Below are 115,343 nucleotides of genomic sequence, written 5' to 3'. Positions count from 1 at the left end.
GAGCCGGGCAAGCCTTACGCCCATTATAGCGAACAAGGAAGTATATGAACTCATCAGGAAGGGAGTTCCTGTTACCTACACAAACCTAGAGGGGAAAGAGCAGAATGGTTATGCGAAAGTTATAGACTTTAGTAACCCCAAGAGTCCAGACAACGAGTTTTTAGTTGTGTCGCAACTGAGCATAGAATACCTACAGACAGATACCATCACGCGGCGACCAGACCTGTTGTTATATGTGAATGGGCTTCCATTGGTGATGATCGAGCTAAAAAATGCCACCGAAAAGGCAAAAGTAGGCTACGACAAAAATCTAAAGGATTACAGATGTGACATTCCGCAGCTTTTCTGGTACAACCTGTTTGTTTGCGTTTCTAATGGGATCGAAACCAGAGTCGGTAGTTTCAACGCGCCTTGGGAGCACTTCTTCATTTGGGTAAAGCTGAGAGACACAGCCGTCGACAATAATCAGTTGACCCTTGATGAAGTAGAGGCCGACAGTAAAGGCAAGAACAAAAGGCTTAGTCTGAAGCTGTTCGGAGAAGGCCTATGTACTAAGGTTAACCTGCTCGACTACTTTGAAAACTTTGTGTTGTACCACAAGAACAAGGTTAAGATTCTCGCGAAGAACCATCAATACTTAGGAGTCAATAATGCGATAAGGGCTCTTGAAAATGCTAATACCCCAGATCAAAAGAGAGACGGAAAGTTAGGTGTGTTCTGGCACACGCAAGGCTCGGGTAAATCTTACTCTATGATCTTCTTTTCCCGAAAGATTAACTATAAGTTAGATGGTAACTGGTCATTTCTTATTATAACAGACCGCAAAGATCTGGATAGCCAGATTTACAGAAACTTTGTAGAGACAGAAACAGTCGTTGAGACTAAGGATCAGCAGCAAAACTATTACCGCCCCTCTTCCAGAGATAAATTGCAGGAGTACCTGCAATCTAATAAAACTTATCTCTTCACACTCATCCACAAGTTTGGTATTGAGAAAGGAAAAATATTCCCAAAGCTAACTGATCGGGATAACTGGATTGTGATGGTAGATGAAGCCCATCGTACGCAGTACAAGGGGCTCGCTGAAAACATGCGCATTGCCTTGCCAAATGCGCAATACATAGCTTTTACAGGTACACCCCTGCTAAAAAGTGGTCTAACAGAGGAGTGGTTCGGAGGCTATGTATCAGAATACAACTTCGCCCAAAGCATAGAAGATGGAGCCACCGTACCCATGTTCTATAAGAAGAGTGTACCGCGTGTAGAGCAGGTGAATGAAAACCTGGTAGGGGAGGCAGCGCAGATACTAGAGGATGAAAACCTGAGCGAAGAGCAGAAGAAAAAGCTGGACAAAGAATACTCTACTCTACTACATGTAGTGCGCCGTGATGATCGTCTGAATGAGATCGCCAAACACATTGTACAGCATTTCCCTTATCGCCTTGATGCAGAAGATGAAAATGGAAATAGAAAGCCTATGAAGGCTATGGTGATTTCCATAGATAAATTTACTGCGGTAAGAATGTTTGATAAGGTGCAGCACTACCTGAAAGAAGAACTGAAGGAGCTGCATAAAAAAGCAAAAGATGAGACTGATCCAGCAAAAAAAGCCAGACATGAACGCGCGATTGCTTTCATAAAAGAAACAAAGATGGCTGCTGTAGTGAGCCAGGAGGGAAGTGATAGAGAAGAAGAGGAGATGTTCAAAAAAGAAGGCTTAGAAATCCGTCCGCACCGCAGACTGATGGATTACCCGAATGAGGATGGGCAGAACATCGAGGATTTCTTTAAAGACCCAAATAACCCTTACCGCGTTGTGTTTGTAACAGCCATGTGGCTTACAGGATTTGATGCACCGTCTGTTTCTACATTATATCTGGATAAGCCGCTTCAGAACCATACCCTAATGCAAACTATAGCCAGGGCTAATCGCGTCATTGAAGGGAAGAAGAACGGCTTGGTAATCGACTATTTCGGAGTATTCAGAAATCTGAAAATAGCCTTGGCAGACTATGCGGAAGGTACGAAGGGTAGAAATAAAGAGCAGACAGAAGAAGAGTTTCCGGTGCGGGAGTTTGAAGAGCTGCTCGAGATCTTAAACCAAGCCATAAGTGAGGCTAAAGCCTATTGCAAAGAGTTAGGAGCTGACATAGACGCTATCCTAGCTATTGGAGAAAAAGGATTCAGGGAGGTAGAGCTATTCAATGAGTACGCCAATATCATTCTAGAAAAGGATGAATATAAAAAGCAGCTGAACCTATACGAAAACACAATATCTGCACTCTACGATTCGGCTAAACCAGAAATATATGACTACCCTGAGACCAAAAGAGCACGTGACGTTTTTGAATATCTGCGCAAAGTGGTGGACCGCCAGGTTGACCAGGATGAAGAAGTAGAAAGAGCAAAGAGAAGAATTGATGAACTGCTAGATACCAGCGTGGTAGGGCAGGGTGATCTACAGGTAGCGCACGAGAGGGTAATTATGAAGACCGCAAGCCTCATTGATCTCAGCAAGCTTAACTTTGCCAAGCTACGGGAGCAGTTCCCGGAGAAACAGCATAAAAATATTCAGTTCGCCGATTTGCGAGAGCTAATGGAAATAAAGCTTAAGCAGATGCTGGGGCAAAATAAGATGAGGGGTCACTTTCTGGAGCGTTTCCAAAGAGTTATTGATGACTATAACTCTGGCAGCCTTTCCATTGAGGAAGCTTACGAGGAACTAGTGAAGCAGGCAGAGGATCTTAGCGAAGAACAAACCCGCGCTGCCAAAGAAGGAATGACAGAAGAGCAGCTCCAGGTTTTTGACCTGCTAAGCAAGGATAGAAAACTTACGAAGGACGAGGAGAAACAGGTTAAACTAGCAGCTCAGGATTTATTAACAGTACTGTTTGATGCAAAGAATAAGATATTAATCCAAGAATGGCATAAGGAGAAGAGAACGCAGGAAGCAGTTAAGCACAAGATACAGGAGATACTGAACCAGCACCTGCCAGATTCTTACAGCAGAACGGTTTTTATACAGAAAACAGATGTAGTGTATCAGCACCTTTATGAGCAGGCTGAATTAGGTTATGGTTTTGCAGCTTAACAAATATCACAAAAGTTGAGGTAGCATTAGAGTACTGTCAAAAGACTTGTTTAAGCATAACTGTCTTCGTTCTTGTTCGGGAATACCTCTAACTTTCAAAGTCAAAAAGACTTAAAGTACCTATGCAAATAACAGACTATATCTCTTACATTTTTCAAGGAGATGATCAGGAAAGCGTTCACCAATACGTCACTCAGCATCCCGAAGAGTATTACCAGGAACAGCCAGATGCTCTAAGAATGGAGCTGTGGAAGTTCTACTACCTCAACGTGTTCAACGCAAGTCAGCTTTCCGCCATGTCTACCTTCCTGGATTACCACATGTTCAGGTTCAAAGGACTACTGAGTGATTTTGTCTTCTTCGTTAGGATGAGCCCGGAGTGGATTCCGATGGATGCAGTCACGTATATAAACAACACAAGGTTTAGGGCAGACCTTGCCCTCATCCTTGTGGATTGGCTGGAGAAGAAAAAGCAACTGGCCCAGCGAAACCCAAAACACTTCGAGGAGCAGGACTACAGGATAAAAGCCATGCGCGATGGCAAGCCTGTGGTGATAGAGGAAACGGAAAGCTTTTTTGTGACGAGGCTGTCCAGGCCGAAGAAAAGAGGGGGCAAGAGGAACATTGTGGAGAAGGCCCAGGTAAAGCAGTGGGTGCACACCTGCTTCCACGGGTCAGACCTAAGGCTGGAGAGCGTTAAGATCAAGGTGAACGGGACCCAGAAGGATATCCTGGAGGCTGTGTATGAGTTCTTCGACAAGATAGACACTGACACGTCCTCAACACACGCTTACTGCTACATGCTGATAGACACCTTCGACAAGTTCTCAAAGTACGTGGACCCGGTGACAGGGGAGTACAGGGTGGAGGCCCTGCAAACGAACTTTGCCCGCCACGGCAAGAAGACGAAGATGTTCTATGTGTAAACTCAAAAACTGACGGAATTTTTGACGGAATCCCTGACGGAAGACGTACTTCCCCGCCGTGTTCAGTTGTTTTAGAAATTGCCTTCATAGACAAAACGAACAAAGTTTATGATAGAGTTATTTCTACTTGTAGCCCTTGCGCGAGGGGCGGTTGCAGCAATTGCCTGGCGCTTATTCACAAAAACTCACGTCGCACCCTCTTCTGAGTGTGACGCATCATGAGTCTTGTAAGCGTATTTCAAAATTTTACAAACATCCAGGAAAACAGGCCCATTGAAGACGTTCTCCACAACATCCAAGCGGGAGTGTACCGCAAAGAAGTGGGGCAGGTGCGCGCACTGCTGCACGATGGCAGGGTAAAGGAATACGAGCAGGCAAAGAGAAGCCTGTTAGCCTTTACCCCATCAGGCAGGTTCCAGGGTGGTCGCAGGCTAGAGCACCTGCATACCTATTCAGCCCTGGTGGTGCTTGACCTGGACAAGCTCCCGGAAGAGGAACTCAGAGAGTCAAGGCAGGCTATAGTTGCAGCCCCTTACACCTACGCAACCTTCACGAGCCCTTCAGGCAACGGCTTGAAAGTGCTGGTGCGCATTCCAGGTGTAGCCGCTGAGCACAAACAGGCCTACAGCCAGGTTAAGGAGCACTATGCCCGCCTACTGGGGCTAAGAGTGGACGAGTCGGGCAGCGACGTGACGCGGCTCTGCTTTGTTTCCTGTGACGAAGAGTTGTATCTGAACTCTTCTTCCCATATTTTCCCGGTAAAGGCACTGGCAGGCACAGAGCGGATAGGCAAAGTGCCCGTTGATGGCACCGATCAAACCACCGGCAAACGGATTGAAAACAGCAGTAGCAGACTAGCTGCAAACAATCATACTCCTTCTCTAGGCGCATTGCAAGCCGATACGGACCTGTTGTACAGGCACTGCGTGTCCCTCACTGAACGAAAGTACGACTTTATCGAAGGCAGCCGCAACAGCTTCGTACATCAGCTGGCCTGTAACCTGAACCGCTACGGTATTCAGGAGGCAGATGCACTGTCTTTCCTGCTGATTGACTTCGGATACGATGCCCAGGAGGTGGCGGCGTCTGTCAGGAGCGCCTATTCCACTGTTCAGGAGCACGGCACAAAGCAGTTCAAACCTTCCTCAAACAGAGTGCAAACGCCTAAAGCCGCAGACGAGGCCAAATTGCAGGCCTATACTAAACAGGCTGTTGCATCGGCAGGCGCGGAAAACCCATTTACAGAGTGGAACATGGATGAGGTTGGCGGTGCTGACGGCAAAGTACAGGGTGACACGAACATCGACAGGATAGAGGAGTTCCTGCTGAGCCGCTACGAGTTCCGTCACAACAGCGTCACCTCCAGGCAGGAGTACAGGACGAGTGCAAAGGGGAAGTGGCGACAACTGGACGACAGGGCCGAGAGCACGATGCTGCGGGAGATGAAGAAGGCGCAGGTGCGCGTGAGCCAGTCAGAGCTGCGCATCCTGCTTTCCTCTGACTTCTGTCCGCTCTATGACCCCTTCAAGTTCTACTTCAAGAATCTCCCGGCTTGGGATGGGGAGACTGACTTCATCCGGCAGCTGGCATCCTCCGTCACCACCACTGATCCCGAGCAGTGGCAGCTGTGCTTTAGGAAGTGGTTTGTGGCCATGGTGGCGGGTGTGCTGGACGAGAAGGCTGTCAACCATACGCTCATCGTGCTCAGCGGCGGTCAGGGGCTGGGCAAGACCACCTGGGTGCTGGGTTTGGTGCCGGGCCAGCTGAAGGAGTACCTCTACTCCGGCGAGATAAACCCTGGCAACAAGGACGCGCTGCAGCAGCTCTCAGAGAACATGCTCATCAACCTCGACGAGCTGGAGAACCTGAACCGCAGTGAGATCGGGGCCCTGAAGGAGATGGTGACCAAAAGTGAGATCAAGGTGCGCAGGGCCTACGGGCACCACCATGAGAAGATGCCCAGAAGAGCCAGCTTCGCGGGCTCTGTCAACACGGCCCAGTTCCTCAATGACACCACCGGCAGCAGGCGCTTCCTCTGCTTCGAGGTCACGGACATAGATTATGAGCACCAGGTTGACCTGGACATGGCCTACGCCCAGGCGCTGCACCTCTACAAGAACGGCTTCCGGTTCTGGTTCGACAAAGAGGAGATAAAGGCGATCACCGCCGGCAACGAGCGCTTTCAGGTGCTGAGCGTGGAGGAGGAGATGCTGCTCACTTGGTTTATGAAGCCGTGTGAGAACGAGCCACGCCAGTTCCTGACCGCCTCCCAGATCGTGGCAAAGCTGGCCGAGAAGACTAAGATCAGCGTCACCGACGCCAGCGTCAACAAGATCGGCAAGTCCCTGCGCAAGCACGGCTTCACACGCATCAAGCGGGGCGGCAGCTATGGCTATCTGGTGCGAGAGCTGAAGTGGGAGGAGGTGGAGAGGAACAACAGCCTGGAACCTGCCGCTGTCCCGGATACGGCCCCTCCGTTCTAACGCAGCCGGTCCATTAGCAAGCGGGTAAGATGGGTAACCAGAGTAAGGGTAAAAACAGAAGTTAGCTTACCCACGGGGCAGGTGCTGCTCCAATAGAGCTCCTGATGGCCCTAATCAGCCCTTTAAGAAGCTGTTTCAGCCATCAATTGGACCAACACGGGAACCTGCAAAAGTGGGTAAGCTTTTCTTGCCCGGTTTGCTTACCCACCTTACCCAAAGCTTTCAGGCACCAGTCCTGAAAGAATAAGCGGATCGGTATACAAAAAATGTACAAAGCAGTATATATGTTAATTAATATATTACCTTTAGGTAACAAACAGAAATGAGAAGAGAACAAGAGACATCAGAGATAGTAGAGACTATCGTGCAGGAGGGGCTTTTCTCCTCCCTTAGCCTGGGCAGCGCAGCCGGGGCGGAGGATTTCAAGAGGCGCTTCCACAGCCGCCTCTTCTCCGTGCGGGAGGCGGGCATCACCGCCAAGCGCTTCCACGACTGGCACCGCGCAGAGCTTCTGCCCCTGGAGATACCGGAGGGCAAAAAGAACCTGCTTTCCTTCCCCGAGTTCATCTGGGTGCGCATGATCGACAGGCTGCGCCTGCTGGGCTGTCCGCTGGAGAGCATCCGGCAGCTCAAGGAGTACCTGTTCAAAAAAGTAGACCCGGGAAGCCTTAACGCCATGTTCATGAGCGCCATGACGCCAGAGGTGCGGCAGCAGCTGCGGCAGGCGATTGAGAGGCTGCGGCTGCCGGAGACGCAGCGAGAGGTGATATTAGATGAACTGGAGTCAGAGCGGCCTTTCCAGCGGCTGGCCGGCATGGAGATGCCCCTGCTGGAGCTCCTGCTGCTCTACCAGCTGGGCAGCCCCGACGAGCTGGGGGTAGTGATCTTCCCCTGCGGGCAGTTTCAGCTGTGGGGCGAGGCTACGGGGGAGGCGAGGCCGAACCGGACGCACCTGTACCTTTCCGTCACCGGGGAAGTGCTGGATTTCAAGGCCAACCCGCACACGGAGGAGAAGGCAAAGCAGCTGGACCTGCTCACCCCGCAGGAGTGGCAGGTGATTCAGGCCATCCATGACAAGCAGGAAATGGAGGTTACGCTTAAGTCGAACAGAGGAGAGCTGGTGCTCTCCAAGCGCAGCAAAAGAAAGCGCCTGTAGCCATAGTGTAAACGCTTAGCCAAACGCTGCTGTGCCTCACGCGGGGAGGACCGCTGATCAATGGCAGCCGGCGCAAACGAACTGCAAACATGCCGTTGCAAACCGTTTGCAAACGCGCTGGGCAAAACACTAAAAACCTCAGGCGGCTGCGGAACCGACTAATTCCGTGATCACAGTTAGAAAAGAACAATCAAGGCAAGAAAAAAACAAAGAGCCGAGAAACGAAACGCTAAAAGAGCAGGAGAAGTCTCAGAAATCAGAACCCGAATTAGGAGACCAGCAGGACGACGGACTTTACCTTCTTATCAAGGAAGACCGGCAGCTTAGGGCAGACCATGTGGTTAGGCTACTATCCACCACCGGCTATGGCCATCTCCCCAAGGACGAGGCTGAAGGCATGGTGGAGCAGATGATTCGGCTCTCCTGCCTGATGTACGAGATGTTACAGACAGTAGCCAAAGATACAGGAGCAGTTCTGTCAGCGTATGAAGCAGGCAAAGCAAACGAAGAAAAACAACAAAAAGCGTGGCAGCAAACAATAAAACGATGAAAAAGCAAACCAGAGCAAACAACTTCAAACCAGCAGCAACCACAGGCAAACCAGCTGCAAACACCGGCAAACAGGACCTGAGCATCTTTGCCCTTCCGCAGCAAACCGGCAAGAAGAAGAGCAAAGCCGCTACCAGGGGGAAAGTAGCAGTCATCTACACCCGCGTCTCCACGAAGGAACAGGCCGAGACGAACCAGAGCTTGGAGACGCAGCTGAAGCATTGCAGAGCTTATGCGGAGCGCCACGGTTATGAGGTGGTGGAGACCTTCGGCGGCACCTATGAGAGTGCTAAATCAGATGAGCGGAAAGAGTTTAAGGTAATGCTCGACTTTGTGAAAAAGAGCCGCCACAATATTGGCCACATCATCGTCTACAGCCACGACCGCTTCTCCCGCTCCGGCTCCTCTGCTATTCATATCATCGACCAGCTGAGCCAGCTGGGTATATCCGTGGTGGCCGTCACCCAGCCGATGGACACCATGACCTCATCGGGCAAGCTGCAGCAGGGCATCCATCTCCTCTTCTCCCAGTTCGACAACGACCAGCGGCGGGAGAAGTGCGTGACGGGCATGGAGGCCAAGATAAGGAAGGGCTACCTGATGGGCAAAGCCCCAATAGGCTATGACCAGTATAAGGTGAATGGCGAGCAGGTGATAAAGCCCAACAAGACAACAGGCAAGCTCATTCGCCTGGCCTTTCAGCTGAAGGCCGAGCAGGGGCTCTCCAACACCGACATCATCAAGCGATTGAAGGCGCAGGGGCTCTCACTCTACAACCAGACGCTCACCAAGATCTTCCGCAACCCCTTTTACTGTGGGCTTATCACCCATGGTCTTCTGGAAGAGGGGGAAGTGATAGAAGGTAGGCACGAGCCACTCATTTCCCGGGACCTGTTTCTGCGGGTGAACGGGCTGCAGGCGCAGAATGCCCATGGCTACACCCAGGTGAAGGAAGACGAGCATTTGCCTTTGCGCCACCACATCAAGTGCGGCTCGTGCAACAAGCCCCTGACCGGGTATGAAATGAAGAAGAAGGGCATCCACTACTACAAATGCAATACTAAAGGCTGCTGCCTCAACCGCAATGCAGGAAAGATGCACGAACTTTACCAGGGACTGCTGAAGGAGTACCAGATTGACCCAATCCTTTTGCCGCAGGTGCAAGAGATGATGGGGCAGGTGTTCAAGAGGCTGAGCCAGGACCATGAGCAGGAGGAGAAGCGGCTGAAGCTGCAGCTAACAGAGCTGAAAAAGAAGCTGGACACGCTGGAAAGAAGATACGCCTACGGGGAGATAGATCGTGAGATCTTCTCTAAGTTCAGCGCAGAGCTGAAGGCAGAGATGCGGGAAATAGAGGTAAACCTGGAAAAGCTCTCGGGGCCTTTATCGAACCACAAAATGCTGCTGGAAAACGGACTGAAAATGATGCTAAACCTCTCATCCTCTTGGGGTAAAGCTGACGCGTCTAAGCGTAGAAGGCTACAGGCACTGGTGTTTCCGGAAGGGGTGCAATATGACCGAGAAAAAGAGGCTTATCGAACCCAGCGGGTAAACTCTTTTTTCGGCCTTGCAAGCGAGATTTCGCAGAAAATGGGGCAAAAAGAAAGAGGGAAAAGCAGTGGTGAAACTGACTTTTCCCTCTTGGTAGCCCGTAGGGGAATCGAACTATAGTTGCTAAAACAGAACCTCTTATTTGAAATTTCAGACTTAAGTAAATAATCAGTACCGCCTGTACTTCTTACCTTTGTTTACATGTTCTTGTGCTTTCAGGCGCAGTTCATCTGCAGTTCTTTTTCTGCCTCCCTTGATCCACTCCTCCAGCTCAGATCTATAAAAATAAAGCCGTTTGCCCCTTTTGTTAACCGGCAATTCCTGGTTGCAGACCTTGGTGTACATGGTGGCAACAGACACATTGAGAAATGCCGCAGCCTGTGCCGTGTCGAAAATTTCGTCTGGCTTTTGCTGCTCCTGTCGTTCCAGCAGGAGTCGCTCGATCTGGTTTAATTTTTCATGCAGCAGGCTCACGGCCAGCGGCAATTGTTCGAATGTGTACGTTTCCATAACTGATTTAATTTTGAGTTACAACTGCAATGGTAGTAGTCATTTTGCGGTAGTTGTAGGCTTCCTCGTCCTTTGCCTGCTACTACTGTGACTTTTCTTGTTTCAGAGGTTGTGGCCATAGTAGCAGCGCCGTTCTGGCTTTTCCTGATATTCGGAACTGTGACTGACAGAACTTAATATCAGGACAAATGATGGCTTTGAAGTAGTCCGTGATAGGGGTTCTGGTTACAGCCGGTCAACCTGCTCTTAGCCTGCCGCCACTCATTCTTCCGGTAGAATATAAAACTGCTCTCATGCTATTATTTCAAATGTCCAGCCTGATTTTGTCAGCAGCTTCCCGTTTTACTTTGTCTATGACTTTAGCATAAATCTGGGTCGTCTTCAGCTCCCGATGCCCCAGGAGCTTTGATACCGTGTAAATGTCTGTCCCCAAGGACAGCTGTAGGGTAGCATAAGTGTGGCGGAAGCAGTGGAAGGTAATATACTTGGTGATTCCCGCTTCTTTGACCCATTCTCTTAGCAGGGTGTTGTTGTAAGCGGAGTATTCCAGGTCCTTGAATATTCTTTCTGTTGGCGGCCCCTTCTCGCCTAAGAGACGCACCGCCTGCTCCGGGATGGGCAGCACCTCTACTCCATTTGTCTTCTGCTGCCTGAACTGCAGGTAGTGCCCTTCGGCCTTGCTTTCCTGGAGCTCCCCCCAGGTTAAATTCCGAATATCGGAGAACCGCAGCCCCGTGAGGGCAGAGAAGATTGCTGCCTGCTTCAGAATAGGAAGTAGGCATGCGGTGTCACTAAGCGCCTGCAGTTCCTCCAGCGTGAGGTACTCCCGCTTTGTTTCGGCGGCCCTGATAGATGAAACTTTGAAGTTCAGGTCCGTTTTGAGCAGGTCCTCCTTGTAGGCCTGGCGCAGGGTAGCCTTGAACTTGTTGAAGTAGGAGAGGGCCGTGTTCCGGGACAGGGTTCTTTTCCGGCTGCGCTGGCTTTTGGCGGTGAGCAGGTATCGTTTGAAATCATCGCAGGCAGCCACATTCAATTCAGAGAGCTTTACCCCCTCATGGAAGAATTGCTCCATGTAATAGATAGAGCTCTGCCAGTTGCCGCTGTTCGATCCGTTTCGTTTGTCAGCCTGTTCCCGGTAGTAGTCCAGTAGCCTTCGGTTCCGCTGCTCGGCCGACAGGAAGCCGTACTGCCTGTGCTGCACTTCCAGCTGCCGCTGGGCGCGCACATTCTCTGCCAATAGCAGTGTTTCCTTGTTGTGCTGCTTGTCAAAAGGAGCCTTTGGGTTCTCGTACAGGTAAAGGCTCAGAAATTCCCGGCGGGTCAGCTTACCTGTGTCCGGGTGCGGGATGGGAGGGTAGAAGTCCAGGTAGAGCGTCTGGCGCCCCTGGGAAATGGGCTTACGGCGTAGCTTTACTTTTGTCATGGCTCCCTTGTTTTTGTTTCCTTGTTTATTTGCGGGCCAAAGAGGCTGTCTATCTGGGCCTTGGGCACATAGGCATAAATCCCTTGTTTATACCTGGGGATACTGTTGCGGTTGATCAGTTCATGCAGGGCTTTCTCGGAGATGCGGTAAAGGGCCTGTACTTCCTTTAGGTTGTAGCACTCGTCCGGATCGAAGGTGTCCTGAACTTGCTCTTCGGCAGGACGCTGTAGCGGGGTAAGCTGGAAGAGGCGGTCAATGTCAGACCGTTTTATAATGGTCTTTCTTTCTGACAGATTCACGGATTGCAGAATGTTCTTTTTGATGAGGTTATAGACAGTCTGCCTGCTGCAACTCAGGAGCGTTGCCGTGTCCCTGATTGTCAGAAACTCTTTCGCCTTCAGATCCTCCATGGGCTTTTCTTTAATAGCCTTTGTCTGGCGGTTGCTGGTTTCCACTTTGGCTGCCTTCTGCCTAGCCTTATAGGCCCGCTTGGCGCAGGCATCTCCGCAGTATTGGGTGACCGTGGTCCTGGCGGTGAATTCCTTGCCGCAGTGTTGGCAGATCCGCTGTATCTTTATATTCGAGCTCATGGTCTAGTCAAGTGCTAATAATGTTGTTTTAGTAGCATTAGAGTTAAGTATGTCAAGTAATTTCGCCTTGATGTTATTTCGAGGTACAAAATTCCTGTACCCGATACAAGCGAGGTACAAATGTAGTTGAAATATACGAAGATGACAGGGATTCGGTATGTGTTTTATGTATAAAAAAAAGACCGTATACGCGCCGTATACGGTCTTTTTCAGGTAGTGTTGATTTGGTATTTTTTGAGGTCTTATTTGCCGATGCAGAACTTGGTAAAAATATTATCCAGCAGATCGTCCGTGGTGATCTCTCCTGTGATCTCGCCTAAGCTGTAAAGGGCGCGGCGGATATCAGCAGCTACCAAATCATTGCTGATGCCCAGTCCCAGTCCGTTAAGCACATCGTCCAGGGCCGCGTACGTTTTGTTCAGGCTATCAACGTGGCGCAAATTGGTAACAATGGTCTGGCTCTGCGTATTTAGTTTTCCCAGGTTCACCTTCTCTACCAGCGCCTGCTTTAGCTCATCCAGGTTCGCTCCCTCGGCCGCGGAGATTTGTACCAGCCCTTCGATACTGGCAAAGGCTGCGAGTTTTTCTGGGGAGGCCACGTCCGTTTTATTAGCGACAGCTACCAAAGGCAGCTTTTGGGGGTTTAGTCTGTCGAGTTCGGCCTGTACTTCCGCGGCCGTTACCTCCGTGATATCAAAGAGGTAGATGATGAGGGAGGACTGGCTAAGCTTCTGCATGGTGCGCTCTACGCCAATAGCCTCTACCTTATCGGTTGTTTCCCGCAGACCGGCTGTATCGATGAAGCGGAAAGTGATACCCTCGATGTTGATCTCATCCTCAATAAAGTCGCGGGTAGTGCCGGGTACATCCGACACGATGGCTTTTTCCTCGTTCAGCAACTTGTTCAGCAGGGTTGACTTGCCTGCATTGGGCTTACCCACAATTACGGTCGGGACACCGTTCTTGATTACGTTGCCCAGTTCGAAGGATTTGAGTAGCTCCCGGATAATGCGTTGAATATTCAGGATGAGCGTACGCAACTGCTCCCGGTCAGCAAACTCCACGTCTTCCTCCCCAAAGTCCAGCTCCAGTTCGATCATGGAGGCAAAGTGTACCAGCTCGGCGCGCAGGCGCTTGATCTCCTGCGAAAAGCCGCCGCGCATCTGTTTCATGGCTACCTGGTGAGAGAGGGCTGAGTCAGAGGAGATCAGGTCTGCCACCGCTTCAGCCTGCGCCAGGTCAAACTGCCCGTTCAGGAAAGCACGCTTGGTAAATTCCCCGGCATTGGCCAGGCGTGCCCCATGCTTGAGCAATAGCTTGACGATTTGCTGTACAATGTAATCGGAGCCATGGCAGGAGATTTCCACCACGTTCTCTTTAGTGTAGGAGTGGGGAGCCACAAAAAGGGACACCAGCACCTCGTCCAGCACTTTTTCCTCGTCGCGGATGGTACCGAAATGGATGGTATGGCTGGCTTGCTTGCTGAGGTCTTTCCCCCTGAAAACAGTATTGGTTATGGCAATCGCCTCCGGCCCTGATAGCCGGATCACGGCGATAGCGCCTACGCCTGGTGCTGTGGCTACTGCCACAATGGTATCGTTATCTAAATAGGTATTCGTCAAGGTCTGATTCTTGTTTTATACTGCAAAGGTAGGGCTTTTATACGAGGAGTGGTAGATAGCCACGTATGAGGTTGAAGGAAGCGAAACTTTAACCTCTGCTATAAACACACGCGGAGAAAGTACCAAAGGGAATCCCGATGATGCTCCTGAAAATAGAACGCAAGAATTACTCAAGCTGTGAGATCAAAACAAGCCGCTAACTACTGCCAATTTATAGCGCATGCCATGCTGCTGCACAGTTGGCCGATGAGCATCTGCAGAATAAGGCTTATGGCTGTTTGAGTAGGCTGAGCTAGAGGGAGCAAAGAAAGTTCTTCCCTAAAAGAAGGAATGAAAGTGCTACTTCTTCTGCTCAAATTCCTGCCAGCTCATGGCTTTGTGGTGGTTTTCGCCGAAGTAGCGGAGTACCTGTGAGAACTTTGCTGCATCCAGATAGCCAGGCACAGGTGTGAGCATATTCATTTTCTCGTCCAGGTAAACAGTCGTAGGGAAACTCATTTGCCCGTTCAGCAGGGCCACGGCCAGCTCGTGGGCTTTGTACTCCGGCTTAAACTCAAAAGTATGGCCATTGAGCGTGATAGGTTTTTTGCCTTCTGCATCCAGTTTTACGGCGTAATAGTGTTCGTTTACCAACGCTACCACCTTTGGGTCGGTAAAGGTCTCTTTGTCCATTTTTTTACACCAGCCGCACCAGTCGGTATACACATCAATGACGAGTTTGCGTGGCTCCTGCTTCATCTTTTCTGCCGCTTCTTCTATACTAAGCCATTGGATGGTAGTGGCTACGGGGCTTTCCGGTTTCTCCGCAAGCGCTGCCTGTGTTACAGGACCTGTGGGGCACGTTCCTTCGGTCGCAGCAGGGGCGAAGCTGGAAAGCGCTGGGAGAGACAGCAAAAGGAGAGAAGCGATGAGGTTACGACGCATTTCTTGAGTTTTTAGCTTTTACGTTAAGATACAGGATTCTGACTATTCAATGCAAGCTTCTTGCATTTACTTGCATTGCGCCAGAAAGACTTTCATAGCAAACACAAAGCCCTGGTTGTCCTGTGCCTGAATCCTGATTTTATGAAGCAACAATTGTGCAGGAGATGAAGGTTCAACCAACAAACCCGCTGCTTAGATGACCAGCACCGGAACAGTAACGGCATGTCGCACCGCATCAATGGTTGTTCCCAGCACCAGGTCTTTCAGCATCCGGTGACCATGCGAGCCCATGACAAGTAAGTCCGCATCAAAGGCTTTTACCATTTCTGGAATCGTTCGCTTGGGGCTGCCGTAGCCCAACTCGAACTGTACGCTATAGCCTTGGTTGTGTAGGTCCTGAGCGTAGCGTTCTAAGTTTTGCCGGTCTGTGTTCGTCTCGTAGTCGTGGATATCCTGCCCCAATATTCTGGCACCGGCTGACTCGACCACATGGATCAGGAGGTATTCTGTTTCGGGCTTGCCGACAGCGAGCGCATGGTGCAGTACCTGGTGGTCGGCCTCTGAAAAGTCCAGCGCGATGGCAATGCGCTGGTAGGCCGGCGCCACTTGTGCCTGGTACTGTACAGGGCGGTAGTGCTGGGGAACCGTGTGGCTGGCAAAGGTGTGGGAGAGCAGTGGTTGTACGGTGATGTAGATGAGCAGGCCCGCACAAGCCGTCGCAACCGGAACCACCGTCAGCCAGTAAACCGCAGGGTGCTCTGCCTGTGTGATCCACTCGGCGATCTGGTCCCAAACGAGTTTGGCATTCAGAATCACAATAACTGTGGCGATAAGCCAGGCAGCGGCTTTTATCCTGGCGCCGATGGCGAACTCGCCCATGCGCTCCTTATGGCTCACGAAATGGATCAGGGGAATCACGGCAAAACCGAGCTGCAGACTCAGCACCACCTGGCTTAGCACGAGTAACTCCCCAGTCTGATCTTCTCCAAAGTAGATGATGACAAAGAGGGCCGGAGCCACCGCTATCAGGCGTGTGATCATGCGGCGCAGCCAGGGCTGTATGCGCAGGTTCAGGTACCCTTCCATCACGATCTGACCCGCCAGCGTGCCGGTGAGGGTAGAGCTTTGCCCTGCCGCGATAAGGGCTACGGCAAAAAGGACAGGGGCCCATTCTGTACCCAAGAGAGGAGCCAGGAATTCATGCGCATCCTTGATCTCCGTAACGGTGTAGATCCCGTTCTCATAAAAGGCCGCTGCGGCCAGGATAAGGATAGCGGCGTTTACGAACAGCGCCAGATTCAGGGCAACGGCTGAGTCGATAAAGTTATACCGGATGGCATGCCAGATGCCTTGCGGTGTCCGCTCAATTTTGCGCGTCTGTACAAGGGAGGAGTGGAGGTACAGGTTGTGTGGCATGACGGTGGCCCCAATGATACCAATGGCAATGTACAGCGCTTCGTTGTTGGGAAGGGAAGGCACCAGCCCTTTCACCAGCTCGCCGGCGTTTGGCTCAGCAAAGAACATTTCCAGCACAAAGGCGCCTCCGATAATAGATACCAGCACCAGGATGAAGGCCTCCATCTTGCGCATGCCCTTGTTGATGAGGAAAAGCAACAGGAAGGTGTCGAGCACGGTGAGGGTGACACCCCATAGGAGCGGAACGCCGAACAACAACTGCAGACCAATGGCCATGCCCAGCACTTCAGCCAGATCACAGGCGGCAATGGCGATCTCGGCCAGTATGTACAGGGGAATGTTAATGAACTTGGGGTAAGCCTCGCGCGAGGCCTGTGCCAGGTCCTTGCCACGTACCACGCCTAAGCGGGCACTCAGGCTTTGCAGCAGGATGGCCATGATGTTAGACATCAGCAGCACCCAGATTAGTTTATAGCCAAACTGGCTACCCCCGGCTATGTCGGTTGCCCAGTTGCCCGGGTCCATATACCCCACACTAACGAGGTAGGCAGGCCCCAGAAAAGACAGTAGCTTCTTCCAGAACCCTGTGCTTTTGGTCGTGTCGATAGAAGCATGTACTTCTTCTAAAGACTTGCTTGAAATTGGCTCCTGTGTCAGCATATAGAAAAGCTATGAACTTGTGTCTTGTTGGTAGGCTTTGTCTGTCTGTTGTGTTAGCAACAGATCTTTTGTGGTTGCATGCTTGCTTAAGTAGCAATGATCGCTTTTAATCTTTATTCTATTGCCCCATTTTTCCCCAAAGGGCTTAGACAACTGTATTGTCTAAGCAACAAGTATGGTACTACCATTTAGGTCCTGATTCCTTTTGTTTCCCTGGTCCGGTACTTTTGCCTAAGCCGACAGGAAAATGTTTCGGGATACCTCACTGGAGAGAAGGAGGCTTTTCTCCTCTTCCAGCACGATCTCCAGCGAATGATCGTAGGCCATTTTGTCGACCACCCGTATCCGGGACCCGAGCGAAATTCCTACTTTATTCAGGTACTGTAAAAACAGTGGCTGTGAGTCGTTTACTCCTACCACTACCCCGCCTTCCGCTATTTCCAGTTCTGCCAACAGCCGCTGTTTCTTCACCATCATCTGACCGGACTCCGATGGGATCGGGTCGCCGTGGGGGTCAAACTTCGGGTAGCCCAGGTACTCGTCCAGGCGCTGTATGAGCAGGGGAGAGTTTACGTGCTCCAGTTCCTCTGCCACCTCATGCACCTCATCCCAGCTAAATTTTAGCTTCTCCAGCAGGAATACCTCCCACAGACGGTGCTTCCGGATCACCTGCAGGGCGACCTGTTCTCCCTCCTGCGTGAGCGAAACCCCTTTATACTTCACGTAATTCACCAGTTGCTTGGCGCTCAGTTTCCGGAGCATGTCAGTCACCGAGGCCGCCCGTGTTTCAAGGGCCTCGGCAATAGCATTGGTGTTTACCTCCTGCGTGCCGTTTGCCGAGAGTTTAAAAATGGTTTTGATATAGTTTTCTTCGGTGTAACTGTGCACGAGGTCGATGCTAAGAGGGTTAAATAACAGAATGACTGTGTCTTGAATGGTTCGATAGCTTAAACAGACTTTAAGCTGTCCCACTATACTAGCATGCAAAACACAGTCATTCTAAACAGGAAATTTACCAACGGATAAGCGCAGAGGCCCAGGTAAAACCACTGCCGAATGCGGCGAGGCACACCAGGTCCCCTTCCTTCACGCGGCCTTCTTCGTACGCCTCGCTCAGGGCAATGGGCACAGAGGCGGCCGTGGTGTTGCCGTACTTATGGATATTGCTCATAACCTTCTCGGTTGGCAGTCCCATTTTCTGCTGTATGTAGGAGGTGATGCGCAGGTTGGCCTGGTGCGGTACCAACAGGTCGATGTCCGACGGCTTATACCCGTTCTTCTGTAAGGCTTCCTCAATTACTTCCGGAAAACGTGTCACGGCGTGCTTAAACACCAGGTTACCGTTCATGTAAGGGTAAATGCTGCCGTCGTCGATCATCTCATGCGTGAGGCGATCTTTCTTATTGCTGTTTGGCGCTGTTACGGCCAGTTCCTCAGCTAATTCACCGTCGGCATGCAGGTGTGTCGACAAAATACCCTTGTCGTTGCTCTCAGAAGGCGTTAATACCACTGCCCCCGCTCCGTCGCCGAAAATAACCGATACCCCACGGCCACGGGTAGAGAAATCGAGTCCGCTGGAATGTATCTCAGCTCCCACCACAAGTACGGTATTGTACATACCCGTTTTGATGAACTGATCGGCTACTGACAAGGCATAAATAAAACCGGAGCACTGGTTGCGCACGTCCAGAGCGGGGATTTCCTTCAGGCCCAACTCCCGTTGCATGAGTACACCAGACCCTGGGAAGATATAATCCGGGCTAAGGGTGGCAAAAACAATCATGTCCACATCTTTGGCTTCCACACCGGCCATCGCCAGCGCTCTACGGGAGGCTTCTGCCCCCATGTTTGAAGTCGTATCAACGCCTTCCTGAAAGTACCGGCGTTCCACAATGCCTGTTCGCTCCCGGATCCACTCATCCGAGGTATCCATCAGCTTTTCGAGGTCTTTGTTTGTTACTACTCTATCTGGCACATAATGGCCTACACCTGCAATTCTTGAGTTTCGCATGTTTTTCTTGGTTAATAAGACAAATATAGTACTTTTTCTGGTTTAGGCTAGCCTAAAAATAAATTTAATACTGCCTGTGCTGCTTCATAAAAGCGACTGCACTACTGGAAGGAGCTTCTCCTCCTCCTGCAGCCAGAACACGTCCTTAGGAACGCCAAAGCTATAGTAGGGTTTCCTGCGGAGCCTTTGCAGCAGTTCCGCGGCATTCGCTGCTTTGAAGTCAATCGCAATTCCTGCCTCCTGTTGTTGCAGCATGCGGTTCCACAGTGGGTTTTCCTGGATGAGCAGGGGAAGTGCATAGGCCATGTATTCAAACAGCTTCGTCGGAATACAGCGGAAGGTGCTTTCGTTGGGTTGATAGGGGAGTAGCCCGAGGGTACTCTTCTGTATCTCCTCTAGTATCTGCTGGTGAGGTACCAGTTGCTGCCCCCCAATCAAGCGGACAAATGGCAGGCCCTCCACCATGCGTTGCACTTCTCTCCAGGTCGCCTCCTGCGGACTGTAGCCGATAATCGTTAAGCTTGTCCCGGTTTCCTGGTGCTGTAGTTTCTTTGTGAGTTCAATGGCTTCGAAAATGCCATAAATGGTTGCGATGGTTCCTGAGTACAGCAGTTTTAAAGGCTGTTGCAAGTATACCGGTGTGGCAGGTAGGGTGTAGTGAGAAGGGGGTTTAAACTTGTTTTCCAGTACCGTAAACCTCGCCCCCAGGAACGGTAGCTCTGTAGCGTAGCTCTGCTCTGCCAGCAGGAAATGATCGACACCCCGGGCAAGCACATGCTCTGCACCCCGCACGCCCCAGGCAAGCAGTTGTTTCACTCCTTCAGGGTAATTGTCCTGTGCCCTCAGGTTTAAGGCAAAGTTTTCCTGTACGTCGTAAATCAGCTTTACCTGGTGCTTGCGGCAGTACAGGTAAGTGGTAAAAAGAAGTTCGTGCGTAGCGACAATAACCAGGGATGGCTTTACCTGGCGGAGGAAGGCGTAATAGTCTTGCTGGGCTTGTAACCTGCCAAGGCTAAGGCGCCTGAACTTGAAGAGGGAATGAAAGAAAACATTGGCAGGGGCTGTGGAAGGCGTGGGGGCCGCAAAACCACAGATGTGTACCTGCACTTGGGAGATTTTCGCCAGCGACAGGCCTAGTTTCTCATACAGGCGGGTGTCGTTCACGGGTTTCAGAAGGGAGGCGATCAGAATTCTCTTTTCAGACATCGCCGAAATTTAATACTTTTGTTCTTCATTCTTTACTAGTAAATAAGACATGGAGTTAAGACAAATCATAGAGCAGGCCTGGGAAAACCGGGAGCTTTTAAAAGAAAATGATACCGTAGAGGCAATCCGTACGGTGATCGAAGAGTTGGATAAGGGACAGTTGCGTGTGGCCGAGCCGAATGGAGAGGAGTGGCAGGTAAACGAGTGGGTAAAGAAAGCGGTACTGCTTTACTTTCCGATTCAGTCTATGAAAACGATAGAGGTAGGTCCTTTCGAATTTCATGATAAGATCACGCTGAAGCGTAACTACGAGCAGTTGGGCGTTCGTGTGGTTCCGCACGCTGTAGCGCGTTATGGTGCCTTTTTGGCCAGAGGCGTGGTGATGATGCCTTCTTATGTGAACATCGGTGCCTATGTGGATTCCGGCACCATGGTAGATACCTGGGCAACAGTAGGTAGCTGTGCACAGGTAGGGAAAAACGTGCACTTAAGCGGTGGCGTTGGCCTGGGTGGCGTACTCGAGCCTGTACAGGCGGCGCCCGTCATCATTGAAGACGGTGCTTTCATCGGTTCCAGAAGTATTCTGGTAGAGGGATGCCGCATCGGGAAAGAGGCTGTCATTGGTGCGGGTGTGACCATTACCGGCAGCTCTAAGATCATCGACGTAACAGGCAGCGAAGAGAAAGTGTACAAAGGCTATGTGCCACCTCGCTCTGTGGTGATCCCGGGTTCTTATACCAAGAAATTCCCTGCCGGGGACTTTCAGGTACCTTGCGCCCTGATCATTGGCCAGCGCAAGGAAAGCACCGATCTGAAGACCTCACTTAACGATGTCCTGCGCGACCACGCGGTGGCTGTGTAGAGTGAGTCGTTATTCGGTCAGTGTTACGCATTGGCCAAGAAAAAGGGCCTCTGCTACTCTTAGCAGAGGCCCTTTTTGTCTGGATCAGTATTTTCAAGATGAAGAGAATTGTCCGGATAAGCATCCTCTCGCCCTGATAATCCTTACACAGTGAACTACTTTTTAAACCGGTCTGCAACCACCAGATCTTTGGGGCCATTTGCCCAGGAGTAGAAGCCCTGACCAGACTTAGCTCCTTTATGGCCTGCCTGCACCATGTTCACCAGCAAAGGACATGGGGCGTACTTCGGGTTTCCGAAGCCTTCGTATAGTACGTTCAGAATAGACAGGCATACGTCCAAGCCAATAAAGTCTGCGAGTTGCAGGGGGCCCATCGGGTGCGCCATGCCCAATTTCATAATCGTGTCGATCTCCTCTACGCCAGCTACTCCTTCGAATAAGGTATAGATCGCCTCGTTGATCATGGGCATCAGGACACGGTTGGCAACAAAGCCAGGGTAATCATTTGCCTCAGCAGGTACTTTCCCTAACTGCTTGGAGAGGTCGAGGACTTGCTGCGTTACCTCGTCAGAGGTAGAGTATCCGCGAATTACCTCTACCAGCTTCATGACCGGCACCGGGTTCATGAAGTGCATGCCAATTACTTTATCAGGCCGGTTGGTAACGGAGGCGATCTTGGTGATAGAGATAGAGGAGGTGTTGGAGGCCAGAATTGCCGTTGGCTTTGTGAAGCTGTCCAGGTCCCGGAAGATCTTGAGCTTCAGGTCCACGTTCTCCGTGGCCGCCTCTACCACCAGGTCAGCTTCTTTTACGCCTTCCTGGGTGTTGGTGTAAGTAGTGATGTTCTGCAGGGTCTGCTCTTTCTGCTCTTCCGTTAAGTTTCCTTTGGCAACAATCCGGTCCAGGTTTTTAGAGATGGTGCCAAGGGCACGCTGCAGGGCCTCTTCTGAGATGTCTACCAGGGAAACCGGAAACCCGTTTTGGGCGAAAACGTGGGCAATGCCGTTCCCCATTGTGCCAGAGCCAATAACTGCGACTTTTTTCATAGGTTGATATAAGCTTTAATTGTCTATGCAAAATTTTCTATACAAAGCTAACAGAATTTAGCTTACCCTATCTCGCGGAACAAGGTTTCCGGGGGAGGCAGGCGCTCAGGCGCTACTATAGCTGCTACAGGAATAGCACTTAAAACCGTGCTGTCAGCAACTGTTTTTTTCTTATGCGCCGCGGCTTTCAGAACCCTTTGGAGTACAAGCCCGCCTGTGCTGGCACAGCCTTTTGCCAGTGAGCCAGTACACGAACTGACTCTTGCGCAAAAAGTGGGGAAAGCTCCAAAAATAAGATTGAGGTGCTATAAAATAGTGGTTAATTATAAATCATTTAGCAGAAGCGCACGTAAAACCTATGACTTTAAAGTACAAATAAAAACAATGGAAAGGGGCTTGAAGGCTCCTTGAACTTTTGAGACGAGACAGTACCAACAAAAGAGTAAAATAGAACACATATGGGGAATTTGCTTTATGTGATTGCTGTGGTGCTGGTTATATTCTGGCTGGTAGGCTTTCTGGGTTTCCCGGATGCCGTCGGGGGTATAATCCATGTGCTGCTGGTATTGGCGGTGGTAGCGGTGCTGCTACGGCTAATCCGAAGTGCTTAACTTGAAAGGCTGTTGTCCGTTTATTTTAAAACAGCTTATTACGAACACATTAACGTTAAAACTATGGGAAATTTATTGTATATTATAGCTGTGGTACTAGTAGTTATCTGGCTGATTGGATTCCTGGGATTCCCAGATGCAGTAGGTGGCTTGATTCACATCTTACTGGTGATTGCCATTATCGTTGTCCTGTTACGCTTGATACGGGGCTGACAGGCAAGACGTATTAGACAACATAAATAACAAAGGGAGGCGGCCTATTGGCCGCCTCCCTTTGTTTAAACTGCTCGTGACGTTTCTTATTTCCCTAAGCCGATGTTAAAACCGAACCGTAGCACAGGATTACTGTAGGGGTTGTTCGGATCATCACTGATGTTGTAGAGTGCCAGCATGTCAAAAGAGGCCTTTTCGCTTAAGCGTTGTCTATAGCCAAGGCCCACCATCGGGAGCGTGAGTGTTGTCCGGTTCCTGTCAAACGGATTGAACCGGTCGATCATTTCCACGTTGAGCACTTCTATCTCAGCATGCGCCAGCAAGGCTCCTTCGCCAATATCCACTACCTCTAACTGGGTAAAGGCGCGGCCACCGTAATTGCTCAGGCTGGTGCCTCTAAACCGGTAATACTGGTACACGACCCCCACACCAACACTGTAACGCTCTGTTACCTTGTAGCCCAGTATCGGGAGTAACGAAATGTTCGTGTAGGTGCCAAACTGCAGACCAAAGCTACCGCCGGTATACAACCTGTCTAGCAACTCCCTGTCCTCTTCCAGTTCTGCCTGCTCCGGTTTAGCCACCACGACAGGCTGTCGCCTGGTTGGGGCGGGTCTTTCCTGTGTACGTGGCCTTGGCTGCTCTGTAGGGGCAGGCGGACCAACCGGCAATTCCGGTTTACGGTAAACGGTATCCGGATCTACCTGAGCCCTTGCTTCCGTTTGTATGAAGAGTAACAGCAGGAAAGAGCAGAGAAGCCCTGGCAGCAGGCGCGGGAATTGTGGCATAGGTTTTTAGGTTTTGTTGCTTTTAAAGGTTATACCATCGCCGTGGCATACATCTTTTTGCGCAACTCCCTGATCGTCTCGTCCGACAGATACTCCTCATACGTCATGCGCTTATCGATGATGCCATTCGGCGTTAACTCAATGATGCGGTTGGCAATGGTGTCCACAAACTGCAAGTCGTGAGACGAGAACAGGATCGTACCATCAAAATCACGCAGGGCATTGTTCAGGGCCGTGATCGACTCCAGGTCCAGGTGGTTGGTAGGTTCATCAAACACCAACGCATTACCGGACTGTAGCATCATACGGGAAAACATGCAACGCACCTTCTCGCCACCCGACAGCACATTGGCTTTCTTCAGCGACTCCTCACCTGAGAACAGCATGCGGCCCAGGAAACCCCGGATAAAGCTCTCGTCTTTCTCCACGGAGTACTGACGCAGCCAATCCACCAGGTTCAGGTTGGTATCGAAGAAGGCGGCATTGTCTTTCGGGAAGAAAGAGGAGGTAATGGTAGTACCCCACTTGTACTCGCCGCTGTCAGGCTGCTCTTCCTCAAACAGAATCTTAAAGAAAGTAGAGGCGGCTAAGTCGTTACGGCCGATCACGGCGATCTTATCCCCTTTATCTACCATAAAGGAAATGTCTGTAAAGAGCGGCTGCCCGTCTACCGACTTGCTGATGTTCTCCACGTTCAGGATCTGGTTGCCCGCCTCACGCTCTGGTTTAAAGGCGATGTACGGATACTTACGGGAAGAAGGTTTGATATCTTCCACAGTAAGCTTCTCCAACAGCTTGGCACGCGAGGTAGCCTGCTTTGATTTGGAGGCGTTGGCGCTAAAGCGACGGATGAACTCTTCCAGCTCTTTACGCTTGTCTTCCACCTTCTTGTTGGCGTCGGAGCGCTGCTTCAACGCCAGCTGGCTGGACTCGTACCAGAAAGTATAGTTACCGGCATACATCTGAATCTTGCCGAAGTCGATATCGGCCACATGCGTACACACGGCATCCAGGAAGTGGCGGTCGTGTGATACCACGATCACAGTGTTGGCAAAGTTATCCAGGAAGTTCTCCAGCCACATGATCGACTCAGCGTCCAGGTGGTTGGTAGGTTCGTCCAGCAGCAGGATCTCCGGGTTCCCGAACAGGGCTTGTGCCAGGAGCACGCGCACTTTCTCACTACCGCTCAGGTCCTTCATCAGGGAGTGGTGCAGGTCTTCGGTAATGCCCAGGCCACTCAGGAGCTCGGCTGCCTCGTACTCCGCGTTCCAGCCTTCCAGGTCCGCAAACTCACCTTCCAGCTCTGCGGCACGCAGGCCATCCGCTTCATCAAAGTCCGGCTTGGCGTAGATCGCATCCTTTTCCTCCATAATGCTCCACAGGCGCTTGTGACCCATGATCACCGTTTGCAGGGCAGGGTACTCGTCGTACTCAAAGTGGTTCTGCTTTAATACAGCCAGGCGGGCATTGGCCGGGATGTCTACCGAGCCGGTATTGGGTTCTATCTCCCCGGATAATATTTTAAGAAAAGTTGATTTACCGGCGCCGTTGGCTCCAATAAGGCCATAGCAGTTACCCGGTACAAATTTAATTGTAACGTCTTCAAATAAGGTGCGCTTACCGTAAGCCAAGCTAACATTGCTGGTACTGATCATATAGAGCTTTGTATGAGAATGAATTTGATTCTTGGGGCAAAATTACAAAATAAAAACCGGGATTAGCGCAAGGTGCTGCAAAGCTGGAGTAAAACCTAAGGTTAAGCTGCTTTGTAAGATGTTTTAAACCAAGTGCTTCTGCGTAGAAGCTTAAAAATTTATACACCAAAGCACAACGCCACTTGTCTTTCTTTAGTATATAGTTTTAGTAATATACAGTTTTTGCACAGAAAGGATAGGTATGTACTTGTAATTCTGCTCTATCCTTAACCAAAAGTGCCCTCAAACTGTTCATTTTTAAAGGATTAATTGAGAACCAATAAACGAACGAATACATGGCATCTTCTAAAGTAACGTACCAGAAGGTTTCTACAAAATGGGGAATACTAACAGGCATTGCTTACATCGCTTATTTCCTGATTATGTGGGCGCTGGGTGTTCTGGAAATCATAGAACTGTCCTTTATCAGCGGTATCTTTCTGGTAATTGGCATCTGTGTGGCCATTTCGAGGCTGAAACGGGCCCGGAACGGCAACATAGAGTATTTTGAGGGACTGGCCATAGGGGCCACGGTGGGCGTTATCTCATCGGCGATACTGGCCTTGTTTCTGGTCATCTTTGTGAGTGTGCTGGACACAGATTACCTGGCCAGCCTGCAGGCAAGTTCTTTCTTCCCGGAGGGCATCACCAAGATGGCCTTGTTTGGCTTCACCATTATGTACGGCACAGTGCCGGGCCTTTGGATCGCTTTTATTGCCATGCAATGGTTTAAAAGGCGTGACCACTCCATGTCAGAGGGCGTGTAGTAACAGCGCCTTTCCTTTGCTTTTCCTGTTTTAACCACGCTTATCCACCCTCATCCTATGGAACTGACAGGCTTAAAGTACGGCATGCTTACCGCTGTGGGCCTTATTCTCTATTTTCTGCTGATGAGCCTGCTGGGGCTCCTGAACGTAGTAGAGCTGCGCTTTCTGAACGGCCTGATCCTGGCTGTTGGGGTGGTATTGGCCATCAGGAACTATAAACAGCGGGTGCACGGCGAGATACACTACTTTAAAGGGCTGGGCACCGGCGTGATAACCGCGGTGGCAGGCACCGTTCTTTTTGCCGTTTTTGTGCTAGTGTATGTAAAGATAGGGGGGGAGGGCCTCCTGAACACGCTTTCGGCAGAGGATTACCTGGGCGAGCGGGTGGAAACAACCCCTGGACTGGCCATTTTTACGGTTTTGATGCTGGAAGGCCTGATCTCGGGTTTTATGATCGCCTTCATCGCCATGCAGTTTTTTAAGCGCCGGGAACGCAAAGCAACCTGAAGCACACGCCATCTTACGACATTCAACACTAAAAAGGCCAGCTCTTCTGAAGCTGGCCTTTTGTTTGTAGGGTTGTCCCGTTGTTTTATTACTTGACGATGTGGTCCGGGCGCTGTATGATCTGTACCACGACCTCGTGTATATCTCCTTCTTTGTCTTTCAGCTTAAAAATCACCAGGGGGTTATCTGCATCATGCACCGACTCAATTTCTATTACCTCTTCTCCTTCATCCAATTCTGTTTCTAGTTGAGGGGTGAGCGCCTTAAACGCCTTGGCAAAACTAACTTCAAGTTTACTAGGGTTGTAATATGTTGTCCTCATGTTGTTTATGTTAAAACAAAACCATCTCCATGTTCAGGCTTTGCGGTTGTACGTATTTAAAATCCAATCCATGTCTTTATAAGATATACCCTTCGCGCCCCCTTTGGTTACAAGTCTGTAGCTTAACTTATCAAATATTTTTTTCAAACTGGCTCCAGTAAATATTACATTTCACTATAGCCCGCTGAATAAAATAAAAAGTTAGGGCCGTCTAAAAACACGAAAAACAGGAAACCGTCCGCAGCTAGTAACGTTTAAACCCCAGAAGGCCAGCCTTCTGTACAGTAATACACCCTTATATACTTATGCTTAAATTTTTACTTCTATCGCTCGGAACACTGTTTTGCACTGCCGGCCATGCGCAGCACCTGAAGGTGGCGGATGACGGGCTCGACAGACAGGTATTGGCTGTAAGCCTTGACGGGCCAGCCATGGCCACCCTGGAAATGAGCCGGGAACTGAACTTGACGGAGCAGCAGTATGCGGAGGTGGAGAGAATAAACCAGCAGCGTTACCAAAAGCTGGCAGAAGCGGAGAACACCTATGCCACAGACCCGATACTGCAGTCCAGGGCCTACCGGATGCTCGCCTTCGAAAGCAGCGAACTGCTGAAGCACATCCTGAGCGAAAGGCAAATGCAGCACCTGAACCAGCTGAAAGGAAACGCCAACGCCCAACTGACCGAGGAAGTAAAAGGAGAGTGATGTTTGGGAAGCCCCAGGTAAAAAGCTTCGCTACTCAAGCTTCTTTACCTGGTCCGGATACCTGTAATTGATTTCTGATACTTTTGCCAGGGAGTTAAGCCGGAGTTCGATGCGGTTAGCTCCCGACATTTTTGTGCGATCGGCGCATTGGTCGCCTGTCTCGATGTAATAATAGTATATGCGTTCGCTGCGCTTCAGCAGTTCTTCCTGGTCGGGCTTCCCCAGCAGGTTGCGCACAACATATTCTTTTTGGCCGTACAAGTCCTTGCGTATCTGCTCAAAATCGTCTACCAGTTCCGCTCGCTGTCCCTTGCAGGCATAGCGGTCTTCTTTCCAGGCTTTGCTGTTAAAGGCCTGAAACTCCTCCGGCACGCCACAGGAACTTAGCAGGGCAAGGGAAAGCACCTGTACCACAAACAATCGCTTTATCATCTCTGTCTTATTGCTGCTTCAAAGTTGCAGAATTTGCACAACAACACAAGATAAAGCAGAAAAAAGCGTTCTTTTTATGCTTTTGGAAAAGTTTTTTTTCTGGCATGAATACAGGCCCTATAGCCTCTGAAGCTTGATTTTAAGCTGCTTTGCTTTTAAATGAGGTGCTTTGTACGCCCTCTGGCTTACCTGCCGAAGGAACAATTTCCCTGAAAGCGCCTGTTGGCTATACTTAAACAGAGAAAAAGAAGCTAAAAAACCATGTTAAGAGTACTCGCAACCTCGTTAACCCTCGGTCTATTATCTTTCACCTTACCTGCTTCCCGCCCTTTAGGTGCAACACCGGAGCCTTTAAAGGTAGAAGCATTAACCGTAAACAATAAGGCCACAGCGCTTACGTATGCAGAAAAGCAACAGGCCTTTAATGCCCATCTAAAAACTGTGTACGAGCAGGCGGGCCTGCAAGCCAAAGGACTTGCCTACGATGTTTTCGAGAAAGCCATGATTGGCTACCAGAACTTTAAGCAAAGCCGCCTTACCTCTGCCAGGTCCATCTTAACTGTTATTGATTTCACAAAGTCCAGCGGCGAAAAGCGTATGTGGATCATTGACCTGGACGCTAAGAAAGTGCTGATCAATACCCTGGTAGCCCATGGCCGCAACACCGGGGAAGATAAGGCCCTTAAATTCTCTAATACGCCTAACTCTTATATGAGCAGCCTGGGCTTTTACCTGACCGATGCCACGTACTTCGGCAAGCACGGCTTATCGCTGCGCCTGCAGGGCATGGACAAGACGTATAACTCCAATGCCATGGCACGGGCCATTGTGGTGCACGGTGCCGATTATGCGACAGAAGCCTTTGTGAAGCAGCACGGCAGACTGGGCCGTAGCCTTGGCTGCCCTTCCGTACCGAGGGAGATATCTGATGAGGTAATCGCGGCTATCAAAGACAAAACCGTTATGTACATCCATGGCAATGATAGCGGGTATACATCCAGTTTCCTGAACGTAGCGAATGCGGTGGAAGCCTTTGCCCTGGAGACAGCGAATGAGAATCTTTCTTAACAGTAAAGCTCCTGGCTTCACAAGCCTAAGCAAAAGGGCCTTCGGTGTTTCATTACCGAGGGCCCTTTTGCTTTTGTTTCAGCCATAGCTTGTTTCCGTAACCAGACAGAGGGCCCCACCGTTTCCTTAACATCGCCTGCACCTATTGCGGGCTTACGAAAGGATATGAGTGGCGTAATTAAATTTATCATTGCCCTTTTGATGGCAGCTGTTTCGTTGGTTACCTACTGGTGTACCACCGAGGAGAACGAATTTACCGGCGAAGAGCAGCACGTGGACATGACCGTGGAGCAGGAGATAGCCCTCGGCCTGCAGGCCGCCCCCGAAATGGCCCAACAGTACGGTGGCCTGCACCCGGATAGGGAGGCAGCGGCGAAGGTACAGGAAGTGGGGCAGCGCCTGGTGCAGAATACCCGGGTCCGGAACTCTCCTTACCATTTTGAGTTTCACCTGCTTGCCGATGAGCAGACGGTAAATGCCTTTGCCCTGCCGGGCGGACAGGTCTTTATCACGGCAGGGCTCTTGGAGCGCCTGGAGTCTGAGGAGCAGCTGGCAGGGGTGCTGGCGCATGAGATAGGACACGTGGTGGCACGGCACTCGGCACAGCAGCTGGCGAAGGCCAAGTTAACGGAGAGCCTTTCCGGTGCCGCTGCTATCGCCACCTATGACCCTGAGAACCCCTCCAGCAGGGCAGGGGCAGCCGTAGCGGCCATGGTGGGCCGGCTGGTGAACATGCGCTACGGCCGCGAGGATGAACTGGAGTCGGACAGGCTGGCTGTGCAGCTAACGGGTGAGGCGGGCTACGACCCCAGGGCCATGATAGCGGTGCTGCGCATCCTGGAGCAGGCAAACAGGGGCGCGGGAGGCCCTGAGTTCTTGCAAACGCACCCGAATCCAGGCAACCGGGTAGCCCAGCTTGAACAGGTCATCCGGGAGGAGTACCCGAACGGCCTGCCGCAATAAAATCGGCTTTTCAATTTAATTCCTACTTTCTGGAAACTTTGCCGTATCAAGGCAAGGAGTATCAGACGCAAACATGGACGACGAGAAGAAGCAACAGGCTTTACTTTTTGTAATTAACCCTATATCCGGCGACATTGACAAGGAAGAACTGGAGGAGGATATCAAGGCTATCTGCAAGCAGCATGGGATAGCCTGTGCTATCTATAAGACCACAGGGGAGAAGGACAAGGAGCATATAAGGGAAAAGCTAAACGCTACCAAGTATGACGGAGTATTTGCCATTGGGGGAGATGGCACTGTGAGCATCGTGGCATCCCTGCTGATCGGGACCACTACGCCGCTAGGTATTATTCCGCTAGGCTCTGGTAACGGCCTCTCTAAAGACCTGCACGTGCCACAGGACACGGAAGAGGCCTTAGTGCTAATACACCGGCACGTGATCCGGAACATTGACACCGTGTCGTTAAACGGCGTTCCGTCCATACACTTAAGCGACCTGGGTTTTAACGCCCTGGTGGTGCATAAGTTTTGTGAGGGAGGGACCCGTGGTCCGGGGTCCTATGCCTGGATTGCCATGCAGGAGTACCTTGGCTATGCGCCTAAGTTTTACCGGATAGAGACAGATAAGGAGGTGTTTGAAGGAGAGGCCTTTATGGTGACGATTGCCAATGCCAATGCCTTCGGCACGAATGCCAACATCAACCCCAACGGTATTTTAAACGATGGACGTTTTGAGATCTGCCTGATCGAGCCCTTCCCTAAAACAGCCGGCATCAGCATCCTGTATAAACTGTATACAGATAGCATTGATACCTCGGTATACTCCAGGCGCCTCAGTTGTAAGAGCGCCACGATCTACAACATCGACCATGAAGTGATGCACATCGACGGGGAGCCGATAGACTTGGGAGACACCATCAAGGTGGACATACACCCCAGAAGCCTGAAAGTAATCTTACCCTTACCCGAAGACGAGGAGTAAATGCTTAAACCTCCCGTACCTCTGGTACAGGTTGTAAAACGCTTTTAATGTTCTTCCGGAACATGACAGTGCCATCCGCTGATTCTTTGGACACGACCCGTGCCTCCAGCCACACCTCACCGTTTTGGTAGTAGTTTAACACAAAGAAGCCAAGTTGTTCCAGTGTAAACGTGGCTTTACCTCCTTTTTTAACAAAAGCTGTTTTACTGCCGGAGCCGCTAACCAGGTAATGGTTTCCCTGCACCTCAAAGTGCTGCAGGTTATGGTCGTGGCCGGCTGCGTAAACGATGTTGTTGTAGCGGTGCATGATGCGGAGCAGGCGCTTGCGCATTTTCTTGTACTTGCGGTGCGACATGTCCTCGTAGGCCCCAAAGAGCTTGCGGTAGAAAGGGTAAACTGAGCCGAAGATGGGCAAGGGCAGGTAAAAGCGCCTGTGGGCGGCGGTAAGCGGAAAGATATGCTGTTTTACCGTGAACTTGCCGCCATGCAGCGCATTGCTGTAAAGGGGGTGATGCGCAGCAACCAACACGTGCTGGTGCCTGTTCTTGCGGAGCAGGTTGTTAAACGCTACAAAAAACTGCTCGATGTCCTCGTAAGGGCAGCCTTGTTGCTTTCCGAGTGGCTTTTCGCCCCGCTGCACAAACCACTGCGTGTTGATAATGACCAGTAACAGGCCCTCCGCCAGTTGCAGGCTTTCCGGTCCCGGGCATCCGTTCCGGGGGAGATAGCATGCGTCATCCTCCAGTCTTTTTCGCACATAACGCTCCTGCCGGAGCACCTGCGCATAACCGCCGGTTCTGCCTTTCAGCCAATCGTGGTTTCCGCTCAGAAAAACACCTCTGCCTGCAAAGTCGCGGACCTCTTTTATCAGCAGGTTCAGGCGCGCTTCGGCGGGGGCTCTGTGCTTGCTGCCTTCCGTAGGCAGCCCGATCGGGTACAGGTTGTCTCCGAGGAAAAGCATGGTGCCGGCTTGCCCGCTTTCTCTTTTCCAGTTCTCCACCAGGTGCAGGAGCGGATCAGTACCGTCCGTCGCCACAGCCCCTACATCCCCTAATAAGGCCACGGAGTGTACCAGTTCCTCCTGCTCAGGCTGGCGCAGGTGCTGCCAGCCGACATCCGAAAGCCTGTAGTAGGGTTTCTGCCTGTACTTGAGTTCCTGCCAGTAGCTAAAGGCGGTAAATACAAACAGCACGACTAGTGTCACAGAGAGGAGGTATACCAGCATAGGGGAGTATCGCAGATCTAAAAGTTGGGCGGTGTCAGGTTTTTGAAGTGACCGTTCAGGCGCACCCGGTCTTTCAGGCGCTCTGTTTCGAGCACGATAGGGAGAATCTGTTGCAGGTGCAGGAGAATTGCCTCCTGCCGGTCGCCCTCACTTTGCAATTGCAGGAGGGCATACTCCTGCTCTGTGCTCAGCCCGAGGTGATGGGCAATATCATAACTCTTGAAGTTGTCAGGAAGCTCCATGTACAGTCCCCCCAGGTCCAGCGCCTCGTAGAGCTGCTTCAGGTTTTCCCTGATCTTTAGCTTTGTCACGATGTCTTCGTCTTCCTTGTTCTCCAGTTCTTCTACCTCGCCTCCGGCGTAGAGCCTGCCGGGAGCCATTTTATCGAACTGCAGGATCTTAAAGGTTCTTAGCCCTTTTGTCCGGATATCCATCTCGCCGTTGGCATGCTTTTTCTCGATGCTCAGGATCTCGATCTCCGTGCCGTATATTCCCACGCCGTTCTGTATATAGGTAGGGATGCCGAAGGTCTTTTCCTCTGCCACACACTCAATCACGAGCTGCTTGTAGCGGGGCTCGAACACGTGCAGGTTGAGTTTCTCTCCCGGAAACACGACGATGTCCAGTGGGAAGAGTGGTAGATATTTACTCATGGTGCTTTTCCTTTGGGTTGCCGGTAAACGGCCCTGTTCTTAGGCCTTGGTCATGCTGTTATGGAGCGCTTAAGATACATTAAGATAACAGAAGCAGCTCCTTCTACTTTATGTTCTTTCCTTGCTTACGCTTGCTAGGCACTGAGTGTTAGGCAACACAAACAAAGGCCGTCGCTAGCATAAACGTACAAACTTCTTACCTTTGCGGCTTTAAAGAATGGTGCAAAAATGAGTAAAAAGCGATTGGGGCTAAGGCAGGTGAAATTACTGTTTGTGAAGCTGGTGCTTTGTCTTTTTCTGATAAGTGTTGCCTGGGTCTTGCTCTACCGATGGGTTGCCCCACCAGCCACCCTGCACATGGTCAAACGTCGCGCTGAGGCCGGGGTGGAGGGCAAGGAGAACCCTGCTATCCGCTACGAGTTCGTATCCTTAGAAGAAATGTCGGACCAGTTGCCTTTGGCCGTGGTGGCCTCGGAAGACCAGCTTTTCCTGCAACACTATGGGTTTGACTTCGATGCGATCATGGATGCCTTTCAGCGGAATCAGAAGGGCGGGAACATCCGCGGGGGCAGCACCATTAGCCAGCAGGTGGCAAAGAACGTGTTCCTGTGGCACGGCCGCAGCTATTTCCGGAAAGCCCTAGAAGCTTACTTTACGCTACTGATCGAGGTGCTGTGGGGCAAGGAGCGCATCATTGAAGTGTACCTGAACATAGCCGAGATGGGGGATGGCGTGTTTGGGGTAGAGGCGGCCTCCCAGAAGTTTTTTAAGAAGCCTGCAAAAGACGTAGGCAGGCAACAGGCAGCGCTTTTAGCGGCCGTGCTGCCGAATCCGATCAAGTACTCCGCTCAAAACCCCTCGGGGTACGTTTATACCCGCCGGGGGCGTATTGCAAGAGCCATGGGACGCCTGGGGGGGACCACCTATATCAAAGAAATCTTACCGGTAACAGATGAAGAATAAACTACGCCTGCTACTGGTGTCCGGCCTGTCCTTTTTCATGGCCTGTACGCCCCGGTTAAACGCCGATACCCCTGTAAGTGCCAAGGCAGCCGTACGGCAGGTGCTGGAGGAACAGGCCGCCTGCTGGAGCCGGGGCGACCTGGAATGCTACATGCAGGGCTATTGGCAGTCGGACTCGCTGTTGTTCATTGGGTCCCGCGGGCTGACGTATGGCTGGCAACAGACCCTGGAGAACTACCGGCGCAGTTACCCGGACCCGGCGGCCATGGGCACGCTTCGCTTCGACCTAAAGGAGGTAAAGGAACTCTCCCCGGAAACCATGCTGGTAGTAGGCAAATGGCATCTGGCACGCGAGGCCTCGAAAGGTGACCTGGAAGGACACTTTTCAGTTATTTTCAGGAAGTTCGCGGATGGCTGGAAGATCGTTGCAGATCACTCCAGCTAAGAAAGTGCGGCAGGCCATGGCTTTTTACCACAGCTGTAGCACATTTTAAGTTAAATGAGGCCCTCCGCGTCGCCCTCTTCATCTAGCCTGGCTTCTTTTTCTACCTCCTCTACCTCTTCTGTGAAGATGTAACCACAATCGGCAGCATGCGCGGCGGCGGCGGCAGTGTTCTTTACCAGCACCATTTCTACCTCGCCTTCCTGCTTTAACTCATCGGAGATAGTCTGTACCGCTTTTGTCCGCTCTGCTATGTTTACGTCCCGTATGTAAATGGCTATGATGCGGCCCGGGTGGTTCTTCACTACTTCCCGGTAAATGGCGGCATCCTGCTGCCCGCTGTCGCCCACCAGAATGAAGTTGAGGCTAGGGTAGGTGATGAGCAGGTTTTCGATCTCCTTGTATTTGTGGCTCATGTGGTCCGACTTCAGGAACTTCTTCTCATCAATGCCGAAATCACGGAGCAGCAAGGGCCCCTGTGGGATCTCATTTAGTTCAAGAAAGTGGTAGAGCAGATCATAGTTATTCCAGGGGCTACTGGAGACATAAAAGAAAGGGTTGTTGCGCTTGCCGTTTCTGCCCAGCTGTAGCGAGCGGTAAAATTGGGATACCCCATGAAAGGGAATGCGTGAGTGGGCATTATTCAATAGTACGGTTCTACCCATCTCCAGCAGATTGGTAGCGCCGGTCCGAACGATGGTGTCATCAATGTCGGAGATGATGCCATACTCTGCATCCGGTGGGGGGACCAGCACATGCGCCGTTTCCGTTATCCCTTCCTCCAGCTGCATGGGCGCCTCTACCAAATTCACTTCTATGTCGTGCCAGATATCATCCAGCTGTAACGCCTGTTTTGGCTCCAGGTTCATCACAAAGTAGCCTTCTGCATCCGTCGTGATCTCGTATAGCTCGTCCTGCAGGCACAGCTGTACACGCGCATTGGGGACCTCATCCGTTTCAAAACGACGGTACATGTTCAGCAGGTTCTCCCAGGTGGTGTCGTTTTCCTCGGAGTGCCTGATCCCTTTGTCTACCAGCACCCTGCCTTTTACATACAACCTGTTGGGTGTACCGTAACTACGGTAGGTTACGATCTGCAACGGGCGGTTTAGCTTTAGTTTGTTCTTAAGCTGAAAGGTGAGCAGGTCCAGTTTCTCTTCACCTTTCAGAATAGTTTTAGTTACTTGTTTCTTTAAGTTTTTCATGTGCTTTCTTTCAAAAGATAAATGCCTGCTGGTTTAGGGCAGGCACTTGTGGTGGTTACAGGTTCAATGCGCTTTTCAGCTGCTCAAAATCAGTGTCGGGGGCAGACGAGGTATCACAACCCTGCTTCTGTGCCTTTTGCTCTATATTTAGTATACGGTTATCCGGGCTCGGGTGTGTACTCAGAAACTCGGGCGGCGTGCCCTGCTGCGAATCCTGCTCCAGTCTGATAAAGAAACCGGCTGCTCCGTCGCAGGCATAGTAGTTCGTACCGCCCAGGTACAGCACCGAGGTTTCATCGGCTTCCTTTTCGGCGTCCCGGCTAAACTTAAGGCCAGCCAGGGAGCCGGTCAGCTGTGCTGCTATTTCGCGCAACGTGCTCGGGTTATTCCCCAGGGCCACAGACAGGAGCAGAGAAATGCCGTAGTCGCGCTGCAGCTGCTTTACGCTGTGGCGCTTATCGGCATGGGCAATTTCATGCGCCAGTACCCCGGCAAAGTGGTCCTCGTCCTGCAGGTACTTGATCAGGCCGGTAAACACGTAAATTTGCCCGCCGGGTGTGGCAAAAGCATTTAAGGTATTATCGTCTTTGATTAGCTTTACCGTCCACGGAAACTCCTGCCGGTACTTCACCTGCCCTGAGTTAAGGATACGGTTTACAATACGGTCCAGGTTCTGGTAAGCCTTCTGTACGTTGGCGTTGCTGCTGTTTCGCTCCAGGAGCTTCCCCTGCGCGCGGTACGTAGAGTCTACCTCTTGTGATACCTGCTGCCCCAGGCTAATGTCATCTTTCGTAGAGAAGATAACGCCGTCATTGCTTTCGCAGCTGCCTAACGTTAGCATGGCAACCAATGCCAGTAGCCATGCGGGGGTAAAAATATGCTTTCTCATAAATAATAGTTAATCGTATCAGTGCAACGCTGCTTTTCGCTTTCTCATATACTCTTTTTCTAATTTATACCAGCGCAAAGAACGTACACAGCATTTGCCCTGCTTTACGTGGATGCTGGAGGGCAGGGTTTAAGCACGGATGGACACGAAATAGTGCAAAACAAAAAGGCCCTTGACTTGCGCAAGGGCCTTTAGCAAAAGTAAGAGGAAAGCTTACTTTAGCGAGGAGCTTCCGATCTGGTTGCCATCCGCATCCACTTCCACTACTTCGTAATTCAGAGCCTGTAGCTTTGGCAAAACGGTTTTCTTATCGCCAACTACCACAATGTGCATGTTGTTCACCGGTAGGTTCTTCGCCGCTAAAGCATCAATCTCCTGCTTGGTGATGTTATGAAGGATGTCGGTCTGCTTCTTCACGTAGTCCTTGCTCAGGTTATACTCCAGGATACGGCCCAGGAAGCCTGCCTTTTGGTACGGTGTCTCGTACTTGCGGGCATCGGCCTGTCCGATGGAGCTCTTCATGAACTTCAGCTCATCTTCCGAGATACCGTCTTTCTGGAAATTGGTCAGTTCTTTCATGAACTCCGTTACCGACTCGGCAGAGGCATCGGCACGAACACCAGCGGAAGCCGTGAACGGACCGGCATATTTGCCACCCCCAAAGTAAGAGCGGGCACCATAGGTATAGCCTTTGTCTTCGCGCAGGTTCAGGTTAATACGGCTGTTAAAGGCGCCACCCAGGGCGTAGTTCATCAAACCAGCCTTATAATACTCGCCTGTCGCGTCATACGGCATAGCCAAATAGCCAATCCGGATCTCTGACTGTGCCGCATCCGGCTTGTCTACGAAGTAGATGCGCGTCTTGTCAATAGCAGGCGCCTTTACATCGGCTGGTAGCTTCACGTCTTTCTTCTTCCAGTTCTTCAGGAAGGTCAGCTTGTCCATCAACTCTTTCTCGGTGATGTCACCCACTACCGTCACCTGCGATACAGAAGGGGAGTAGTTCTCGTTGTAGAACTTCTTCACGTCTTCCAGCGTGATGTTTGCCACGGTTTTCTCTGTACCAGAGCTTGGTATAGCCATGATATGCCCTTCGCCATACAGCAACTTGTTGTATACGTTGTTGGCAATAGCCGTTGGTTGTGTCGCCTGGTTGGCGATACCTTCCAACTGCTGCTTTTTCAGGCGGTCAAAGTCTTCCTGCGTGAACTTAGGACGGAACAAGCGCTCCTCTAACAGGGTCAGTGTCTTGTCCAGGTTCTTCTTGAGCGACTGTACCATCACATACGTTTCGTCGCTACCGGCGCCAATACGGATAGAACTACCGAGTTTGTCCAGTTCGTTGCTGAACTGCTCAGAAGTAAAGTGCTCTGTGTCCTCGTTCAGCATGTCGGCTGTAAGCGAGGCGATGCCTGCTTTGGCGGGGTCTTTTGCCTGGAGGCGGTGGCCACCCGCAATATTTAGCATCAGCGTTACCGTCGGGATTTCGCTGGACTGCGTGCCGATCAGTTTCAGGCCGTTCTTAAAGCTGGAGGTATAGTAGCTTGGTACCGGAACCACAGGGTTCTCACCAGCACCCGGGCGCTTGCTGCGGTCGAAGGTGTCAACGGCCTTGGTATACGTTAAGCCGCTGTACTCGTCAGCCCCTGGCTTGTAGCCTTCTTTAGAGATCGTGTAGTTATCCGCTTTTGCCAGCAGGTCTGTTTTGCCTTTTGGCACCACGCTCAGGATCACGGCCGGTTTGCCCTTGATGTACTGGTTGTACACGCGCTGCACATCCTCTTTCGTTACCGATTGAATGCGCTTGAGCTCCTCCTGTATATAGTTCGGGTTGTTGCGGAAGGTCTCATAGCTGGCGAGCTGCGATACCTTGCCGCTCACACTCCCCATACGGTTGATAAGGCTGGACTCTGCCTGGGCCTTAAAGCGCTGCAGGTCTTCGTCGTTGATGCCGCGCTTCTCGAACTCAGCGATAGACTGACGAGCCAGTTCCTCTGTCTGTGCCAGCGGCGTGTTCGGGAAAGCCACGAGCGTAAGCCCGAACTCGCCAGCCAGCTCCGAGGTAGAGTTATAAACAGAAGCTTGCATGGCTTTCTGCTCTTTTACAAAGTTTTTGTAGAAGATAGAGGTTTTCCCCTGTCCCAGGATCTCTGCCAGCACGTCTAGGGCCGGCTCGTCTTTATGGCCTGCCTCTGGGGTAGGAAAAGTCATGCGCAGCATCGGGAAGCGCACGTTGTCCTCGTAGGATACATAGCGGTCTTTATCCAGGGCAGGCACCATTGGCTTCATGTCCTGCACGGCCGGTCCGGCTGGTATGGAGCCAAAGTACTTCTCTACCAGCTTCACTACCTCTTCGGGCTTTACATCACCCCCGACAGTAACGGTGGCGTTGTTCGGGCCGTACCAGCGCAGGAAGAAGTTTTTCAGGTCATTTACGTTTACCCGGTTCAGGTCCTCGATGTAGCCAATGGTTGTCCAGGAGTAGGGATGCCCGTAGGGGTAAAGGTTTTTTGAGGTCATCTCATACACCAGGCCGTAGGGGCGGTTATCGTAGTTCTGGCCGCGCTCGTTCTTCACAGTCTCGCGCTGCACCTCAAACTTCTGCTGTGTTACGGCATCCAGCAAAAAGCCCATCCGGTCGGCCTCCAGCCACAAAGCAGTCTCCAGCTGGTTGCTTGGCACTGTCTCGAAATAGTTGGTGCGGTCCCGGTTGGTGGTGCCGTTCAGCGTGCCGCCTGACTCAGACACAATTTTGAAGTGTTCCTCGTCGGCTACGTTGTCGGAACCCTGAAACATCATGTGCTCAAAGAAGTGCGCGAAGCCAGACTTCCCTACCTCTTCGCGGGCCGAGCCCACATGATAGGTGACATCTACGTGTACCACAGGGTCGGAGTGGTCTTCGTGCACGATCAGCGTCAGGCCGTTGGCCAGCTTGTACTTGGCGTAAGGGATAACCAGCTCATCGCCTTTCTTGGTTACCTTCTCCACGAGTTTAGTCTGAGCCTCCGCGGCACTCACTACACTTGCAGTAAGCACAATGCTCAGCATGGTTTTGTTTACCATTGCGTTGTTGTTTTGGTGAGGTGATATGATTAACAATGTAAAACAACCAACGCATGGTTCAAAAAAATATAGACGAACGCCTATTTTGTTTCTCTTAATACCTGTTTCGCAAACATAACGGAGACGGTAAGGGTAAGCAGCGTGATCAGGAGCATGGCCGTAGTTAGGAGAAATGCCATCCCGGCTGTTTCTGTCAGTTCGCCTGTATCGGCCTGCTTTAACATGGCCAGCAGGCGCGTAAAGTAAGTGGCAGAGCGCCAGCCTAAGAGCAGGGTAAGAATGCCTGCTTCAGCGGTTCCCAGCACAAAGCCCCAGCGTTTGCCCCGGTTCAGGAAATGCCCTGCGGTAAGCCCGATCAATCCCCCGGCTGCACCCGTAATAAGAGCGGTCATGGCCTGCTCGCCAGCCAGGTCAACAGCTACGGCCCCGCAGGCCAGCATAAAGAAGCCGAAAAAGGCATAGAGGTAGGAGATGTTTTTGTGCATGGTTAAAGTCTCTTGTGCGGCAAAGATAAGGCAGTTTCTGTTTACCCCATGCCCCACGCGCGCCAAAGCGCTTCTTTTCAGTACAACTTTTGGGCAGAACAGGAGTAAGAAGTGCAGAATAGGAGGGAGTTGACGCCTTGAATGATGGCCAAGAAGAAAGAACTGCACGAGCGATATGCCGACCCATCAAAATCTGCCGCCTGGGCCGGGTTACGCTATACGTCTGACGATAAGCCCGGCTATAGCCGGAAAGGAGCGGGGAGAGGATTTTATTATGTGGATGAGCATGGGGAGCGCCTTACAAACGAAAAGGTGCTGGAGCGGCTTAAGGCGCTGGTAATTCCCCCTGCCTGGACGGATGTCTGGATCTCTAAATCACCCAAGGGGCACCTGCAGGCCACGGGGCGGGATACCAAGGGCCGCAAGCAATACATTTATCACCCGGACTGGCAGAAAGCCCGCAACCTGACGAAGTTCGGACGCATGATCGAGTTCGGGAAAGCGCTGCCACAACTGCGGGAGCAGATAGAGGAGGATATCCGCTCACGCAAACTGGACCGCCGCAAAGTAACCGCCCTGGTACTTTCCCTTATGGACAACGCCCTGATCCGTGTCGGAAACCGCCATTACGCGAAAGCCAATAAGTCTTATGGCCTTACTACCTTGCGGGATAAGCACGTGAAGATTGAGGGAAGCAAAATCAAGTTTACCTTTAAGGGCAAGAAAGGGGTAGAGCAGGAGATAGACATGAAAGACCGCCGCCTGGCCCAGCTGGTGAAAAAGTGTAAGGACATCCCGGGGTATGACCTTTTCCAGTACTACGATGAGGAGGGGGAGCGGCAGACGTTGGAGTCGGGGGACGTGAACGAGTACCTGCGGGAAGTGACGGAGCACGATTTTACGGCAAAGGACTTCAGAACCTGGGGGGGCACTGTGCGCATGGTCGAATGCCTGGAGGACGTGCTGGAGGAGGAGCCGGACTTGGACAAGGAGAAAAGCATTAAGAGAGCGGTAAAGGACGTAGCCAGAGGGCTGGGTAACACCCCAAGTGTTTGTAGCAAATACTATATTCATCCCGAAGTAGTAAACCTGTTTCGGGAGGACAGACTGCTGAGATACCTGAAAAAGCATGATGCGGACACAGCTGCTTCAGACCACCTCTCACCTACTGAAGAGCTAGTTTTGAAAATGCTGCAGCGCGTAGCGCGCGAAAAGAAAAAGAGCGCAGCCTAAGGCATGAAGGCCCTGCACTTTATAGCCGCTGTAAAGGCGGGATAGGCTTCTGCCGATGCGTTTAGCCCTGTGCATGGGCATCGACCTCAGTTCCCTTCCCGGTCATAGGCATGCACCCGTACATCATCGGTTGTCATATCCCTTGCCTCGGAACCCAAAACAATGTCGTTGCCCCTGTCCGTATCGTAGATCCTTGTCATCTTCTTCCAGCCCTGTACCCGCGAGGTATCTGTAATATCATCTTCTCCCAACCCGCCATACACTTTTAACTGGATGGCATCCTTTACCTCTCCGCTAATTTCAAACACATCATCTTCTGCCAGCCCATGCAAAGTGATCAGTTCTGTTTCATCCTTCGAAAAGACACGGTGGTACAGCTGTTTGGCCGGTACCGCGCCTTTTGCAGGACGTGTGACGGTTACCTCTGTTCGCCCCTCATCCAACCGCTTTACCCGGAAATGCTCTGTCTGGTCTGTTCCCGGTATCGTTACTTTTTCTGCCAGGATTTCATACATCTCGGCCGCCGCTTTAGGGAGCAGGTCGCGCCTGCGTTGGAGCTGATGGGCGATGCGCGGGCCGATTTGTGCATGTACTGGAGGAGGTAGCTGGCGAACCGCTTTTTGGATTACCTCATCTGTGAGGACAGCCTGCATGGTTTGGGCTATTTGCTGCCACTCTTTTAAGCTGAGCTCGTGCAGCAGCCTGTTGTCTACAAACTCGGCATTGATCATGTAGGCTTTGACATCCTTAAAATCATCGTCAAAAGACTTCAGCTTGCGGGCCAGGATCTTGCTGGTAGCGATAGAGGGAATGAGCCCGTCCTGAATTTGTAAAAAGACCTGGTCACGGTCCTTGGGGACTGGCCTAAAGTAAGTGTCTGATCCCTGCCGGACAACAGCCCAGTCCCACTGTCCCTTGTGGCGGTCCCAGTCACCAATGAGCAGGTCCAGGAGGCGGGCCCGGGCAAAGGCATGCTGGTCAAAATGATAGGTGTTGTCGTTAAAGCGGAGCTTTAAGGCATCCTCGGAGTCTGCAAAATTAACTGCGTCTCCAAAGGCAGGCGTCAGGTCAGTCGGGCCGTTGTATTCTTCCTCCAGCATAAAGAGTCTGCCTTGCACAAGTGGGGCGTACTCTCCGAACGTGGTATCCGTTTTAGAGACATAGTAGAGGGTAGGCGTGCTGTGGGGTACCTGTACCGCTTCGGCCAGTACGGGTACAACCAGGGCAGCGTAGGGATTTGCGGCAGAGGTCTGGTCGCGCAGTATGTTAACGACAAAGGTCTTTTGCCAGAAAGGGCTTACCACCTCCACGGGGTTTTTGTCAATGGAGCGGAAGGCATAGTGCCGCCCTGTAGAGTCCTGCAGGTCGAAACTGGTGGTTTGGAAGCCGCCGCCAATGTCTTCCACCGAGAGTCCGCCTTTTACTTCATGCAGATCGAAGACCGGGAGTTTAACGGGCGTTGTCCAGATGCTCCGGTTATGGTCGCCCCAGAAAAAGCGGTGGAGGCCGTTGCGGTCATAATGGCGGCCTGCTATAACCCAGGCACTGTCCGGCCCTGCCGGCGTTCTGCCTTGTAGTTCAGCCTCCGTTGCCAGTGCATCCTCCTGAAAAAAGTCGTTATCGGCACAGCCGCTTAAGTAAACACTTAAGAACAGTAGCCATACCCATAGTCTGTTTCTCATGCCGAGGATAACGTAAATTAAAACCGGCAACGGAGACCTCTACCTATCTTAGCTGCGGTTTTGTGAATAGTAATTAATTAAGCCTGCTGTGGAGGCGTCGTGGTTACCGGCCTTTTGCTGCAGTAACTCAGCCTCTATGGCCCCTGCCAGCTGTTTGCCTAGTTCCACGCCCCATTGGTCGAAGCTATATACGTTCCATACGATACCTTGCACAAAAGTTTTGTGCTCATACATGGCGACCAAGCTTCCAAGCGTGTAAGGCGTTAATTTTTTGAACATAATAGAGGTCGTCGGCTTGTTGCCCGCGAACACTTTATGCGGTACCAGTGCTTCCAGTGCCTCGTTGCTCATGCCGCCTTTTTGGGTCAACTCTGCTCTTACCTCATCGGCTGTCTTCCCTTTCATCAGTGCCTCCGTCTGGGCAAAGAAGTTGGATAGTAGCATCGGGTGGTGCTCTCCGAGTGGGTTATGGCTTTGCGCCGGGGCAATAAAATCACAGGGGATCAGGACAGTGCCCTGGTGAATGAGCTGGAAGAAAGAGTGTTGGCTGTTGGTGCCGGCTGCCCCCCAGATAACCGGTTGTGTTTCATAAGTCACTGGCTTACCATTACGGTCGGTGCTTTTGCCGTTGCTTTCCATTTGCAACTGTTGCAGGTACTCTGGTAGCAGGCGCAGGTACTGGTCGTAGGGCAGGATGGCGTGCGTCTGGCAGCCGAAGAAGTTGGTGTACCAGATGCTCAGCAGCGCCATTTGCACCGGGATGTTCTGGCGCAAGGGGGTACTGCGGAAATGTTTGTCCATGGCCTCGGCACCGCGCAGCAATTCTTCGAACTTGTCAAACCCCAGGGCACAGGCAATAGAAAGGCCGATAGAAGACCACAAGGAGAAGCGACCCCCTACCCAATCCCAGAAGCGGAAGGTGTTTTCCGGCGCAATACCAAACTCTACGACAGCGTCGGTATTGGTCGAGAGGGCCACGAAATGCTTTTTGATGTGCTCTTTGTCCTGTGCGCTCTCCAGGAACCAGGAACGAGCTGTTTTGGCGTTTGTGATCGTTTCCTTAGTGGTGAAGGTCTTGGAGGCGATAATAAACAGGGTTGTTTCTGGTTCTACCAGACGTAGTACCTCCGCGGCATCGGTTCCATCAATGTTGGCGATGAAATGTACCTCGATCCCTGGTTTCTGATATTTTTTCAGTGCTTCCGTGATCATCTGCGGACCCAAATGAGAGCCGCCGATGCCAATATTCACAATACTGCTGATCGGCTTACCGGTATAGCCTTTCCATTCCCCGCTATGCAGTTTGTCACAGAATTTTTTCATCTGCTGCAACACGTCTCGCACTTCCTCCAATGCATTTTCGCCATCTACCCCCAACTGCTCGTCTGAAAAGTTACGCAAGGCCGTGTGCAGTACAGCGCGCCCTTCTGTCGCATTGATTTCTTTTCCAGTGAACATGCTTTCTATGGCTGCAGGTAGGCCTGTCTCTTCCGCCAGGTCCGTGAGCAAGTCAAGGGTTTCCTCCGTAATGCGATTCTTGGATAGGTCAAACAGCATGTCTTCCAGGTGGAGGGAGAACTTTTCGAATCGTTGCGGATCTTGCGCAAAAAGATCCCGGAGATGCTGTGGCTGCACTTGCTTGTAGTGCTCCTGCAGTTTAGTCCACGCGTTGGTCTGAGTAGGCGAAATGTTTTTTAGCATATTTGTCTCTGTTGATGATTACTGGGCTTCCTTGTCTAAATAGCTTTGGTTTCCTTGTATTGCTGTTTATAGCGGTAAAAAGGATTATAGCTTACACGTATTCACAAGCGGGCAAGTTATAAATAATAAATTGCAATATTTAAGTCCCGGCCCTATCAAATGAGTTGTTTACAATTCTATAAAGAACCTGTTTTATTTCTGAGGCAAACAGAATGGTTTTGGCAGCAGAAAGCACATAAAGACACAAGGGTTGGAAGCAGGACACAAAACTGCCTGGCAGGGTGCGCAGGGGAAAGATATTTCCTTAAATTTAGATAGCGGCTGGGGCTCTGTTTTGTTTTTTGGTTTCCGCTTACAGTCTTCTTGTCAAAACTTTTCATATGGGAGCAGGAGAGAGGAAAGGAAGAAGAGGCGCTATAAGTCGGGGCAAATGCAGCATTTGTATGCACGAATGACTATATTTGATGTAAGGGAAGGGCGTTTTGGCTGCTTTATAAAAGATCTTCGGGTAGAAAGCCAATTTAGTCTCAAAATGGGCAACAATTCCTGAAAGTAAATGTAAAGCACATACAAAGGACAAAGGAGCTGGTCCGGTTACTTTGTCGTATAGAAAAGGAGTCGCTGGTTTCAAAGGAAAATGCATTCCCATGGCAATAGCCGGAGCGTCAGCAAAACTTTTCCTCAAGCCAGCTTTGCGTGAGAACGGAGCGTACGAAAATTGTAAATAAAATTATACAGTAATGAGTAACCTGAGCAACCTTATAAAAGAAAAGAACATCAAAGCCCTTATCCTGGATATGGATGGTGTTATTACAAACACGGCCGGATTGCATGCAGAGGCATGGAAGAAGCTGTGTGATTCCTTCCTGAAACAGCGCGGCGAGCAGGACGGCCAGAACTACAAGCCCTTCGAGTTAAAAGAGGATTATCGTGCTTATGTGGACGGCGTGCCGCGCCTCGACGCGATGCGCAAGTTCATGGAGTCCCGCGGCATCACGCTGCAGGAAGGACAGCCGGATGATGATGCCGATAAAGACACCGTTGTGGGCCTGGGGGAGCGCAAGGACCTGTACTTCCATGAGCTGCTGAAGCAAAATGGGGTGGTGGTGTTCGATAGCGCTGTGCAATGGGTAAAGGAACAGCAGAAAAAGGGCCTGAAAACTGCCATTGTGTCTGCTAGCCGCAATTGCCTGACCATTTTACGCCGCGCCGGCTTGGAAAGACTTTTCGAAGTAAGGGTAGATCGGGTGATAGCAGGAGAGCTCAAGCTGAAGAACAAGCCAGCGCCGGACATTTACCTGGAGGCGGCCCGACAGCTAGGGGTAAAGCCAGAAGAGACCGCTGTGTTTGAAGATGCTGCCATAGGCATAGAGGGCGCGAAAGCGGGTGGCTTTGCACTGGTAGTAGGCGTAGACCACAGCTTTAAAAAGGAAGCCCTGGAAATGAAGGGAGCAGACCTGGTGATCAAAGGCTTTGGGGCAGAGGTAAAGGCTAAAAGCGAATCGGTTAACTCTTAGAAGAGCACTTTGTCTGCCAGTGGGTTTACAGGACCCACAAGTCATTTATTGGGCAAAGCCTCTTTCACAAAGGAGGCTTTGTTCTTTTATAGGCTTTCTGTGCTGCTTCAAAGCGAACGGGGAAGCCCAGTTTGCATAATTGCCTGATAAAACTAAATGCGCACAAATGAGTAAATTCTTTTGACAAGCTCCCGTCGCCAGCAAGAGCAACGCAATGCCAGTCATTTTTGTGACACAAGAGCCTTCTTATGCCAGTAAAGCAGGTACAGTGCTCTTTCAGTGAGTTGAGACAGAGCTTGCCGGATACCTAATAACTAATTAAAGAAACAAGAGAAAGAAGAGTCAAGGTACCAGGCCGGTGCCGCCTATATTTCCAATCAAAACACTATGAAAGACCAGTCTACCAAGGAAGTACAAAAACTTGACCCACAAAACTTACCTTCTGCCTTAAGCGATATCCCCGGGTTAATAGCCGGGAAAAAGCCAGCTGTTTTCCTCGACTATGATGGATGCCTTAGTCCTATTGTCAAGGACCCGGATGCGGCCGTACTTACCCAGGAAATGCGGGATACTTTACAGCGTTTGGCCAAGGTGTGTAGCGTGGCTGTAGTCAGTGGCCGCGACCGCGCAAACGTAGAGAAGCTGGTGCAGCTGGATAATCTGTATTTCGCCGGCTCACATGGCTTTGATATCTCGGGTCCAGGAAACATGCACACCGAACCGGGAGGTGCCAAAGAAGCCCTGCCAGCCCTAGAGGAGGCCGATAAGGTGTTGAAGGAAAAACTACAGGATGTAGAAGGGGCCTTTGTAGAGCGGAAGCGGTATGCCATTGCCGTGCATTACCGCAATGTAGCCGAGGCAAAGGTTGATCGAGTGAAGCAGGTGACAGAGGAGGTGCTGCAACAATACCCGCAACTCAAAGAGGGGCTGGGGAAAAAGATCATCGAGTTAAAGCCCAACCTGAACTGGCACAAAGGGAAAGCCGTGCTGTGGCTGATGGAAGAACTGGGGCTGAATCAGCCGGATGTTGTGCCGCTGTATATCGGGGATGACATTACCGATGAAGATGCTTTTGCCACCCTGCAAGGACAGGGGATCGGCATACTGGTAGGGGAGCACGATGATAAGACGGCGGCCGAGTACCGCTTAGAAGACGTAGAGGATGTGCAGGCGTTCCTGGAAACGCTGACGCAAACCATAAAACATCAGCAGCAACACAACTAAGCTCTGCGTTTCGTAAAAAAAAGAAAACAGGGACTGGAGCAGTATGGTGACCGACGATCTGCAGGTCGTTGAGGCTGCTAAAATCAGGGATGTTGTTCTATTCCTCTAAAAAACAAAGGTATGCAAGATATTATTACCATAACCCTCAACCCCGCTTTAGATAAAAGCACACACCTCCCGCACGTGTTGCCGGAGAAAAAGCTGCGGTGTGGAGAACCTACCTTTGAACCGGGTGGCGGGGGAATTAATGTGTCGCGTGCAATCCGAAAGCTGGGGGGGACTTCCAGTGCCTGGCTTCTATCCGGTGGACCTTCGGGGCAGCGCCTCTGCGACTTGCTGCAGCAGGAAGGGGTTGATTTCTGGGCGATTCCCACGAAGAACTGGACCCGCGAAAACCTGATGGTAATGGAGGACAATACCGGGAACCAGTACCGCTTTGGCATGCCCGGCCCGGAAACGCAGGAAAGCGAGTGGCGGCAATGCCTGCAGAAACTGGAGAACCTGCAGCAGTTGCCAACGTTTGTCGTTGCCAGCGGCAGCCTACCGCCGGGGGTGCCGGACGATTTTTACGCGCAGGTAGCAGCGATCGCCAACACCCGTGGGTTTAAACTGATTGTAGATACTTCCGGGGAGGCACTGATGGCAGCTGCAGGAGAGGGCGTATACTTGCTGAAACCCAATCTGGGCGAATTGGCAGCACTTGCCGGAAAAGAGCAGATCACAGCCATGGAGCAGGAAGAACTTGCCCGGAAGGTACTAAGCGAAGGGAAATGCAAAGTGCTGGTGGTATCGCTGGGACCTCGTGGCGCTATGCTCGCCACAAAAGAGGGAGAGCTGAGTTATGTAGTACCCCCAACCGTACCGCAACAAAGCGCCGTAGGAGCGGGCGACAGCATGGTGGCGGGGATGGTGCTGGCACTGCAGCAGGGAAGAAGCCTGGACGAGGTCGTACGTTATGGTGTGGCTGCCGGTACTGCTGCTACTATGACTCCTGGCTCTGAGCTGTGCCGGAAAGAGGATACCGAAGAAGTGTTTAACTGGTTAATGGAACACAAGTAAGCCAGCTAAAAGCATCTTTTTGAATTAAAAGGAAACAAAAAGGGTGGCATGGATGTGCCACCCTTTTTGTTTCTCATTGTAGCAAGTGCTTATGCATTGCGGTTCAGTGCGTTCAGATCTTGGAATGCTTCTTTCAGGCGTGCAATGAAAGACTCTTCGCCTTTGCGCAGCCACACGCGCGGATCGTAGAATTTCTTGTTTGGCTCATCGGCCCCCTTCGGGTTGCCCAGCTGGCTTTGCAGGTATGCTTCGTTGGCCTGGTAGTAGTTTTTCACGCCTTCCCAGAAAGCCCACTGCATGTCTGTGTCAATGTTCATCTTCACAGCGCCATACTCGATTGCCTCTGTGATTTTCTCTTTTTCCGAGCCAGAGCCACCGTGGAATACGAAGTTCACCGGGTTAGGGCCTGTCTTAAACTTCTCCTGGATGTACTGCTGCGAGTTCTTCAGGATTTCAGGGCGCAACTCTACGTTACCAGGCTTGTATACCCCGTGCACGTTGCCGAAGGCAGCTGCAATAGTGAAGCGGTCACTGATCTTGTTCAGCTCTTCGTAAGCCATTGCTACTTCCTCTGGCTGCGTGTACAGGCGTGAGCTGTCCACGTCCGAGTTGTCCACGCCGTCTTCCTCGCCACCGGTTACACCCAGTTCGATTTCTACCGTCATGCCCAGCTTGTTCATGCGCTTCAGGTACTTGGCGCTGGTTGCGATGTTTTCCTCGATGTGCTCTTCAGAAAGGTCCAGCATGTGTGAGCTGAACAGGGGCTTGCCGTGCTGCTCGAAGTATTTTTCACCGGCATCCAACAGGCCGTCTATCCAAGGGAGCAACTTTTTCGCGGCATGGTCGGTGTGCAATACCACTGTTACGCCGTAGGCCTCCGCCATTTGATGCACATGGTAAGCACCGGCAATCGCACCGGCGATCGCAGACTTCTGAAGCTCATTTGCCAGGCCTTTGCCCGCGTTAAATTGCGCGCCGCTGTGCGAAAACTGTATGATCACCGGGGAGTTTACCTCTCTGGCGGTTTCTAAAACGGCATTGATAGAATTTGTGCCTATGACGTTTACAGCTGGGAGTGCAAAGTTGTTCTCGTTGGCATACTTGAAGAGTTCTGTCACTTCATCTCCGTGAAGTACGCCAGCTCTAAATCTTGTAGTTGTTTCGCTCACTTTAGTGTTAATTTGATTTATACCGAAAGTTTAGTGCTCAATTTAAGCTTCTTTTAAGGAACTTAAAAAAAAGGCCCTATAATTTTATCGTAAAGAAGCCTTTCATACGAAAGAAACAAAAAGCGCCTGCCGTACAAAAAGTAGATTTACTACCTGTACAACAAGCGCTCCCCCAGTATTGTTATGGCTTCTTTCAGTCAAACACCAGCACTTTGTCTTTGTGCTTGCTGCGCATGTGGCCCCGGATGATCTGCTGCACGTCCTTGTTGTCGTTGTAGCGCTGAATCACGCTTTTAAAATCGTCGATGCTACTAGCAGAGAAGTATTCATCCATGAATCCAAAGCCCAGGTATGTCCCTTTCTCTACCACCACCACTGACTTCTCGCCCGGCTCACGGCCTTTGCCAATGATCACGAAGCTGTTGTGCTCGAAGGTAAAGGAGTCAATGGCTTCGGCTACCCGCTTGTTGTACTCTTCCGGGCTTTCCTTGCCGATGCAGGCCCCCTTGCACTGGTGCACCTGATAGTCGAAACAGGCCCCGTTCGTTTTATAAAGGTCACAGAGCTTCTGGCAGAGGTTAAACTTGGATACCTTGTGGAACAGAAAGCCTTTGGCCTTAGACTGGTTGGAGAGGGCAATGAGCGGCGTCATGCTTACATCGTCGGCCTTATTCACACTGCCAAAAGTCAGTCGCTTATAGCCGTTCGCATCCTCGTACATAAAAATGCCGGTATTAAACACACTGCGACGCTGCTGCCGGTTGTACTGTGGTTTCATGCGTTTTATCTCCGCCGACTCGAAGAGCAACGACACCAGTTCATTGCCCATCAGTTCACAGGTGATGTCGGCGATGCTGTTCTTGAAGTCCAGCGACTTCCGGCTTTTATAGTCGATGTTGAAGTGCTGAATGATGCGCTTCTTGATGTTGATGCTCTTGCCCACATAGATCACTTCCCCCTGTTCATTATAAAAGTAGTACACGCCCGGAACGGTGGGCAGGGCATCTACCTGCTCCTTCGAAATATTAGGGGGCAACAGGGATGTTTTGATTTCCTGCTTCAGCACTTTCTCTGAGGTTTCGGAGGCCATGTGCATGTTGCCGTCCACTACCGGCCGGTTGATCTTGATAAGCTTGTCGAAGAGCTTGGCCGTAGCCTCGGCATCGCCAATAGCCCGGTGCCGCTGCTGCAGGTCGATGTCGATGCTCTTGCACAGTTTACCCAGGCTGTAAGAGGGGAGGCCGGGAATCAAGGCGCGGCTTAACCGCACGGTACAGAGGGTTTTGCGCTGGTAGGTAAAGCCCAGGTCGGCAAACTCTTTCTTAATAAAGGAATAGTCGAAACGCACATTGTGCGCCACAAACACCTTTCCCTCTGTAAACTCCACGATCTCTTTGGCTACCTCATAAAACTTCGGCGCGTCCTGCACCATCTCGTCGGTAATGCCGGTGAGCTGCGATATGAAATAGGGGATGGGGCGCTGAGGGTTAATGAGGGTGCTGTACTGATCCACGACCTGCTGGCCGTCGTGAATGAAAATGGCAATCTCTGTTATTTTATCCTGAGCAGGCTGGCCGCCTGTGGTCTCAATATCGATAATCGCGTACAAGTTGCTTTGTGTTTAGTGCCTGTAAAAGGGGAGGCAGCGCAGTTGCCGTAGCCTCTACACCTAAACCAATATTTTTAGTAATACGTTTCAAACGGCGGTCTAGCCCAAATTAGTGGCAAACAGCTTTAGCAACGAGCTGTATAGGACAACGTTGACTTATTTGTCTTCCCGCTTGCCGCGCCCCAGGCCATTCCACATTTCCTGAAACCAGTTGCTCACGCGGCTGGGTTCTTTGGGCTTTAGGTCATCGATATCGGCCAGCAGGAACCCGAAAGGCTCCAGGGGCGGGTAAGCGTCGAATACTACTTTGAGCATGGCAATAAATGGAATGGACAAGATCATGCCCGCCGGCCCCCAAATGACGCCGCCGATCAACAAAGCCAGAATAGCAGCGAAAGGGTTGATGCTTACCTTAGAGCCCACCACGAAAGGGGTGATGAAGTTGCCCTCCAGAAACTGCACAAACATAAACACGCCGATCACCAGTACCGCATCGATCAGGTGGCCCGTCATGGCCAGGGTAAACAGTGCAGGCAGCAGGGCCCCGATCAAGATACCGATATAAGGGATAATGGTCAGGATGGAGGCAAACACGCCAAAGAAAACGGCATACTTCACCCCCAGAATAAGCAAACCGGCAGAGTTTAGCAGTGATACGATAAAGATCACGATCATCAAACCGGAGATGTAGCTCTGTACGACATGCTGTATGTTCGTCAGGGCCTGTGTCATGTTACCGCGGCGATCTTTGGCAACAAATTTGAACATGAACTGCTCCAGGTGGTCCCGGTAGTAGAGCAGGCAGAACACAAAAATAGGCACAATGGTGAGGGCTGCGAGGGCCCCTGTTGTCATAGAGATGGTATTACCCAGAAAGGTCGTGGCAATGTCCTGCAGGCTCCCGATCGCGTTGCGCACGAGGTCGGAGCGATTAGAAGGGATGATGCCAAACTTCTCATACAGGAAGTTCTGCACCCGGTCGACCAGGTCACTGATGTTGCCGCTGATGGTGTCGAGTTCAGTAGTAAGGCTGATCAGCTGCATGGACAGAAACCAGATCACCAGCCCGAGCACCACGACCACCAGCACAATACTCAGCATGATGGCCAGTGGCCTGGGAACGCGCAGGTTCTCCATGTCGCGGGTAAGGGGCAGCAGGAGCAGGGCAAACAGCATCGCGAAGGACAGGGGGACCAGCACCGAGCGGAACGTTTGCAGAACCCACATAAGTAAAATCAGGCCCAGTAAGATAATGACACACTTAAAGTAGTGGGGTAATTTTATTTCCATTTAATTTTTAAAAGCAAGAGAATGACGCGTACCCGACGCTAAAATTACATAATTGTTTTGCTTTGAGTATGTTAGTATTTATATATAAATTTGCTAAAAATGTTAGCTTAAAAAGATATGAAAAAGCGACCATTTATTGAACTTCACTCCTCTAAATATGGTTTTTAATTTGGAATCGGGAGACGGGTATTCGTACAGCTTATCAGGTAAACTAAAAATGTTAGCAAATAAATTCTTTACTTTGCAGGCATAACCTATGCGGGAACTAATTGTTGCTTGCAGTCGCTTTAATTTTCCTATATTTCCGATTGATTATATCAACACAACTACACTTACGCTTACAGAATGGCAGAGTTAGAACATAATTACAACGAAGACAGCATTCGCTCTCTGGAGCCGCGCGAGCACATCAGGCTGCGTCCTGGTATGTATATCGGTAAGCTGGGAGACGGGTCTTCGGCCGATGACGGTATTTATATTTTGGTGAAAGAGGTGATTGATAACTCCATCGACGAGCACGTGATGGGTTTTGGCAAAACCATTGACATCAAGATTTCGGACCACAAAGTGCAGGTGCGCGACTATGGCCGGGGTATTCCGCTAGGCAAGGTAGTCGACTGCGTGAGCAAGATCAACACGGGCGGTAAGTACGATAGCAAGGCTTTCCAGAAGTCGGTAGGTCTGAACGGGGTGGGTACAAAAGCGGTGAATGCCCTTTCCAGCCACTTCCGCATTCAGTCTGTGCGCGACGGGCAGCTAAAGGCAGCTGAGTTCGAGCGTGGCGTGCTGGTAGAGGACGCCCCTGTGCAGGAGACAAGCCAGCGCAACGGTACCCTGACCGTGTTTACACCGGACGACACAATTTTTAAGAACTACCAGTACAACCCGGATTACCTGGAGAACCAGATCTGGAACTACGTGTACCTGAATGCTGGCCTGACCATTAATTTTAACGGGAAGAAATACTACTCTGAGAACGGCCTGCTGGACCTGCTCCGCAACAAGGCGGACGAGGAGAGCATGCGCTACCCGATCATCCACCTGAAAGGGGAGGACATCGAGCTGGCCATGACGCATGGCAACGACTATGGCGAAGAGTATTATTCCTTCGTGAACGGACAGTACACGACCATGGGCGGTACGCACCTGGCTGCCTTCCGGGAGGCCGTGGTAAAGACGGTGCGCGACTTTTTTAAGAAAGATTACGATGCCGCTGATATCCGTGGCTCTATCATCGGGGCCATCTCGATCAGAGTACAGGAGCCTGTGTTCGAATCGCAGACCAAGACGAAGTTAGGCTCTATCGAAATGGGACCGGATGGGCCTGCCGTGCGCGCCTACATCAACGACTTTGTAAAGGAGCACCTCGATAACTACCTGCACCGCAACCCTGCCACGGCAGAGGCGCTGAAGAAGCGCATCGAGCAAAGCGAGCGGGAGCGCAAGGACATGGCCGGCGTGAAAAAACTGGCGAACCAGCGCGCCAAAAAGGCAAACCTGCACAACCGCAAACTGCGGGACTGCCGCCTGCACTTTAGCGAAGACAAAGACGAGCGCCACTTGTTGTCTACTCTCTTTATTACGGAGGGTGACTCGGCCAGCGGCTCTATCACCAAATCCCGCAACGTGGATACCGAGGCGGTGTTTAGTTTAAGGGGTAAGCCACTGAACTGTTTCGGGCTGAAGAAAAAGGTGGTATACGAGAACGAGGAATTCAACCTGCTGCAGCACGCCCTGAACATTGAAGAAGGCCTGGAAGGGCTGCGCTACAACCGCGTGGTGATCGCTACCGATGCCGACGTGGATGGCATGCACATCCGTCTTTTGCTGCTGACCTTCTTCCTGCAGTTCTTCCCTGACCTGGTGCGTAACGGGCATGTGTACATTCTGGAGACACCTTTGTTCCGGGTGCGCAACAAGAAAGAGACGATCTACTGCTACAACGAAACAGAGAAGCAGGCGGCCATCAACAAACTGGGCAAGCGCCCGGAGATTACCCGCTTTAAGGGGCTGGGAGAGATCTCACCGGATGAGTTCGGCAAGTTTATTGGAGATAACATAAAGCTGAAGCCGGTTATCCTGCAGAAGGACACCACGATACAGAAAATGCTGAGCTACTTTATGGGCAAGAACACGCCGGAGCGCCAGCAGTTCATTATCGAGAATTTGAAGATTGAAAAAGATATTGTTGAAGAAGTTTATGCATAACGACGAGCTGAACAAGGAAGAATTAGAGCAAAACGAAGCGCTGGAAGTGGAGTTTACGGACGGGGAGGAAGAAACCATCCATAACGTAACCCCTGTTGCCGGTCTTTACGAAAACTGGTTCCTCGATTATGCTTCTTATGTGATACTGGAGCGGGCGGTGCCGGCCATCGAAGACGGTCTAAAACCGGTGCAGCGCCGCATTCTGCATGCCATGAAAGAGATGGACGATGGCCGCTTTAACAAGGTGGCCAACGTCATCGGACAGACCATGCAGTACCACCCGCATGGCGATGCCTCCATTGGCGATGCCATGGTGAACCTGGGCCAGAAAGACCTGCTCATCGAGACGCAGGGTAACTGGGGCGACGTGCGCACCGGTGACAGTGCAGCGGCTCCGCGTTACATCGAGGCGCGCCTGTCGAAGTTTGCCCTGGATGTGGTGTTTAATCCGCAGACAACCCTGTGGCAGCTGAGCTACGACGGACGTAAAAACGAACCGGTTACCCTGCCGGTGAAGTTCCCGCTGCTGTTGGCACAGGGCGTGGAAGGTATTGCCGTAGGCCTTTCCACGAAGATCATGCCTCACAACTTCAGAGAGTTGATCAAAGGCTCAATTGATGTGCTGAAAGGGCGCAGCACACAGCTTATGCCCGACTTCCCGAACGGCGGGCAGGTAGACGTGACCAATTACAACAGCGGGGCACGGGGTGGCAAGATCCGGGTGCGCGCTACGATCGAGAAGGTAGATAAAAGCTTGCTCATCATCCGCGATGTGCCTTATGGCATCACCACGACTGGCCTGATGGAGTCGATCGTGAAAGCGAGCGAGAACAACAAGATCAAGATCAAGAAGGTGATTGACAACACGGCCGCAGAGGTAGAAATACACGTACAACTGCCGCCAGGAGTGTCGCCGGACCTGACTATGGACGCTTTGTATGCCTTTACGGACTGTGAAGTTTCTATTTCACCCAACACCTGCGTGATCATTGATGAGAAGCCACACTTCCTGAGTGTGGACGAGCTCTTGCGCATTTCTACTTTTAAAACAGTAGACCTGCTGAAGCGGGAACTGGAAATCCGCAAAGGCGAGCTGGAAGACAAATGGCATTACTCCTCGCTGGAGAAGATCTTTATCGAGAACCGCATTTACCGCGACATTGAGGAGTGTGAGACCTGGGAAGCCGTGCTGGAGGCCATTGACAAGGGCTTAGATCCTTATAAGCCGCTGTTGCGCCGTGAGGTAACGGAGGAGGACATCATCCGCCTGACAGAGATCAAGATCAAGCGTATCTCCAAGTACGACTCCTTTAAGGCAGACGAGTACATCAAGAAGCTGGAAGAGGAAATGGCGGAGGTGGACGATAACCTGGCCAACCTGATCCGCTATGCCATCGCATACTTTGAGGGGCTGCTGAAAAAGTACGGACAGGGGCGTGAGCGCAAAACGCAGATCAAGACCTTCGACGTGATCACTGCCCAGAAAGTGGCCATTGCCAACCAGAAGCTGTACATGAATGCCAAGGATGGCTTTATCGGAACCAGCCTGCGTAAAGACGAGTTCGTGTGTGATTGCTCGGACATGGATGACATCATCGTGTTCCGCAAGGACGGTAAGTTCATGGTGACGAAGGTAGCGGACAAGACCTTTGTAGGGAAAGACATCATCATGGCTGGCGTTTACAACAAGAACGACGAGCACATGGTCTACAATATGATTTACATGGACGGAAAAGGAGGCGTGGCGTATGCCAAGCGCTTTGCCGTGAAGTCCATAACCCGGGACAAGGAGTATGACCTGACCAAGGGCAACAAAGGCTCGAAAGTGCTTTACCTGACCGCTAACCCGAACTCTGAGTCCGAGGTAGTGACAATTACGCTGTCGCCGAGTGCTACAGCGCGCAACAAGGTGCTGGACTTTGACTTTGCCGAGTTGATGATCAAGGGCAAGGGCTCAAACGGCAATATCGTGACGAAGTACCCTGTGAAGAAGGTCGTGCAGAAGAGCCTGGGTGAGTCAACCTTAGGAGGTCGTGAGATTTTCTACGACGAAGTGATCGGCCGGCTGAATACCGAGAGCCGCGGGCGTTACCTGGGTTCCTTCAACACGGATGATACCATCCTGGTGGTGTACGATGACGGTAGCTATGAATTGACTTCCTTTGACCTGACGAACCACTACGTGGTGGAGCGCATCAAAGTGCTACAGAAGTTTGATCCGGAGTTGGTGATCTCTGCGATCTACTATGAGGGCGAGAACAAGACCTATTACGTGAAGCGCTTTAAAGTAGAGACCTCTACGGTAGGCAAACGCTTTGCCTTTATCCCGGAAACGAAAAACTCCAGACTGGAAGCTGTTTCCACGCATCCCGAACCTTTAGCAACCATTAAATATAAGCTAAGCCTACGCGGGGAGAAGGAGACGGAGAAACTGTTGCTGAGCGACTTTATCGATGTGAAGGGCTGGAAGGCCATGGGCAATAAGCTCAACTACTTCAAGGTCTACGATGTGAGCGTGCCGAAGATGGAGGAAGTGGAGCAGCCCGTGGAAGACAAGCCGAAGGCCAAAAAGCCAGCTCCAAAGAAAGGACCGGTGGCGGTGCCTTCAGAACTAAAGGAGCTGGCGGAAGAGGCCGCCAAGCTTAGCGGAAATGAACATCCGGAAGCCGTGATCGTAGAAAACGATACAGACAGCAGTGGCCTGAAGGATGAGTTGAAGAAGAAAAAGCAGTTGGACTTGTTTTAAATCTGATTTAGCCGCTTGCTAAAGTCTTTGATTAGTTGTAGTTTAAAGGAGCTAACACCACGTATGAGAAGACTTTGTGGCATACTATTGATCTCTAGCACCCTGTGCATAGGTATGCCTGCCGCTATGGCGGGCATGCCTTCTTCCGGGCATGAACAGTTGTTGCAGCGGGCAGAACAACTCCTGAACAATTACAAAGACATAGAAGCACTTGTGTTGTATGAGGAGGTGCTGGCCGAGTCCCCGGATAACTACGAGGCGCTTTGTAAAGCAAGTTTTCTGCACAGCCGCATTGGCGACCGCTATCAGGATGAAACGCGCAAGATTGAACATTTCAGTAAGGCGCGGCAGTATGCCGTGCAGGCCTATGAGTTAAGTCCCCATGATGCTGAGTCAAATTATGTGATGGCCTTGGCCATGGCCAGCGAAGCGATGGTCTCCGGGCCCAGACAGCGTTTGGTGGATATAAACGAGGTGAAGCGTTTTGCGGATGCGGCCTTGGCCTGCAACAGCGAGCATGCCGGTGCCTGGCACATATTGGGCCGCTGGTATTTCAAAATGGCGAACCTGAACTTTGCGGAGAAAGCAGCTTCAAAATTGCTGTTTGGTGGCGTAAACAAAGCAACGAACCAGGAGGCGGCAGATGCCATAGAAAAAGCCATCGCTTACAATCCGAACAACATCCGCTATTACTACGACCTGGCCTGCATTTACGAAGAAATGAAGGAGAAGGAGGCATGCATCAGCACTTTACAAAAGGCCCTGACGGTGAACCTGGAAACGAAAGACGAGCTGGAATTGAGCAGGCGGTGTAATATTATGCTTCAAGAACAACAGAAGTTATAAGCCTAAAATACATTCGCAAAAAGCCTGCTCCCTGACGGTGGCAGGCTTTTTGTTTTGTGTGGCTGCCCAGGCTTGAAGCGGGATTGTGTTTCTATTTAGTTAAAATGTCTTAATTTAGCGCAAATAAGTGTTGCAGCCCTTTCGCAGAGGATTTTTAAAGCCGGTAATGGTGCGTATTTCCCGTTTATTGCTGTTGGTTCTTCTGGTATCCTTTGCCGCCTGTGATGTTGAGGAAAGCAACAACGAGCAGATGGTGAATCTGCAGCAGGTGAAAGATGAGCCGGAAGCGCAGTTGGCGAACCTGACCGCTGCCATAGCGCGGTCCAAACGCGACGGCAGCCTTTATGCACGCAGGGCGGTGGTCTTGCTACGCAAGGGAGAACTGGCTCAGGCACTGGAGGATGCCAATGAAGCTGTAAAGCTGACCAAGAACGAACCTTCCAGTCTTTTTGTGAAGGCGCAGGTGCTGCGGGCACTCGGAAAGCCGGAGGAGGCTTTGCCTCTGGCTTTGCGGGCCGAGCGGAACTCGTATCAGAGTTCCTCCCTCTACGTGTTGCTTAGTGAGCTGTACTTGCAGCAAAAGGACTTTGGACAAGCCCAGACGTACATTAACAAGGCACAGGAGCTATCGCCGGAGGATGAGTTCGCCTTTTACTACAAGGGGCGGATTCTGGAAGCAACAGGAGATACAGCCAGAGCCATACGAAATTATGAACTGGCCCTGGAGCAGGCGCCTACTTTTATGGAGCCGAAGCGGGAATTGGCAGGTGTCCTGGTATCAAAGGCAGAGTATGCGGCTGCGGTTCCGTACCTCCGCGAAGCCCTGGAACAGGCACCCGAGGATGGCCTGCTTTGGTATTACCGGGGGCTGGCTTACGAGGCAGGGCAGAAGCAGGACAGCGCGACGATAGCTTTTACGAAAGCGGTTCGCCTGCATGATACCCTGGACGGTGCACATTATAAGTTAGGAATGGGCTATCATGCCCTCGGAAAGAACGAGCTAGCGCTGGAGCATCTCGAGAAAGCCTATGCTGCCTATAAGAGCAAGCCGGGGTTTCTGATTACCCTGGCAAGTGCCTATGAGCGCACCGGGCAGTATAAAAGTTCGCTGGCTGCCTACCAGCGCTTAGTGGCGGCAGAGCCGAAGTATACGTATGCCTACGAGGCTATCGGCCGCCTGAAAAGTAAATTAGCAAAACCAGCACCTGACAGCACAACTGTGCGTCAGGTACAGATAGAACAATAAAAGACACATGATCAACATCACACTGCCAGACGGCTCCGTGCGCCAATACGACAAAGGCGTAACCAGCCTAGAGATCGCACAGAGCATCAGCGAAGGCTTGGCTCGAAACGTGCTTGCTGCCAAAGTTAACGACACTGTTTGGGACCTGTCGCGCCCTATCAATGAAGATGCAACGGTGCAGCTGCTCACCTGGAATGATGATCTGGGTAAAAACGCCTTCTGGCACTCGTCTGCTCACCTGCTGGCGGAGGCCCTGGAGGAGCTGTACCCTGGCGTGAAGTTTGGCATTGGCCCTCCGGTGGAAAACGGCTTTTACTACGACGTGGACCTGGGCGATTACCAGTTCTCGCAGGAAGACTTTGCCAAGGTAGAGCAGAAAATGCTGGAGCTGGCGCGTAACAAGAGCGAGTTTAAGCGCCGTGATGTTTCCAAGGACGAGGCCATTGAGTACTTCACCAAGAAAGGGGATGAATACAAACTGGACCTGATCAAGGACCTGGCAGACGGTACGATCTCTTTTTATGAGCAGGGCAAGTTCGTGGACCTCTGTCGCGGGCCGCATATCCCGAACACCAGCTTTATCAAGGCGGCAAAAATCATGAACGTGGCCGGGGCCTACTGGCGTGGCGACGAAAGCAAAAAACAGCTGACCCGTATCTATGGGGTAACTTTCCCAAAACAGAAGGAGCTGACAGAGTACCTGGAGCGCCTGGAGGAAGCCAAGAAACGCGACCACCGCAAATTGGGCAAGGAGCTGGAACTGTTCACTTTCTCTGAGAAAGTGGGCATGGGCCTGCCGTTGTGGTTACCCAAAGGAACGCTCCTGCGGGAGCGTCTGGAGCAGTTCATGCGCAAAGCACAGGTAAAGGCAGGCTACCAGCCGGTGGTAACGCCGCATATTGGTAGCAAAGAGCTGTATGTGACTTCCGGGCACTACGAGAAGTACGGGGCCGACTCTTTCCAGCCAATCAAGACGCCGAACGAGAACGAAGAGTTCTTCCTGAAGCCGATGAACTGCCCGCATCACTGCGAAATCTACAAGGTGCGTCCGCGCTCTTATAAAGAATTGCCGGTGCGCCTGGCAGAGTTTGGTACGGTGTACAGGTATGAGCAAAGCGGTGAGTTGCACGGTTTAACCCGCGTGCGTGGCTTTACACAGGACGATGCCCACATCTTCTGCCGCCCCGATCAGGTGAAGGAAGAGTTCATGAAAGTGATCGACCTGGTGCTTTATGTGTTCCAGGCCCTTGGCTTCGAAGACTATACTGCCCAGATCTCGCTGCGTGACCCGGAAAACAAGAAAAAGTACATTGGTGCTGACGAAGCCTGGGACAAGGCAGAAAGTGCAATTATAGAAGCTGCAGCGGAGAAAGGCCTGCGTACTGTAACCGAATTGGGTGAGGCTGCGTTTTACGGACCAAAGCTTGACTTTATGGTGAAGGACGCCCTTGGCCGTAAATGGCAGCTTGGAACTATTCAAGTCGATTATCAGTTGCCTGAACGCTTCCAGTTGGAATATATCGGTGCTGATAATCAGAAGCATCGCCCGGTAATGATTCACCGTGCGCCTTTCGGCTCGCTGGAACGCTTCGTGGCAGTTCTCATCGAACACTGTGGCGGCAACTTCCCGCTCTGGCTAAGTCCGGAGCAGTTCGCCATCCTGCCGATCTCTGAAAAGTATCATGACTTTGCACAGGAGGTATATGACCGGCTGCAGCAGGAAGATATCAGAGGCTTTGTAGATAACCGTGATGAGAAAATCGGACGCAAGATCCGCGATGCGGAAGTGCGTAAGGTGCCTTATATGCTAATTGTAGGGGAGAAGGAACAGGAGAATAAAGCAGTATCGGTGCGCAAGCACGGCGAGGGAGACTTAGGCACGATGTCTGTAGACGAGTACATCGGGTTCTTTCAGGGCAAAATAGCCGAGGTATTGAACAAATAGGGAATTAATTTTCTTTTTGATATTAAATTTGCGATATTCGCAGTCTGATTGTAAAAACTAATTTAAGGAGGTAAAACCATAGCTACTCAAAATAAGCGCTACATCCCACGAGGAAAAGTGGAGGAGCCATACAAAGTCAATGAAAAGATAACTGCCAGAGAAGTACGGGTAGTTGGAGACAATGTAGAGCAAGGAGTATACTCGACAAGAGATGCTCAGAAGATGGCAAACGAGCAGAATCTTGACCTGGTTGAGATTTCGCCGACAGCCAATCCTCCCGTATGCCGCATCATCGACTACTCGAAGTTCAAGTACGAGCAGAAGAAGAAAACGCGCGAGATGAAGGCGAAGGCTCAGAAGGTTGTGATCAAAGAGATCCGTTTCGGTCCGAACACAGATGATCATGACTTCGAGTTTAAGCTGAAACACGCGCAGGGCTTCCTGGAGAGCGGTTTCAAAGTGAAGTCTTATGTACACTTTGTGGGTAGGTCTATCGTGTTTAAAGAAAGGGGAGAGATCCTGCTTCTTAAATTTGCACAAGCACTGGAGGACGTGGCAAAGGTAGAGCAGTTGCCAAAGCTGGAAGGAAAGCGTATGTTCCTGATTCTGTCACCGAAGGCAGCACCGGCCTCGAAGAAGTAATTTTTTTAATCAATTATATAACCATGCCAAAAGTAAAAACTAAATCTGGTGCAAAGAAGCGTTTTTCTTTGACAGGTACTGGCAAAATCAAGCGTAAGCACGCTTACAAAAGCCACATCCTGACCAAGAAGACGACAAAGCAGAAGCGTAACCTTACTCATGCAGGCCTTGTTAGCACAGCTGACATGGACCGAGTAAAAGCCATGCTTAACATTTAATTTTTTTAGGTTAACTATTAGTACGAACCCAGTGCCTGGTCTTTAAAAAGATTATCTAATCACCAGTCGCTAAAACTTTAACAAGATGCCAAGATCGGTCAATGTCGTAGCAGCACGACACAGAAGAAAGAAAGTAATGAAAATGGCCAAAGGTTACTTTGGCCGTCGCAAGAACGTTTGGACAGTAGCAAAAAACGCGGTAGAAAAAGGCTTAGTATATGCTTACCGTGACAGAAAAGCGAAGAAAAGAGACTTCCGTGCTCTTTGGATCCAGCGTATCAATGCCGGTGCACGTGAGCACGGTTTATCATACTCTGCGCTGATGGGCGCCCTGAAAAAGGCAAACATCGACCTGAACCGCAAGGTACTTGCTGACCTGGCAATGAACCACCCGGAAGCGTTCAAGAGCATTGTAGAGAAAGTAAAGTAATTTACTTATAGCTATATAAAAGGAGGGCTTAGCAGAACGCTAAGCCCTTTTTGTTTACAGTCAGGCTATCTTTCTGTTTCTTATGCAGGCGATTATCTTTTGCGGTATTCAGGCGAGTGGCAAGTCTACTTATTACAAGGAGCATTTCTTCAACAGCCACATGCGCATCAGCCTCGATCTCTTACGGACGCGGAACCGCGAGCGGCTTTTTCTGGAGGACTGCCTGCGCACCAAAATGCGCTTTGTGGTAGACAACACCAACCCAACCATAGCCGAACGACAAAACTACATCAGCCTGGCAAAGGCAATGCGGTACGAAGTAATTGGGTACTTTTTTGATTCCTCGGTAAAAGAAGCCTTATTGCGCAATAGCCAGCGAAGCGGGCGTTTCCTGATTCCGGAGAAAGGGATCTACGGTACCCAAAAAAGGCTTCAAAGGCCGACGATGGAAGAGGGCTACGATCAGCTGTACCGGGTAAGCCTGCAAGCAGATGGGGGCTATCTGGTACAGCCCTTACCCTAGGTAGCAGGTAAATAAAGAATTGCACAGGCAATCAAACTTTAGGCAATTTTGTTTCTTTTGAAAAATGGTAGCGTAGCACACATACTGGTATAAAAGCAAAGCTACTTTGAAAAATAAGCGGGTATGATACAACGAAGCGACAGGCTCCAGAATGTTTCTTATGAACTGAGAGGGCCGGTGTACGAGAAGTCGAAAGAGCTCGAGTTACAGGGGCATCAGGTAACCAAACTGAATATAGGAAATCCGGCGCCTTTTGGGTTTAGTGCCCCACAGGCAGTGCTGCAACACATCGTGGAGAACCTGAGCCTGGCGCAGGGATATTCTGACCACAAAGGCCTTTTAAGTGCAAGAGAGGCAGTGAAGAACTATTATCAGGATGCGGGAGTGCCGGGCATTCACGTAGATGATATTTTCCTGGGAAACGGGCTCAGCGAATTGATCATGCAGTCAGTGCAGGCGCTCGTAAACAACGGAGATGAGGTTCTGGTGCCCTCTCCAGACTACCCGCTATGGACAGCAGCGGTTAACTTCTCCGGGGGCAAAGCCGTGCATTACCTGTGCGATGAGGAGTCGGGTTGGTCTCCGGACGTAGCTGATATGCGCAGCAAGATCACGAATAAAACCCGAGCTGTCGTTGTCATTAACCCCAATAACCCAACGGGTGCCGTTTACTCCAGGGAGATTCTGACGGAGATCGTGAAACTGGCAGAGGAGCATGAGCTGATTATCTTTTCTGATGAGATTTATGACAGGATTCTTTATGATCAAGCCGTGCACATACCCACTGCTACCTTAACGGACAAAGCTGTGTGCATTACCATGAGTGGCCTTTCTAAAAACTACCTGGCGGCTGGTTTCCGAGCTGGCTGGATGTTGATCAGTGGGGCCAAATCAAAGGCAGCAGATTATATAGACGGGTTGAATACGCTTGCCAGCTTACGTGTGTGCAGCAACGTGCCTGCCCAGTACGCCATCAAAGTAGCCCTGGAAGGAGTGCCTTCCGTACAGGACCTGGTCTTACCGACCGGGCGTTTGGGGAAGCAGCGGGCCCTTTGCTATGAGAAGCTAACCGCCATTCCCGGCATTACCTGTGTCAAGCCAATGGGCGCTTTTTATATGTTCCCGAAAGTAGACACGAAGAAGTTCGACATACACAACGACCAGCAACTGGTCATCGATTTACTTGCTGCCCAGCATGTTTTTGTGGTACAGGGAAGCGGTTTTAACTGGCATCAGCCGGATCACTTCCGGGTGGTGTATTTGCCGGATGTAGAGGTGATCAGCGACACCATGGACAAACTGTCCAACTTCTTTTCAAACTATAAGCAAGCTCCTAAGACACCCGCTGAAAAAGACCCGGTGCTGACGCTTTCCGTGAAATTGTATGATTAGGGAGGCTGGTCAATAGAAAAAAGAAGCCCCAGCACTTTCTGCTGGAGCTTCTTTTTTCTGTACAGTTGCCGAATCTTCCATCATGCAACCTCCAAGAGTACCTTGCTAGATGGTGTACTTGCGGCCTTTGTTTTGCTCTTTCAGGTATTCCATCAACGGCTGGAAGTAATCCACCATGGCGCGGGCACTCAGTTCCTCACCTGTCTTTTCTTTCAGCATTTCACGCCAATCGGCAGAGGCACCGGGGTACATGATTTCACGGAGGAAGTCGCCCACCTCTTTTTTGCCATAGTAGTTTGTGGCATGCGGGTCCTGCTTCAGGATGTTCTTGGCAATGTAGTCGTGTAGCTGGAACAGGATTACATAACTCATGGCGTAATCGTAATACTGCGCGGCATCGTCGTTGATGTGTGTCTTTGTCGCGGCATCCAGGTAGTTTTCACCGCGGTCGGTTGGTGGTACAATACCCTGGTACTGCTTTTTCAAGGCCCACCAGCGCTCGTTCAGCTTATCAGCCGGCAGGTTTTTCGCGTAAAAGTCATGCTCCCACTCGCTCATCACCCCGGAAGAGAAGGGAATAAACACCACATAGTTCAGGGCCTCTTTCAGCAAGGTCTGTACCTCATCGGTCTGCGTGTTCTTGTCAATCAGGTTCAGCTCCGCCAGGAACGGCTTCTGCGTGGCCGCCAGCCCCATCAGAGAACCAATGGCCTCGTGGTAAGCCCGGTTAGCGCCTTCCCGCAACAACACCGGCACGTCCGGGTTGGTATAGGTCATGTAGTAGTAGATATGGCCTAATTCGTGGTGTGTGGTCTCGTACCACTCCGAGTTAGGCTCCACGCTCATCAGGCTACGCACGTCCTTGTCCAGGTCCATGTGCCAGGCAGAGGCGTGGTTGTTCTTCTTGTAGTTTACTCCCTCTGGTAATGGGTACAGGCTGGACTTTGTATAGAACGTCTGCGGCAGGCTTGGGAACCCCAGACTGGTGTAGAAACGCTCTCCCTGCTGTACCAGCCACTCCGGGCCTTTCGGCTTTAAAGCAGCATCCAGGTCAATGCCTTCTACTTCCACCATCGAGCTCCAGTCCTGGCCCCATCGGTTAGGTAGCCAGTGGGCAGGCAGGTAGTCGGGCACTTCTTTCATTCCGTACTTTTCGGCCAGCTCATAGCGGGCATAGGTGTGTAGTTCACGGTAAAGCGGCCGCAGCTCTTCATTTATCTGCTGCATGAGGTCCATCATTTCCTCGCGCGTCATCCCGTACTCTGAGGCCTGGTAGCTGAAGTAATCATCGTAGCCAAGGCTCTGCACGGTTTGGTTGCGCAGCTCGCGTAGGTTCAGCAAGCCCTCTTTCAGGCCAGGGCCTACTGCCTTGCTCGCCTGCCAGGCATCCAGGCGCTTCTTCAGGTCTGTCTCGCTTTTTAGGATATTATCAATGTCATTGGTGCTAACAGACTTGTCGTAGATGCGGTAGTCAAAGCCGTAGAGCTTTTCTGTCTGCTCTGTCTCCGCCTTGATACGGGCCTTTACTACCTCAGGAATGATTTGTGGGTTGTTCGCGCCGGCGTATAGGATAGCTTCAAACTGTTTTACCTGCAAAGGAGTTAACTGGTCTTTCTTCTCCAGCATCGCCTTAGCTTTTTCGATGTTTTCTGCGCTACCTGTAAAGGCGGCAAAAGCCTCGTTTGCCCTTCGTGTGGCTGCTGCATTCGTTGTGTCGCCTTCCACAATCTTCGTATTAGATGCCCATTCCGCCTCTGCCGACTTGGTATACAGGTCCTGGTAGGTCTGGGAGTACTCGTCCAGGAAGGCCTGCGCTTCCTGCTGTACGGCCGTCATTTCGACTGTTGCTGCCGTTCCAGCGGTCTCTGTTTTCTGGCTAGAGCAGGAGGAGAGGAGAACAGCTGCCATGAAGCCGGTATAAATCAGTTTTTTCATGAAGTAATTTAGGTTTATGTCCTAAGTTAATATCTCTATATAGGAGGTACAAGAATCGTGCAAAACTGCTGCACAAACCTACGGCTCCTGCGTTCCCATAGTAAGCATGTTTGCGTGGGGCTTACATAATGGCGGTACTTCTACCTCTACTTGCCTCAGATCAGGGAGCCGCTTTTGATCTTGCTACTGTGGGAGTTCCTCTACCTGTGCCTCCTGCAACAGGTTGTCATCAAGCGTCTTACTTGTTTTCGCCCCAAGTTCCCGTAGAATCTCTACGCGGCGAATCAGGTTGCCCTTGCCCTCCGTGAGCTTGTTCATCGCTGAGTTGTAGGAACTCTGGCTGTTTTCGATGTGCTTGCCGATCGTCTTTAGGTCCTCCACAAAGCCCACGAACTTATCATACAGCTTGCCGCTCTCTTCAGCGATCTTCAGTACGTTGCGCTTCTGGTCTTCCTGACGCCATACGCCGGCCACTGTTCTAAGTGTGGCGAGTAGGGTAGAGGTGGTCACCAGCACAATGTTCCGATCAAAGGCATCCGTAAACAGGTCGTGGTCGTGCTGGATGGCCAGGTTAAAGGCAGGCTCTATGGGAATGTACATCAGCACAAAGTCCGGGGAGTTGATGCCATTGAGGCGGTGGTAGTTCTTACGGCCCAGGTCTGAGAAATGAGTGCGTACCGAGTTGATGTGGCTGCGAAGGTACACTTCCTGCTGGTTTTCGTCTTCACAACTGCAATAAGCCTCATAGGCGACCAGCGACATTTTAGAGTCAATGATCAGGTGCTTGCTGTCGGGTAGCCGCACGATCACGTCCGGACGGTACGTCTTGCTGTCATCATTCTGCCGCACTTCCTCGCGCTCAAAGTGCACCCCTTTGCGCAGCCCCGACTTCTCCAGCAGGCTCTCCAGCAGGTACTCGCCCCAGTTACCCTGCGTTTTGTTTTCGCCTTTCAGGGCGCGTGTCAGGTTCAGGGCATCCTGGCTCATTTGCTGGTTCAGGGACGCCAGTTGTGTGATCTGTTCTTTCAGGGATATGCTGTCTTTCAGCGTCTTTTCATAGGTTTGATCAACTTTCGCTTCAAACTCCTTGATGCGCTCCTTCAAAGGCGTCAGGATGCGCTCCAGGTGCTCAGAGGACGCTTTGTTGAAATGTTCCGCATTATTCATCAGCACTTGATTGGAGATACTCTGGAACTGCTGCAGGAATTTTTCACGTAGTTGCTCCAGTTCCCGACCCTGTTCCTGCAGGCGCTGTTTGAGGTGCTCGTAGTCTGTCTCTGTTTTAGTCAGGGCATTGGTCAGCTCTAAGGTCTCCGTCTGTGCCTCGCGGAGCAATGCTTTCAGTTGCTCCATTTCCGTTGCTTTCTGGTGGGCCTGCCCCTCTAACACACCTTGTGTTACCGCAGCCTGATTGGCTGTGTGCTGCAAAGCGTTGAGCTTTCCCTTCAGGGCCAGGAAAGCAACAACTAAACCGCCAAGAAAAGCGGCAATTCCTACGACTATCTCCATGGCCTAAAGGTAGAGGTTTTTAGTATTGGATGCTAAATGCTAATATAATTAGTTTTAAATTTCTTGGGCCGAACCAGTAGTGGAAGAGAGTGGAACTGCAGAAGTACAGGCACTAGCGAGGTTCAGGCTTTTGCCAGCCCTTCTTGATAGGAAAGCCGCTTAAACGAACTCGTCCGCCTTTGCTGCTTTTTCCTGTTATGACAGGAAAGCATTCAGAAGCGGACGAGTTGACTTGGGAAGTAAAAGGGGGAATTAGTTAGAGCCGAGGGCAAGCTGACTGGGAGCAGGGTGTTCTGCCGCGTTATCATCTATTTTCACGAGGATTGTGGTGGCTAAATAGCCATGGCCGCCATCCCGTACAACACGCCATCCCATTTCCTCCAGGTTATCTTTTATGTAGCGGTTCAGGAAGCCATGGGCGACTAGTACGGCTTTGGGGTTTTCTTCTGTGGCGTCGGCTAAGGTTTGCGCCGCTTTTCGAGCTCGGTCTTTTGCATCCGCAAAGCTCTCGATGCCCTGGCGGTCGATGCCCAGAATCCACTTTACGCGTGCTGCGGCTGTCCAGAACTTAATGGGCATACGAACCTTTAGGCCGTATCTGCCCAGGGTCGTCTCAAATTCTCTGAATTCCGGTGATACCGTCATACTGGCTTTATTCCCGAACAGGTACTGCGCTGTAGCCCGCGCACGGTTGATGGAACTGCAAAAGATAGAGACTTCCTCCGGATTGTCTAGTTTAAGGAAAGGTACATCAGGCGATACGATACCCACACTGTCATAGTCGTTTAAGAACTGACGGGCCTCATCCCAGGAGAACTTGCCTGTCTTTTCAAGGTCTGGCTCCCCGTGGCGGATCAGGGCAATCTGGCGTAAGTTGCTATAGTCTTTCACTAAGCCATCCTCTGGCTGTATGAAGCGTACACTCTGTGCCACCGGCATGCCGTCGATCTTGGCAAAAGCAGTGTCAGCACTCAGTTCCTGGTACTTCTTCTCAATGTTTTCGATGGCCTGATTTCCGGACGTGCTTTTGTCGGTCGCATGAACGGGCGAGAAAGCGATTAAAGCGCTAAGCAGGGTAGTCAGATAGATTCCTTTCATGCCCTTTAAACTAAGCTTGGTATAGGATAGTTCCGAGGTAAACGTTAGATTTTAACTGGGGAACAGCTTTAAAAACGAAGCAAACATAAACAAGAACTGCTCCCGAACGGCTATTCCTGCTCCTGCTTGTTTCAGTTGGCACCTCCCTTGGCGCACATGTCTTGAATACCCTTTTTGAATACCCTTTAGGGAGTGGACAAGGGCTTAGCTTACCAGGCTTACCTTGTACTTTCTACCTTTGATCTTGCCATTGCTTAACTTCGCGAGGATGCTGTCGCGCTGCTTCGCCGGCACGGCGACAAAGCTCTGGCGGTCCTGTACCTCTATTTTGCCTATCTGGTCTGCTGGCAGACCCGCTTCGGCGATCAAAGCACCAACAATGTCCCGGGGGCTTAATTTATCTTTCCGGCCCCCGCTGATGTGCAGGGTGGCGAAGGCTGCCGTTAGTTCGGCTGCCACCGCGGGCGTCTTTTCTTTCAGGGTATCCACCGATAGCCACTCATCCATGCGCACCTGCTCCCACTCCCGAAGCTTCTTTTCATCGCTGGTTGTGGCCAGGGTATACACCGTGCCGCCCCTGCCAGCACGCCCGGTGCGGCCGCTACGGTGCAGGTAAGCGGCGGCGTCAATAGGGAGCTCGTAGTGAATAATGCTGTTAAGGGCGGCAATGTCCAGTCCTCGGGCAGCCAGGTCAGTGGCGACCAGGACTGTGGCGGTCCCATTACGGAAAAGGGTCATGGTCTTGTCACGGTCAGGCTGCTCCATGCCACCATGCAGGGCCCGGGCAGCCAAACCTTGCGCCTGCAACTGTGCCGCCAATTCCTCCGTGGTCATGCGGTTGTTCACAAACACGACAATCCCTTTGGGCTCTATATGACGAAGCAAGGAAACAAGAATTTCCTGCCGTTGCGTTGCCCCGAACTTCACCCCCACAAGGCGTACTTGCGTAGGGATGGCATTGGAAGAGACCTTCACAAACTGTGGGTTCTTTAAAGAAGAAGCGATCAGTTCTTTTACATCCTCGTCCATGGTTGCGGAAAAAAGGATCATTTGCCTTTTGGGGGGGAGGGCGGCTATAACCTTATCCAGTTCTTCTTCAAAACCCATCTCCAAAAGCTTATCCGCTTCATCCATAATCATTTGCATGACATGGCTTAAATCTAAAGTTCTGCGGTTGAGGTGGTCTGTCAGGCGACCCGGGGTACCCACTAGTATCTGTGGGGGATGCGCCAGGGAAGCGCGCTCCTGTGAAAAAGCATGCCCTCCGTAAAAGGCGCTTATCTTCAGGTTAGCGATGTACTTGCCAAATTGTTTCAGCTCTTGCCGAACCTGCACAGCCAGTTCTCGGGTAGGTACCACCACCAGCGCCTGTACCTGCTGTATGTCTGTGTTTACACGTTGCAGCAACGGAAGGCCATAGGCCGCTGTCTTACCGCTTCCGGTCTCTGCCTGTCCTGCTACATCCAGGCCTTGTAGTAGCAAAGGGATTGCTTCTTGCTGGATGGGGGTAGGGGTACTTATGTTTAGCTCCTGCAGGCTTTGCTGGAGTTGGGCGTGTAGGTTCAGGTCTTTAAAAGTAGCCATGCATGTGGGTATAGTCCGGTACAAAGGTAGTGCTTTAACCCTGCCCATTGTTTTTTATCTTTTAAAGCGGGCAACATAAAAGCTTTTCTTTTTTTACTAACGGAACAGGTAGCCCATGGTGTTGCTGTTAGAGTTCATTAGCGCTTCGTTTAGCCGCTACTGTACCACCCCTAGGAAGAGCCCTTGGGCCGGTTAAGTGAAAATTAAACAACTAAACACAGACCATTCACAGTACTATGGGTATGGCAAAGAAATATAGGTACATCAAGCAGCTCGCTTTTATCCTGCTTTTCCTGGTCCTGCTGGTTTTTGTGCTGGTAGAGGCACGGGAGTTCCTGTACCCCATTTTTATTGCCATCCTTTTTTCCTATCTCTTGTACCCGGTTGTGAGCAAGCTCGAGGATTGGGGCGTTCCCCGGATTCTGGCGAACCTGCTGACGATCATCTTTTCGATGGCCGTTGCCATTGGCTTGGTCGTGCTATTGTACCAGCAATTGTCTGCTTTTTTAACAGATTTCCCTAACCTGGAACAAAAGGTGATGCAGAACCTCGACAAGTTGCAGCGCGAGATTGATGATGAGTTCGGGGAGTACAGTATGCAGAACGAGCATTGGTTACGGCAACAGGTGGGGAGTGCCCTTGCCTTTAGCGGTGGTTTCCTGCGGAATGTGTTAATGGCCACAGCAGACACCCTGGTCAAGTTTGGCCTGATGCCGGTCTATATTTTCCTGATGCTCTACTACCGCAACAAGTTCGAGGACTTTCTGCTGCGGTTACTGCCGGCATACAGGCATCCGCAGGCAGAGCGCATCATCAACGACATCTCTCAGGTTACGAAACACTACATGGGTGGCATTGTAACGGTGGTGCTTATCCTGTGTGTGCTCAACACCACAGGCTTGTTCCTGATAGGGGTGGAGTACGCCGTTTTGCTAGGTATCCTCTCTGCTTTGATGAATTTTATCCCGTACTTCGGTACTTTAATTGGCGGTGCTATTCCGCTGCTTTACACCTTTGTGGTGATGGGATCACCGAGCAAGGCCCTCCTCGTGCTTATCTTTTTTTTACTCGTGCAGTTCACTGAAAACAATATCCTCACCCCCAATATTACCGGGGGGCGCGTAAACATTAACCCTCTGTTCACCATCCTCAGCATTATTGTGGGCGGTATGATCTGGGGCGTACCAGGTATGTTTGTCGCTGTGCCCTACCTGGCCATGTTCAAGATCTACTGCGACCACCACAAAGCGCTCAATGCTTACTCCTTCCTACTCGGGACAGAGGGTACAGAAGAGCATGCAATAACCCTGGATAAGATAAAGCGCATGCTCGGGTTAAAGAAGAATTCACCGAATAGGCTATCATCCTAAGGCCTATTAACCCTGTTGTTCTCTCCTGTCTGCCGTCTCGTATTTTATGGGGCTTCTCCTTCTCGAGGTCCAGCTAACCTTTCAAAAGACGATGCCTTTGCCTGATCCTGGCGTTAGTCTCTATAAGCGGAAGTGCTCTCTGATAAAATAGTCCTTGCCGAGGCAATATGCTATCGGTAAAGCCCTGGCTAGACCCTTATGCCTGTTCCTAGTTTTTATTTGCTATGGAGACTAAAGGAGTGGTTACAGGGGTAACTTCCATCGGCTTTGGCAAGGCTTTCAAGCCAAAGGGTATCCGCAGCCAGTTTACCTGCATAATGAGGTAACGTACCACTCCAAAGCAGAACAGGAAGGTGCCAAAAGAGATGATACAGAACTTCGTGCTAAGGGCCAGGGGAAAGTCGTGGAGGAAGTAGCCTAAGGCCACGATGACCGTTTGGTGTAGGATGTAGAAAGGATACACCATTTCGTTCGCCTGTTGCAGGTACCTGGACCGGAAGTTGAGGTGCTGCATGGCAAAACCCAAAATAGCCATCAACCAGAACCAGCGGTTCGAAGACTTCACCAGGAAGTACAGCTTCAGCGAAATACCAGTAAGCTCCTTATCAGTAAGCCAATAAGAAGTGTAGAGTACAGTAACTGTAGTAAGCCCCAGGACCAGGCTGTGCCAGCGTGCCTGGCGCACCAGTTCTTGTAAGAAGGGGGCTTTCATCAGCAGGAAGCCCACAAGAAACATAGTCACGTACAAAAAGTGATTAGCCCAATCATCCACCAAGGCATGGGTGGCGGGGAAACGCTCGTTTAACAGCACAGCCCCCAAGCAAAGCCACAGGGCCGGAAACAGCAGTAGCATCCAGCCTTTCGCTTTGGCCATTCTTATTGCAGTACGACGCAGGTAGGCCAGTAGCGGCAAGAATAAGAGGCTGTACACAAAAATATAGGCCAGGTACCAGAGGTGATGCCAGCTAAAGTTCCCTTTCGGGTAAGGCTCCAAGTCGAAGATGGAAGGGAAAAAGCTGAAATAGCTTCCTGCATACCCCTGTGTCAGGCGTTCAATGTATACCTGTGGCGGCACGACCAGTAGCATTCCAACAAGCAAGGGCACCAAAATGCGCTTTAGCCTGTCTTTGGCAAAGGTACCCACGCTGCGGTAGCCCAGGGCGAAGTACACACCTACTCCGGAGACAAGAAAGATCAGGGCCATACGCCACTGGCTCAGGAACAGCATGGGCCACTCTATGGCTTGGCTGAGTTGCCTGTTCTTCACATGCCACTCCCAACTCACGAAGAACATGCCGGTGTGATAAAAAATAAGGAGTGCGAAGGCCAGCACGCGCAACCAGTCGAACTCATAACGGCGGATTTTCATTTGATTTTCCATAGCGATTGTTTTGGCACAAACATCGCCATAGGAGGCTATAAAAGCGGAATCTGCCGGCAAGGGCGAGGTGCTGGACGATAGGGAAGCACTCAGACAGTCGCCATTTTACGGTACTGCCCCGGTGTTTGCCCGGTATGTTTCTTGAATGCGGCACTAAAAGCAGACTTAGACAGATAGCCTGTTAGTTCGGCCACTTCCTCTATTTTCAGATGACTAGCGTGTGGATCTGAGAGGATGGCTTTTGCCTCCTGTATGCGCAGTTCGGCCAGGTACTCGAAAAAGCTTTTGCCCAGGCACTCATTCAGGCTTTGGGAAAGATAATGCGGGGAGGTGTTCAACTGCTTGGCGAGGGCGGGAAGCGATGCGGAAGGTTGTACATAAAACCGGGACTCCTCGGCTGCCTTCAGTTTCTGGAGCAGGTCCTGCTTTGCTTCTTCGCTCAGCGCCGACTTCTCATACTTGACCTGCACCACCGGTTGAAAGAAATCAGAGCTTTTAAGCAGGCGGTAAGAAACAAAGAACAACTGCAAGGTCAGGAAGGTAGCCATCAGGTGGTCGCCCAGGTCGTTTTGGTAGTAGGCCTTGAGTAAGAAAAGCAGGGCAACGGAGGCCACAAAGAAAAAGAGCAGGAGTTTTAACCAGCCACGAAAGTAGCTGTTCAGTCCTTGAACCCGTTGCATTTCCTTTATTAACCTAAAAGCAAGGCCAATGTAAAGGGCAACATGCAGTAAGGTCAGCAGATTCACATGGGCAGAGATCCCGAAGGGGTCGACGGGAAGTAAGTGTTGTGCCGCTACCTGTGGCGCATCCGGGAAGTAGGCCCCCAGATAGGCATTCCGTTTCACACCCTCAGGCTGCAGGAGAAACAGGCTGTGGTACAGCAGGTACAGAACGAAGGGAAGAAAGTGCAGCCATTGCCTGGGCTGCCAGATTTTACCCGATAGGCTTCGTAGCAACAGGTAGGTAAGGGGCCCGATCGCGAAGTTCAGGGGTTCTGAGAAGTCAACCAGTTCCAGCGCCTGAAACATGAGCCGGGAATAGCAGAGAAATATCTCCAGAACGATGCAGGCAAAGGTAAAGGTCAGGCCCGCCAGCAGGAGGTGATGATAAGGCTGCCGGTGTGGCCTCTTACCCAGAAACAGCAAGGTCAGGAAATATCCTTGCACGAGCCCTGCCAACAGCACGGCGGCGTACAGGTCAAACCGAACAGGAATGGGGGGTATAGCCATGGAGGCAAATTTAAAGGAAATAAGTTCTCACTTTCTAAGGCAAAAAGCAAGAAGCTAAAAAAGCATCCAGGCCCTATGCAAAGCCGGGGGCAATTTGCTTTAAGGGAATGATTCCCAAACTTACGTCCAGCGGCTCAGGAACTGGTTAAAAGCATCCTTGTACTGCTCGCTAACGGCAATGTTGGTTTCCCCGATCTGCAGCTTATTGCGGGAGACAGCAGTGATCTTATCCAGGGCCACGATAAACGAACGGTGCACTCGCATAAACCTTCTGGCTGGCAGTTTCTCCTCCAGTGCCTTTAGACTGGTGAGGGACAGGACGGGTTTTGTATTGTTCTGCAGGTGTACCTTCACATAATCTTTCAGCCCTTCCATATAGAGGATGTCCTGAAAGGCTATGCGCACCAGTTGGTACTCTACTTTCAGGAACAGGTACTCGTCCTCATGCCCTGCAGTGGTCACAGTGGGGAGGGCAGGGGTTGCTTTCTGGAGCAGCTCCGCATAGGCTTGGGCTTTACTGGCTGCTTTCAGGAAATCCGCGTAATTAAAAGGCTTCACCAGGTAGTCCAGTGCGTCCACTTTATAGCCTTCCAAGGCATACTGGCTGAAGGCCGTGGTAAAGATAATCCGCGGCCCAACCCCATACTCCCCTTTATCCAGCACACGGGCCAGCTCGATACCGCTGAGGTCGGGCATCTGTATGTCCAGGAAGATTACATCGATGGACTGTTGATGGATGACCTGAAGGGCTTCCACGGCACTAGAATAACGTCCCACCAATTGCAGGAAGGGCGTTTGTTCTATAAAGGCGCTGATCATCCCCAAAGCCAGCGGCTCATCATCCACCGCAATGCAATTTAACTTCATGCTAGGTTTAGCGTTAGGTGTACCTTATACTCATTTTCCGGTGTCTTTTCTGTCACGTCCAGGGCATATTCCCCCGGGTACAGCAAATCGAGCCTTCGGCATGTGTTCGCCAGACCAATGCCGCTACTTTCCTCCAGGACCACCCGTTTCTCAGGTAAAAGGCTGTTTCGCACCTCCAGTTCCAGTTTCTTGCCTTGTTGGTGTATGCCAATGTAGATACTGCTGGGTACCAAGGCACTCACGCCATGCTTGAAAGCGTTTTCCACGAAGGGTAAGAACAGCATGGGCGCTACTTGCAGGTCCTGTAAGGAAGAAGGCTTATCGAAGGTTACTGTCACTTTCTCTGTCAGGCGCAGCCTCATCAGGTTAAGGTAGTCCTGCATAAACTCGATCTCCTTGCTGAGCAGGGTAGTGCCGGTCTGCGTCTCGTACAGCACGTAGCGCATCATGCGGGATAAGGTGTGCAGCGCCTCCCGTGCAGAGTCTACGTTGATCATGGTGAGGGCATAGATACTATGCAGGGTGTTAAAGAAAAAGTGGGGGTTGATCTGGGCCTTCAGAAAGGAAAGTTCTGTGCTGACTTTTTGCTTCTCCAGGCGCTGCCTGATCGCCTCGTCTTTTTGCCACTTCTGCACAACGCTAATCGTAGTACTGATACCTAAAAGCAGCAGGGTGCTTAGGGTAACAATGGGGTGAGGAGGATGAAGCTGGTTTGCTGGTACCTCTTCTGTCGCCCCAAAGGATTTCGCCTGATGAAACAGCCTGTGTACGTCGAGCCAGGAATCGACCAGGGTGCTTAATGAGAGGAGTAGTATGAAGGATGCAAAGATGGCTGCAATAAACCACCCAGCGCGGTTACGGAACAGTAACTGCGGCACCAGGAACTGTACGTTGAGGTAATATAACCCTATCCACAAACAAAACAGGATGCTTTGCTTTACCCAGAACGCTGTAGGCAGCTGCATATCCCACGCCAGGGGCTGGCATAAGAGCAGGAGTAACCCAAAGAATACCAACAGGTGAATAAGCAGGTATCCTTGGCGGTAAATGAAGGTCTTTGGCATTCAGGCAGTGCTTATGAGAAAATAAGATACATAAATAATGCGCTTCTAACAGAAAAGTATTTCTAATCTACCATTTCAGCCTTTTTACCGACGGTTTCGGGCCACTTTGCCTATAGAACGGCTCCCGCCAGGGAACTGCAGCATCCCCAGTAAGTCATCGGTTTGAAACCCCCAACTGTCGGCGTCCTTTTCCGGCTAATCTATTCTGTTTTTTTATTTGGTCCGGAAAAACGTGCTTTGTTTTATTCCATCGGAAACTCTACGACCATGAAGAAAAGATACTTGTCTTCTATTTTAGTTGCCTGCTTGTGCCAGTTCGCCATGGCCCAGATCCCGACAGGAGCCGGCCCGGGGCCGGGCACAGCGGTACAGAAAGGCGCCGGTAAAATTAGCGGCACCGTCATAGATGCCCTGACACAACAACCAGTCCCTTATGCTACCATAGCTTTGGTAAACCCGGCCACTAATAAGCCGGTAGATGGCACGATGGCCGATGACAAGGGAAAGTTCTCGCTCGAGCGGGTGGCAAATGGATCTTATAAAGTAGTTGTCTCTTTTATCGGTTTCGAAACCAAAACCCTGGAGGTGGAACTAACAGACCGGAACGCTTCCATTGATTTGAGTAAGGTAAGCATCAGCCCTACTGCACAGGCCCTGAAAGAGGTTAAGATAGAGGGGCAGCGTGCTATGATAGAGGAGAAGGTAGACCGGACCGTGTATAATGCGGAGAACGATGAGTCGAACAAAGGGGGGGACGCTACCGATGTGCTGCGCAAGGTGCCCATGCTGTCGGTTGACCTGGACGGCAACGTGTCGATGCGCGGCAGCCAAAACATACGGGTGCTGATCAACAACCGCCCTTCCACCATAACAGCCGGCAGTGTGGCCGATGCCTTAAAGCAAATTCCGGGGGACATGATCAAGTCCGTAGAGGTGATCACGTCGCCCTCTGCCAAGTACGATGCGGAAGGGTCTGCCGGTATCATCAACATCGTAACCAAGAAGAACACCTTGCAGGGTGGCACCCTGAGTATTGATACTGGGGTAGGATTGAGAGGCTCTAACCTGGGGCTGAACGGCAGTTACCGTATCGGTAAGATGGGCTTTTCGTTGGGTGGCTTTGGACGTGCGGGGTATAACCAGCCGGGTAGCTTTGAGAACCTGCAGACGACGGTGACAGAGGGGGAGCAGAACGTTATCCGGCAGGAAGCCGAGACCCGTAATAACATGATGTTCGGCCGCTATACCTTTGGGTGGGACTACGACATCAACGAGAAAAACTACCTGAACGGTTCGGTGCAGTATGGTCTGCGCAACTGGCATTCTTACCAGGATCCGCTGCTCACGGAACTGTACCAGGGAGGGACGGTGCTGCGTAGCACCCTCCGAGGCGTGGAGACCACCGATAACTCCGGAACAGTTGATGTGAACCTGAACTATACCCATACTTTCGACAAGCCACAGCATGAGTTCAGCGTCCTGACTCAGTTTAGCCGTAATAACCGCACCAACGACTTCCTTAATGAGATCTACAGCAGCAACGGGACGGACTTGGAGCGAAGGCTTAAAAACATCAACGAAAGTTTTAACCAGGAGTCGACGGTACAGCTGGATTATACGAACCCCATCGCCAACAACCAGCTGGTAGAGCTGGGGGTAAAGCAGATCATGCGGGAAGTAACCAGTGAGTACGATACCTTTACGGCGGAGGGCACCGGGCCATTCACAAAAGAGGGCAACACGAACCTGAGCAATGTGTTTAACTACAACCAGGACGTAACAGCCGGCTATTTGTCTTATACCCTCACAACTGCCAACCATTACAGCGTAAAGGCCGGTGCCCGGTATGAGTACACCACGATCAACTCCGATTTTGAGAATAGCGACGAGCGCGTGAGTATCCCGTCGTACGGGGTGCTGGTGCCCAGCATTAACCTCTCCAAAAGGCTGAACAGTGGTAACACCATCAAATTGGCCTATAACCGCCGTATACAGCGGCCCTCCCTGGAGTTCCTGAACCCAAACATACAGAACGCGAACCCGGCTTTTAGAACAATAGGTAACCCGGAGCTGGACCCGGAGTTCACAAACAACTATGAGTTATCTTACAGCACGTACTTTAAAACGACGATGCTGAATTTCTCAGCCTTTGCCCGCAGCACCAACAACTCCATACAGGCAGTAAGAGAAAGGGCAGAGGACGGGGTGCTGGAGACTTCATTTTTTAACATAGGGCAGGAAGAAGCCTATGGCGGTAGCCTATTCGGGAGCATTAACCTCTCAAACAAGCTGACAGTGAACGGTGGCACAGACTTTTACTATGCCGTGCTGCACAACAACGTGGAGGATCCGGACCAGCGTGCGAGCAACAGCGGCTTTGTGTACAACATCAGGGCGATGGGCAGTTATAACCTGGGGCAGGGCTGGGGCTTACAAGCCTTCGGCTTCTACCGTGGCCGGCAAGTGCAGCTGCAGGGGTACCAGGGCGGCTTTGGTATCTATAACCTGAACCTGAAGAAAGAGTTCAACGAGGGAAGAGGCAGCATTGGATTTGGTGCCGAGAACTTCCTGTCAACCACCATCAGAAGACGGGCCGAGCTCAACACGGCGACCTTCAGCCAGTCGAGCACGAATGTGTTGCATAACATGGGCTTCCGGGTAAACTTCAGTTATAGGATAGGTAAACTCACCTCGGAAGCGCCGCGCAGAAGAAGGAAAGCAGTGAACAATGATGACCTGAAGAGCGATGGCGAAAGCGGAATGCAGAATAGCGGAGGTATGCAGCAGGGCGCTGGCATGTCACAAAGCGGGGCGCCGCAGGGAGCAAGGCCGGGTGGTGTGCTAGGGCAAAGACCAGCGGGAGCACCGGCCCAGGAACGGACAACTGGTACTGAAAGCCTTCCGGCAACAGCACAGGCTGGAGGCCTATCCGGACGCTGGAGTGGCAAAGTGGGGGAGCGGGAGATAACGCTTGATCTGGTGGCGGCCGGGAATACCCTTACGGGCACAGTTGAGACACCGATGGGGCGGGTGCCGCTGTCGAATGGTGTGGTGAACGGAGAGACGTTCTCTTTCAACCTGGCTTTCGGGCCGAACACTGTTCCCTATAAAGGAACAGTAGTGGGTGGCAAGCTCATGATTTCGGTTGATTTCGGGGGGAGAGCCATGGGGGGAACCCTGGAGCGCGTGCCCTAAGGCAGGAATTAGAATAATTAGAGGGAAAAGGGCAAAATAAAGATAGCCTTACAGTTGCTACGATCATATTTTCATGTATCTTTTGTACAGTTAAACATTAAAATTATTTAACGAATAAAGTAACACCTATATGAAAAACTATCCTGTACTTCTGAGCGCGCTCGCTTTGGCTACCCTGCTTTCCGGGGCTAATGTAGTGGCCTTCAACTATCCTGCTTTAGGGAACCCTGTTACAACTGTAGCTGCCTCTACCTTGCCTGTTAACACGACGGCGAGCACGATGACCTGGAATGCGAAAAAGTTTGGTGGAGAGCATACGGGCAGCGTAAAACTGGCGAGTGGCACCCTCGATGTGAGCGGGCGCAAGTTAACCGGCGGTAACTTTGTGATTGACATGAGGTCGATCACAGACACAGACATTACAAACGCTGAGTTCAACAAAAAGCTGACGGACCACCTGAAATCAGACGACTTCTTCTCGGTAGAGAAGCACCCGACGGCTACTTTCAAGATCACAGAAGTAGCCCCCATGGCCAAGCCTAAGGCAGGAGAGCCTAACTACACGATTACCGGTGACCTGACGATCAAGGGCATTACGAACGCTGTTACCTTTCCCGCAAACGTTAGAATAGCAGGTAACAAGGCAGAGGCAGAAGCTAAAATTGAGCTGGACAGAACAAAGTGGGATATCAAATACCGCTCTGGCCTACTGGGAACAGCGGCAGACAAAGTGATCTACGATAACTTTACTATTGATCTGAAACTCGTAGCTGGTGCAGCAACCCCCTTAGCAGAGGGTAAATAGGACGGTCTTAAGCGCTTGTAATACGTATGAAGGGAGGAGAGCGAACATGATTGCTGTTGACCATGGGCATTAACAGGCGCCGCTTTTTCTCTTTTCTTGCTGCTCTGCCACTTTTCGGATTGGTACCGGCAAGTAGCTTCTTTAAGAACAAAGAAGCGTTGGCGCCTACACCCGCTTGTGATGATCCTGATGAACCGACTCCTTCCCAGACAGAAGGACCCTTTTACACCCCGCGTTCTCCTGAACGAAGCAGCTTCCTTGAAAAAGGCATGACAGGAACGCCTATCGTGCTGACCGGGCAGGTGCTTACGACCAGGTGCCAGCCGGTAAGTGGCGCTTTGTTAGATTGGTGGCATGCTGATGCCAATGGCAATTATGACAACGACGGCTATAAGTTGCGAGGGCACCAGTACACTGACAAGCAGGGGAATTTCCGCCTCAAAACCATTGTGCCCGGTCTTTACCCCGGCCGCACCCGTCACTTCCATGTAAAGGTAAAGGGGCCAGGCAAACCGGTTCTGACGACACAGCTGTACTTTCCTGGGGAGCCGGGCAATGAGCAGGACTACATTTTCAAGCCGGCCTTGTTGCTCGACGTATCTGATGGTAGAGCCGGCAAGAGAGCCAACTTTACTTTCGTACTGAAGGCCTAGGAGGGAGTGCACCGGAGACCCTTTTGAAACAAGTATTTCTATTTCATACTATTACCGAAAAAGAGCCTGGCACTGCCAGGCTCTTTTTTTACAACAAAGGCATTTGAAATTAGAGCAGCCTGGGAGAAGAGTTTCCTGGTCGGCTGAAAAAAGAAAAGCCCAGGTCAGCAGTCCCGGGCTTTTCTTTGTAGGGGTTATAGTAAAGGGTTTAGTGTCGTGGTCGGCCGCCCCAGTCGCCGCGGCCTCTGAAGCCGCCTCCATCCATGCCCTCCGGCAACTTGCCGGAGAAGTTGCGGATGTTATAGGTGAAGTTAAGCATGAAGTAACGCTGCAGCACGTTGGTCTGCACGTCCTCAATGTAAGCACCGGTTACGTTTCGCTGTACGCTCACGTTTTGCTTCAGTAAGTCGTTTACACTTAAGCTGACCTCACCTTTCTGGTTGTTGAATACTTTCTTGCTGATGCTCATGTTCCACAACAGGTAGTTGTTGTCCAGGCCTTGGGAGAGCCCTGAATTGTACTGGTGGTTTAGCTCGGTGCGGTACACCATGCCTTTCCAGAAGATCCAGTTATAGCGTAAGCTGGTCGACTGGTTAAAGTAGTTGTTATTTTGCTGAGTAAGCAGCGTGTTTTCAATCAGGTTATAGCTGGAGCTGGTGGAGATGTTAAAATCCACTTTTTCGCTGATATTGCTGCTAAGTGAAACACCTAACCTGAAGTTGCTCGAGTTCGCGTAGTTTACCTGATCGTTGACCATGCCCGGAATTCGGGAGAAGCCCAAGCCACCGTTTACGTTAAAGTTTGAAGGGATGAAGTTGACCGGACGCCCGTAGTTAAAGAAAGAGCGGACATTCCAGTAGCCGTCCAGGTTTACCGGGGTGGTCACGCGGGCACCTTCACCCAGTATGATGTCATCACTCAGTCTGGTTGGCTCCTGCACCAGGGAGGTCTGGCTACCGATGTAGTCCTGGGTTCTGGATCCCATCAGGAAGAGAAAGAAAACCTTGTTCGTTTCCCTGTCAAAGTTTCGGTAGCGCATCATCACCCTATTTTCAAAAGACTGGTTCAGGTTAGGGTTACCAATGCCTACCTGTAGGGGATTGGCATAATCCACCACGTCCTGGAGCTGCTCGATAGAAGGAGCGTCTGTATCGGCACGATAATCAACAAAGAGCGTTCTTGTTTCGGAGAACTTGTACTCTAATTGCGCCGAAGGCAGAACACTAGTAAAGGTACGGTTCAGGTCAAACGGCTCCGGGTATTCCTGGTCGTTCTGTAGTTTTGCCTGCTGGTACTCTACTTCGGCCTGTAGTCTGATCTTTTCGGTGTTGTACTGGTAGCCTACCTCGGTTTCCTGCGTCAGATACTCGCTCTGAAAGGTGTTGCTCAGGATAGGACTCAACTCGCTATAGCTGTCTGTCTGCTCCACATAGTTATAGGTCAGCTTGTCAGAGTCATTCACCCGGTTGCTCACTTCGTACTCCAACTGCACACGGCTGTTTTTACCAACTGGTTCGGTAAAGGACACATTGCCTTCCCAGGAGAAGCCGCTTCGCTCAGTATTAGTGAACTGATTCAGGTACTCATTCCTGTTCTGGTCATCATAGTACTGTGTGTTTACAATACGCAGGCGGTCGCCGTTATTCATGTTATAGCCGCCGCTGAGCCGGGTAGAAAAGACACGTCCTTCTTTGGCAAAGCTGTGGCTATAGAATAAGTCGTTGTTAAAGCTGTAGCTGGCATTGTCTGATTCCGACGCGTTTTCTGTTTGGTTTAAAAGACCCTCTTCCCAAAGGGTTTCTCCAAAGAGTGAAGAATTAGACTCGTTGTTCTGGACAGTCAGGTTTGGGGTGATGAGCAACCTGTTTCGTTCGTTCATCTTGTAGTCCAGGCGCATGTTAAAGCGGTGAAGCCTTTCGATATTCAGGCTGGTCATGGTCTCTTCGTACACCTGGCCTTCATAGGCTGGCTGCACAAAATCCTGGAAGGAATAACGGCTCTCGTCGTACTCTCGGTCGATATAGGAGTAGTTACCGCTTACCTCCATTTTTTTACCCCACATGTCGCTGTAGTTTACCCCCAGCATATTCGTGGAGATAATGCCGGTGGGTGTTCTGCCTCCCCAGCCCCCTCTACGGCCGCGCATACCCCCTCCAGGAGTTTCACCTACCGAGAAGTCCAGCATGTTAATGTTATTGGAAAGACCGGTTACGGTAAAGCGCTGATCGCCGTTAAAGAAGTTCACGGCAGCACCCACCATATAGCGTTCGTTCGTGCCATAGCCGGCAGACATCTTGCCGAACTGCCCTTTGTTGCTCCCCGGCTTGGTAACGATGTTGATTGTCTTTTCCCGATTGCCGTCGTCAAAGCCGCTCATCTGGGACTGGTCACTTTTGCGGTCAAACACCTGCACGTTTTCGATGATCTCGGCCGGTAGGTTGCGCAGGGCGGCGTCAGCATCCTGCCCAAAGAAGCGCTTCCCATCCACAAACACCTGCTTGACGTCTTCGCCCTGTGCCTGTATTTTCCCGTTCTGTACGGTGATGCCCGGCATCTTGGTCACCAGGTCTTCGGCACTGGCGTCCGGTGCTGTTTTAAAAGCACCCGCGTTGTACTGCGCCGTGTCGCCTTTCTGGTCGCCCAATGGCACACGTCCAACCACCTGTACCTCTTTCAGGGCATTGCTTTCGTCCTGTAGTTGCAATACCCCCAGGTCCACGTTCTCCCCCTGCACCTCTAAGGCCCTGGACAGTGTTTTAAAGCCCAGGTACTTTACTTCCAGGGTGTACTGGCCGGGCATTACGCCTGTCAGCCTGAACTTACCGTCGTGGTCTGTTATGTTACCGGAGTTTTTTCCCTTATGCGTCAACACGATGCTGGCACCCGGCAGTGGCGATTGGTCACTGGCACTCTTTACAGTGCCGAAGACGGCTACCCCCTGTGCCCGGGCAGAAAGCAGTGCTGTCATCAGGAGGAATAGCGTCAGTAAAGATTTTTTCATTTTGCTATAGAAGGAAAGACTGAATTACAGCTTTTGACAGGGGAGACAGCATATGGTTTAACTGTCTGTAAAAAAAATATTAGAATAAAGGAATTTTATTGAATGATGCGCCCTACACTTTGGGGAATGGCTGTAGGATTCCTTAAACCTGGGAGGGAACACAGCATAGGAGGGGGAGAGGTAGCCACATGCGCCAGGAAGCCTTAAATTCAAGTGTGAATTATGCCGGGTCGGAAACAATGGTGTAAATAGTCTCAAGAAAACTTGGTGTGGCAGGTTACTTTTGAGCGGTTCCGGTATAAAATGTTGCTACACGAAAAGGTATTTTTGCTTCCTGCACTTTTCTTACCCGTAGTCCGTTACATAGTTGTCTGAACATCCACCATGTCTGTTTTTAGCGTTGTCTCTTCCTTTTTCAAACGCAGGCTTCTGCAGCCTGTGCTAAACCTGTTGCAGCAGGGGATGACGCCGCATAAACTGGCGCTTACGGTGGCTATTGGCACAGTGGTGGGCATCGTGCCTGCCTTTGGGGTAACGACCATCACGAGTACCGCGATAGCTGCCCGACTGCGGGTGAACATTGCGGCAACGGTACTAGTGAGTTACCTGGTTCAGCCGCTTCAGTTGCTATTGGCCATTCCGTTTATCAAAGCCGGTATTTACCTTTTCGGCCTCTCTGAATTAAAGTTGTCCTTTGGTGAAATGTCCGCTATGTTCAGGGCAGACTGGCTGGAGGCACTGAATAAACTCTGGAAGGCGAACCTGGCAGGCGTGTCTGCCTGGGCACTGCTGGCCCTGCCCATGGGCGGGGTCCTTTACCTGTTGATGTTACCGCTGTTTAAAGTGGTGCTTCCGGTGCGCCAGGAGGCAAAGGTGTAATATTTTGGTGCACTAAGGGGCGCTTGAGCCAGTCTGGCAAGTAGCTTTCGTTAGCACTTGTAAAAATATAAAAGCAGCAAAGCCAGCCTTTTGAGGGCTGGCTTTGCTGTTAAGACTATCACAGGATTACGTGGTTTCCAGTATCTGAAACAGTTCATCCAGTTTTGGCGTGAGGATGATCTCTGTACGGCGGTTCTTCTGGCGGGCCTCCTTTGTTTTGGCTTCGTCCAGTGGCACGTACTTGGAGCGGCCAGATGGTGTTACCCGGGTAGGGTCTACCCCGGCATTGGTCAGGATGCGGGTGATTTCGGTGGCACGCAACACGCTCAGGTCCCAGTTATCCTGCAGACCTACCGTTCCCCTGGCTATCGGCACATCATCCGTATGGCCCTCCACCAATACGTTTACGTCCTGCTGTTCTTTCAGCACGCCTGCCAACTTACGCAGGGCTTCTTCGCCTTTCGGGTCTACCTTTGTGGAGCCGGAGTTAAACAGCAGCTGCTCAGCCAGAGACACGTATACTTTACCGTTCCGCACGTTAATGGTCAGGTCTTTGTCGTTAAAACCGAGCAGGGCATTGCTCACGCGGTTACGCAGGTTGGCCACAGCTTTTTCCTTTTCGTCCAGAATGCGCTGTAGCTCTGCCAGGCGCTGCTCGCGGGCCTTCAGGTCCGCATTCAGGCGGTCGATCTGCGACTTGCTCATGCTCAGGTTCTCGCCCAGGGCTTTTCCTTCTTTCAGGGCCTGGGCCAGGCTCTGCTCGTACTCCAGCTTCTGTTGCTCTAACTGGGCACGCTCCTCCTCCAGGTTCTCTTTTTCCCTTTCCAGAGCAGCCTTTTGCTGTTCTAGGGTTGCTTTCTCTTTCTCAAGGCCTGCTTTGTCTACCTCCAGGGCATTCTTGCGGGCCATCAGGTCCTCATACTTTTTCTTGGATACGACGCAAGAAGAAAGGGCCATACTGCCAGCCAGCAGGTAGACCGAAGCCCTCATAAAATTCTTTTTCATATACTTTGGCTAAATGTTGCTAAGGGTGATGAACAAATATAGCAAATTCTTAATTACAGAAAATCCACGCCTGCTCATATTGGTAAACTTCGGTCGCCTGCCTGTACTCTGCTTTTGCCGGGGCTACCCCCTTGGGTGCAGGTCTCTGCCCATGGCATAGTACTGTAGCGCTTGCTGCCCAATCGTAAAGGAAGCAGGACCAAGCACACGGAAGCTGTTCCGGAGGTAAAACTGCGCGGCCGGTTCATTCTCCTGAAAAACATGCAGCCACATCAGGTCGGAGCCCTTACTTTCTGCTTCGCGCAGGCGCAGATCTAACAACTGCTGGCCAAAGCCCTTGTGCAGGTACTCTTTCAGCAGATAGATTTTCTGTAACTGCACCTGCCCGGATGCTTTACTATAACTGCTTTCCGAGCCCAGCTTTAGTTTCGCATAACCCATGGCTTTGCCTTCGGCATAGGCAATCCAATACTTGTTTTCCGGGTTTTGCAGACTCCGTCTCAGTTTGGCAGACTTAAAGGTTTTCGCTAGGTATTGGGCTAGTGTAGGGGCATCAAAAAGGTAACCGAAGGTTTGGGCAAAGGTAGTGCTCCCCAGGTAGCAAAGCAGGTCTGCATCGGCGGGAGTTGCTGCCTCTGGTAATATACTTGTAAACTGTATCTCCATGGTGTTGCTATCACTTAAACAGCGGGAGCTGCGTTTCGGCTTTCTCTAAGGGTGTGGCGCCTGCCTGTGCCGCTTCCCAACCCAGCATGGCCATTTTCCGTTCCGGGCCCCAGCGGTATTCCCCAATCCCCCCCACACTTTTGATCACCCGGTGGCAGGGAATCAGGAAGGCGATGGGATTACTACCAATGGCTGTGCCTACTGCCCGTGCAGCGCTGGGCTGCTTGATGTGCTGTGCCAGCGTGGCATAAGAGGTAAAGCGCCCTTCCGGGATCTTTAACAGGGCCTCCCACACCTTTAGCTGGAAAGGCGTGCCTTTCAGGTGGAGGTTAAGCTTTTGTTCCGGCTGCCATGCCTTGTCTGTGAAAAAGGCATTTACTTGCTCGTGCTGCTGATCCCTATGCGAGCAGAGCTGTGCCTTGGGCCAGTACTGCCGCATCTCCTGCAGGGCCAACTGCTCATCTTCGTAAAAATGCAGGTAGCAGATGCCTCTTGCCGTAGAGGCAACCACGTAATCGCCAAACTGGCAGCTAGCCAGGCTGTAGGTGATCCGTGTCTTTTCTGCTCTATTTTTATACTCCCCGGGCGTGATGCCTTCCAGCGTCAGGAATAAGTCGTGCAGGCGGCCAGTGCCGGACAAGCCGCTTTGCCCCGCGGCTTCGGACAGGGTGGCGTTCCGGGCCAGTGCCGCCTTCGCATGCTTTAAGGTGAGGAACTGCAAAAACTTCTTGGGGCTTACCCCGGCCCACTCCGTGAAGGCACGCTGGAAATGGTAGGGGCTCAGGCAAACAGAGGCAGCCACTTCGTCTAGGTCCGGCTGCTCCTGTACGTGCGCTCTGATATAGGCCAAAGCCCTGGCAATTGTCTGATAATGGCTCATGCTCCAAAGGACCGAAAAGGCAGGCAGACTTTCAACCCGTTTCTTGCTGTTCTTTCCCTTTTGTGAGGCAGGGCAGGGCTTTAAAGCAAAAGCCCCTGCTGTTTGGCAAGGGCTTTTGCTTATTGCGGCTGCGTTTCTGAGCGGAAGAAACCTTTCGGATCCGGCATTTGGGCTACCAACTCCATGATATACGCGTAATCAATCTGGTTCATGTTGATCTCACGGCTCTTGTGCAGATAATCCCAGGCATCGGCGTACTTCTTTTGATAGAACTTCACTTTCGAGAGGTTATACAGGGCAAAGGCATTGGCCGAGTCAACCGCCAGGGACTGGTCGATATAACGGATCGCTTTTTTTAGCGTCTTTCTTTTGCTCTTCTCTTTGTAGAGGTTCAGGTAAGAGGATGACAGATCGGACAGTAATACCGAGTTTTTAGGATCGTAATGTAGTGCTTTTTCGTACAGGTCGATGGCCTGTGCATTCTGCCCCTGGGCTGAGGTAACAAGGCCGAAAGCCCAATAAGTGTCTTTATTATCGGGGTTCAGCAACCAGGCCAGGTTAAAGCGGTACATGGCCGTATCCACCTGCCCCTCGTTCAGGTACTCCCAGCCACGCTCTACGAAAAACTTGCTGGCCTCCTGGCGGCTCGCAAAGCTCTTGTCGCAGCTGGTCAGGAACTTTTCGTCTTTCTTCTGCTGCTCTTCTGTTTTAGGCTTATTCCCAAACATAGGCAATACGATAGGGTTCGCTTCTGCCGCTTGCTCCTGGGCAAAGCTAAATGTTGTGGCGCAGAAAAAGATTGCTGCGGCCATTAATATTCTTTTCATCATAAGGGTTGTCAGTTTAATCGCAACTGTAGCACTAATGCTATAAAAGTAAACTAAAGGCGAAAAAGTTGCAAACGGAATATATTGCACTGTTTTTTCGGCACTAGGCATGGAGTAAGAACAAATATGCGACAAATGACGTTAATTAAATGACATATTTCGTATATTTGGTACATTAACAGGAGAAAACCATGGGACAAGCACTTAAGATTGATGATAGCCTGAGCTATAAGCTGATTGATGACAAAGATGTATTTATGCTGATCAGCACCGTGCGAGAGGGGATTAAGTATGCCTTGTTTCAGGCCATAGCGGCTAAGAGCCCTTTTAGCACCACGGAGTGGTCCGGGTTCCTGCACTTGTCAGAGCGCACCTTTCAACGATATAAAAAAGAGAAGCGAACGTTCGACCCCCTGCATTCGGAGAAGATCCTGGAGATCACGCTGGTGTATAACAAAGGGGTAGAGGTGTTTGGCGACAAGGCGAATTTTGATGCCTGGCTGGAAGCGCGCAACGTGGCACTGGGCGGCATCAAGCCCAAAGAACTGCTCGACAATACGTTTGGCATCGGCCTGCTGAAAGACGAACTAACACGCATAGAGCACGGCGTATTGGCATGATCGTGTACCGCCTGAGCAAAGGCCGTTTTGCCAAGGATCTCTCCGGTAAGGGAGCCGAGCTTGCCGGTGGGCGCTGGAACAGCAAAGGAGTGGCGATGCTCTATACGAGTGAGTCCATTGCCCTCTGCACCGTGGAAGTAGCCGTGCACATGCCGCTCGGCATCGTGCCCTCAGACTATCACCTTGTGCGCATACAAGTCCCCAACAATGCTTCTTTAAAGGAAATCAAATCAACAGACTTACCTGAGGAGTGGGAGTCCTTCCCTCACCCGAACGTAACGCAGGCATTGGGCGATGCTTTTATATTGGCCTCGGAGTTCCTGGTACTCAAAGTGCCTTCCGCTGCGGTACAAGGGACTTATAACTTCCTGCTCAACCCACGCCACAAAGACTTTAGCAAGGTAAAAGTCATGGGAACAGAGCCTTTTCAGTTCGACAGGAGGCTGTTTGTGAAGGCGTAAAAGAATTTCAGAAACTTGCTCAACTTTCCTGCTGCAAGCTGTGTTGCTTAGGTACACCACCTGTACAGTTGTGTCCATTTGCGATCAGGCCGCTCGTCTGGCACATAAGCTTTATCATAATTTAACAAGCAGTGTACCCGTGTTAGGACACTGTTTCTTAACTTCGCCTGCATGAAACGCTATTTAATTTTCTTCATCTGTACGGTCTGGTCCGTTGCGGCGGTAGCGCAGGCAGACACAACGCAGCACGTAGTGCCCGGACGACAGAACAGCCCGGAGCAACAGGAAAAACCTTATGTGATCATGATCTCGGCGGATGGCTTTCGCTATGATTATGCGGACAAGTACAAGGCCAAGACCCTGCAGGCGCTAAGGGCAAAAGGAGTGGAAGCTGCGTCGCTGGTCCCATCGTTCCCTTCCAAGACTTTCCCAAACCATTATACGCTGGTAACCGGCATGTACCCGGCCAGCCATGGCCTGATCAATAACTATTTTTATGATCCGCAGCGGAAGGAAAGTTACTCAATGCGCGAGCGTGATAAAGTGGAAGATGGTAGCTGGTATGGAGGGGTGCCGTTGTGGGTGCTTGCCGAGCAGCACAAAATGCTCTCGGCAAGCTTTTACTGGGTAGGATCAGAGGCTCTCATCCAGAACACGCTGCCAACCTATTGGTACACTTACAACGAGAAGATTCCTTTTGCGACGCGTGTAGAAACAGTGGTGGATTGGCTGAACCTTCCAGCGGAAAAGCGGCCGCACCTGATCACCTTTTACCTGTCGGAGGTGGACCATGCCGGACACATGTATGGCCCTGATGCACCGGAAACGGCTCAGGCAGTGCAGGAACTGGATGAGCAGATAAAGCAGCTTACAGAAGCCGTGGCCACGACAGGCCTGCCGGTTAATTATATCTTCGTATCAGACCACGGCATGACGCAGATTGACCAGGAAAACACCTTGCCCATGCCTGCTGCCATTGACACGGCCGATTTTATAGTGTCCGGAGGGGGAATGGTGGTGGAGTTGCACGCCAAAGACAAAAAAGCGATCAAGCGTACCTACAGAAGGCTGAAGAAAGAGGCAAAGGGTACTTACCAGGTTTATACAAAAGAGAACCTGCCAGCCCACCTGCACTATGGCAAAGAGGATGACAAGTATCAGCGCGTGGGCGACATCCTGCTGCTGACGACTGCGCCAAAGGTGTTCCATTTTTATGACAGGAAACCAGCACCCGGAACGCACGGCTATGACCCGGATGCGGTAAAAGACATGCATGCAACCTTCTACGCCTGGGGGCCTGCCTTTAAAGAAGGGTTGAAGGTGCCCTCTTTTAAAAACATACAGGTGTACCCGATCGTGGCAGAGATTCTGGGCCTGGAGTATACACACCAGATCGACGGTGACAAAAGCGTGGCGGAGCAGGTGTTAAAGCAGTAAGGCTGCCGCTTGCAAGTACACGCTTACATAACAAAAGAGGCTATCCCCAGAAAGGATAGCCTCTTTTTATGAAGTTAAAAAAATCTTATTGGTTTCTTCTGGCTGGCAGGTATATCTGAAAACCAAGCCCGGCTGCCAGTCCGGCTTCTGTTACACCAACGGAAATATCCGCGTTAGAGCGAATGTAACCAAGGGTTGCTTCCAGGGCCACATGCTCTGCCACAAAGTGGGCGTAACCTGCTCTCACGCCATAAACCCGGGATACAATGGCGTCTCCTTCACTATCCTCTACAGAGCTACCGCCTATACCCAAAAGCGCTTCGCCGAACCATCTGTGGGTAGGGGCCGCACCTTCAGGGAAGTAGTAACGGACAAAGGGCGTAACACCATAGCGCCACTCTTCACCACCATCATAAGTTTCAAACGCCAGCTGCACTTCGGCACCAATGGCAGCGTTATCACTGATAAAGTAACCGGCTCTTGGGTTGATGCCAAATCCGTAGTTTTCAGATTTAAAGTTCAGTGCAAGTTCTGCTATGCTACCACCAATCATCCAGTTGCCTTCCTGTATCGCATCGCCGGCAACAGGTGCCGTCGTCTGGGGTCTGCGGCTAAGCACCTCGTCAGTGATCTGGGCTGAGACGGTAGCTGGCAGCATTAAAGCAAGTAATAGTGTAAATAATAAAGATACTCGTTTCATAGTTTGTCTTCTTAGGTTTCAAGTTGCAAATAGTACAATAACACTCTCTCGAAAGTGTATGTCTAAATTAACGCTACCTGTAAGACATTTGTTTAGAAATATGGCAAAATGATCTTATGTAGAGGTGTTAATATATATTTTTATAGCCTGTGGATACTTGTTATCCTTCAAGTCGGCTTCTGCTGAGGCCCGGATTGAAAAGCTTTGTTTTTAGTCCTATTCTCAAAGGTTTTGCTTGCCTCCGTGGCAGGGGGATGTCGGGAAGGTCTCTGATCATACAAATGCTACTTTTAAGTGCAATTTACAGGCTGCGTTATGCCCGGGCAGCCTATAGGTGGTAAACCTTGTCCATTTTGGCAATGGTGACAGGCCATTTATACGTTTCCTCAATTTTTTGCTTCAGGGCCGTTGCAGGCTCCTCCTCGCCATGGTTCAGGAACAGTTGCTTTGGGGCTTTCTTAAACTGGGCAAGCCACCACAGGAGGTCCTCCTGGTCTGCGTGGGCAGACAGGGAGCCGATCTGGTGTATCTCGGCCCCAACCTCAAAATGCTTCCCGTCTATTTTTACGTGGGAGGCTCCGCTGAGTAGTTTTCTGCCCCTGGTGCCAGTTCCCTGGTGGCCTACCAGCAGAACAGTGTTCTTTTTGTCGCTCAGCAGTTGCTTCAGGTAGTATAGCACACGGCCTCCTGTTACCATACCACTGCCGGCAATGATAATCTTCTGCTTCGGGCCGTCCTCATGCAGCACGTTCAGGGTCTCTTCAAAACTGCTGACGATGTGCACATTCTTCGTGAGGGCCTCGCACTCATTGTCTGTGAGGGTGTGCCATTTGCGGTGCTCCTGAAAAAGCTTTGTCACGTCTATGCCCATCGGGGAGTCGAGGAAAATAGGGAGGTGGGGGATGCTCTTTTCCTCCATCAGGGTGTTTAAGATGAGGATAATTTCCTGGGCGCGCTCTACGGCAAAGCTTGGGATCACCAGCACGCCTCCTTTCTCGAAAGTAGCGTTCACTACTTCCTGTAGTGCCTGGAAAGGAGAAAGGCCGCTATTGTGTAGCTTGTCTCCGTAGGTGGACTCCATGATGATGTAATCTGCCTCCTCCATGCGGGTGGGAGGGGCAAGGATAAGAGGGGCCTGCTGGCCCAGGTCGCCGGAAAAGACAAACCGGCGGCCTTTACACTCCAGTTCTACCGAGGCAGACCCTAAGATATGGCCGCTGGTCTGGAAGCAAAACTTACTTTCTTCATTCAGGCTTTCCCACTGGTTGTCGCCAAATGTCTTAAAGAGTTGCATGGTGCGGTGCACATGCTTTTGCTTATACAGCGGTTTCCTGGGTTTCTTGTTTTTCTTGCGCCGCTTGTTTGCCTCATGGGCGTCTTCCTCCTGTATCTTGGCACTGTCGTGCAAAATGATCTCCGTGATGTCCTTGGTCGGGGCGGTGGCGTAAATTGGACCCGTAAAGCCTTTTTTTACGAGGGCGGGCAGGTAACCGCTGTGGTCCAGGTGGCCATGGGTGAGGATAATGGCATCCAGTTCAGAGGGCTTGAATGGGAGCCGCTTTGCCTTGTTTAACTTGCGCTCTGACTTCTTACCCTGAAACAGGCCGCAGTCTATCAAAATTTTATAGTTTTCAGTTTGTAAGAGGGTTCTTGAGCCTGTCACTGTCCCAGCTGCTCCAATAAACTGCAACTGAATCGAGGATTCTTTCTCCATAGGTATAGCCTGTTAAAAATTGCACTCTTTTATGCGGTGCCTTGTGGAGAGTAAATACGTAAGCCAGGCATATATGGTAAGGGGCTCGGCTGTTTTTAATGCTGTAGCAGGAAAACCCGGCGGACTTGCTAAGCCCTTCGGCGAACTTACGCACGGGACCAGTGGGCTTAAGTGAAACTATATACAAAAGGGGCTTCTTAATCTCTTTGCTAACGGCATGCGTATGCAGGCCGTGGAGTAGCGCCAGGAACCTTGTCGGTAAGTGTTGAACACCTAAAGGGGAGAGAAAGGGAGAGAACCTGGCACAAGCGTCAGAATCTCCATAGCTGCGTGCCTGCCATACAGCTTTAGCAGGACTAGGAATCTCATGTACATGGAAAGCATAGAACGTTATCTAAGCGAGGTGGGGCCGGTGTATGCCGCCTTACTTGCCACTGTTTTTACCTGGCTCTTAACGGCAGCTGGGGCTGGCATGATCTTCTTTTTCAGAAACCTGAACCGAGCCTGGCAGGACGTGATGCTGGGCTTTACGGGAGGAGTTATGCTGGCCGCTAGTTTCTGGTCGTTGCTTAACCCCTCGATAGAACTGGCAGAAAAGGAGTATCCTGATATGAGCTGGCTTCCTGCGGCAGCGGGCTTTGTGTTAGGTGCCATGTTCATCTTCGGTCTGGATAAGGTGGCCCCTCACCTGCACATTAACTTTATGGCGCACGAGTCGGAAGGAATGAAGACAAGATGGCACCAGACCACTTTGCTCATCCTGGCGATTACCCTGCACAATATTCCGGAGGGGCTGGCGGTAGGCGTGCTTTTCGGGGCCGCAGCGAACGGCACTGACGGCGTGACCATTGCCTCAGCCATTACACTGGCCATCGGCATCGGGCTGCAGAACTTCCCAGAGGGCTTTTCGGTAGCCGTGCCGCTACGCCGCCACGGGGTGAGCCGCCTGAAGTGCTTCTGGTACGGGCAACTCTCGGCCATTGTGGAGCCCATGGCAGGGGTGCTCGGGGCTTCAGCAGTACTCTATATTAATCCAATACTGCCCTACGCGTTGGCATTTGCGGCTGGCGCTATGATTTATGTGGTCGTGGAGGAGGTGATTCCGGAGACACAGCGCGATAAAAACACCGACGTAGCCGTGCTCGGGCTGATCGGGGGCTTCGTAGTCATGATGGTGCTGGATGTGGCCTTCGGCTAAACCCTTTCCCTTTGTAGGCTTAAATGAAAGGCTATTTCTGGGATTGGTAATCCTTAAGAATGCCTTCTGTGATCCAGTTGGCCAGGGCCTGCCGGTTGTTCGGGATCACAAAGCGCCGCTGGTCCTGATCGTTCCGGATGTTCCCCAGTTCAATAAAGACGGTAGGGGGCGAGGTGTATTTTACTACGTACAGGCTGCTGCGGTGCGACACGCTGCCGAAGTACTCCCGGTAAGGCTGGTAGCGTTTGTAGTTTGAGGTAAAGGTCTGGTGTATGGTATCTGCCAGCTTTTGGCCATCCGGGCTGTTTTCATGATGATAAAAGAACACGTCGATGTTCTGGCCTTTACTGCGGCTATCCACATGGATGGCCAGCATGCGCTGATAGGCCCCTTTGTGCTTGCTGTACAGGCTGTTGATGGCTCTGGTGCGCTGCCGCAACCGCTCCACCTGGCTGCGGGATATTTTCTGGTCCGGGTAATTTATCTCGTCCCTGTCCAGCTTCAGGATATTTTCATCGCGGATACCATCATCCGGGTCCTGCACGATCATGTATACAGTAGCCCCATGCTCCATCAGGTTCCGGGCCAAACGGTTGGTCACGTCGTAGGCGTACTCGTCCTCGGCCAGGGAGTAAGGGCCGTACTTGCCCACAGCCCCAGGGTCATAGCCCCCGTGGCCCGAGGTGAGGTAATAAACAGCTCCTTGCAGTTGCCGGTCTTTGATTTCCACGCGGCTGTACTTATCCCCGAAAAGCGGAATGTGCAAGACACTGCTGTTTGCGTTGGTTGCTGTTTTGCTTGTTTCCCTGGTTGTGCTGTTATCGGGCTCCTTAGCGCTCTTAAGCGGCAGCAAGTAAGTTTTTCCGGCTAACAGGATCTGGTCGCTCCCGATCTTGTCTTTGTTTAGCTCCAGGAAAGCGCTCAGGTGCTCCGAGGGGCTCAGGCCATGGCGCCGTAAAAGGGTGTAAATGCCATCGCCGGCCTTTGCAACAGCTTTAGGGTAAGAAAGTTGGCCAAAGGCCTGCAGCGCAGACAAAAGAAAGAAAAGAAGAAATATATTCGTTCGCACAGCTTCAGGATTTTCGTCACACGATATACTCTCGGCGATATTACTTAAAAATAACAAAGGAGGAAAGAGAGAAGGGCCTGTTTATCCCCACTTTGTTATACTGCTATTCTACTATATAACGCATGCAGAAGGCGGGGTGTTATATGCACCTACCCCTGGCGTAGGAGCTTGCCGCAAGAACTAACAGGTGCTGCGACAGCCGCTATACGTTAACAATTGGCCTGACAGCACGTACCACTTAGTAAGCTAAGAACACAAACAAAAAAACACGAGCTTATGAATAACTACGTTGTATTATATTATTTAGAAGACGAAAAGGATAAACAACGCTTCGAAGAAGGCGTGCTAAAAGAATATCCCCGCCACAAAGTAGTAGAGGATGGCGGCTTTAAGTACATAGGATTTGCTGGCCCACCGGAACCCGCTGTGGTCGAAAAGCTGGATACCTTTTTAATGGAAATGGGCAAGGGGCGTGACGAGTACTTTGGCAAGGCAGAGTACGTTGCCCTGTATTTCTCCAGAGAGGCGGACCCGGACAACATCAAGCGGCAGCTGTTGATTGGTACGGATGAGATGGTGGATAAGGATGCCCAGCGCATGTCTTCGGATGCCCATCGATCGGCCATCCAGAACTTGCTGGAGTTTGACTTCACCAAGCTACCGGCACATTAAACGTAAAAAGGGCAATACAATGCCCATCGAAAAGCAGGTAATTGAATTACCTGCTTTTTTCTTTTTAAAGAAACAGCCCTTATTACAGCGCCCCCCCTTTACTAAGCGCTATTCCGGATAAGAACCGAAATCTGTGGATAGAATGACTCCTGCCAAGCGCCTGGGTGAACAGGAAGAGGTATGGCAAGCCTTTATCCTCTTCGCCTCTGCTGGGCCAGCTATCGCAACAGGATACAAGTGGCCATAGCATGAGGCCTCTCATCCATTGTATATGGTATAGGGGCATCCACGGCCAGGTCGGGATGCTAAACCAAATATTATTATCATTTATCATCTAGATATGGAAACAAGAAAGCTAGGAAAACAAGGACTGGAAGTATCTGCCCTGGGCCTGGGCTGCATGGGCATGTCAGACTTCTACAGCAACCGCGATGATGCAGAGTCCATTGCTACTATTCACCGCGCCCTGGAGCTAGGCGTTAACTTCCTTGACACGGCTGACATGTACGGCGTCGGAGCTAACGAAGAACTGGTTGGCAAGGCCGTGAAAGACAGACGCGACAAAGTGGTGATTGCTACCAAGTTTGGAAATGTCAGGGACAAGGAGGGAAACTTCCTGGGGATAAACGGCAAGCCGGAGTATGTGAAAAAAGCCTGCGAAGCCAGCCTGAAGCACTTGGGAGTAGACTATATTGACCTCTATTACCAGCACCGCGTGGACAAGGACACGCCGATAGAGGAGACAGTTGGAGCCATGGCAGAGCTGGTGAAAGCGGGCAAGGTGCGTTACTTGGGTCTGTCCGAAGCTGGGGTAAAGACCATACGAAAAGCCCATAGTGTACATCCAATCACGGCTCTACAGACAGAGTATTCTCTTTGGAGCCGGGACGTGGAGGATGAAACTTTACCCGCCTGCCGTGAACTGGGGATAGGCTTTGTGCCCTATAGTCCCCTGGGTAGGGGCTTCCTGACCGGGCAGATCAAGCGCTTTGAGGATCTGGCCGCAGATGATTACCGCCGCCAGTCACCCCGTTTCCAGGGAGAGAACTTCCAAAAGAACCTGGACCTGGTGCAGAAGGTAGAAGAGATGGCCCGGCAGAAAGGATGCCAGCCCTCACAGTTGGCCCTGGCCTGGCTTTTAGCACAGGGCCCGGACATCGTACCAATACCGGGCACTAAACGGAGAAAGTACCTGGAGGAAAACCTGGGGGCCTTAGAGGTGTCCTTGTCGCAGGAGGATTTACAGCAGTTAGACGCCATTGCCCCTAAAGGAGTTGCTGCCGGGGATCGCTACGCCAAACCTCAAATGGCTAACCTGAACGTATAAACGGAAGCCTTTTATTAGTTGGGCATGTAGGAGGAAACCCCTGAAAGTAATGCCAGGTCAACCTATTTGATCTGGCATTACTTTTAAGCAGCATTTTTATTGACAGGCGGGCAGTGGATAGGCAACAGCTTATTTTCCTTCTCTGGCAGTCACCATTCTTCGGCACTCTCCGCATCGAGAAAAAACAGCCTGAGAAAAGGGAAGGGGAGCTCCTGAACTCTTAGCTAAAAGGAGCAGGGCTTGTTTTGCCCGGGTTTTGCCTTTCTGTTTCTGCCACCATGCGGCTCAGGTCTGTCAGGATGCCTCCGACGTCCCGTATGGTCTCTAACCTGGAGAGCTGTTGCAGGTCTTTTAATGCCCTTGCCTGCTCTGCCTGCGCCTCCTGTATGGCTGTACCGAGTATGGCCAGATTACTTTCAGAGGAGTCTACGACTGTTCTGCCAAAAGCGGTAATACATTCGGCAGTTGCCTCTATGGCACGCTTTAACTGAGAGATGTTGGTGTACTCCCGCTTAAAGGACTCGTCTTGCTGTAGGTCGGCTAACCCTCTGCGAATCCCTCTGATCTGCACCGTGATATGCTCCAGTTTGCTGATGCTGATAGCCAGGCGGCTTAGCCGGGTGCGTTTGTGCGTCAGCAGGGGGTTATACTTTAAGCTTTGCTCTGCCAATCGCAGCGTTTGATGGCAACTATTTGTTTCTTTGATCAAGGCGTCAACTTCGGAGCGGCCGGTCTTTCTTCTTTTCCCATCATAGTCCAGCAAGGCATTCAGGCTTTTCAGGGTATCCGCAGAGAGTTTGCTAAAGGAGAGGACGCTACGCTCAACGTCTGGTATTGCATTCTGAGGCACTATCAAGGCGTTGATCAGAACAGCTATACCGGATCCTAAGACGGTTTCCAGTATCCGCGCAAAGGCATAGCCTTCCTCTGTGTTGCCAAAAGCCAGAACCAAAAATGAACTGATCGCCACCTGTGAGATGATCTGCGGGTTCATCCGCAGGGCCTTGGATATCGCCATCCCGATTAAGATCACAAAGAAAATCGAGATAGCCCCTACCTGAAACCAGTGCCCCATCAGCATGCTGATCATCACCCCACCCACAATGCCGATAATGCGTTGTGTGGCTTTTTCAACAGAGTCGGCCACGGTCACCTGCACTGTTAAAATGGCAGCCAGCGCGGCAAAGTATGGATACTCGGCCTGTAGCAGGCTTGCCGCTATAAACCAGGAAAGGGCAGCTGCCAGGGCAGTTTTAAAGATTTGTAAAGTAAGACCTAGTTTACCTAAGATTTCTGCTGCTCTATTCACAGGGGTAGGGGTGGTAAGGTAAGCCTTATGCCTCCGGCAGAAAGATAGCGTTAGAAAGCCGGAAATTAAAGTTTATATTATTTCCCGGTTTTAAAAGCCTGAGAACAAGTTTAAAATTTTACTTTTGAAAGCGCACTTTACAGATAAAAGGGGAAAGTTTAAGTATACTCTTAGAAGAAGCTGGCGGTGCAAGGGCTGTTTCCCGCTTTAATTAAATGAAATGCAAGCTTGCCTTTACATGGGTTCTGCCACCGCGTTGAACAGAAGGTACAGAGACCCCACCAGCGCCGCTGCGCCTAATACGCCTACACCGGTTCCTTTTAGCACCGTTATTCTCTTTTTCTTTTTTGCACCAGCCGTATAACCAGCCATATAACTAGCGTTTTGCAGGAATGCCCTGTCCGGGATATCTTTTTCTTTGATCTTAGGAGGCACCAGCGCCAGGGTAGCTGGAAGTGCCAGTGTGACCCCTGCCGTCATGATACCTAACATACTCCCGAAAGCAGCGGCGTTAAATACAGCCGGCCTGTGAAAATAGAGCTTGGCATTCTGCTTTCCTAGATCGTACATGGTTGTATCATCTTTGTACGCATTTGCTTTCGCCACAAGATCACCCTGCATAAGCATATTCGTCGGGGTGTGGCCTACAACTGCAGGCAACGCTGGCAGTTGCACTGTTTCTGTTAGATCCCTATGCTGGCTGAATAGCAGCGAATCAAACTTTGAGGTTAAAGACGCGCTTGGTCTGTCTGATAGAATACTGCCTGGTTCAAGTTGTGTTCCTGTTTGTGCTTTAACGTTAAACAAAACAGTAAAAAGCAGCCACAAAATGAAGCAGGTTCTCATATCAGATCAGGTATAGTGCATAAACAATATAGCATATTAGGATGACAGGAAACACTTTTTTAAACAAAACTTTCTGAAGAGGCGTGAGGCGGCTTTTGTAGGCATAAGCTATCGGGCACAGATGCCCTTATAAGCGCACCACTGACATACCTCCAGGTCTCGGGTCTTATGAATCGGCTCCTCTGGGTCCAGTACCCTTCTTACAAAATCAGCCAGTATCTCCTCCGAAGCATTCATGAACCCTTTGGGGGTCTCGCCACCCCTCGCTTCCACAGCGCTGAAATCGGCGGAAAGCACACCGGCATCCAGGTTGCGGAAAGAGAGAATACCTGATTTAGCTTCTATGCGCAGGGGCGACACGTGCTGTGCATTCCGCAGTATGGTTTCCGGCGATTCCTCCAGTACGCGCTTCAGCACATACTCATACAACCACAGCTGCCGGGCCTTGCCATACTTGGGATCGGAGAGGAAGTGCAGCTCCAGGTCCTCCGCTTTCACAGTAAGCTGGTGCTGCTCCACTTTGCCTGTTTTATAGTCAATTACCCGCAGCTCATGGCCCGTCAGGTCGATGCGGTCCGCTTTGCCGGCAATGCGTACGTTCACCACTTCATCTCCCACCTGTACAGAAAGTGTCGTAGCGAGGGTTTCTTCCAGGCGCAGCACGTACAGCGGCAACTCATCTGATGCCTTTAGCTTCTGCAGGTATTTCTCCAGCACCTCTACCGCTACTTTGTAGAGCAGGTAATTCATGCCCCGCTCTGGCTTGGCACCTAGTGTTACTTTGCTGAATTCCCTTTTTACTTTCTCTGCCAGTGCCTCTTGCATCTGCTCCACATCGTCTGGCTGGATCGGCTTGCCACTCAGCTCAAACGGGCGGAAGAAATCTTCCAGCACCTGATGCACTATCGTGCCGAACTGGTCCGCGCCGAGTTGCTCTTCCACCTCGTCTACCTCCTGCATTTTGGCGATGCGGGTAAAGTAGTACTGCAGCGAACAGTTGATGTACATGTTCAGGTGCGAAGGGTAGAGCCCCCGCTCCAGCTCCTGCCGCAACTGGGTAATGGTTTCAGGGGTTTTCTGTATCAGGATGTCTTCGTTATACTCCCGCATCTCCTGTTGCTCCACCGCCGCTGTCAGGTCGCGGAACTTGATTTTCGGATTTCGCAGCGCCAGGTCGTTCTGCAGCTGCAGTACAAACCGGCTCTTTTCTCCGGAGCCATAGGTATCGGAGGGCAGCACGTAGAGCAGGTTTATGCGCTTGGCCCGCTGCAATAGGCGGTAAAAGTTGTAGGCCATGGCACCCTCCGTCTCGGCATAGGTCGGCAGGCCAAACTCACGCAGCACATCGTACGGCATCAGCGACTCCTGTCGCTTGGGCGCCGGCAGCACGTTCTCATTTACCGACAGGATGATCAGGTTTTCAAAATCCAGCGCACGCGTTTCCAGCATACCCATGATCTGCACCTCCGAAATCGGTTCGCCGCTGAACGGCAGGCGGGTCTGCGAGATCAGCTCGTAGAGAAACTTGCGGAAGCTGCGCACCGAAATCTTATGTTCCCGGCAATCGAAGATCGTATCCAGCCGCTTTACCAGTGTGTAGAAAATGTAGAGGTACTCCGTCTCGATGTTGTTCCGGCCGTGCGTATACACCTGGCGCAGCAGTTCAATCAGCTCGTACATGGCCACGATAATGTCGTCGCAGTCGCGCCAGGTACGGAAGAGCGTCTCGAAAAGCGGGTGGTGCTGGCTCAGGTCCAGCAGTTCTTGGGCCGTGATCAGCACCTTGTTCTCCTGCGCCATCTTGTCCAGCACCTGCTGGATTATACCGTGGTACTTGGCCTGCTCCGGCTGCTCGTTCAGGTACAGCTCATACCGGCGGATGAAAGGGTGCGTGAGCAGCTTCGTGACGCTTAGGTGGTGGTACTGGTACACTTTATAGCCGGAGGTCTGCAGCTGTGTCACCCCCGTCAGGTGCACCTCAAAGAGCAGGTCGATGAGGTTGAACAGCGGCGTGCCCCGAAAGCTGAGGCCCATCGTCACGTTATAGGTGGGAATCTCTTCCGGGATGGAATGCAGCACGGGCAGGAGCAGCGTTTCGTCGGGCAGCACAATGGCGGTTTGCGCGTGCTTGTCCTGCTGGCGGATCTCCTGCAGCAGCTGCCCCGCCAGCTTGCCCTGCATACTGGCATTAGCCACACCGATCACGTTTATCTCCTTCTCGTCCGTCAGCAGCAGGTTCTGCTGCCAGCGCCACTCCGGCAAATTCCAGTTGCTCTTGTACTTGCGCAAGAAGGTGCCAGCCCGGTTTGGCGTGTCGGCCTCCATGTAAAAATCATCTGAGTCGAAGAGCACCTCCGCCTTATCGTGCTTGAGCAGCGTGCGAATGATCTTCTCCTCTGAGCGGGTCAAGCTGTTAAGCCCGATAAAGATAAACTGGTGGCACTCCGTTGTTTTAGCGATCTTTTCGATGTTCTGCGCCACCTTGCGGAAAGCCATGCCCGTATAGGCCTGTTTGTTCGCTAACAGGCGCTTTTGCAGGTTGTGGTACGTTTTCTCGATGTTGTCCCAAAGGCTGAAGTACTTCCAGAGGGTAGGGGAAAGCTCTTTTCCCAGGAACTTCGGGTCCCAACGCTCGAGTGCCTTCGCCTCGCCCAGGTACTCGAACAGTTTGCCTGTGTCTACCAGGTTTTGATCGATGCGGCTGAAGTCCTCGAGTAAGGTGCCGGCCCAAGTCACGAAGTTGTCGAAGTCCAGTTTCGGGTCCTGTTCCTGCATCAGGTCAAACAACTCCAGCTGCAGGTTGATCGGCTCCAGCACGTCCGTTTTGGAGAGGCTGCGGATAAAGTCCTCCATGGCGTACACTTCCGGAGACCAGATAGGGTCCGGGGCCGCCTGTGCCAGGGCGGTTTTAAAGAAAAAGCTGGCGCGCCGTGAGGGCAGCACCACGCAGAGGTCGCTGATGTTTTCTTTGTACTTCTCGTAAATATACTTCGCTGCTAGCTCCAGGAAAGTCTGCACAGAATTAAGAGATAAAGGGTGATAAGAAAACTGGTACTAGAGAACCGAGGAGTGCCGATGCCCCGCCGGGTCCTCCAAGGGCAAAAAGGGGCTATAGGCGATCTCCCACAGGTTTTCGTCCGGGGGCAACAGAAGCGCTGTCGCCGCCCCATAAAACTTTATCCGGCCGTTTCAACACGGTTGAGCCTTTCGGTTCCAGTGAGGCAACCAATTCTTCTTCCTCCTTCTCTAAAGCTACGTTATGAGCCAGTGAGAATCTTCTGGAGCCATGCCCATCTGGCGACATACCGGCATCATCTGCCAGGGAATCCTGCGGAAAAAGCGCAGAACGGATGCCCTTTAACTCGAAGAACACGATGCTTTCGCTGCTGCTAGCGGAGGACAGCCAACCGAATACCTGCTTGTAAAAGTGTTTTGGCCGCTGCAGGTTTTTAACGCCCTGCGTTAGGAGCGTGATGCGCTGTTCCATATACTATTGTTTTAGGCCTAAGCAATTTATGTGAAAAACGAGACAAGTCGGGTCTTAAAACTCCAGCCCCAGCTGCGCCTGTTGCTTTTTGCCGCCGTACTGCCACTCCATTACCTCCTCAGTATCGAAGTAGTAAAGCAAACACTTTACGTTCTCATAACCTAGCTGCCGGAAGCGAACGGCATAGTGGTCCAGCCGGTACTTGTGCTCGGGCTCAGGCGGCGGCGTTTTAAACTCGATCAGCACCACGGCGTCCCCATCAAAAACGATTCTGTCCGGTTTATAGAGGTAGGCGCGGGCATCAAGCACTTCCTTCTCATGCTCTACGGCCACCTGATTGGTAAAGTAGTGCCGCAGCTTCGGGTGGTCGAGTACTTTTTTCAGGCGCTGTTTTGCGTCGGATTTTTCCCGTTCGCTGATAATGCCTTCGTACACCATCTGGCGGAGCACTTTGTCCAGCTCCGGGGCGAAGGCGATACGGGCCAGGGCATAATGCAACTTCCGGTTTTGCTGCCGCTGCACAGTCTGTGTCTCGAAGTCGAACACGTTGTTGGCGTGCTGCTTTATCTTCAGGCGCTGCTCCCAATCAGCGGAACTTAAGTGGTCGAGGTAATAACTCTTCTCATGGCCTTCCCGGTGCTGCAAGGTCTGTGGACTGCCCTGTGCCAGCTGATAGCAGTGCTTCCCGAACTCCCACATTTCCTTGTGTACCAAATATCGGTAAAGCAGGTGGCTGATGTTTTTGGCCGGTCCGTCCAGCTTCGGCGCCCTGCGCTCCTCCAGCAGGTCTTTGGCGTTGCCAATCAGGTAGAGCCTGTCCATGGGGCGGGTCAGGGCCACGTACAACATGTTCAGGTTCTCAATAAAGGTCTTCTCAATTTCTGTGCTGTACTGCTGGGTGAGCGTCGTGTTTTCCAGTTTAGAACTTATGTTAACTGCCACGCTGCGCAGCTTGCCGGTCACGGTTACTTCTTCGGGCAACTGGCTCCACATCAGTGATCCGCGCTTGGGCTCGGTGCTCCAATCCGCGAATGGGACGATGACGATAGGGTAGGCCAGGCCCTTTGACTTGTGGATGCTGGTGATGGTGATCGCGTCCCGATCTTTGGGAGTGTTGATGCTCAGTTTTTCCTTCTGTACCTCCCAGTAATTCAGGAAATTGTTCAGGTTGTTGCTGTGCTTCAGGCTGTACTCCAGCACCAGGTCCAGGAAGCGGAAGAGGTACTCGCTTTCGTTGTTTTTGCCCAACAGGCCAAAAATACGGATTAGTTTTTCGGTAAGCTCATAAATGGAAAGGTTGCCTGTTTCACGTTCCTGCACATCAAAGCCGAAGACGCGGAGTTGGTCAAAGAAGGACTGGTTCTCTTTTTCATTGGCTATGTCGGCGATGGTTTTCGTCATCTCCACATCCGGAATGGACTCTAGTGCCACTTTGCATACTAAGTACAGGGCTTCTGTCTTGGCCAGGCTATCATGGGGCCTGTTGAAGACACGGAACATGGCCACGATCAGGTTAATGACCTCCGCAAACTGAAGTGACAAGGAATCCTGAGAAATAATAGGGAAACCCTTTTCTTTCAGAAAGTTGGCGATGAGTTTACTTTTGACGTTAGTGCGGCAGAGAATGGCCATATCCTTTAGCGCATAGCCTTCCTGCTTGCCGTGCTGCACTAACTGCAGCACCATGTTCAGGGTGCTTTCGTCGTAAGTCAGCAGCTCCTCGTGCTTATAACCTTCATACAGCTCTTTCGTGCGGGCGCAGCTGTTCAGCTCATACTTAAAGTTAAGGTCATCGTCGTGGGTGAACATGATCTGAATATGCCCGCCACGCTTGTCTGCGCCTGTTGGGATCTGCTGTGTAAAGTCTTTGTCGTAGATAGACGTAAAAATGCCGAACTCCTTGTGCCCCTGGCTGATAAAGGTGAAGAGGTCGTTGTTGAAGTGAATGATCTCTTCACGGCTCCGGTAATTCGTGCTCAGGTTATTGGGTTGCAGGGCCTGGTCAACAGACTCGTACCTTTCTTTGATGAGCGGACCGTGGCGCCGGCTTGCGTACAGCTGTTTTGTTGACCTCTTGTACAGGTGCAGGATCTGCTCCATTTCGCCGCCCCGCCAGCGGTATATGGCCTGCTTGGCATCGCCCACAACCATACTGAAATGGCCGGAGGCAAGGGCGTTGTCTACCAGCGGCAAAAGGTTGTTCCACTGCAGCACAGAGGTATCCTGGAACTCGTCGATCAGGATGTGCCTGTATTTTTCCCCCAGGCGTTCGTAGATGAAAGGCACCGGCTCCTTCAGTACGATGTCGATAATGCGCTTGTTGAATTCAGAGATGTGCACCGTGTTCTTGTCCTGTTTTATCTCCTGCAGGCACTTCTCCAATTCGTTTAGGAGGGAGACTTTGTACAGGTGCGGAACTACCTGCTGCACCAGGGTGAAAGTAGGGGCATACTGCTCCTTCAGGCTTTCGATCTGGTAGTATAGTGCTGTGAGCGGCTGTTTGATCTGGTCAATCTGGGCTTTTGCGTAGGCTGTGGCCTTGCCCCCGTACCATTTGTCCTCCTCAACTGTTTTGCGGGCGTTGCTGTTGCCATAGTTCAGGTCCACTGCCTTCAGCCAGGTATTGAAGTACGACCAGATTCCCCGGGTGCTTTGGTACAGGTCAGCAGGGGAAACGTCAGCTTGCTCGAACAGATGCATGGCCTGCTGGGCGTACTCCTGCACAGCTTCGCCTATCTGCTGCTGCACCAGGTACAGTTGTTCCCGCACTTGCTTAAAGTCCTCCAGGCTCAGTTGCTGCAGGTCAGTAATGGCGTCAAATACCTGCTCGTTCAGCAAGTTGCGGGCAAAATCCATCAGGTCGTCGGGCAGCATTACCCAGCTCTTGCCCTCCCGCGCTTTCTCCAGGGCATACTGCTCCAGGGTCTGCGAGAGCAGGTCCTCTTTAGAGTCAGTCACTTTGTCTAACAGCAACGATACCGCTGTGCTGAGCAATGTATTTGAATCCAGGTCTACCTCAAAGTTCTGGGGAATGTTCAGCTCTCGCGTAAAGGCCTGCACAATCTTGTTTACAAAGCTGTCGATGGTGCTGACGCTGAAGTCGGAGTAGTTGTAAAGGATCTGGCGAAACAGGCTGGCGGCGCGGCGGCGCACTTCTTCCTTGTCTACGTTCTCCTCCGGGTACTCCCGCTGTAGGTCCTGTGTAATGCCAGCTAGCAGGTCCTCGCTCTTTTGCTTATCTTTTTCAGAAAGGTTACCGTCGTTAAAGTTTCGCAGCGCAGCCAGTATGCGTTCTTTCATCTCGGCCGCAGCGTCGTTGGTAAACGTGATGGCCAGCACGGAGCGGTAATAGTCCGGGTCGTTGCTGTGGAGAGCCAGCTTCAGGTATTCTTTGGTTAAGTGGTATGTTTTGCCGGAGCCCGCCGAAGAGGAGTATATTTTAAAAGTAGATGGCATACGGTTGCTAAATTAGTATAAAGATACGCCCGCCAGAGGCCCATATGCAACAGGCCTTGCAAAACTTTCGCCGGCAGGGGGCAAGGCAAACGCAAACGGCATAACACAAGAAAGCCTCTGTCCGGCTAAGGAAGAGGCTCTTTGCTCGAAAGTGTTTTACTGCCTAAGAGGCGTAGGCTAGTTCTGGCTCGTCAGCAACTGGGGCCGACATAACGGGGGATAGGTTATTCATGCAAACGTGGTACATGATACGAGCCATAGACAGGGAATAATCGGTTATCAGGCATTGCTGCTGCTCGGCGCTCATCAAGGCCTTGCTGGTGCCAATGTTAAACTTGTTCAGTTCAATTACCTCGTCGAAGTTCTGGCGAAGCAATTTTAAGGCCTTAAACGAGGGTTCATTATAGTAGGCCGGGATCACTTGGCATACGGCGTAGCTGCCACGGGTCCTTTCTTGTGCTATGGTATGGCACAACGCCTCGATGTTCATCTTGTCCAGGTCAGACAGAATCACATAAAACACGTTACGGCCATTCTTGTTGAGGGCTTTGGCAGGGGCACTACCCAACAACATATTGCGGTTTACTTTAGCGCCTTGCTGAAAAGCTTCATCCTTCAGAATCTTGTTGTGGATTTTGAAAGCGAGCGCACCGGAGGCAACGATGTTGAAATCCTTGCCATTTGTAGAGATTTTGGAAAAGTGTAACATAGACTAGGAGATAAGGGGTTAAGGTATGTTTTTTTTAATACTTTTAAATTGGGCATTAGCAGCCGCAGCAAGGCACCAGCTGTTAATTAAAGAGGTAAACTTTTTACGTTACACAGAAGTGGGAGTGGGGAACGGCGGAGTAACTGTTCAATTCCAAGCATAAGGGTATGGGGTTTTGTTGGTGTAGTTCAGGTCACATTCGGTATACTACGGGCATTGTTTGAAAAATTTACAGCGGACAGTTACTTTCAGGGTAAACATATGTAAATCAAGGGTGAAACACTTATAAAAACGTGTAACGAGAAATTAGGTTTCTTTTTTATGATAAATATATTGCTAAATATTATTGTGAAACTAATATAGGGGAATTATCTAAACCGAAAGTATAAGAAGTGGTGAGTGGTAGGAGAATGCTAGTAAACGGACATAAAAAGAGTCCAATCGTAATTTGCCGGCTAGGATACCCCTTATTTCAGCGCCATATTAGTTATTGCAGATAAAAAGCCGTACCTTTGCAGCCGATTTGGTACAGTCTGATTTACTGATAAAGGATACTCCCTGAAGGCTTCCCTAGTTGTATATCGAATTTTGTCGCTCTCCGTAAAAACAGAGATAGGTTTTATAGCAGGCTGCCCAGATTATCAAGTATTTATGTAAGTTAGATGAACAAAATCAAATTTGAAGAGCTTCCGCTTTCTGCGGAAGTACAGCGAGCTATTGCTGACATGGGCTTCGAAGAAGCCTCTCCCATCCAGACAGAAGCGATCCCGGTTGTTTTATCAGGCAAAGACATTATCGGTCAGGCCCAGACGGGTACCGGTAAAACTGCTGCCTTTGGTATCCCTACCATCGAGGGCATTGATCCTACAGACCGCCGTGTGCAGGCGCTTATTCTGTGCCCCACGCGTGAACTGGCTATCCAGGTATCCGGAGAAATCCAGAAACTGGCAAAATATAAGACAGGTATTAGCGTGGTGCCCATTTATGGTGGCCAGAGCTACGACCGCCAGTTGCGCGCCCTGAAGCAGGGAGTACAGATTGTGATCGGTACTCCGGGCCGCGTGATGGACCACATCCAGCGTGGGACCCTGGTGCTGGACAACGTGAACAAGATCATCCTGGACGAAGCCGACGAAATGCTGGACATGGGCTTCCGGGAGGACATTGAGTTCGTACTGGAAAAGATCCCGGAAGACCGCCAGACTATTTTCTTCTCCGCTACGATGTCTAAGCCCATCATGGAGATGACAAAGCGCTACCAAACAGATCCGGTGATCGTGAAAGTGGTGCACCAGGAACTGACGGTAACAAACATCGATCAGGTATACTTTGAGGTCCGCAGCAGCAATAAGCAGGAAGTGCTGTCACGCTTGCTGGACATGTACAACCTGAAATCAGCGATCATTTTCTGCAACACCAAGCGCATGGTGGATGACCTGGTGGCAGGCCTGCAGGCAAGAGGTTATTTTGCAGATGCCCTGCATGGCGACCTGAACCAGAACCAGCGCTCTAACGTGATGGGCAAGTTCCGTAACGGTACACTCGAGATCTTGGTGGCGACAGATGTTGCTGCCCGTGGTCTGGACGTAGACAACGTAGAGGCAGTGTTTAACTATGACCTGCCGCAGGACGAAGAGTCTTATGTACACCGTATTGGTCGTACAGGACGTGCCGGTAAATCCGGTAGAGCCTTCTCTTTTGTAGGAGGCCGTTCAGATGGCTACAAGCTAAAAGACATCATGCGCTATACCAAGGCGAAGATCGTGTTGCAGCAGGTACCGTCTCTGGAAGATGTAAACGAGATCCGTACAAACCTTTTCTTCGATAAGGTGAAAGAGGTGCTGGAAAAAGGACACCTGGCAAAACATGTGGCCCGCATCGAGCGCTTTGTGAACGAGACCGATGGTTACACGCCACTCGACGTCGCTTCTGCATTGCTGAAGATGAGCATGAAAGAGCAGAAAGTGAAGGAGAAAGGAGCCGAGGTAGAGAAAGGACTGGGTGTGACCAAAGAAGGCATGGACCGTCTGTTTATCACCATCGGTAAAAAAGACCGGGTGCACCCGCGTGACCTGATCGAACTGCTGAGCAATAACTCCAGCATACCGGAAGGTAAAGTAGGAGACATTGACCTGTATGACAAATTCAGCTTTGTGGAAGTACCTTCCGAATACACGGCAGACATACTGAATCGCGTAGGCCGCATTGAGGTGGATGGCCGCATGGTGATCGTAGAGAAGTCTCAGAAAAAAGAAGGTGGCGAAGGCAGAGGCGATCGTGAAGACAGGGGAGACCGTGGCGGACGCGGTGGGAACAGAGGCGGCTTTGGCGGTAGATTCGGCGGAGGCCGTGACCGCGACCGCGACTCCACTAGAGGTGACCGCCGTGGTGGTGATAGAGGCGGCTTCAGAAAAAGAAGATTCTAAGAGCCCAACTTTCGCTTTTACAGAACGTATATTATACCAAGCAGCGTTTAAAGCGTAAAAGTTTTAAAAACTGTTAGAATAGGCCGACTTGAAACGTCGGCCTATTTGTTTATCGCCAGTAGTTAAGATAGTTTTAGTTATTTCGATTGCAGCAGCAACTTCCTCTAAGGCTGCGCGTAGAAGGAAATCATAAAAGGTTGGAAGATTAAGCTAACTATGTAAACAGTTAGAAACAAGAAGGGTGTAGTCTGCAGATTACACCCTTCTTGCGTTTAGCCAGGGCTTGTCAGGCAGGAAGCATACCCTAAGCCTTTCATGCTGTCTAAAACTAAAAAAGAGGAGCAAAGCCCCTCTTTCTGTTAACTATCCATTGTTTTCACTACTTGTTTCTGGCTTCATCGCGCAGAGCGCGGATGTGGTCGTGTGCATCTTTTACATCCTGGTACTGCTGCTCTACAATCGGCTTCAGCTGGCCCGGCAAATCCTTTTTCAGGGCTTCCTGGTACGCTTTAACAGCATAGTCCTCGCCGCGCTCACATTCTTCCAACACGCGGGTCGTGTCTTTAGACGTCAACGCTGATTTCAGATCGATCCAGGCACGGTGCACGGTGCCCTCTATAGAACTCGACTCATCATCACTCACACCCATTTTGTGTAGCTGGTCCTGCAGCTCTGTGATCATGCTATCGCGCTGCACGGAATACTTTCTGAACAGGTCTTTCAGGTTTTTATCTTCAATATCCTGAGAGGCTACTTTATAGCCTTTCGATCCATCTTTGCATCTTTCGATCAGGTGATGAACCGTTGATTTTAATTCTTTATTAATTTCCATAGTTTAATGCAGTTAGTTCAACATGCATTAATACTGATACAGTGCGATTTTGGTTGTCTGGGATGAATAACAGCCAGTGCTAAGGGTTTATGGCTGAGGCTATTGCCTTGCCAGCTAAGTAGCCCGTAGTCCAGGCGGCCTGGAAATTAAAGCCTCCTGTAATACCGTCTATGTCGAGCACCTCTCCTGCAAAGTACAAACCGGGCTGCACGCGGCTTTCCATGGTCTTCGTGTTTACCTGGTTCAGCGCAACGCCACCGCAGGTCACGAACTCTTCTTTAAAAGTAGTTTTGCCCTTTACCTCAAAGGAGGCCCGTAGCAAGGCCTCCACCAGTTTGTTTGTGTTTTTACCGGGTAGCTCCGCCCAAATCGTTTCGGCAGGAATCTCTGCCAACTGGGTCAGCGCTTTCCAGAGGCGCTGCGGCAGGCCGAAGAGTTGGTTGCTGCTAACCACTTTTTTAGGGTGCGCGTGCCGGTACTGTTGCAGGTGTTCCCGCAGCGACTCCTCAGTAAAATCGGGGATCCAGTTGATCAGCACCGTGAAGTGGTACTGTTGCTCAGAAAAGAGGCGGGCTCCCCAAGCGGACAGCTTCAGAACAGCAGGGCCCGAGTATCCCCAATGGGTGATAAGCAGTGGCCCCTCGTACTCCAGTTTTTGACCTGCTACGCGTACTTTTGCCTTGGGTACGGATATACCCAGTAAGTCCTTAAAAGGGGAAGTTGGAACGTTGAAGGTGAACAGAGAAGGAACTGGCTCCTCTATTACATGCCCTAACTGGCGCAACCAGTTGTAGCCCACTGGCTTCGGGTTACCACCGGTACTCACCAGCACCCTGTCTGCCAGAAGCGTCGCACCATTGCTTAGCTGCAGGCGGAAATGCTTTTGGTGGTTTTCCTGCACAGGGATGATGTTTTCTACGCCGGCCCCAAGCTTTATCTGCACGCCAGTACGTTTGGCCTCCTGTAGCAGGCAGTTCACAATGGTTTCGGAGTCGTCGGTTACCGGGAACATGCGCCCGTCTGTCTCTGCTTTCAGTTCAACCCCCCGCGCGGCAAACCAATCGATGGTGTCCTGTGCCCCGAATGCTTTAAAAGCCTCTTTTAGTTGTTTGGCGCCACGTGGATAATGCTGTGCCAGTACCCGTGGCTCAAAGCAGTGATGGGTCACATTACAGCGCCCGCCACCTGATATCCGTACCTTTGCCAGCAACTTGTTCGTTTTCTCAAGTAGCAGGACCTGTGCCTGTGGGTTTTCCTGGGCGCAGGTAATTGCCCCGAAAAAGCCAGCAGCACCGCCCCCAATAACTACAACCTTCATTCTTTCTGTTTAAATGCGAATCAGGGATAACCTCTTTCCTTGAAGTTGCACGATGCTTTCTTCAAAAAGCTGCACTTCCAACAATCAGGTCGACAAAGATACTAAAAGAAAGCCATGGGGTCAGGGTATCGAAAACTGTAGGGGAGCTCCCGCTTTAGTTTCTCGCTGCTGATCAACTTGTAGTTTGTCTCTTCTCCAGGTGAAAATTCAGGCGGTGTGAGCTTGAGTTGCCCGGCTGCCTGTACATAAAATTCCTGCCGGGTGGGGTGGGCATCGGCACAGGCATTGTACACCTCGTTCCATTTTCCTGTCACAATTATTTTCTCCAGAACAGCCAGGCAGTCCTCCAGGTGAATCAGGTTCACAGGCACTTCTCCTCCTGCTACTTGTGTTTTACCTGCCAAAAAACGGCCGGGGTGTCTGTCGCCACCTACCAGCCCCGCAAAACGGACGACCGTTGTCTGCCATTGGCTTTGTTTCCGAAACAGGTCCTCTGCTTGCAGGAGCACGTGACTGGGGCTTGTTGCTTCCGTGAGGCCAGCATCATTTTCTGTTACCCAGCGGTTAAGGTCGTGGTAAACAGAGGTAGAAGAGACAAAGAGCACCTTACGAACAGGGGAGTCTAACAAAGCCGTCTGCAGTAGCCGCATCTGGCGGAGATACTCTGTCCCGCCGCCCTTGCGCAGCTGCGGGGGGACGTTTAGGACCAGCACCTCTGATTGCAAAAACGCAGCCAGTACTTCTCCAGCTGTTGTTTCCTCTTGCAGGTTTATCCGAAAAGGGCTAATTCCTTTCTGCTGCAGGAGCTGTACTTTTTTGGCGTTGGTCGTAGAGCCCTTTACCTCATAACTAGTTGCTATCAGTCGTTCGGCTAAGGGTAATCCCAGCCAGCCGCAGCCCATGATACTGATGTTGCTTTTATTCTTTGCTTGTATTTCCATGGTTCCCGCCTTTAACAATTGTTCCGCCATTCTGTTAGAAAGTAACGCAGCGTTGGTCTGTGCTGTAAAGTAAGGCATAAATGAAGTATGATGTAGTATTAATAGGCTCTGGTTTCGGTTCTTTGACAGCGGCGGCCTTATTGGTGAAGCGAGGCTTAAAGGTGTGTGTGCTGGAGCAGGCTAAATATCCGGGCGGAAGTTCCTCCTCCTATAAGCGCAAAGGCTACTGGTTTGAGACAGGGGCTACCACTCTGGTGGGCTTGGACGCCCATATGCCCCTGCGCTACCTTTTCGATGCATTGGCACTTGATGTACCGCTACTGAAATTACAGCCCCCGATGCAGGTACACTTGCCCAACGGAGACGTGTTGACCCGGTACCAGGACCTGGACGAGTGGGTGGCGGAGGCAGAGCGGGTGTTTGGCCGTCACAAGCAGCGGGCTTTCTGGGAGCATTGCTACAGGATCAGCCAGGGAGTATGGCGCACTTCCCTGCAACAACGCAGCTTTCCCATATCCAACTATAAAGACCTGTTGCTGTCAGCAGCGCGGGCAAAGTCGGCGCAAGTTAAACTCCTCCCCGCTGCCTTTCGCACCATGGACCAGCTATTAGACCAATATGGGCTATTGCAGAACAAGCTTTTTGTGGACTTTGTGAACGAGCAGTTACTGATCACGGCGCAGAACTATATGCAGGAGGTGAATGAACTCTTTGGGGCCACGGCGCTGTGCTACACCCTCTACAGCAATTACTATGTACCAGGGGGGATGATCAACCTGGTAAAGCCGTTTGTTAACTACATTAAGGAGCAGGGTTCTGATGTTGTGTATGGGCAGCTGGTAGAAAGGGTAATGCCTTCAGAAGAGGGTTATCGAACAGAAGCCAGCAGGGGTACTTTTGAAAGTAAATACCTGATTAGCGGTATTCCCCTGAATAACACATTAGAAGTTTTTAAGGATACTAAGACCCGGCAAAAACTGCAAAGGTACGTGTTGCCTTCTAACAGGCTGAACGGTGCCTTTAGCATGGGATTGGTCCTGGAAGGGCAAAAACCGCCTGCTGTGTTACATCACCAGGTGCACCTACCGGAAGGTTTACCCCTTATCGGTAGTAAAAGCATTTTCTTAAGTTACAGTCACCCGGCCGATGCGTTACGTGCCCCAGTAGGTGAGTTTCTGGCTAGTATCAGCACACATGTGCCTGACCCGGAAAGGCTGCAGATTGCAGACAAACAGCAGTTGGTAGAGACCGTTCTCGAAGCCCTGGAGAAAAAAGGCCTGGTCTGCCGGGGAAACGTAAAGTATCAGAGCGCCGCCACGCCGGGGGCCTGGGTCTTCTGGACAAAAAGAGCCTATGGGGCTGTAGGCGGTTATCCGCAGTACCGGAGCCTAAAGCCCTGGCAGCTAAAAGACGCCCGCCTGGATCACCGCGGTGCTTATGTTTGCGGTGACACCGTGTATCCGGGGCAGGGGGTGGTAGGTGTCTGCCTGAGTGGCATTATCGCTGTGCAGAAGCTGCTGCAAGATCACTTTTAGTCGCGTTCTGTCCGGTCATTCTTTTTTGCCACAGTCGCCTGGTCGTGCATGACCATCGTGCGCAAGCCCGCGTAATCACCTGTTTCGGCTTTGCCAAGAATATACGCTTCTGTTCCTATCTCTGTCAGGCAATACACCTTGATATCCTGCAGCAGGCGCCTTAAAGTAGTTGTTAGCTGCTGATATGCCTCCGCCTTGCCTTTGGTCTTGTCCCTGGCATCAGAGTCCACGCTTTGCATTTCCTGCATGAAGGCGTCCAGATCTTTTGTCTCTACACCCATTCCTGCTGGTTTGCCTGCCCAAACGGCCACGTCTCCCGGGTTTAATTGTTTTCCACGGGTATCTTCCAGGTACACAAACTCAAAAGGGGCGTCTATCTCGCTTTGCATGAGCAAGCCGTCTACGACTGGCATCAGTTCTTTCTGTAATTGCGTTTTGTCCATAGCTGAAAATTAAATAAAGAGCCTTGGAAGCTATTCGCTAGCTATTTTTATCTTTATACTGATTCTACGGCACTTCGTACGCCATAAAAACAAAATAAAACTATGACGATCAAAGCTGAACCTATGTTAAAAGAAGGGGCCCTGAAAGGTAAAACCATCCTGGTAACGGGCGGAGGCACTGGCCTTGGCCGCTCCATGGTCAAGTACTTTCTG

General features: G+C 51.2%; 96 protein-coding genes (2 of these 96 cut by a window edge). 45 read left to right on the top strand and 51 right to left on the bottom strand.

What is annotated here, in order from left to right; translation table 11 throughout:
- From CHB92_RS11685 to CHB92_RS11660, 6 genes are all read left to right on the top strand, one after another.
- Positions 1 to 3,091, top strand: partial view of a type I restriction endonuclease subunit R gene (locus CHB92_RS11685; RefSeq protein ID WP_089319390.1) — the 3' portion only. Its footprint begins 218 nt before the window's first position; the window shows 3,091 of its 3,309 coding nt (coding positions 219-3,309); its start codon lies beyond the left edge, outside the window; its stop codon occupies positions 3,089 to 3,091.
- A gap of 122 nt (positions 3,092 to 3,213) precedes the next feature.
- Positions 3,214 to 4,017, top strand: a complete 804-nt coding sequence (locus tag CHB92_RS11680) for a hypothetical protein (protein WP_089319389.1) — start codon at positions 3,214 to 3,216, stop codon at positions 4,015 to 4,017.
- Between the two features lie 218 nt (positions 4,018 to 4,235).
- Positions 4,236 to 6,500: a VapE domain-containing protein gene (locus tag CHB92_RS11675; RefSeq protein WP_089319388.1), complete on the top strand. Its 2,265-nt coding sequence runs from the start codon at positions 4,236 to 4,238 to the stop codon at positions 6,498 to 6,500.
- Positions 6,501 to 6,822: 322 nt separating this feature from the next.
- Positions 6,823 to 7,656 (top strand): hypothetical protein, encoded by an 834-nt coding sequence (locus CHB92_RS11670; protein WP_089319387.1) that lies wholly within the window; start codon positions 6,823 to 6,825, stop codon positions 7,654 to 7,656.
- A 166-nt stretch (positions 7,657 to 7,822) separates the two neighbouring features.
- Positions 7,823 to 8,206 (top strand): hypothetical protein, encoded by a 384-nt coding sequence (locus tag CHB92_RS11665; protein WP_089319386.1) that lies wholly within the window; start codon positions 7,823 to 7,825, stop codon positions 8,204 to 8,206.
- A complete protein-coding gene (locus tag CHB92_RS11660; RefSeq protein WP_089319385.1) occupies positions 8,203 to 9,876 on the top strand; it encodes a recombinase family protein in 1,674 nt (557 codons plus the stop codon). The genes CHB92_RS11665 and CHB92_RS11660 overlap by 4 nt, the downstream gene beginning before the upstream one ends.
- A 48-nt stretch (positions 9,877 to 9,924) precedes the next feature.
- Here CHB92_RS11660 and CHB92_RS11655 read toward each other — a convergent pair whose 3' ends face one another.
- The 9 genes from CHB92_RS11655 to CHB92_RS11615 form a co-directional block, all read right to left on the bottom strand.
- Positions 9,925 to 10,266 carry a helix-turn-helix domain-containing protein gene (locus CHB92_RS11655; RefSeq protein ID WP_089319384.1) on the bottom strand — a complete coding sequence of 114 codons (342 nt, stop codon included), beginning with the start codon at positions 10,264 to 10,266 and terminating at the stop codon, positions 9,925 to 9,927.
- Positions 10,267 to 10,570: 304 nt separating this feature from the next.
- Entirely contained in the window at positions 10,571 to 11,689 is a 1,119-nt protein-coding gene (locus tag CHB92_RS11650; protein ID WP_089319383.1) for a site-specific integrase, read from the bottom strand.
- Complete coding sequence (locus CHB92_RS11645) at positions 11,686 to 12,279, bottom strand: helix-turn-helix domain-containing protein (RefSeq protein WP_089319382.1); 594 nt, start codon at positions 12,277 to 12,279, stop codon at positions 11,686 to 11,688. The genes CHB92_RS11650 and CHB92_RS11645 overlap by 4 nt, the downstream gene beginning before the upstream one ends.
- A gap of 242 nt (positions 12,280 to 12,521) precedes the next feature.
- On the bottom strand, positions 12,522 to 13,901 hold the full coding sequence (gene mnmE, locus CHB92_RS11640; RefSeq protein WP_089319381.1) for a tRNA uridine-5-carboxymethylaminomethyl(34) synthesis GTPase MnmE: 1,380 nt from the start codon (positions 13,899 to 13,901) through the stop codon (positions 12,522 to 12,524).
- A gap of 339 nt (positions 13,902 to 14,240) precedes the next feature.
- A complete protein-coding gene (locus CHB92_RS11635; protein WP_089319380.1) occupies positions 14,241 to 14,825 on the bottom strand; it encodes a thioredoxin family protein in 585 nt (194 codons plus the stop codon).
- 192 nt (positions 14,826 to 15,017) lie between these two features.
- On the bottom strand, positions 15,018 to 16,901 hold the full coding sequence (locus CHB92_RS11630) for an Nramp family divalent metal transporter (RefSeq protein ID WP_089319379.1): 1,884 nt from the start codon (positions 16,899 to 16,901) through the stop codon (positions 15,018 to 15,020).
- A 231-nt stretch (positions 16,902 to 17,132) separates the two neighbouring features.
- The gene (locus CHB92_RS11625) at positions 17,133 to 17,789 is read right to left on the bottom strand and encodes a metal-dependent transcriptional regulator (RefSeq protein ID WP_089319378.1); all 657 of its coding nucleotides are present in this window, start codon (positions 17,787 to 17,789) and stop codon (positions 17,133 to 17,135) included.
- A gap of 124 nt (positions 17,790 to 17,913) precedes the next feature.
- A complete protein-coding gene (locus tag CHB92_RS11620) occupies positions 17,914 to 18,912 on the bottom strand; it encodes a 3-oxoacyl-ACP synthase III family protein (RefSeq protein ID WP_089319377.1) in 999 nt (332 codons plus the stop codon).
- A gap of 84 nt (positions 18,913 to 18,996) precedes the next feature.
- Positions 18,997 to 20,118, bottom strand: coding sequence for a glycosyltransferase (locus CHB92_RS11615; protein ID WP_089319376.1), 1,122 nt, complete (start codon positions 20,116 to 20,118; stop codon positions 18,997 to 18,999).
- A gap of 49 nt (positions 20,119 to 20,167) precedes the next feature.
- On the opposite strand from CHB92_RS11615, the gene CHB92_RS11610 reads away from it, so the two are divergent.
- Positions 20,168 to 20,980 carry a 2,3,4,5-tetrahydropyridine-2,6-dicarboxylate N-succinyltransferase gene (locus CHB92_RS11610; protein WP_089319375.1) on the top strand — a complete coding sequence of 271 codons (813 nt, stop codon included), beginning with the start codon at positions 20,168 to 20,170 and terminating at the stop codon, positions 20,978 to 20,980.
- 155 nt (positions 20,981 to 21,135) lie between these two features.
- Here the strand turns inward: CHB92_RS11610 and CHB92_RS11605 are convergent, their stop codons facing one another.
- A complete protein-coding gene (locus tag CHB92_RS11605) occupies positions 21,136 to 22,026 on the bottom strand; it encodes a 3-hydroxybutyryl-CoA dehydrogenase (protein WP_089319374.1) in 891 nt (296 codons plus the stop codon).
- Between the two features lie 458 nt (positions 22,027 to 22,484).
- Between CHB92_RS11605 and CHB92_RS25510 the strand changes: the two genes are divergently transcribed.
- On the top strand, positions 22,485 to 22,637 hold the full coding sequence (locus CHB92_RS25510) for a lmo0937 family membrane protein (RefSeq protein WP_106219111.1): 153 nt from the start codon (positions 22,485 to 22,487) through the stop codon (positions 22,635 to 22,637).
- Positions 22,638 to 22,700: 63 nt separating this feature from the next.
- Entirely contained in the window at positions 22,701 to 22,850 is a 150-nt protein-coding gene (locus CHB92_RS25505) for a lmo0937 family membrane protein (protein WP_106219112.1), read from the top strand.
- Positions 22,851 to 22,936: 86 nt separating this feature from the next.
- Here CHB92_RS25505 and CHB92_RS11600 read toward each other — a convergent pair whose 3' ends face one another.
- Together CHB92_RS11600 and CHB92_RS11595 are read right to left on the bottom strand one after the other, a co-directional pair.
- Complete coding sequence (locus CHB92_RS11600) at positions 22,937 to 23,638, bottom strand: hypothetical protein (RefSeq protein WP_245842501.1); 702 nt, start codon at positions 23,636 to 23,638, stop codon at positions 22,937 to 22,939.
- A 29-nt stretch (positions 23,639 to 23,667) separates the two neighbouring features.
- Positions 23,668 to 25,293, bottom strand: a complete 1,626-nt coding sequence (locus CHB92_RS11595; RefSeq protein WP_089319373.1) for an ABC-F family ATP-binding cassette domain-containing protein — start codon at positions 25,291 to 25,293, stop codon at positions 23,668 to 23,670.
- A gap of 335 nt (positions 25,294 to 25,628) precedes the next feature.
- On the opposite strand from CHB92_RS11595, the gene CHB92_RS11590 reads away from it, so the two are divergent.
- Positions 25,629 to 26,099: a DUF4199 domain-containing protein gene (locus CHB92_RS11590; protein WP_089319372.1), complete on the top strand. Its 471-nt coding sequence runs from the start codon at positions 25,629 to 25,631 to the stop codon at positions 26,097 to 26,099.
- A gap of 57 nt (positions 26,100 to 26,156) precedes the next feature.
- Positions 26,157 to 26,606, top strand: a complete 450-nt coding sequence (locus tag CHB92_RS11585) for a DUF4199 domain-containing protein (protein ID WP_089319371.1) — start codon at positions 26,157 to 26,159, stop codon at positions 26,604 to 26,606.
- Positions 26,607 to 26,694: 88 nt separating this feature from the next.
- Here the strand turns inward: CHB92_RS11585 and CHB92_RS11580 are convergent, their stop codons facing one another.
- Positions 26,695 to 26,928 carry a hypothetical protein gene (locus tag CHB92_RS11580; RefSeq protein WP_089319370.1) on the bottom strand — a complete coding sequence of 78 codons (234 nt, stop codon included), beginning with the start codon at positions 26,926 to 26,928 and terminating at the stop codon, positions 26,695 to 26,697.
- A gap of 305 nt (positions 26,929 to 27,233) precedes the next feature.
- Between CHB92_RS11580 and CHB92_RS11575 the strand changes: the two genes are divergently transcribed.
- Positions 27,234 to 27,632, top strand: coding sequence for a hypothetical protein (locus tag CHB92_RS11575; protein ID WP_089319369.1), 399 nt, complete (start codon positions 27,234 to 27,236; stop codon positions 27,630 to 27,632).
- A 30-nt stretch (positions 27,633 to 27,662) separates the two neighbouring features.
- Here the strand turns inward: CHB92_RS11575 and CHB92_RS11570 are convergent, their stop codons facing one another.
- Positions 27,663 to 28,064, bottom strand: a complete 402-nt coding sequence (locus CHB92_RS11570) for a hypothetical protein (RefSeq protein ID WP_106219113.1) — start codon at positions 28,062 to 28,064, stop codon at positions 27,663 to 27,665.
- A 261-nt stretch (positions 28,065 to 28,325) separates the two neighbouring features.
- On the opposite strand from CHB92_RS11570, the gene CHB92_RS11565 reads away from it, so the two are divergent.
- The 3 genes from CHB92_RS11565 (at position 28,326) to CHB92_RS11555 (ending at position 31,077) form a co-directional block, all read left to right on the top strand.
- On the top strand, positions 28,326 to 29,132 hold the full coding sequence (locus CHB92_RS11565) for a murein L,D-transpeptidase catalytic domain family protein (protein WP_089319367.1): 807 nt from the start codon (positions 28,326 to 28,328) through the stop codon (positions 29,130 to 29,132).
- Between the two features lie 165 nt (positions 29,133 to 29,297).
- Positions 29,298 to 30,095 (top strand): M48 family metallopeptidase, encoded by a 798-nt coding sequence (locus CHB92_RS11560; RefSeq protein ID WP_089319366.1) that lies wholly within the window; start codon positions 29,298 to 29,300, stop codon positions 30,093 to 30,095.
- 73 nt (positions 30,096 to 30,168) lie between these two features.
- Positions 30,169 to 31,077, top strand: coding sequence for a diacylglycerol/lipid kinase family protein (locus tag CHB92_RS11555; protein ID WP_089319365.1), 909 nt, complete (start codon positions 30,169 to 30,171; stop codon positions 31,075 to 31,077).
- Between the two features lie 4 nt (positions 31,078 to 31,081).
- On the opposite strand, the gene CHB92_RS11550 is transcribed toward CHB92_RS11555, so the two are convergent.
- Positions 31,082 to 32,302, bottom strand: a complete 1,221-nt coding sequence (locus CHB92_RS11550; protein WP_089319364.1) for a metallophosphoesterase — start codon at positions 32,300 to 32,302, stop codon at positions 31,082 to 31,084.
- A 17-nt stretch (positions 32,303 to 32,319) separates the two neighbouring features.
- Positions 32,320 to 32,955: an LON peptidase substrate-binding domain-containing protein gene (locus tag CHB92_RS11545; protein ID WP_089319363.1), complete on the bottom strand. Its 636-nt coding sequence runs from the start codon at positions 32,953 to 32,955 to the stop codon at positions 32,320 to 32,322.
- Positions 32,956 to 33,183: 228 nt separating this feature from the next.
- On the opposite strand from CHB92_RS11545, the gene mtgA reads away from it, so the two are divergent.
- Entirely contained in the window at positions 33,184 to 33,918 is a 735-nt protein-coding gene (gene mtgA, locus CHB92_RS11540) for a monofunctional biosynthetic peptidoglycan transglycosylase (RefSeq protein ID WP_089319362.1), read from the top strand.
- Positions 33,908 to 34,363: a YybH family protein gene (locus CHB92_RS11535; RefSeq protein ID WP_089319361.1), complete on the top strand. Its 456-nt coding sequence runs from the start codon at positions 33,908 to 33,910 to the stop codon at positions 34,361 to 34,363. Before mtgA ends, CHB92_RS11535 begins: the two co-directional genes overlap by 11 nt.
- Before the next feature lie 50 nt (positions 34,364 to 34,413).
- On the opposite strand, the gene CHB92_RS11530 is transcribed toward CHB92_RS11535, so the two are convergent.
- The 4 genes from CHB92_RS11530 to CHB92_RS11515 all read right to left on the bottom strand — a co-directional run bounded on the left by CHB92_RS11530 (position 34,414) and on the right by CHB92_RS11515 (position 40,002).
- Positions 34,414 to 35,565 carry an App1 family protein gene (locus tag CHB92_RS11530; RefSeq protein ID WP_089319360.1) on the bottom strand — a complete coding sequence of 384 codons (1,152 nt, stop codon included), beginning with the start codon at positions 35,563 to 35,565 and terminating at the stop codon, positions 34,414 to 34,416.
- A gap of 55 nt (positions 35,566 to 35,620) precedes the next feature.
- Complete coding sequence (locus CHB92_RS11525) at positions 35,621 to 36,454, bottom strand: M48 family metalloprotease (RefSeq protein ID WP_089319359.1); 834 nt, start codon at positions 36,452 to 36,454, stop codon at positions 35,621 to 35,623.
- 213 nt (positions 36,455 to 36,667) lie between these two features.
- A complete protein-coding gene (locus CHB92_RS11520; RefSeq protein ID WP_089319358.1) occupies positions 36,668 to 39,517 on the bottom strand; it encodes a M16 family metallopeptidase in 2,850 nt (949 codons plus the stop codon).
- A gap of 80 nt (positions 39,518 to 39,597) precedes the next feature.
- Positions 39,598 to 40,002 carry a hypothetical protein gene (locus tag CHB92_RS11515; protein ID WP_089319423.1) on the bottom strand — a complete coding sequence of 135 codons (405 nt, stop codon included), beginning with the start codon at positions 40,000 to 40,002 and terminating at the stop codon, positions 39,598 to 39,600.
- Positions 40,003 to 40,143: 141 nt separating this feature from the next.
- On the opposite strand from CHB92_RS11515, the gene CHB92_RS11510 reads away from it, so the two are divergent.
- Positions 40,144 to 41,235 carry a DNA topoisomerase IB gene (locus tag CHB92_RS11510; RefSeq protein ID WP_245842500.1) on the top strand — a complete coding sequence of 364 codons (1,092 nt, stop codon included), beginning with the start codon at positions 40,144 to 40,146 and terminating at the stop codon, positions 41,233 to 41,235.
- Positions 41,236 to 41,321: 86 nt separating this feature from the next.
- On the opposite strand, the gene CHB92_RS11505 is transcribed toward CHB92_RS11510, so the two are convergent.
- Entirely contained in the window at positions 41,322 to 42,917 is a 1,596-nt protein-coding gene (locus CHB92_RS11505; RefSeq protein WP_089319421.1) for a hypothetical protein, read from the bottom strand.
- A 48-nt stretch (positions 42,918 to 42,965) separates the two neighbouring features.
- Complete coding sequence (gene pgi / locus CHB92_RS11500; RefSeq protein WP_089319357.1) at positions 42,966 to 44,618, bottom strand: glucose-6-phosphate isomerase; 1,653 nt, start codon at positions 44,616 to 44,618, stop codon at positions 42,966 to 42,968.
- A 740-nt stretch (positions 44,619 to 45,358) separates the two neighbouring features.
- Here pgi and CHB92_RS11490 point away from each other — a divergent pair.
- The 3 genes from CHB92_RS11490 to CHB92_RS11480 all read left to right on the top strand — a co-directional run bounded on the left by CHB92_RS11490 (position 45,359) and on the right by CHB92_RS11480 (position 48,418).
- Complete coding sequence (locus CHB92_RS11490; protein WP_089319355.1) at positions 45,359 to 46,135, top strand: HAD family hydrolase; 777 nt, start codon at positions 45,359 to 45,361, stop codon at positions 46,133 to 46,135.
- A gap of 387 nt (positions 46,136 to 46,522) precedes the next feature.
- Positions 46,523 to 47,359, top strand: a complete 837-nt coding sequence (gene otsB / locus CHB92_RS11485; RefSeq protein ID WP_089319354.1) for a trehalose-phosphatase — start codon at positions 46,523 to 46,525, stop codon at positions 47,357 to 47,359.
- A gap of 120 nt (positions 47,360 to 47,479) precedes the next feature.
- Positions 47,480 to 48,418, top strand: a complete 939-nt coding sequence (locus CHB92_RS11480; protein ID WP_089319353.1) for a 1-phosphofructokinase family hexose kinase — start codon at positions 47,480 to 47,482, stop codon at positions 48,416 to 48,418.
- A gap of 89 nt (positions 48,419 to 48,507) precedes the next feature.
- Here the strand turns inward: CHB92_RS11480 and fbaA are convergent, their stop codons facing one another.
- The 3 genes from fbaA to CHB92_RS11465 all read right to left on the bottom strand — a co-directional run bounded on the left by fbaA (position 48,508) and on the right by CHB92_RS11465 (position 52,486).
- The gene (fbaA, locus tag CHB92_RS11475; RefSeq protein WP_089319352.1) at positions 48,508 to 49,587 is read right to left on the bottom strand and encodes a class II fructose-bisphosphate aldolase; all 1,080 of its coding nucleotides are present in this window, start codon (positions 49,585 to 49,587) and stop codon (positions 48,508 to 48,510) included.
- A 193-nt stretch (positions 49,588 to 49,780) separates the two neighbouring features.
- On the bottom strand, positions 49,781 to 51,196 hold the full coding sequence (locus CHB92_RS11470; RefSeq protein WP_089319351.1) for an exonuclease domain-containing protein: 1,416 nt from the start codon (positions 51,194 to 51,196) through the stop codon (positions 49,781 to 49,783).
- Between the two features lie 156 nt (positions 51,197 to 51,352).
- Positions 51,353 to 52,486, bottom strand: a complete 1,134-nt coding sequence (locus tag CHB92_RS11465) for an AI-2E family transporter (protein ID WP_089319350.1) — start codon at positions 52,484 to 52,486, stop codon at positions 51,353 to 51,355.
- A 345-nt stretch (positions 52,487 to 52,831) separates the two neighbouring features.
- Between CHB92_RS11465 and CHB92_RS11460 the strand changes: the two genes are divergently transcribed.
- The 10 genes from CHB92_RS11460 to CHB92_RS11415 all read left to right on the top strand — a co-directional run bounded on the left by CHB92_RS11460 (position 52,832) and on the right by CHB92_RS11415 (position 64,682).
- A complete protein-coding gene (locus tag CHB92_RS11460) occupies positions 52,832 to 54,694 on the top strand; it encodes a DNA topoisomerase IV subunit B (protein ID WP_089319349.1) in 1,863 nt (620 codons plus the stop codon).
- Positions 54,687 to 57,440, top strand: a complete 2,754-nt coding sequence (locus CHB92_RS11455) for a DNA gyrase/topoisomerase IV subunit A (protein WP_089319348.1) — start codon at positions 54,687 to 54,689, stop codon at positions 57,438 to 57,440. Before CHB92_RS11460 ends, CHB92_RS11455 begins: the two co-directional genes overlap by 8 nt.
- Positions 57,441 to 57,503: 63 nt before the next feature.
- Positions 57,504 to 58,286, top strand: a complete 783-nt coding sequence (locus CHB92_RS11450) for a tetratricopeptide repeat protein (RefSeq protein WP_245842499.1) — start codon at positions 57,504 to 57,506, stop codon at positions 58,284 to 58,286.
- 166 nt (positions 58,287 to 58,452) lie between these two features.
- Positions 58,453 to 59,532 carry a tetratricopeptide repeat protein gene (locus CHB92_RS11445; RefSeq protein ID WP_089319346.1) on the top strand — a complete coding sequence of 360 codons (1,080 nt, stop codon included), beginning with the start codon at positions 58,453 to 58,455 and terminating at the stop codon, positions 59,530 to 59,532.
- Between the two features lie 7 nt (positions 59,533 to 59,539).
- On the top strand, positions 59,540 to 61,477 hold the full coding sequence (gene thrS / locus CHB92_RS11440) for a threonine--tRNA ligase (RefSeq protein WP_089319345.1): 1,938 nt from the start codon (positions 59,540 to 59,542) through the stop codon (positions 61,475 to 61,477).
- A 117-nt stretch (positions 61,478 to 61,594) separates the two neighbouring features.
- Complete coding sequence (gene infC / locus CHB92_RS11435; protein ID WP_089319344.1) at positions 61,595 to 62,119, top strand: translation initiation factor IF-3; 525 nt, start codon at positions 61,595 to 61,597, stop codon at positions 62,117 to 62,119.
- Between the two features lie 23 nt (positions 62,120 to 62,142).
- Positions 62,143 to 62,337 carry a 50S ribosomal protein L35 gene (gene rpmI, locus CHB92_RS11430; RefSeq protein ID WP_089319343.1) on the top strand — a complete coding sequence of 65 codons (195 nt, stop codon included), beginning with the start codon at positions 62,143 to 62,145 and terminating at the stop codon, positions 62,335 to 62,337.
- Between the two features lie 85 nt (positions 62,338 to 62,422).
- Positions 62,423 to 62,767 carry a 50S ribosomal protein L20 gene (rplT, locus tag CHB92_RS11425; RefSeq protein WP_089319342.1) on the top strand — a complete coding sequence of 115 codons (345 nt, stop codon included), beginning with the start codon at positions 62,423 to 62,425 and terminating at the stop codon, positions 62,765 to 62,767.
- Positions 62,768 to 62,849: 82 nt separating this feature from the next.
- Complete coding sequence (locus CHB92_RS11420; protein WP_089319341.1) at positions 62,850 to 63,290, top strand: AAA family ATPase; 441 nt, start codon at positions 62,850 to 62,852, stop codon at positions 63,288 to 63,290.
- Between the two features lie 123 nt (positions 63,291 to 63,413).
- Positions 63,414 to 64,682, top strand: coding sequence for a pyridoxal phosphate-dependent aminotransferase (locus tag CHB92_RS11415; protein WP_089319340.1), 1,269 nt, complete (start codon positions 63,414 to 63,416; stop codon positions 64,680 to 64,682).
- Positions 64,683 to 64,787: 105 nt separating this feature from the next.
- Here the strand turns inward: CHB92_RS11415 and CHB92_RS11410 are convergent, their stop codons facing one another.
- The 4 genes from CHB92_RS11410 to CHB92_RS11395 all read right to left on the bottom strand — a co-directional run bounded on the left by CHB92_RS11410 (position 64,788) and on the right by CHB92_RS11395 (position 70,808).
- A complete protein-coding gene (locus tag CHB92_RS11410; protein WP_089319339.1) occupies positions 64,788 to 66,617 on the bottom strand; it encodes a M2 family metallopeptidase in 1,830 nt (609 codons plus the stop codon).
- 183 nt (positions 66,618 to 66,800) lie between these two features.
- Positions 66,801 to 68,126, bottom strand: coding sequence for a DNA recombination protein RmuC (gene rmuC, locus CHB92_RS11405; protein ID WP_089319338.1), 1,326 nt, complete (start codon positions 68,124 to 68,126; stop codon positions 66,801 to 66,803).
- Positions 68,127 to 68,378: 252 nt separating this feature from the next.
- Positions 68,379 to 69,224, bottom strand: a complete 846-nt coding sequence (locus tag CHB92_RS11400; protein ID WP_089319337.1) for a histidine phosphatase family protein — start codon at positions 69,222 to 69,224, stop codon at positions 68,379 to 68,381.
- 204 nt (positions 69,225 to 69,428) lie between these two features.
- Positions 69,429 to 70,808, bottom strand: coding sequence for a DEAD/DEAH box helicase (locus CHB92_RS11395; protein WP_245842498.1), 1,380 nt, complete (start codon positions 70,806 to 70,808; stop codon positions 69,429 to 69,431).
- 242 nt (positions 70,809 to 71,050) lie between these two features.
- Here CHB92_RS11395 and CHB92_RS11390 point away from each other — a divergent pair, with 242 nt between their 5' ends.
- Complete coding sequence (locus tag CHB92_RS11390; protein ID WP_089319420.1) at positions 71,051 to 72,178, top strand: AI-2E family transporter; 1,128 nt, start codon at positions 71,051 to 71,053, stop codon at positions 72,176 to 72,178.
- Positions 72,179 to 72,386: 208 nt separating this feature from the next.
- Here the strand turns inward: CHB92_RS11390 and CHB92_RS11385 are convergent, their stop codons facing one another.
- The 4 genes from CHB92_RS11385 to CHB92_RS11370 form a co-directional block, all read right to left on the bottom strand.
- Entirely contained in the window at positions 72,387 to 73,559 is a 1,173-nt protein-coding gene (locus CHB92_RS11385) for an acyltransferase family protein (protein ID WP_089319335.1), read from the bottom strand.
- An 89-nt stretch (positions 73,560 to 73,648) separates the two neighbouring features.
- Positions 73,649 to 74,788: a helix-turn-helix transcriptional regulator gene (locus tag CHB92_RS11380; RefSeq protein WP_089319334.1), complete on the bottom strand. Its 1,140-nt coding sequence runs from the start codon at positions 74,786 to 74,788 to the stop codon at positions 73,649 to 73,651.
- A 120-nt stretch (positions 74,789 to 74,908) separates the two neighbouring features.
- A complete protein-coding gene (locus CHB92_RS11375) occupies positions 74,909 to 75,655 on the bottom strand; it encodes a LytR/AlgR family response regulator transcription factor (protein ID WP_089319333.1) in 747 nt (248 codons plus the stop codon).
- Positions 75,652 to 76,719: a sensor histidine kinase gene (locus CHB92_RS11370; RefSeq protein WP_089319332.1), complete on the bottom strand. Its 1,068-nt coding sequence runs from the start codon at positions 76,717 to 76,719 to the stop codon at positions 75,652 to 75,654. Before CHB92_RS11370 ends, CHB92_RS11375 begins: the two co-directional genes overlap by 4 nt.
- Before the next feature lie 267 nt (positions 76,720 to 76,986).
- Here CHB92_RS11370 and CHB92_RS11365 point away from each other — a divergent pair, with 267 nt between their 5' ends.
- The 3 genes from CHB92_RS11365 (at position 76,987) to CHB92_RS11355 (ending at position 81,372) form a co-directional block, all read left to right on the top strand.
- Complete coding sequence (locus CHB92_RS11365) at positions 76,987 to 79,914, top strand: outer membrane beta-barrel family protein (RefSeq protein ID WP_089319419.1); 2,928 nt, start codon at positions 76,987 to 76,989, stop codon at positions 79,912 to 79,914.
- Positions 79,915 to 80,044: 130 nt separating this feature from the next.
- Positions 80,045 to 80,719 carry a YceI family protein gene (locus CHB92_RS11360; RefSeq protein WP_089319331.1) on the top strand — a complete coding sequence of 225 codons (675 nt, stop codon included), beginning with the start codon at positions 80,045 to 80,047 and terminating at the stop codon, positions 80,717 to 80,719.
- Positions 80,720 to 80,781: 62 nt separating this feature from the next.
- Positions 80,782 to 81,372 carry a dioxygenase family protein gene (locus CHB92_RS11355; protein ID WP_089319330.1) on the top strand — a complete coding sequence of 197 codons (591 nt, stop codon included), beginning with the start codon at positions 80,782 to 80,784 and terminating at the stop codon, positions 81,370 to 81,372.
- Between the two features lie 208 nt (positions 81,373 to 81,580).
- On the opposite strand, the gene CHB92_RS11350 is transcribed toward CHB92_RS11355, so the two are convergent.
- Positions 81,581 to 84,373: an outer membrane beta-barrel protein gene (locus tag CHB92_RS11350; protein WP_089319329.1), complete on the bottom strand. Its 2,793-nt coding sequence runs from the start codon at positions 84,371 to 84,373 to the stop codon at positions 81,581 to 81,583.
- Between the two features lie 384 nt (positions 84,374 to 84,757).
- Here CHB92_RS11350 and CHB92_RS11345 point away from each other — a divergent pair, with 384 nt between their 5' ends.
- Entirely contained in the window at positions 84,758 to 85,252 is a 495-nt protein-coding gene (locus CHB92_RS11345; protein WP_089319328.1) for a DUF2062 domain-containing protein, read from the top strand.
- Positions 85,253 to 85,378: 126 nt separating this feature from the next.
- Here CHB92_RS11345 and CHB92_RS11340 read toward each other — a convergent pair whose 3' ends face one another.
- The 4 genes from CHB92_RS11340 to CHB92_RS11325 all read right to left on the bottom strand — a co-directional run bounded on the left by CHB92_RS11340 (position 85,379) and on the right by CHB92_RS11325 (position 88,633).
- A complete protein-coding gene (locus CHB92_RS11340) occupies positions 85,379 to 86,257 on the bottom strand; it encodes an OmpA family protein (protein ID WP_089319327.1) in 879 nt (292 codons plus the stop codon).
- A 123-nt stretch (positions 86,258 to 86,380) separates the two neighbouring features.
- Entirely contained in the window at positions 86,381 to 86,923 is a 543-nt protein-coding gene (locus CHB92_RS11335) for a GNAT family N-acetyltransferase (protein ID WP_089319326.1), read from the bottom strand.
- A 10-nt stretch (positions 86,924 to 86,933) separates the two neighbouring features.
- Entirely contained in the window at positions 86,934 to 87,803 is an 870-nt protein-coding gene (locus CHB92_RS11330) for a methylated-DNA--[protein]-cysteine S-methyltransferase (RefSeq protein WP_089319325.1), read from the bottom strand.
- A 119-nt stretch (positions 87,804 to 87,922) separates the two neighbouring features.
- A complete protein-coding gene (locus CHB92_RS11325; RefSeq protein WP_245842496.1) occupies positions 87,923 to 88,633 on the bottom strand; it encodes a tetratricopeptide repeat protein in 711 nt (236 codons plus the stop codon).
- Between the two features lie 188 nt (positions 88,634 to 88,821).
- Here CHB92_RS11325 and parS point away from each other — a divergent pair, with 188 nt between their 5' ends.
- The 3 genes from parS (at position 88,822) to CHB92_RS11310 (ending at position 91,148) form a co-directional block, all read left to right on the top strand.
- A complete protein-coding gene (gene parS, locus CHB92_RS11320; protein ID WP_089319324.1) occupies positions 88,822 to 89,250 on the top strand; it encodes a type II RES/Xre toxin-antitoxin system antitoxin in 429 nt (142 codons plus the stop codon).
- Entirely contained in the window at positions 89,247 to 89,711 is a 465-nt protein-coding gene (locus tag CHB92_RS11315) for an RES family NAD+ phosphorylase (RefSeq protein WP_089319323.1), read from the top strand. Before parS ends, CHB92_RS11315 begins: the two co-directional genes overlap by 4 nt.
- Positions 89,712 to 89,882: 171 nt before the next feature.
- Positions 89,883 to 91,148, top strand: a complete 1,266-nt coding sequence (locus CHB92_RS11310; RefSeq protein WP_089319322.1) for an alkaline phosphatase family protein — start codon at positions 89,883 to 89,885, stop codon at positions 91,146 to 91,148.
- An 85-nt stretch (positions 91,149 to 91,233) separates the two neighbouring features.
- Here CHB92_RS11310 and CHB92_RS11305 read toward each other — a convergent pair whose 3' ends face one another.
- Together CHB92_RS11305 and CHB92_RS11300 are read right to left on the bottom strand one after the other, a co-directional pair.
- Entirely contained in the window at positions 91,234 to 91,848 is a 615-nt protein-coding gene (locus tag CHB92_RS11305) for a hypothetical protein (RefSeq protein ID WP_089319321.1), read from the bottom strand.
- Positions 91,849 to 92,176: 328 nt separating this feature from the next.
- Entirely contained in the window at positions 92,177 to 93,562 is a 1,386-nt protein-coding gene (locus tag CHB92_RS11300) for an MBL fold metallo-hydrolase RNA specificity domain-containing protein (RefSeq protein ID WP_089319320.1), read from the bottom strand.
- 373 nt (positions 93,563 to 93,935) lie between these two features.
- Here CHB92_RS11300 and CHB92_RS11295 point away from each other — a divergent pair, with 373 nt between their 5' ends.
- Complete coding sequence (locus CHB92_RS11295) at positions 93,936 to 94,760, top strand: ZIP family metal transporter (RefSeq protein WP_089319417.1); 825 nt, start codon at positions 93,936 to 93,938, stop codon at positions 94,758 to 94,760.
- Between the two features lie 31 nt (positions 94,761 to 94,791).
- Here the strand turns inward: CHB92_RS11295 and CHB92_RS11290 are convergent, their stop codons facing one another.
- The gene (locus tag CHB92_RS11290; protein WP_245842495.1) at positions 94,792 to 95,829 is read right to left on the bottom strand and encodes an N-acetylmuramoyl-L-alanine amidase family protein; all 1,038 of its coding nucleotides are present in this window, start codon (positions 95,827 to 95,829) and stop codon (positions 94,792 to 94,794) included.
- A 276-nt stretch (positions 95,830 to 96,105) separates the two neighbouring features.
- On the opposite strand from CHB92_RS11290, the gene CHB92_RS11285 reads away from it, so the two are divergent.
- Positions 96,106 to 96,501, top strand: a complete 396-nt coding sequence (locus CHB92_RS11285; RefSeq protein ID WP_089319318.1) for a hypothetical protein — start codon at positions 96,106 to 96,108, stop codon at positions 96,499 to 96,501.
- A 340-nt stretch (positions 96,502 to 96,841) separates the two neighbouring features.
- On the top strand, positions 96,842 to 97,828 hold the full coding sequence (locus CHB92_RS11280; RefSeq protein ID WP_089319317.1) for an aldo/keto reductase: 987 nt from the start codon (positions 96,842 to 96,844) through the stop codon (positions 97,826 to 97,828).
- Between the two features lie 220 nt (positions 97,829 to 98,048).
- Here CHB92_RS11280 and CHB92_RS11275 read toward each other — a convergent pair whose 3' ends face one another.
- The 6 genes from CHB92_RS11275 to CHB92_RS11250 all read right to left on the bottom strand — a co-directional run bounded on the left by CHB92_RS11275 (position 98,049) and on the right by CHB92_RS11250 (position 107,635).
- Complete coding sequence (locus tag CHB92_RS11275) at positions 98,049 to 99,137, bottom strand: FUSC family protein (protein ID WP_179223019.1); 1,089 nt, start codon at positions 99,135 to 99,137, stop codon at positions 98,049 to 98,051.
- Positions 99,138 to 99,371: 234 nt separating this feature from the next.
- A complete protein-coding gene (locus CHB92_RS11270) occupies positions 99,372 to 99,965 on the bottom strand; it encodes a hypothetical protein (RefSeq protein ID WP_144266303.1) in 594 nt (197 codons plus the stop codon).
- Positions 99,966 to 100,091: 126 nt separating this feature from the next.
- A complete protein-coding gene (locus CHB92_RS11265) occupies positions 100,092 to 103,001 on the bottom strand; it encodes a PD-(D/E)XK nuclease family protein (protein ID WP_089319314.1) in 2,910 nt (969 codons plus the stop codon).
- Between the two features lie 91 nt (positions 103,002 to 103,092).
- The gene (locus CHB92_RS11260; protein ID WP_089319313.1) at positions 103,093 to 103,470 is read right to left on the bottom strand and encodes a VOC family protein; all 378 of its coding nucleotides are present in this window, start codon (positions 103,468 to 103,470) and stop codon (positions 103,093 to 103,095) included.
- A gap of 54 nt (positions 103,471 to 103,524) precedes the next feature.
- Positions 103,525 to 106,926, bottom strand: coding sequence for a UvrD-helicase domain-containing protein (locus tag CHB92_RS11255; RefSeq protein WP_089319312.1), 3,402 nt, complete (start codon positions 106,924 to 106,926; stop codon positions 103,525 to 103,527).
- Between the two features lie 163 nt (positions 106,927 to 107,089).
- The gene (locus CHB92_RS11250) at positions 107,090 to 107,635 is read right to left on the bottom strand and encodes a hypothetical protein (protein ID WP_089319311.1); all 546 of its coding nucleotides are present in this window, start codon (positions 107,633 to 107,635) and stop codon (positions 107,090 to 107,092) included.
- A 662-nt stretch (positions 107,636 to 108,297) separates the two neighbouring features.
- On the opposite strand from CHB92_RS11250, the gene CHB92_RS11245 reads away from it, so the two are divergent.
- Positions 108,298 to 110,061, top strand: a complete 1,764-nt coding sequence (locus CHB92_RS11245) for a DEAD/DEAH box helicase (protein ID WP_089319310.1) — start codon at positions 108,298 to 108,300, stop codon at positions 110,059 to 110,061.
- A gap of 379 nt (positions 110,062 to 110,440) precedes the next feature.
- On the opposite strand, the gene CHB92_RS11240 is transcribed toward CHB92_RS11245, so the two are convergent.
- The 3 genes from CHB92_RS11240 to CHB92_RS11230 form a co-directional block, all read right to left on the bottom strand.
- Positions 110,441 to 110,893 (bottom strand): ferritin-like domain-containing protein, encoded by a 453-nt coding sequence (locus tag CHB92_RS11240; protein ID WP_089319309.1) that lies wholly within the window; start codon positions 110,891 to 110,893, stop codon positions 110,441 to 110,443.
- 79 nt (positions 110,894 to 110,972) lie between these two features.
- The gene (locus CHB92_RS11235) at positions 110,973 to 112,211 is read right to left on the bottom strand and encodes a BaiN/RdsA family NAD(P)/FAD-dependent oxidoreductase (RefSeq protein ID WP_089319308.1); all 1,239 of its coding nucleotides are present in this window, start codon (positions 112,209 to 112,211) and stop codon (positions 110,973 to 110,975) included.
- A 101-nt stretch (positions 112,212 to 112,312) separates the two neighbouring features.
- Positions 112,313 to 113,152, bottom strand: a complete 840-nt coding sequence (locus CHB92_RS11230; protein WP_089319416.1) for an SDR family oxidoreductase — start codon at positions 113,150 to 113,152, stop codon at positions 112,313 to 112,315.
- An 80-nt stretch (positions 113,153 to 113,232) separates the two neighbouring features.
- Here CHB92_RS11230 and CHB92_RS11225 point away from each other — a divergent pair, with 80 nt between their 5' ends.
- Positions 113,233 to 114,687, top strand: a complete 1,455-nt coding sequence (locus tag CHB92_RS11225; protein WP_089319307.1) for a phytoene desaturase family protein — start codon at positions 113,233 to 113,235, stop codon at positions 114,685 to 114,687.
- Here the strand turns inward: CHB92_RS11225 and CHB92_RS11220 are convergent.
- The gene (locus tag CHB92_RS11220; RefSeq protein ID WP_089319306.1) at positions 114,684 to 115,130 is read right to left on the bottom strand and encodes a nuclease A inhibitor family protein; all 447 of its coding nucleotides are present in this window, start codon (positions 115,128 to 115,130) and stop codon (positions 114,684 to 114,686) included. The genes CHB92_RS11225 and CHB92_RS11220 overlap by 4 nt on opposite strands.
- 102 nt (positions 115,131 to 115,232) lie before the next feature.
- Between CHB92_RS11220 and CHB92_RS11215 the strand changes: the two genes are divergently transcribed.
- A protein-coding gene (locus CHB92_RS11215) for an SDR family oxidoreductase (protein WP_089319305.1) crosses the window boundary here: on the top strand, positions 115,233 to 115,343 show its 5' portion. Its footprint extends 774 nt past the window's final position; only the first 111 of its 885 coding nucleotides appear in the window; the start codon lies at positions 115,233 to 115,235; the stop codon falls past the right edge of the window.

It is taken from the genome of Pontibacter ummariensis (assembly GCF_900188175.1).
Taxonomy (GTDB): domain Bacteria; phylum Bacteroidota; class Bacteroidia; order Cytophagales; family Hymenobacteraceae; genus Pontibacter; species Pontibacter ummariensis.
This window is presented reverse-complemented; position numbering and strand designations above follow the sequence as displayed.

Coding starts and splice junctions, on each gene's coding strand:
- rmuC (WP_089319338.1), bottom strand. CDS start 68,126: ATGGAGATAGTCGTAGGAATTGCCGCTTTTCTTGGCGGTTTAGTTGTT.
- CHB92_RS11600 (WP_245842501.1), bottom strand. CDS start 23,638: ATGCCACAATTCCCGCGCCTGCTGCCAGGGCTTCTCTGCTCTTTCCTG.
- CHB92_RS11630 (WP_089319379.1), bottom strand. CDS start 16,901: ATGCTGACACAGGAGCCAATTTCAAGCAAGTCTTTAGAAGAAGTACAT.
- CHB92_RS11505 (WP_089319421.1), bottom strand. CDS start 42,917: ATGAGAAACAGACTATGGGTATGGCTACTGTTCTTAAGTGTTTACTTA.
- CHB92_RS11560 (WP_089319366.1), top strand. CDS start 29,298: ATGAGTGGCGTAATTAAATTTATCATTGCCCTTTTGATGGCAGCTGTT.
- CHB92_RS11335 (WP_089319326.1), bottom strand. CDS start 86,923: ATGGAGATACAGTTTACAAGTATATTACCAGAGGCAGCAACTCCCGCC.
- CHB92_RS11330 (WP_089319325.1), bottom strand. CDS start 87,803: ATGAGCCATTATCAGACAATTGCCAGGGCTTTGGCCTATATCAGAGCG.
- CHB92_RS11295 (WP_089319417.1), top strand. CDS start 93,936: ATGGAAAGCATAGAACGTTATCTAAGCGAGGTGGGGCCGGTGTATGCC.
- CHB92_RS11595 (WP_089319373.1), bottom strand. CDS start 25,293: ATGATCAGTACCAGCAATGTTAGCTTGGCTTACGGTAAGCGCACCTTA.
- CHB92_RS11590 (WP_089319372.1), top strand. CDS start 25,629: ATGGCATCTTCTAAAGTAACGTACCAGAAGGTTTCTACAAAATGGGGA.
- CHB92_RS11225 (WP_089319307.1), top strand. CDS start 113,233: ATGAAGTATGATGTAGTATTAATAGGCTCTGGTTTCGGTTCTTTGACA.
- CHB92_RS11355 (WP_089319330.1), top strand. CDS start 80,782: ATGGGCATTAACAGGCGCCGCTTTTTCTCTTTTCTTGCTGCTCTGCCA.
- CHB92_RS11455 (WP_089319348.1), top strand. CDS start 54,687: ATGCATAACGACGAGCTGAACAAGGAAGAATTAGAGCAAAACGAAGCG.
- CHB92_RS11395 (WP_245842498.1), bottom strand. CDS start 70,808: ATGGCTACTTTTAAAGACCTGAACCTACACGCCCAACTCCAGCAAAGC.
- CHB92_RS11460 (WP_089319349.1), top strand. CDS start 52,832: ATGGCAGAGTTAGAACATAATTACAACGAAGACAGCATTCGCTCTCTG.
- CHB92_RS11660 (WP_089319385.1), top strand. CDS start 8,203: ATGAAAAAGCAAACCAGAGCAAACAACTTCAAACCAGCAGCAACCACA.
- CHB92_RS11325 (WP_245842496.1), bottom strand. CDS start 88,633: ATGATGAAAAGAATATTAATGGCCGCAGCAATCTTTTTCTGCGCCACA.
- CHB92_RS11670 (WP_089319387.1), top strand. CDS start 6,823: ATGAGAAGAGAACAAGAGACATCAGAGATAGTAGAGACTATCGTGCAG.
- CHB92_RS11350 (WP_089319329.1), bottom strand. CDS start 84,373: ATGAAAAAATCTTTACTGACGCTATTCCTCCTGATGACAGCACTGCTT.
- CHB92_RS11575 (WP_089319369.1), top strand. CDS start 27,234: ATGCTTAAATTTTTACTTCTATCGCTCGGAACACTGTTTTGCACTGCC.
- rplT (WP_089319342.1), top strand. CDS start 62,423: ATGCCAAGATCGGTCAATGTCGTAGCAGCACGACACAGAAGAAAGAAA.
- CHB92_RS11645 (WP_089319382.1), bottom strand. CDS start 12,279: ATGAGCTCGAATATAAAGATACAGCGGATCTGCCAACACTGCGGCAAG.
- CHB92_RS11380 (WP_089319334.1), bottom strand. CDS start 74,788: ATGGCTATACCCCCCATTCCTGTTCGGTTTGACCTGTACGCCGCCGTG.
- pgi (WP_089319357.1), bottom strand. CDS start 44,618: ATGCTAAAAAACATTTCGCCTACTCAGACCAACGCGTGGACTAAACTG.
- CHB92_RS11585 (WP_089319371.1), top strand. CDS start 26,157: ATGGAACTGACAGGCTTAAAGTACGGCATGCTTACCGCTGTGGGCCTT.
- CHB92_RS11510 (WP_245842500.1), top strand. CDS start 40,144: ATGATGGCCAAGAAGAAAGAACTGCACGAGCGATATGCCGACCCATCA.
- CHB92_RS11530 (WP_089319360.1), bottom strand. CDS start 35,565: ATGAAAAACTTAAAGAAACAAGTAACTAAAACTATTCTGAAAGGTGAA.
- otsB (WP_089319354.1), top strand. CDS start 46,523: ATGAAAGACCAGTCTACCAAGGAAGTACAAAAACTTGACCCACAAAAC.
- CHB92_RS11340 (WP_089319327.1), bottom strand. CDS start 86,257: ATGAAAAAGAATTTTATGAGGGCTTCGGTCTACCTGCTGGCTGGCAGT.
- CHB92_RS11365 (WP_089319419.1), top strand. CDS start 76,987: ATGAAGAAAAGATACTTGTCTTCTATTTTAGTTGCCTGCTTGTGCCAG.
- CHB92_RS11465 (WP_089319350.1), bottom strand. CDS start 52,486: ATGGAAATAAAATTACCCCACTACTTTAAGTGTGTCATTATCTTACTG.
- CHB92_RS11525 (WP_089319359.1), bottom strand. CDS start 36,454: ATGAGAAAGCATATTTTTACCCCCGCATGGCTACTGGCATTGGTTGCC.
- CHB92_RS11230 (WP_089319416.1), bottom strand. CDS start 113,152: ATGGAAATACAAGCAAAGAATAAAAGCAACATCAGTATCATGGGCTGC.
- CHB92_RS11655 (WP_089319384.1), bottom strand. CDS start 10,266: ATGGAAACGTACACATTCGAACAATTGCCGCTGGCCGTGAGCCTGCTG.
- CHB92_RS11235 (WP_089319308.1), bottom strand. CDS start 112,211: ATGAAGGTTGTAGTTATTGGGGGCGGTGCTGCTGGCTTTTTCGGGGCA.
- CHB92_RS11400 (WP_089319337.1), bottom strand. CDS start 69,224: ATGAAAGGAATCTATCTGACTACCCTGCTTAGCGCTTTAATCGCTTTC.
- CHB92_RS11605 (WP_089319374.1), bottom strand. CDS start 22,026: ATGAAAAAAGTCGCAGTTATTGGCTCTGGCACAATGGGGAACGGCATT.
- CHB92_RS11635 (WP_089319380.1), bottom strand. CDS start 14,825: ATGCGTCGTAACCTCATCGCTTCTCTCCTTTTGCTGTCTCTCCCAGCG.
- CHB92_RS25505 (WP_106219112.1), top strand. CDS start 22,701: ATGGGAAATTTATTGTATATTATAGCTGTGGTACTAGTAGTTATCTGG.
- CHB92_RS11610 (WP_089319375.1), top strand. CDS start 20,168: ATGGAGTTAAGACAAATCATAGAGCAGGCCTGGGAAAACCGGGAGCTT.
- parS (WP_089319324.1), top strand. CDS start 88,822: ATGGGACAAGCACTTAAGATTGATGATAGCCTGAGCTATAAGCTGATT.
- CHB92_RS11240 (WP_089319309.1), bottom strand. CDS start 110,893: ATGGAAATTAATAAAGAATTAAAATCAACGGTTCATCACCTGATCGAA.
- CHB92_RS11315 (WP_089319323.1), top strand. CDS start 89,247: ATGATCGTGTACCGCCTGAGCAAAGGCCGTTTTGCCAAGGATCTCTCC.
- CHB92_RS11255 (WP_089319312.1), bottom strand. CDS start 106,926: ATGCCATCTACTTTTAAAATATACTCCTCTTCGGCGGGCTCCGGCAAA.
- CHB92_RS11450 (WP_245842499.1), top strand. CDS start 57,504: ATGAGAAGACTTTGTGGCATACTATTGATCTCTAGCACCCTGTGCATA.
- CHB92_RS11415 (WP_089319340.1), top strand. CDS start 63,414: ATGATACAACGAAGCGACAGGCTCCAGAATGTTTCTTATGAACTGAGA.
- rpmI (WP_089319343.1), top strand. CDS start 62,143: ATGCCAAAAGTAAAAACTAAATCTGGTGCAAAGAAGCGTTTTTCTTTG.
- CHB92_RS11390 (WP_089319420.1), top strand. CDS start 71,051: ATGGCAAAGAAATATAGGTACATCAAGCAGCTCGCTTTTATCCTGCTT.
- CHB92_RS11545 (WP_089319363.1), bottom strand. CDS start 32,955: ATGAGTAAATATCTACCACTCTTCCCACTGGACATCGTCGTGTTTCCG.
- CHB92_RS11565 (WP_089319367.1), top strand. CDS start 28,326: ATGTTAAGAGTACTCGCAACCTCGTTAACCCTCGGTCTATTATCTTTC.
- CHB92_RS11650 (WP_089319383.1), bottom strand. CDS start 11,689: ATGACAAAAGTAAAGCTACGCCGTAAGCCCATTTCCCAGGGGCGCCAG.
- CHB92_RS11490 (WP_089319355.1), top strand. CDS start 45,359: ATGAGTAACCTGAGCAACCTTATAAAAGAAAAGAACATCAAAGCCCTT.
- CHB92_RS11220 (WP_089319306.1), bottom strand. CDS start 115,130: ATGGACAAAACGCAATTACAGAAAGAACTGATGCCAGTCGTAGACGGC.
- CHB92_RS11260 (WP_089319313.1), bottom strand. CDS start 103,470: ATGGAACAGCGCATCACGCTCCTAACGCAGGGCGTTAAAAACCTGCAG.
- CHB92_RS11385 (WP_089319335.1), bottom strand. CDS start 73,559: ATGGAAAATCAAATGAAAATCCGCCGTTATGAGTTCGACTGGTTGCGC.
- CHB92_RS11515 (WP_089319423.1), bottom strand. CDS start 40,002: ATGCACAAAAACATCTCCTACCTCTATGCCTTTTTCGGCTTCTTTATG.
- CHB92_RS11520 (WP_089319358.1), bottom strand. CDS start 39,517: ATGGTAAACAAAACCATGCTGAGCATTGTGCTTACTGCAAGTGTAGTG.
- CHB92_RS11620 (WP_089319377.1), bottom strand. CDS start 18,912: ATGCGAAACTCAAGAATTGCAGGTGTAGGCCATTATGTGCCAGATAGA.
- CHB92_RS11280 (WP_089319317.1), top strand. CDS start 96,842: ATGGAAACAAGAAAGCTAGGAAAACAAGGACTGGAAGTATCTGCCCTG.
- CHB92_RS11675 (WP_089319388.1), top strand. CDS start 4,236: ATGAGTCTTGTAAGCGTATTTCAAAATTTTACAAACATCCAGGAAAAC.
- CHB92_RS11250 (WP_089319311.1), bottom strand. CDS start 107,635: ATGTTACACTTTTCCAAAATCTCTACAAATGGCAAGGATTTCAACATC.
- CHB92_RS11310 (WP_089319322.1), top strand. CDS start 89,883: ATGAAACGCTATTTAATTTTCTTCATCTGTACGGTCTGGTCCGTTGCG.
- CHB92_RS25510 (WP_106219111.1), top strand. CDS start 22,485: ATGGGGAATTTGCTTTATGTGATTGCTGTGGTGCTGGTTATATTCTGG.
- CHB92_RS11480 (WP_089319353.1), top strand. CDS start 47,480: ATGCAAGATATTATTACCATAACCCTCAACCCCGCTTTAGATAAAAGC.
- CHB92_RS11305 (WP_089319321.1), bottom strand. CDS start 91,848: ATGAAACGAGTATCTTTATTATTTACACTATTACTTGCTTTAATGCTG.
- CHB92_RS11570 (WP_106219113.1), bottom strand. CDS start 28,064: ATGATAAAGCGATTGTTTGTGGTACAGGTGCTTTCCCTTGCCCTGCTA.
- CHB92_RS11535 (WP_089319361.1), top strand. CDS start 33,908: ATGAAGAATAAACTACGCCTGCTACTGGTGTCCGGCCTGTCCTTTTTC.
- CHB92_RS11410 (WP_089319339.1), bottom strand. CDS start 66,617: ATGAAAAAACTGATTTATACCGGCTTCATGGCAGCTGTTCTCCTCTCC.
- CHB92_RS11375 (WP_089319333.1), bottom strand. CDS start 75,655: ATGAAGTTAAATTGCATTGCGGTGGATGATGAGCCGCTGGCTTTGGGG.
- CHB92_RS11680 (WP_089319389.1), top strand. CDS start 3,214: ATGCAAATAACAGACTATATCTCTTACATTTTTCAAGGAGATGATCAG.
- CHB92_RS11370 (WP_089319332.1), bottom strand. CDS start 76,719: ATGCCAAAGACCTTCATTTACCGCCAAGGATACCTGCTTATTCACCTG.
- CHB92_RS11420 (WP_089319341.1), top strand. CDS start 62,850: ATGCAGGCGATTATCTTTTGCGGTATTCAGGCGAGTGGCAAGTCTACT.
- CHB92_RS11445 (WP_089319346.1), top strand. CDS start 58,453: ATGGTGCGTATTTCCCGTTTATTGCTGTTGGTTCTTCTGGTATCCTTT.
- CHB92_RS11285 (WP_089319318.1), top strand. CDS start 96,106: ATGAATAACTACGTTGTATTATATTATTTAGAAGACGAAAAGGATAAA.
- CHB92_RS11245 (WP_089319310.1), top strand. CDS start 108,298: ATGAACAAAATCAAATTTGAAGAGCTTCCGCTTTCTGCGGAAGTACAG.
- CHB92_RS11555 (WP_089319365.1), top strand. CDS start 30,169: ATGGACGACGAGAAGAAGCAACAGGCTTTACTTTTTGTAATTAACCCT.
- CHB92_RS11300 (WP_089319320.1), bottom strand. CDS start 93,562: ATGGAGAAAGAATCCTCGATTCAGTTGCAGTTTATTGGAGCAGCTGGG.
- CHB92_RS11345 (WP_089319328.1), top strand. CDS start 84,758: ATGTCTGTTTTTAGCGTTGTCTCTTCCTTTTTCAAACGCAGGCTTCTG.
- CHB92_RS11360 (WP_089319331.1), top strand. CDS start 80,045: ATGAAAAACTATCCTGTACTTCTGAGCGCGCTCGCTTTGGCTACCCTG.
- CHB92_RS11580 (WP_089319370.1), bottom strand. CDS start 26,928: ATGAGGACAACATATTACAACCCTAGTAAACTTGAAGTTAGTTTTGCC.
- CHB92_RS11550 (WP_089319364.1), bottom strand. CDS start 32,302: ATGCTGGTATACCTCCTCTCTGTGACACTAGTCGTGCTGTTTGTATTT.
- CHB92_RS11615 (WP_089319376.1), bottom strand. CDS start 20,118: ATGTCTGAAAAGAGAATTCTGATCGCCTCCCTTCTGAAACCCGTGAAC.
- mtgA (WP_089319362.1), top strand. CDS start 33,184: ATGAGTAAAAAGCGATTGGGGCTAAGGCAGGTGAAATTACTGTTTGTG.
- thrS (WP_089319345.1), top strand. CDS start 59,540: ATGATCAACATCACACTGCCAGACGGCTCCGTGCGCCAATACGACAAA.